At 42.5% G+C, this 115,343-nt stretch carries 101 protein-coding genes, 2 tRNA genes, 3 pseudogenes and 1 riboswitch; of the genes and pseudogenes, 65 read left to right on the plus strand and 41 right to left on the minus strand.

Annotated elements, in window-relative coordinates:
• Positions 1-56 precede the first annotated feature (56 nt).
• Complete coding sequence (locus tag AC5EUN_RS00005) at positions 57-1,388, minus strand: PGAP1-like alpha/beta domain-containing protein (RefSeq protein WP_062031880.1); 1,332 nt, start codon at positions 1,386-1,388, stop codon at positions 57-59.
• Positions 1,389-1,628: 240 nt separating this feature from the next.
• Between AC5EUN_RS00005 and AC5EUN_RS00010 the strand changes: the two genes are divergently transcribed.
• From AC5EUN_RS00010 to urtE, 7 genes are all read left to right on the plus strand, one after another.
• Positions 1,629-2,204: a YqiA/YcfP family alpha/beta fold hydrolase gene (locus tag AC5EUN_RS00010; protein WP_493352483.1), complete on the plus strand. Its 576-nt coding sequence runs from the start codon at positions 1,629-1,631 to the stop codon at positions 2,202-2,204.
• Positions 2,205-2,218: 14 nt separating this feature from the next.
• Complete coding sequence (gene parE, locus AC5EUN_RS00015; protein WP_004978337.1) at positions 2,219-4,099, plus strand: DNA topoisomerase IV subunit B; 1,881 nt, start codon at positions 2,219-2,221, stop codon at positions 4,097-4,099.
• A gap of 376 nt (positions 4,100-4,475) precedes the next feature.
• Entirely contained in the window at positions 4,476-5,759 is a 1,284-nt protein-coding gene (urtA, locus tag AC5EUN_RS00020; protein WP_493352091.1) for an urea ABC transporter substrate-binding protein, read from the plus strand.
• A 95-nt stretch (positions 5,760-5,854) separates the two neighbouring features.
• Entirely contained in the window at positions 5,855-7,486 is a 1,632-nt protein-coding gene (gene urtB, locus AC5EUN_RS00025; RefSeq protein WP_178895743.1) for an urea ABC transporter permease subunit UrtB, read from the plus strand.
• Positions 7,487-7,490: 4 nt separating this feature from the next.
• Positions 7,491-8,564: an urea ABC transporter permease subunit UrtC gene (gene urtC / locus AC5EUN_RS00030; RefSeq protein WP_168158745.1), complete on the plus strand. Its 1,074-nt coding sequence runs from the start codon at positions 7,491-7,493 to the stop codon at positions 8,562-8,564.
• A complete protein-coding gene (urtD, locus tag AC5EUN_RS00035; protein WP_004691767.1) occupies positions 8,561-9,379 on the plus strand; it encodes an urea ABC transporter ATP-binding protein UrtD in 819 nt (272 codons plus the stop codon). Before urtC ends, urtD begins: the two co-directional genes overlap by 4 nt.
• Before the next feature lie 10 nt (positions 9,380-9,389).
• Positions 9,390-10,088, plus strand: coding sequence for an urea ABC transporter ATP-binding subunit UrtE (gene urtE, locus AC5EUN_RS00040; RefSeq protein ID WP_078425113.1), 699 nt, complete (start codon positions 9,390-9,392; stop codon positions 10,086-10,088).
• A gap of 81 nt (positions 10,089-10,169) precedes the next feature.
• On the opposite strand, the gene AC5EUN_RS00045 is transcribed toward urtE, so the two are convergent.
• A complete protein-coding gene (locus AC5EUN_RS00045; protein WP_058870529.1) occupies positions 10,170-10,877 on the minus strand; it encodes a phospholipase D family protein in 708 nt (235 codons plus the stop codon).
• A gap of 355 nt (positions 10,878-11,232) precedes the next feature.
• Between AC5EUN_RS00045 and AC5EUN_RS00050 the strand changes: the two genes are divergently transcribed.
• Positions 11,233-11,739: a DUF1877 family protein gene (locus AC5EUN_RS00050; RefSeq protein WP_148825309.1), complete on the plus strand. Its 507-nt coding sequence runs from the start codon at positions 11,233-11,235 to the stop codon at positions 11,737-11,739.
• Here the strand turns inward: AC5EUN_RS00050 and AC5EUN_RS00055 are convergent.
• On the minus strand, positions 11,728-12,234 hold the full coding sequence (locus AC5EUN_RS00055; RefSeq protein WP_148825310.1) for a GNAT family N-acetyltransferase: 507 nt from the start codon (positions 12,232-12,234) through the stop codon (positions 11,728-11,730). The two genes, AC5EUN_RS00050 and AC5EUN_RS00055, sit on opposite strands and share 12 nt — an antisense overlap.
• A gap of 96 nt (positions 12,235-12,330) precedes the next feature.
• Complete coding sequence (locus AC5EUN_RS00060; RefSeq protein ID WP_148825311.1) at positions 12,331-13,062, minus strand: outer membrane protein OmpK; 732 nt, start codon at positions 13,060-13,062, stop codon at positions 12,331-12,333.
• Between the two features lie 691 nt (positions 13,063-13,753).
• Between AC5EUN_RS00060 and AC5EUN_RS00065 the strand changes: the two genes are divergently transcribed.
• From AC5EUN_RS00065 to AC5EUN_RS00085, 5 genes are all read left to right on the plus strand, one after another.
• Entirely contained in the window at positions 13,754-14,128 is a 375-nt protein-coding gene (locus AC5EUN_RS00065; RefSeq protein ID WP_004691760.1) for an HPF/RaiA family ribosome-associated protein, read from the plus strand.
• Positions 14,129-14,267: 139 nt separating this feature from the next.
• A complete protein-coding gene (locus tag AC5EUN_RS00070; RefSeq protein ID WP_004978318.1) occupies positions 14,268-14,810 on the plus strand; it encodes a hypothetical protein in 543 nt (180 codons plus the stop codon).
• Positions 14,811-14,824: 14 nt separating this feature from the next.
• Positions 14,825-15,595 (plus strand): transporter, encoded by a 771-nt coding sequence (locus AC5EUN_RS00075; protein ID WP_004978317.1) that lies wholly within the window; start codon positions 14,825-14,827, stop codon positions 15,593-15,595.
• A 19-nt stretch (positions 15,596-15,614) separates the two neighbouring features.
• Positions 15,615-17,441 carry a protein-disulfide reductase DsbD gene (gene dsbD / locus AC5EUN_RS00080; RefSeq protein WP_493352092.1) on the plus strand — a complete coding sequence of 609 codons (1,827 nt, stop codon included), beginning with the start codon at positions 15,615-15,617 and terminating at the stop codon, positions 17,439-17,441.
• Positions 17,442-17,458: 17 nt separating this feature from the next.
• The gene (locus tag AC5EUN_RS00085; protein ID WP_493352093.1) at positions 17,459-18,097 is read left to right on the plus strand and encodes a glutathione S-transferase family protein; all 639 of its coding nucleotides are present in this window, start codon (positions 17,459-17,461) and stop codon (positions 18,095-18,097) included.
• Here AC5EUN_RS00085 and AC5EUN_RS00090 read toward each other — a convergent pair.
• Positions 18,094-19,329, minus strand: coding sequence for a GGDEF domain-containing protein (locus AC5EUN_RS00090; protein ID WP_286405205.1), 1,236 nt, complete (start codon positions 19,327-19,329; stop codon positions 18,094-18,096). The two genes, AC5EUN_RS00085 and AC5EUN_RS00090, sit on opposite strands and share 4 nt — an antisense overlap.
• 246 nt (positions 19,330-19,575) lie before the next feature.
• On the opposite strand from AC5EUN_RS00090, the gene AC5EUN_RS00095 reads away from it, so the two are divergent.
• Positions 19,576-20,142, plus strand: a complete 567-nt coding sequence (locus AC5EUN_RS00095) for an FMN-dependent NADH-azoreductase (protein ID WP_039890677.1) — start codon at positions 19,576-19,578, stop codon at positions 20,140-20,142.
• A gap of 70 nt (positions 20,143-20,212) precedes the next feature.
• On the opposite strand, the gene AC5EUN_RS00100 is transcribed toward AC5EUN_RS00095, so the two are convergent.
• Positions 20,213-21,124, minus strand: coding sequence for an alpha/beta hydrolase (locus AC5EUN_RS00100; protein WP_348923869.1), 912 nt, complete (start codon positions 21,122-21,124; stop codon positions 20,213-20,215).
• Between the two features lie 155 nt (positions 21,125-21,279).
• Here AC5EUN_RS00100 and AC5EUN_RS00105 point away from each other — a divergent pair, with 155 nt between their 5' ends.
• Entirely contained in the window at positions 21,280-21,717 is a 438-nt protein-coding gene (locus tag AC5EUN_RS00105; protein WP_004691748.1) for a DUF2147 domain-containing protein, read from the plus strand.
• A gap of 49 nt (positions 21,718-21,766) precedes the next feature.
• Here the strand turns inward: AC5EUN_RS00105 and AC5EUN_RS00110 are convergent, their stop codons facing one another.
• A complete protein-coding gene (locus tag AC5EUN_RS00110) occupies positions 21,767-22,117 on the minus strand; it encodes a Spx/MgsR family RNA polymerase-binding regulatory protein (RefSeq protein ID WP_493352094.1) in 351 nt (116 codons plus the stop codon).
• A 454-nt stretch (positions 22,118-22,571) separates the two neighbouring features.
• Complete coding sequence (locus tag AC5EUN_RS00115) at positions 22,572-23,390, minus strand: exodeoxyribonuclease III (protein WP_062031929.1); 819 nt, start codon at positions 23,388-23,390, stop codon at positions 22,572-22,574.
• 39 nt (positions 23,391-23,429) lie between these two features.
• Between AC5EUN_RS00115 and pyrE the strand changes: the two genes are divergently transcribed.
• Positions 23,430-24,080 (plus strand): orotate phosphoribosyltransferase, encoded by a 651-nt coding sequence (gene pyrE / locus AC5EUN_RS00120; protein WP_087011901.1) that lies wholly within the window; start codon positions 23,430-23,432, stop codon positions 24,078-24,080.
• Positions 24,081-24,117: 37 nt separating this feature from the next.
• Here the strand turns inward: pyrE and AC5EUN_RS00125 are convergent, their stop codons facing one another.
• The 4 genes from AC5EUN_RS00125 to AC5EUN_RS00140 form a co-directional block, all read right to left on the minus strand.
• Complete coding sequence (locus AC5EUN_RS00125) at positions 24,118-24,978, minus strand: methylated-DNA--[protein]-cysteine S-methyltransferase (protein ID WP_148825318.1); 861 nt, start codon at positions 24,976-24,978, stop codon at positions 24,118-24,120.
• A gap of 188 nt (positions 24,979-25,166) precedes the next feature.
• Positions 25,167-27,413: a TonB-dependent receptor gene (locus AC5EUN_RS00130; protein WP_493352095.1), complete on the minus strand. Its 2,247-nt coding sequence runs from the start codon at positions 27,411-27,413 to the stop codon at positions 25,167-25,169.
• 196 nt (positions 27,414-27,609) lie between these two features.
• Positions 27,610-27,807 (minus strand): DUF3565 domain-containing protein, encoded by a 198-nt coding sequence (locus tag AC5EUN_RS00135; protein ID WP_148825320.1) that lies wholly within the window; start codon positions 27,805-27,807, stop codon positions 27,610-27,612.
• Entirely contained in the window at positions 27,808-28,260 is a 453-nt protein-coding gene (locus AC5EUN_RS00140) for a MarR family winged helix-turn-helix transcriptional regulator (RefSeq protein ID WP_063454394.1), read from the minus strand.
• A gap of 180 nt (positions 28,261-28,440) precedes the next feature.
• Between AC5EUN_RS00140 and AC5EUN_RS00145 the strand changes: the two genes are divergently transcribed.
• From AC5EUN_RS00145 to lpxC, 9 genes are all read left to right on the plus strand, one after another.
• Positions 28,441-28,923 carry a glutathione peroxidase gene (locus AC5EUN_RS00145; protein WP_148825321.1) on the plus strand — a complete coding sequence of 161 codons (483 nt, stop codon included), beginning with the start codon at positions 28,441-28,443 and terminating at the stop codon, positions 28,921-28,923.
• A gap of 215 nt (positions 28,924-29,138) precedes the next feature.
• Complete coding sequence (gene gshB / locus AC5EUN_RS00150; protein WP_131230823.1) at positions 29,139-30,083, plus strand: glutathione synthase; 945 nt, start codon at positions 29,139-29,141, stop codon at positions 30,081-30,083.
• A 480-nt stretch (positions 30,084-30,563) separates the two neighbouring features.
• The gene (murG, locus tag AC5EUN_RS00155; protein WP_493352096.1) at positions 30,564-31,661 is read left to right on the plus strand and encodes an undecaprenyldiphospho-muramoylpentapeptide beta-N-acetylglucosaminyltransferase; all 1,098 of its coding nucleotides are present in this window, start codon (positions 30,564-30,566) and stop codon (positions 31,659-31,661) included.
• A gap of 12 nt (positions 31,662-31,673) precedes the next feature.
• Positions 31,674-33,122, plus strand: coding sequence for a UDP-N-acetylmuramate--L-alanine ligase (murC, locus tag AC5EUN_RS00160; RefSeq protein WP_004691731.1), 1,449 nt, complete (start codon positions 31,674-31,676; stop codon positions 33,120-33,122).
• Between the two features lie 56 nt (positions 33,123-33,178).
• Positions 33,179-34,108 (plus strand): D-alanine--D-alanine ligase, encoded by a 930-nt coding sequence (locus AC5EUN_RS00165; protein WP_004978280.1) that lies wholly within the window; start codon positions 33,179-33,181, stop codon positions 34,106-34,108.
• Positions 34,109-34,963 (plus strand): cell division protein FtsQ/DivIB, encoded by an 855-nt coding sequence (locus AC5EUN_RS00170; protein ID WP_263507069.1) that lies wholly within the window; start codon positions 34,109-34,111, stop codon positions 34,961-34,963.
• A 66-nt stretch (positions 34,964-35,029) separates the two neighbouring features.
• Positions 35,030-36,292, plus strand: coding sequence for a cell division protein FtsA (ftsA, locus tag AC5EUN_RS00175; RefSeq protein ID WP_004691727.1), 1,263 nt, complete (start codon positions 35,030-35,032; stop codon positions 36,290-36,292).
• Positions 36,293-36,455: 163 nt separating this feature from the next.
• The gene (gene ftsZ / locus AC5EUN_RS00180) at positions 36,456-37,652 is read left to right on the plus strand and encodes a cell division protein FtsZ (protein WP_004691726.1); all 1,197 of its coding nucleotides are present in this window, start codon (positions 36,456-36,458) and stop codon (positions 37,650-37,652) included.
• Between the two features lie 123 nt (positions 37,653-37,775).
• Positions 37,776-38,678: a UDP-3-O-acyl-N-acetylglucosamine deacetylase gene (lpxC, locus tag AC5EUN_RS00185; protein WP_062031958.1), complete on the plus strand. Its 903-nt coding sequence runs from the start codon at positions 37,776-37,778 to the stop codon at positions 38,676-38,678.
• Between the two features lie 97 nt (positions 38,679-38,775).
• Here the strand turns inward: lpxC and AC5EUN_RS00190 are convergent, their stop codons facing one another.
• On the minus strand, positions 38,776-39,216 hold the full coding sequence (locus AC5EUN_RS00190; RefSeq protein WP_058870506.1) for a hypothetical protein: 441 nt from the start codon (positions 39,214-39,216) through the stop codon (positions 38,776-38,778).
• 108 nt (positions 39,217-39,324) lie between these two features.
• Between AC5EUN_RS00190 and AC5EUN_RS00195 the strand changes: the two genes are divergently transcribed.
• From AC5EUN_RS00195 to recJ, 10 genes are all read left to right on the plus strand, one after another.
• Positions 39,325-40,008: a M23 family metallopeptidase gene (locus tag AC5EUN_RS00195; RefSeq protein ID WP_178895756.1), complete on the plus strand. Its 684-nt coding sequence runs from the start codon at positions 39,325-39,327 to the stop codon at positions 40,006-40,008.
• Between the two features lie 276 nt (positions 40,009-40,284).
• Positions 40,285-42,987 (plus strand): pyruvate dehydrogenase (acetyl-transferring), homodimeric type, encoded by a 2,703-nt coding sequence (gene aceE, locus AC5EUN_RS00200; protein WP_160362009.1) that lies wholly within the window; start codon positions 40,285-40,287, stop codon positions 42,985-42,987.
• Positions 42,988-42,989: 2 nt separating this feature from the next.
• A complete protein-coding gene (locus AC5EUN_RS00205) occupies positions 42,990-44,960 on the plus strand; it encodes a 2-oxo acid dehydrogenase subunit E2 (protein ID WP_493352097.1) in 1,971 nt (656 codons plus the stop codon).
• A 139-nt stretch (positions 44,961-45,099) separates the two neighbouring features.
• Positions 45,100-45,249, plus strand: a riboswitch (yybP-ykoY riboswitch).
• A 75-nt stretch (positions 45,250-45,324) separates the two neighbouring features.
• On the plus strand, positions 45,325-45,900 hold the full coding sequence (locus tag AC5EUN_RS00210) for a TMEM165/GDT1 family protein (protein WP_062031969.1): 576 nt from the start codon (positions 45,325-45,327) through the stop codon (positions 45,898-45,900).
• Between the two features lie 182 nt (positions 45,901-46,082).
• Positions 46,083-46,880: an oxygen-binding di-iron domain-containing protein gene (locus AC5EUN_RS00215; RefSeq protein WP_062031972.1), complete on the plus strand. Its 798-nt coding sequence runs from the start codon at positions 46,083-46,085 to the stop codon at positions 46,878-46,880.
• A 95-nt stretch (positions 46,881-46,975) separates the two neighbouring features.
• On the plus strand, positions 46,976-47,341 hold the full coding sequence (locus AC5EUN_RS00220) for a YkgJ family cysteine cluster protein (RefSeq protein WP_062031975.1): 366 nt from the start codon (positions 46,976-46,978) through the stop codon (positions 47,339-47,341).
• Between the two features lie 223 nt (positions 47,342-47,564).
• On the plus strand, positions 47,565-49,031 hold the full coding sequence (gene guaB, locus AC5EUN_RS00225) for an IMP dehydrogenase (protein WP_004691717.1): 1,467 nt from the start codon (positions 47,565-47,567) through the stop codon (positions 49,029-49,031).
• Between the two features lie 122 nt (positions 49,032-49,153).
• Entirely contained in the window at positions 49,154-50,485 is a 1,332-nt protein-coding gene (glmM, locus tag AC5EUN_RS00230; RefSeq protein WP_493352098.1) for a phosphoglucosamine mutase, read from the plus strand.
• Between the two features lie 13 nt (positions 50,486-50,498).
• Positions 50,499-51,155 carry a pyridoxamine 5'-phosphate oxidase gene (gene pdxH / locus AC5EUN_RS00235; protein ID WP_493352099.1) on the plus strand — a complete coding sequence of 219 codons (657 nt, stop codon included), beginning with the start codon at positions 50,499-50,501 and terminating at the stop codon, positions 51,153-51,155.
• On the plus strand, positions 51,156-52,862 hold the full coding sequence (gene recJ, locus AC5EUN_RS00240; protein ID WP_493352100.1) for a single-stranded-DNA-specific exonuclease RecJ: 1,707 nt from the start codon (positions 51,156-51,158) through the stop codon (positions 52,860-52,862).
• A 46-nt stretch (positions 52,863-52,908) separates the two neighbouring features.
• Here the strand turns inward: recJ and AC5EUN_RS00245 are convergent, their stop codons facing one another.
• Positions 52,909-53,745 carry a putative porin gene (locus AC5EUN_RS00245; protein WP_130235400.1) on the minus strand — a complete coding sequence of 279 codons (837 nt, stop codon included), beginning with the start codon at positions 53,743-53,745 and terminating at the stop codon, positions 52,909-52,911.
• A gap of 168 nt (positions 53,746-53,913) precedes the next feature.
• Positions 53,914-54,696 (minus strand): putative porin, encoded by a 783-nt coding sequence (locus AC5EUN_RS00250; RefSeq protein WP_493352101.1) that lies wholly within the window; start codon positions 54,694-54,696, stop codon positions 53,914-53,916.
• Positions 54,697-55,178: 482 nt separating this feature from the next.
• Here AC5EUN_RS00250 and prfB point away from each other — a divergent pair.
• The 5 genes from prfB to AC5EUN_RS00275 all read left to right on the plus strand — a co-directional run bounded on the left by prfB (position 55,179) and on the right by AC5EUN_RS00275 (position 60,114).
• Positions 55,179-56,274 (plus strand): peptide chain release factor 2 gene (gene prfB / locus AC5EUN_RS00255; protein WP_100222790.1). Its coding sequence is split into 2 segments (ribosomal slippage): positions 55,179-55,250 and positions 55,252-56,274, totalling 1,095 coding nucleotides; the frame shifts between segments, so codons are not numbered across the junction.
• Positions 56,275-56,414: 140 nt separating this feature from the next.
• Complete coding sequence (locus AC5EUN_RS00260) at positions 56,415-56,714, plus strand: ArsR/SmtB family transcription factor (protein WP_004978252.1); 300 nt, start codon at positions 56,415-56,417, stop codon at positions 56,712-56,714.
• Between the two features lie 15 nt (positions 56,715-56,729).
• On the plus strand, positions 56,730-57,809 hold the full coding sequence (locus AC5EUN_RS00265; RefSeq protein ID WP_493352102.1) for an alkene reductase: 1,080 nt from the start codon (positions 56,730-56,732) through the stop codon (positions 57,807-57,809).
• Between the two features lie 99 nt (positions 57,810-57,908).
• A complete protein-coding gene (locus AC5EUN_RS00270) occupies positions 57,909-59,189 on the plus strand; it encodes a 3-deoxy-D-manno-octulosonic acid transferase (RefSeq protein ID WP_493352103.1) in 1,281 nt (426 codons plus the stop codon).
• Between the two features lie 214 nt (positions 59,190-59,403).
• A complete protein-coding gene (locus tag AC5EUN_RS00275; RefSeq protein ID WP_493352104.1) occupies positions 59,404-60,114 on the plus strand; it encodes a 16S rRNA (uracil(1498)-N(3))-methyltransferase in 711 nt (236 codons plus the stop codon).
• Here AC5EUN_RS00275 and AC5EUN_RS00280 read toward each other — a convergent pair.
• Positions 60,100-61,071 (minus strand): mechanosensitive ion channel family protein, encoded by a 972-nt coding sequence (locus AC5EUN_RS00280; RefSeq protein WP_004691703.1) that lies wholly within the window; start codon positions 61,069-61,071, stop codon positions 60,100-60,102. The genes AC5EUN_RS00275 and AC5EUN_RS00280 overlap by 15 nt on opposite strands.
• 453 nt (positions 61,072-61,524) lie before the next feature.
• Here AC5EUN_RS00280 and acs point away from each other — a divergent pair, with 453 nt between their 5' ends.
• Positions 61,525-63,468: an acetate--CoA ligase gene (gene acs / locus AC5EUN_RS00285; protein WP_348923864.1), complete on the plus strand. Its 1,944-nt coding sequence runs from the start codon at positions 61,525-61,527 to the stop codon at positions 63,466-63,468.
• A gap of 119 nt (positions 63,469-63,587) precedes the next feature.
• Here acs and AC5EUN_RS00290 read toward each other — a convergent pair whose 3' ends face one another.
• The 5 genes from AC5EUN_RS00290 to msuE form a co-directional block, all read right to left on the minus strand.
• Positions 63,588-64,202: a riboflavin synthase subunit alpha gene (locus tag AC5EUN_RS00290; RefSeq protein ID WP_224468062.1), complete on the minus strand. Its 615-nt coding sequence runs from the start codon at positions 64,200-64,202 to the stop codon at positions 63,588-63,590.
• Between the two features lie 61 nt (positions 64,203-64,263).
• The gene (locus AC5EUN_RS00295) at positions 64,264-65,100 is read right to left on the minus strand and encodes an SDR family NAD(P)-dependent oxidoreductase (RefSeq protein WP_493352105.1); all 837 of its coding nucleotides are present in this window, start codon (positions 65,098-65,100) and stop codon (positions 64,264-64,266) included.
• Positions 65,097-65,507, minus strand: coding sequence for a DoxX-like family protein (locus AC5EUN_RS00300; protein WP_126034873.1), 411 nt, complete (start codon positions 65,505-65,507; stop codon positions 65,097-65,099). Before AC5EUN_RS00300 ends, AC5EUN_RS00295 begins: the two co-directional genes overlap by 4 nt.
• Before the next feature lie 127 nt (positions 65,508-65,634).
• The gene (gene sfnG / locus AC5EUN_RS00305) at positions 65,635-66,741 is read right to left on the minus strand and encodes a dimethylsulfone monooxygenase SfnG (RefSeq protein ID WP_493352106.1); all 1,107 of its coding nucleotides are present in this window, start codon (positions 66,739-66,741) and stop codon (positions 65,635-65,637) included.
• A 27-nt stretch (positions 66,742-66,768) separates the two neighbouring features.
• Entirely contained in the window at positions 66,769-67,497 is a 729-nt protein-coding gene (msuE, locus tag AC5EUN_RS00310) for an FMN reductase (RefSeq protein ID WP_493352107.1), read from the minus strand.
• A 377-nt stretch (positions 67,498-67,874) separates the two neighbouring features.
• On the opposite strand from msuE, the gene AC5EUN_RS00315 reads away from it, so the two are divergent.
• On the plus strand, positions 67,875-68,525 hold the full coding sequence (locus AC5EUN_RS00315; protein ID WP_004691689.1) for a response regulator: 651 nt from the start codon (positions 67,875-67,877) through the stop codon (positions 68,523-68,525).
• Between the two features lie 59 nt (positions 68,526-68,584).
• Here AC5EUN_RS00315 and AC5EUN_RS00320 read toward each other — a convergent pair whose 3' ends face one another.
• Both AC5EUN_RS00320 and AC5EUN_RS00325 read right to left on the minus strand, forming a co-directional pair.
• Positions 68,585-69,352: a hypothetical protein gene (locus AC5EUN_RS00320; protein ID WP_058870484.1), complete on the minus strand. Its 768-nt coding sequence runs from the start codon at positions 69,350-69,352 to the stop codon at positions 68,585-68,587.
• 403 nt (positions 69,353-69,755) lie between these two features.
• Complete coding sequence (locus AC5EUN_RS00325) at positions 69,756-73,253, minus strand: hybrid sensor histidine kinase/response regulator (protein WP_493352484.1); 3,498 nt, start codon at positions 73,251-73,253, stop codon at positions 69,756-69,758.
• 186 nt (positions 73,254-73,439) lie between these two features.
• Between AC5EUN_RS00325 and AC5EUN_RS00330 the strand changes: the two genes are divergently transcribed.
• The 4 genes from AC5EUN_RS00330 (at position 73,440) to AC5EUN_RS00345 (ending at position 78,553) form a co-directional block, all read left to right on the plus strand.
• Positions 73,440-73,772 (plus strand): DUF485 domain-containing protein, encoded by a 333-nt coding sequence (locus tag AC5EUN_RS00330; protein WP_058870483.1) that lies wholly within the window; start codon positions 73,440-73,442, stop codon positions 73,770-73,772.
• Entirely contained in the window at positions 73,772-75,487 is a 1,716-nt protein-coding gene (locus AC5EUN_RS00335; protein ID WP_148825338.1) for a cation acetate symporter, read from the plus strand. The genes AC5EUN_RS00330 and AC5EUN_RS00335 overlap by 1 nt, the downstream gene beginning before the upstream one ends.
• 251 nt (positions 75,488-75,738) lie before the next feature.
• Positions 75,739-76,428 (plus strand): ion channel, encoded by a 690-nt coding sequence (locus tag AC5EUN_RS00340; RefSeq protein WP_125274279.1) that lies wholly within the window; start codon positions 75,739-75,741, stop codon positions 76,426-76,428.
• A gap of 157 nt (positions 76,429-76,585) precedes the next feature.
• The gene (locus AC5EUN_RS00345) at positions 76,586-78,553 is read left to right on the plus strand and encodes a glycine betaine transporter (protein ID WP_493352108.1); all 1,968 of its coding nucleotides are present in this window, start codon (positions 76,586-76,588) and stop codon (positions 78,551-78,553) included.
• Positions 78,554-78,603: 50 nt separating this feature from the next.
• Here AC5EUN_RS00345 and omp33-36 read toward each other — a convergent pair whose 3' ends face one another.
• Entirely contained in the window at positions 78,604-79,488 is an 885-nt protein-coding gene (gene omp33-36 / locus AC5EUN_RS00350; RefSeq protein ID WP_281199356.1) for a porin Omp33-36, read from the minus strand.
• Between the two features lie 1,083 nt (positions 79,489-80,571).
• Here omp33-36 and AC5EUN_RS00355 point away from each other — a divergent pair.
• Entirely contained in the window at positions 80,572-82,281 is a 1,710-nt protein-coding gene (locus AC5EUN_RS00355) for a GGDEF domain-containing protein (RefSeq protein WP_493352109.1), read from the plus strand.
• Between the two features lie 247 nt (positions 82,282-82,528).
• Here AC5EUN_RS00355 and AC5EUN_RS00360 read toward each other — a convergent pair.
• The 5 genes and pseudogenes from AC5EUN_RS00360 to tenA all read right to left on the minus strand — a co-directional run bounded on the left by AC5EUN_RS00360 (position 82,529) and on the right by tenA (position 87,854).
• Positions 82,529-83,379: pseudogene (locus AC5EUN_RS00360) on the minus strand (AbiJ-NTD4 domain-containing protein).
• Positions 83,380-83,491: 112 nt separating this feature from the next.
• Complete coding sequence (gene uvrA, locus AC5EUN_RS00365; protein ID WP_493352110.1) at positions 83,492-86,323, minus strand: excinuclease ABC subunit UvrA; 2,832 nt, start codon at positions 86,321-86,323, stop codon at positions 83,492-83,494.
• A gap of 197 nt (positions 86,324-86,520) precedes the next feature.
• Complete coding sequence (locus AC5EUN_RS00370) at positions 86,521-86,643, minus strand: hypothetical protein (RefSeq protein ID WP_289845600.1); 123 nt, start codon at positions 86,641-86,643, stop codon at positions 86,521-86,523.
• Positions 86,644-87,018: a hypothetical protein gene (locus tag AC5EUN_RS00375; RefSeq protein WP_159152714.1), complete on the minus strand. Its 375-nt coding sequence runs from the start codon at positions 87,016-87,018 to the stop codon at positions 86,644-86,646.
• Positions 87,019-87,179: 161 nt separating this feature from the next.
• Positions 87,180-87,854, minus strand: coding sequence for a thiaminase II (gene tenA / locus AC5EUN_RS00380; protein ID WP_004691671.1), 675 nt, complete (start codon positions 87,852-87,854; stop codon positions 87,180-87,182).
• Positions 87,855-88,066: 212 nt separating this feature from the next.
• On the opposite strand from tenA, the gene AC5EUN_RS00385 reads away from it, so the two are divergent.
• From AC5EUN_RS00385 to ssb, 3 genes are all read left to right on the plus strand, one after another.
• Entirely contained in the window at positions 88,067-89,146 is a 1,080-nt protein-coding gene (locus AC5EUN_RS00385; protein WP_058870674.1) for a DUF475 domain-containing protein, read from the plus strand.
• Between the two features lie 159 nt (positions 89,147-89,305).
• The gene (locus tag AC5EUN_RS00390) at positions 89,306-90,670 is read left to right on the plus strand and encodes an MFS transporter (RefSeq protein ID WP_004978200.1); all 1,365 of its coding nucleotides are present in this window, start codon (positions 89,306-89,308) and stop codon (positions 90,668-90,670) included.
• A gap of 51 nt (positions 90,671-90,721) precedes the next feature.
• On the plus strand, positions 90,722-91,306 hold the full coding sequence (gene ssb / locus AC5EUN_RS00395; RefSeq protein ID WP_004691666.1) for a single-stranded DNA-binding protein: 585 nt from the start codon (positions 90,722-90,724) through the stop codon (positions 91,304-91,306).
• A 209-nt stretch (positions 91,307-91,515) separates the two neighbouring features.
• Here ssb and AC5EUN_RS00400 read toward each other — a convergent pair whose 3' ends face one another.
• Entirely contained in the window at positions 91,516-92,934 is a 1,419-nt protein-coding gene (locus AC5EUN_RS00400; protein WP_493352111.1) for an aspartate ammonia-lyase, read from the minus strand.
• 134 nt (positions 92,935-93,068) lie between these two features.
• Between AC5EUN_RS00400 and AC5EUN_RS00405 the strand changes: the two genes are divergently transcribed.
• The gene (locus AC5EUN_RS00405) at positions 93,069-93,959 is read left to right on the plus strand and encodes a LysR substrate-binding domain-containing protein (protein ID WP_493352112.1); all 891 of its coding nucleotides are present in this window, start codon (positions 93,069-93,071) and stop codon (positions 93,957-93,959) included.
• Between the two features lie 134 nt (positions 93,960-94,093).
• On the opposite strand, the gene AC5EUN_RS00410 is transcribed toward AC5EUN_RS00405, so the two are convergent.
• Complete coding sequence (locus tag AC5EUN_RS00410) at positions 94,094-95,392, minus strand: dicarboxylate/amino acid:cation symporter (RefSeq protein WP_332476339.1); 1,299 nt, start codon at positions 95,390-95,392, stop codon at positions 94,094-94,096.
• Between the two features lie 904 nt (positions 95,393-96,296).
• On the opposite strand from AC5EUN_RS00410, the gene AC5EUN_RS00415 reads away from it, so the two are divergent.
• From AC5EUN_RS00415 to ahpC, 4 genes are all read left to right on the plus strand, one after another.
• Positions 96,297-97,289: a DUF1852 domain-containing protein gene (locus AC5EUN_RS00415; RefSeq protein ID WP_058870459.1), complete on the plus strand. Its 993-nt coding sequence runs from the start codon at positions 96,297-96,299 to the stop codon at positions 97,287-97,289.
• Between the two features lie 36 nt (positions 97,290-97,325).
• A complete protein-coding gene (locus tag AC5EUN_RS00420) occupies positions 97,326-98,372 on the plus strand; it encodes a methionine synthase (RefSeq protein WP_004691635.1) in 1,047 nt (348 codons plus the stop codon).
• Between the two features lie 85 nt (positions 98,373-98,457).
• The gene (locus AC5EUN_RS00425; protein ID WP_035326242.1) at positions 98,458-98,949 is read left to right on the plus strand and encodes a flavin reductase; all 492 of its coding nucleotides are present in this window, start codon (positions 98,458-98,460) and stop codon (positions 98,947-98,949) included.
• A 279-nt stretch (positions 98,950-99,228) separates the two neighbouring features.
• Positions 99,229-99,792 carry an alkyl hydroperoxide reductase subunit C gene (gene ahpC, locus AC5EUN_RS00430; RefSeq protein WP_348923853.1) on the plus strand — a complete coding sequence of 188 codons (564 nt, stop codon included), beginning with the start codon at positions 99,229-99,231 and terminating at the stop codon, positions 99,790-99,792.
• A 98-nt stretch (positions 99,793-99,890) separates the two neighbouring features.
• Here ahpC and AC5EUN_RS00435 read toward each other — a convergent pair whose 3' ends face one another.
• Together AC5EUN_RS00435 and AC5EUN_RS00440 are read right to left on the minus strand one after the other, a co-directional pair.
• Entirely contained in the window at positions 99,891-100,208 is a 318-nt protein-coding gene (locus AC5EUN_RS00435) for a LysR substrate-binding domain-containing protein (RefSeq protein WP_493352485.1), read from the minus strand.
• 68 nt (positions 100,209-100,276) lie between these two features.
• Positions 100,277-100,480 (minus strand): annotated as a pseudogene (locus AC5EUN_RS00440) (hydrolase); the annotation flags it as partial.
• Between the two features lie 101 nt (positions 100,481-100,581).
• Here AC5EUN_RS00440 and AC5EUN_RS00445 point away from each other — a divergent pair.
• From AC5EUN_RS00445 to AC5EUN_RS00455, 3 genes are all read left to right on the plus strand, one after another.
• On the plus strand, positions 100,582-101,463 hold the full coding sequence (locus AC5EUN_RS00445; protein WP_317455021.1) for a pirin family protein: 882 nt from the start codon (positions 100,582-100,584) through the stop codon (positions 101,461-101,463).
• Between the two features lie 414 nt (positions 101,464-101,877).
• Entirely contained in the window at positions 101,878-103,176 is a 1,299-nt protein-coding gene (locus tag AC5EUN_RS00450; RefSeq protein WP_004978178.1) for an FAD-dependent oxidoreductase, read from the plus strand.
• Between the two features lie 3 nt (positions 103,177-103,179).
• Entirely contained in the window at positions 103,180-104,010 is an 831-nt protein-coding gene (locus AC5EUN_RS00455; RefSeq protein ID WP_473338309.1) for an SAM-dependent methyltransferase, read from the plus strand.
• A 67-nt stretch (positions 104,011-104,077) separates the two neighbouring features.
• Here AC5EUN_RS00455 and AC5EUN_RS00460 read toward each other — a convergent pair.
• From AC5EUN_RS00460 to AC5EUN_RS00470, 3 genes are all read right to left on the minus strand, one after another.
• Positions 104,078-104,153 (minus strand) — tRNA-Thr (locus AC5EUN_RS00460).
• Between the two features lie 178 nt (positions 104,154-104,331).
• Complete coding sequence (locus tag AC5EUN_RS00465; protein WP_493352113.1) at positions 104,332-104,559, minus strand: hypothetical protein; 228 nt, start codon at positions 104,557-104,559, stop codon at positions 104,332-104,334.
• Positions 104,560-104,872: 313 nt separating this feature from the next.
• Positions 104,873-104,962: transfer RNA gene (locus AC5EUN_RS00470), tRNA-Ser, on the minus strand.
• Between the two features lie 119 nt (positions 104,963-105,081).
• On the opposite strand from AC5EUN_RS00470, the gene AC5EUN_RS00475 reads away from it, so the two are divergent.
• Complete coding sequence (locus AC5EUN_RS00475; RefSeq protein WP_005401570.1) at positions 105,082-106,962, plus strand: potassium transporter Kup; 1,881 nt, start codon at positions 105,082-105,084, stop codon at positions 106,960-106,962.
• Positions 106,963-107,021: 59 nt separating this feature from the next.
• On the opposite strand, the gene AC5EUN_RS00480 is transcribed toward AC5EUN_RS00475, so the two are convergent.
• Positions 107,022-107,630 carry a hypothetical protein gene (locus AC5EUN_RS00480; protein ID WP_493352114.1) on the minus strand — a complete coding sequence of 203 codons (609 nt, stop codon included), beginning with the start codon at positions 107,628-107,630 and terminating at the stop codon, positions 107,022-107,024.
• A 257-nt stretch (positions 107,631-107,887) separates the two neighbouring features.
• Here AC5EUN_RS00480 and AC5EUN_RS00485 point away from each other — a divergent pair, with 257 nt between their 5' ends.
• Together AC5EUN_RS00485 and AC5EUN_RS00490 are read left to right on the plus strand one after the other, a co-directional pair.
• Positions 107,888-108,976, plus strand: a complete 1,089-nt coding sequence (locus AC5EUN_RS00485; RefSeq protein WP_286405516.1) for a DNA/RNA non-specific endonuclease — start codon at positions 107,888-107,890, stop codon at positions 108,974-108,976.
• A gap of 76 nt (positions 108,977-109,052) precedes the next feature.
• Complete coding sequence (locus AC5EUN_RS00490) at positions 109,053-109,298, plus strand: hypothetical protein (RefSeq protein WP_062032074.1); 246 nt, start codon at positions 109,053-109,055, stop codon at positions 109,296-109,298.
• 90 nt (positions 109,299-109,388) lie between these two features.
• Here AC5EUN_RS00490 and AC5EUN_RS00495 read toward each other — a convergent pair.
• Both AC5EUN_RS00495 and AC5EUN_RS00500 read right to left on the minus strand, forming a co-directional pair.
• Positions 109,389-109,562, minus strand: a pseudogene (locus AC5EUN_RS00495) (aquaporin); the annotation flags it as partial.
• 131 nt (positions 109,563-109,693) lie between these two features.
• Entirely contained in the window at positions 109,694-110,695 is a 1,002-nt protein-coding gene (locus AC5EUN_RS00500; RefSeq protein WP_493352115.1) for an AraC family transcriptional regulator ligand-binding domain-containing protein, read from the minus strand.
• Between the two features lie 110 nt (positions 110,696-110,805).
• Between AC5EUN_RS00500 and AC5EUN_RS00505 the strand changes: the two genes are divergently transcribed.
• The gene (locus AC5EUN_RS00505; RefSeq protein WP_493352116.1) at positions 110,806-111,444 is read left to right on the plus strand and encodes a hypothetical protein; all 639 of its coding nucleotides are present in this window, start codon (positions 110,806-110,808) and stop codon (positions 111,442-111,444) included.
• A gap of 316 nt (positions 111,445-111,760) precedes the next feature.
• Here the strand turns inward: AC5EUN_RS00505 and AC5EUN_RS00510 are convergent, their stop codons facing one another.
• Together AC5EUN_RS00510 and hisF are read right to left on the minus strand one after the other, a co-directional pair.
• Positions 111,761-112,156, minus strand: coding sequence for a hypothetical protein (locus tag AC5EUN_RS00510; protein WP_493352117.1), 396 nt, complete (start codon positions 112,154-112,156; stop codon positions 111,761-111,763).
• Between the two features lie 140 nt (positions 112,157-112,296).
• The gene (gene hisF, locus AC5EUN_RS00515) at positions 112,297-113,055 is read right to left on the minus strand and encodes an imidazole glycerol phosphate synthase subunit HisF (protein WP_010327680.1); all 759 of its coding nucleotides are present in this window, start codon (positions 113,053-113,055) and stop codon (positions 112,297-112,299) included.
• A gap of 113 nt (positions 113,056-113,168) precedes the next feature.
• Here hisF and AC5EUN_RS00520 point away from each other — a divergent pair, with 113 nt between their 5' ends.
• The 3 genes from AC5EUN_RS00520 to AC5EUN_RS00530 are packed head-to-tail and all read left to right on the plus strand — an operon-like array spanning position 113,169 to position 115,183.
• A complete protein-coding gene (locus tag AC5EUN_RS00520; protein ID WP_493352118.1) occupies positions 113,169-114,119 on the plus strand; it encodes a homoserine kinase in 951 nt (316 codons plus the stop codon).
• A gap of 13 nt (positions 114,120-114,132) precedes the next feature.
• Positions 114,133-114,762, plus strand: coding sequence for a DUF1294 domain-containing protein (locus tag AC5EUN_RS00525; RefSeq protein ID WP_125281398.1), 630 nt, complete (start codon positions 114,133-114,135; stop codon positions 114,760-114,762).
• A gap of 28 nt (positions 114,763-114,790) precedes the next feature.
• Positions 114,791-115,183 carry a DUF4870 family protein gene (locus tag AC5EUN_RS00530; RefSeq protein ID WP_004691561.1) on the plus strand — a complete coding sequence of 131 codons (393 nt, stop codon included), beginning with the start codon at positions 114,791-114,793 and terminating at the stop codon, positions 115,181-115,183.
• Positions 115,184-115,343 lie beyond the last annotated feature (160 nt).

A 115,343-nucleotide genomic window follows, 5' to 3' on the forward strand; every position in this document is an offset into this window, starting at 1 on the left:
TAAAGATAAAAAAAGCGAACGTCATGTTGGCTTTTTTATGAGGTGAATGAGGGGGCCTAGGTGAGCGCAATGCCCTCCAAATCATCCAACCCGATCATGTATTCATGCACTTGACCATATTCCGTTTCGGTTGGATTTGGATAGAACCAATTGACGATTTGTTCGGCAACACTGGCATGGGTGTGTAGCTCAAAATGGTTTAAGCCGTAGAAAATGGCTTTATGTGAATCGGGAACTTTCAGTTGAAAGCGTGGATTCATATGCTCGCCTAAGGCACTTTTCACACTGACCAAATAGTCCCCAATCACATTGAGCGCGCGATATTTGCGATGTTCAAACTCAATGGTACCTGCCACCAAGAAGGTATTGATATGGGAGGGTAAAGGGGCTGGCTTACGATTGTCATCAACATGACCAATACGCGCTTCATTATGTTCCCAGTCATCATCCCGCACACTGCCATGCCGTAAGTCTAAAATACCGTTGCTGCGAATGTTGACGATATGCCCAATAATTTTGACAAAAGGGAAACGTCCCAATTTGTCCTGCAAATGAAAGCCAAAACGTTCTAAAGCCGCACCATGATGCGGAGAACCAATACAGACCATGTTTTCCACCACATGAATCCAGCTTTGCATATTTTGTTTGCCGTAGAACAGCGCACTGCGTGAAACCAGTCCACCCATACTGTGTCCAATCAGATCAATCGAGCTAATCCGTGGGTTACGGTTAAGTAAATCTTGTAGTGAGTTGGCAAAGCTACGCCCATTGGCTGAAATACGACGACCCGTGTTGTAGTTGAGATATAGCATGGTATTTTGTGCACGTTGCGCCAGCAGTTTTTCCCCTATACCGCCATAACGCGCCGTGCTCCAGTACAAATGGTTCATGCATAGACCGTGGACCATAATCACCACGCGCCCAGACAACTCGCCTTGCTGGATAGCACCGTAATGATCATAAAACACCATCGGTAGCGCCACAGGGTTGTGGTATTTCAGTAAATAGTCGCCCAAAACACCATTGATTGCACCGACTAAATAATGCATGGTTGGGGTTAAGGGTTTGCGATGCAAATTTGGAAATTTCTCAATGATATGACGCAAACTTGGCGCCAATAAATAGCTACCGTAGTTTTGCAAGGTATTGAAGGAAAACTGGTAAATTTTTTCAATTGACCGTGTCGACAGAAACTTCTTGGAACTGGTTTCATTCATCCCAAATAAACTGATTAAAATTTCACGCTGAATGGCCTGAATTAAATCGTGGACGACGTCGCCTAAGCGAGTTGTCACCAACTGAGCAATCCCTTCAAGCAGGTCGGCTTGGCTGGGAGGAGTACGATCCCATTTACAATAGGTCTCGTGCAGAGGCGTTAAACTTGGCATTTTTTCTACCCTTGTGTTTCTGTGTCCAAAGGGACTTTATTTTTTTCAACGATCACGGTATAAATTCTTAGCACTCTAGCTTATCTAATTCATCTCGAACAACTTTTACAATAGCGATGAATACACAGATGACCTTATTTTTTTGTCTGACAATTTTTATATCCATACAAAATAATACAGTCGGCTGAAGCCATCTCTTTTGAGTTCAATAAAAATGATGTAGAAGAGTAAATGTACAGCATGAATATTATTTATTTACATGGCTTTCAAAGCAGTTCTTTATCGATTAAAGGTCAATTGCTGAAACGCTATTGCGAATCTCATCCACAGTGGCACGTGCATTTGCCAGACTTGAACATGCCGCCACATTTGGCCTTAGAAAAATTGGCCGCCTTGATTCAGGAGTTGGATCAGGTAGTACTGGTGGGCAGTAGTTTAGGTGGATTTTATGCGACACAACTGGTCGCGAAGTTGGCAGTACCGGCTGTGCTGATCAATCCGGTTATGCAACCATGGCATTTGTTCCGAGATCTATTTGGTGCGACGCAACTGCCCTATAGAGTCAATGAACATTGGACGCTCGATGATGCGCAATTGGACTATTTAGAACAGATTGAACTGCCATTTGTGCAAGATGCAGACAAAATTTTAGTGTTATTGCAACAAGGCGATGAAGTTTTGGATTATCGTGAAGCACAGCGCTATTATAATGGCGCAGCGCTCGTGATCTCGGAAACGCAAGGCAATCATGCGATGGAAGATTTCGCAGACAAAATACCGATGGCATTACAGTTTTTATCGGACTGCTTAAAATAAGGAAACAGTACAACGTGTCTCAATATACGGCTCAATCGCTTGAAGTATTATCTGGTTTAGATCCGGTACGTCGTCGTCCCGGCATGTATACCGATACCACACGCCCAAACCATTTGGCGCAAGAGGTTATTGATAATGCAGTCGATGAGGCACTGGCCGGTCATGCCAACAAAATTACCGTCACCGTTTATAAAGATGGTTCACTCTCAGTCGAAGACAATGGTCGTGGCATGCCTGTCGATATTCACCCCGAATATGGTCAAAGCGGGATCGAGATCATCCTGACCAAGCTGCATGCAGGTGGTAAATTCAGTACCGACAACTACCAGTTTTCAGGTGGTTTGCATGGCGTAGGCATTTCCGTGGTGAATGCTTTATCTAGCCGAGTCGAAGTAGAAGTTCAGCGTCAAGGCAACCTCTACCAAATGGCCTTTGAGCACGGTGAACCGACTGCGCCCTTGGTGGTATTAGAAGGTAAAGCTCCGAAGCGTGCGACAGGAACCACCGTTCACTTTTGGCCTGAAGCTAAATATTTTGATTCACCGAAATTTGCCCTGAAAGCGCTGAAGCACAACTTAAAAGCCAAAGCTGTTTTGGCTGCCGGTTTGCAAATCAATTATGTCGATCAAATCAATGACGAAAAAATCGTTTGGCAGTTTGAAAATGGCCTCGTCGATTATTTGATGGATGAAATTGAAGATCGTGAGATTCTGCCTCATCCAGCCTTTGTGGCAACAGGAGATGCTGAGCGTGCCAGTGCCGAATTTGCCATTTGTTGGAATGTCGATGGTGGCGAATTGGTCCAAGAAAGCTATGTGAACTTGATTCCAACGGCGCAAGGCGGAACTCATGTGAATGGCCTACGTTCAGGTGTGACCGATGCGATGCGTGAGTTTTGTGAACTGCGTAATTTGCTGCCACGCAATATGAAGCTGTCGGCTGAAGACGTCTGGGATGGTGTGAACTATATTTTGTCGTTGAAGTTCCAAGAGCCACAGTTTTCAGGCCAAACCAAAGAGCGTTTATCCAGTCGTGAAGCGTCGGGGATTGTCCAGAACATTGCGAAAGATGCTTTTGCACTGTGGTTGAACCAAAACTCCGATATTGCCATGCAGTTGGCAGAAATGGCGATCTCGAAAGCAGGTCGTCGTCTGAAAGCTGCGAAAAAAGTTGAACGTAAGAAAATTGTGGCAGGTCCGACTTTACCCGGAAAATTGTCAGACTGTGTTGGGCATACCTTAGAAGAGTCTGAACTGTTCATTGTAGAAGGGGATTCTGCCGGTGGTTCAGCCAAGCAGGCACGTGATAAAAACTTCCAAGCGATCATGCCCATTCGTGGGAAAATCTTAAATACGTGGGAAGTCTCTTCTGATGAAGTCTTGGCTTCGCAAGAAGTGCATAATATTGCCATTGCGATCGGGGTCGATCCGGGGTCGGATGATTTATCCGAATTACGTTATGGCAAGATCTGTATCTTGGCCGATGCCGACTCGGATGGTCTACACATTGCGACGCTGCTGTGTGCTTTGTTTGTGAAACATTTTCCGATCTTGGTTGAAGAGGGACATCTGTATGTGGCGATGCCACCGCTGTATCGAATTGATGATGCAAAAGATGTGCACTATGCCTTGGACGATGATGAGCTTGAAAGCATGTTAAAAAAATGCAAAACCAAGAACCCACAAATTACTCGATTTAAGGGTTTGGGTGAAATGAACGCAAGCCAACTGCGTGAAACCACGTTGGATCCAAATACACGCCGTTTGGTGCAGTTAGATTTGGATGACAGTCATTTTACCGCAGGTTTATTGGACAAATTACTGGCAAAAAAACGCTCCAGTGACCGTAAAGAATGGTTAGAGCAGAAAGGTAACTTGGCCGAGTTAGTGGTTTAAGCACTGCTAAGGACAAAAGCAAAAAGCCCGCACATTGCGGGCTTTTTGCTGCGCAGATGGGCAATAAGATTGCGCTTAATCTGTGCAAAATTTTTCAGTCAATCGATTGAATTAGGAGAAATGAATTGATTTGGAACACATGATGTATACAAGTTTGTATGCAGAAAAGTAGTCCTCTGAGCGAAAATCTACCTAAAATACAGTGCATTTTAAAATTAATAAATTATTGATAAATATTAAAATAATTAAAAATTTGATAATGATTTGTATATCCTAAAATCCTGCTTGGCATAGAAATTGAATTGGCACTCATAGCGCGAATAACAATCATGCATTGCAAAATGCACCCTAAGTTTCAAGTTTGGAGAAAATCAAGATGTTCCAACAAAAATTACTCACGAAAACATTCCTTGCAACTGCAATGATGGGGACTATTGCTTTGACAGGTTGTTCAAAACCTGCGGAGAAAGCGGAAACAGCAACGTCTGAGCCAGCAGCGGCAGTGAGCAGTGGTGACACTATCAAAGTCGGAATTTTGCACTCCCTGTCAGGCACCATGGCAATTTCTGAAACCTCACTCAAAGATACGGCCTTGATGACCATAAATGAAATTAATGCCAATGGTGGGGTGCTGGGTAAAAAATTAGAACCTGTCGTAGTCGATCCAGCATCTGATTGGCCTTTATTTGCTGAAAAAGCACGTCAACTTATTACCCAAGATAAAGTCGCGGTGATTTTTGGTTCATGGACATCGGTATCGCGTAAGTCAGTGTTACCTGTGGTAGAAGAATTGAATGGTTTATTGTTCTATCCCGTGCAATATGAGGGGCAGGAACAGTCGAAAAATATTTTCTATACAGGCGCTGCACCGAACCAACAGGCGATTCCTGCGGTGGAATATTTGATGAGCGAAGAGGGCGGTAAAGCAGAGCGCTTTGTTCTACTCGGTACGGACTATGTCTACCCACGCACCACCAATAAAATTTTACGTGCGTTCTTGAAGTCCAAAGGTGTGGCCGATGCGGACATCATGGAAGAGTACACCCCCTTCGGTCATAGTAACTATCAAACCATTGTTGGAAATGTGAAGAAATTTGCTGCGGGTAAGAAAACTGCAGTAATTTCAACCATCAATGGCGATTCTAACGTACCGTTCTATCGTGAGCTGGGTAACCAAGGCATTAAAGCTTCGGATATTCCAGTCATGGCTTTCTCTGTGGGTGAAGAAGAACTCCGTGGTATTGATACCAAACCATTGGTTGGACATTTGGCTGCTTGGAACTATTTCATGTCGGTGAAAAACCCGACCAATACTGAATTTGTGAATAAAATGAAGCAGTATGCGGTGCAGTATAAGTTGCCGAATGCTGACAAAATCGTGACCAATGATCCGATGGAAGCCACCTATGTGGGCATTAATATGTGGAAACAAGCGGTTGAAAAAGCAGGCAGTACCGATGTTGATAAAGTTCGCGTTGCGATGGCAGGCCAAGAGTTCAAAGCACCTTCTGGCTACACCTTAAAAATGGATGCAGAAAACCATCACTTACATAAACCAGTCATGATTGGTGAGATTCGCGCAGATGGTCAGTTTGATGTGGTCTACAAAACACCGAGTGTGATTAAAGCAGAGCCTTGGAGCCCATACATTCCTAAATAATTGTCTTAAGTACTGAGCCTATAGCTTCGGCTGTGGGCTCTTAAATAAAAACATCCCGATACGGGACTTTTTAAGCAACCTTAAGGGAATATTTTATGAATCCAAAGATTTTTTGTGTCGCGATACTCTGCTCAATGGCACAGCTCATGAGTAACAGTGTTTGGGCTGAAAATACTGAACCTGCTTCTCCTACACAAAGTGCATCAGCATCTAATGATGCCATTCAACGTTTTGTTAAAGCAGAATTTGCAGAGCGTCGTGCCATGCTGAACCAGTGGCCGGGCACGATTGAAGAGTTTGATCGTCTCGTTGCATTTATTGAAAATGATGAGTTATACAAAGACAGTGCAGGCACGACGTATATCTTAAAAAATAATGAAAAATTATTACGTTATCCCGATGAGCAAGTAATTGAAACTTGGCCAGGGGATTTGTCTCAGGTAACTTTGGTCAACACCTTACGTAAAGCCTTAAACTTTGGACAGGCACAGGCCAAATTAAAATCTGAAGAATCTGCCCAACGTTTAGCAGCCATTGATATTTTAGAAAATAATCTGTCTGAACTGAATGTTGCGCAGATTAATCAGCTCTATCTGCATGAACAAAATAATAAAGTTAAACAGCGCTTGGCACAGCTCAAAGCGCGCCTCGACTTTGAAAGTCCAGATGTTTTAGTCCAAATTCAGGCTGCTAAAGTCCTTACAGATTCCAACCGTCCCGATGTGCTGGCACTGGTTGAGCAGGCTTTAACTCAATCAAATTTGAACCCAGAACTCAAAACTGTGTTGGTGGATGCCAAAAGTCAGATTAAAACCCGGATCCAAGCCAGTGAATGGGCTGGACATGTGTTTTCAGGTTTCAGTACGGCCAGTATTTTACTGCTAGCAGCGCTCGGTTTGGCCATCACCTATGGCCTGCTTGGTGTGATTAATATGGCGCATGGTGAGTTGATTATGATTGGGGCCTATACCACCTATGTGGTGCAAAGCCTGTTTAAGACCTACTTGGGTAGCTATGTCGATTGGTATTTGATTGCTGCTATTCCTGCGGCCTTTTTGGTGAGCGCCTTAATTGGTATGTTGATTGAACGGACGGTGATTCGTCCACTGTACGGCCGTCAGCTTGAAACCTTGTTGGCCACTTTTGGGGTCAGTCTGATTTTGATGCAATTGGTGCGGATGATTTTTGGCGCGCAAAATGTTGAAGTCTCGAATATTTCTTGGTTATCGGGCGGGATAGCGCTGAGTCCGAGTTTGATGCTGCCGTATAACCGGATTGCCATTATTGTGTTTACGGTTGCGGTGCTACTGCTGTTGGTTTACCTGCTTAATAAAACTCGCTTTGGTCTGTTTGTTCGTGCAGTGACACAAAACCGTCAAATGGCACGTGCTGTCGGTATCCGCTCTAGCCGTATCGATATGTTGGCCTTTGGGCTGGGTTCTGGGCTGGCTGGTCTAGCGGGCTGTGCCTTAGCGCAAGTGGGCAATGTTGGGCCTGATTTGGGTCAGAACTATATTATCGATGCTTTCTTGGTTGTTGTGGTAGGTGGTGTCGGGCAAGTTTGGGGAGCTGTGCTGGCGGCGCTTGGTTTAGGGATCAGCGGTACAGTCCTTGAAATTGGGATGGGGGCTGTTCTTGCAAAAATTATTCTACTGGTTCTTGTGATTTTGTTTATTCAAAAACGTCCACAAGGTTTGTTTGCCATCAAAGGCCGTTTTGTGGAGTAAGCGCATGAAAATCACTTCTTTATTTTCCGATAAACCTTATAGTGCGTTCGCTATTGCGGTCTGCTTTACGGTGATGTTGATCCTGCCTTGGTTACATTTGCTACCGGCAGATTCTGCCTTTCATCTCTCTGCGTATTGGGTCACCTTGATTGGCAAAATCATGTGTTTGGCTCTGGTGGCTTTGGCGCTGGACTTGGTTTGGGGTTATGCAGGCATTTTAAGCCTAGGCCATGGCTTGTACTTTGCCCTTGGTGGTTATGCCTTCGGCATGTATCTGATGCGTCAGACAGCGGGTGACAGCCTGCCTGACTTTATGCGGTTTTTAAGTTGGACTGAACTGCCGTGGTATTGGGTGGGTAGCAATCATTTCTTATGGGCTTTGGCTTTGGTGGTGTTGGTTCCTGGTGTGGTGGCCTTCATCTTTGGTTTCTTTGCCTTTCGTTCCAAAATTAAAGGCGTGTATTTCTCGATTATTACGCAGGCCATGACATTTGCTGCGGCATTGTTATTTTTCCGCAATGAAACAGGCTTTGGCGGAAACAATGGATTTACTGGCTTTAAGACTATTTTAGGCATGGACATTACTTCTGCTCCCATGCGTGCCACCTTATGTTCCTTAACGGCTTTGGTGTTGATGCTGTGCTTTGTAGGTCTGCGTCATCTCATGAATAAACCCTATGGTCGTGTGCTGGGGGCGATTCGGGACAGTGAAAACCGCTTGCAGTACTTGGGCTATCGTACGCTGTGGTACAAGCTTTCTGCATGGGTACTGTCCGCAGTGATTGCAGGTATCGCAGGAGCTTTGTATGTGCCTCAGGCTGGCATTATTAACCCGAGTGAAATGAACCCTGTCAATTCGATTGAAATGGCGGTATGGGTGGCTGCGGGTGGGCGTGGCACCTTGATTGGCCCAATTTTGGGTGCAGGGTTAATTAATGGCGTGAAAACCTATTTCACCGTGGCTTATCCAGAAGCATGGTTATTGATTTTGGGTGCTTTATTTATTGTGGTCACCATTTTTTTACCCAAAGGTGTCATTGGTCTGTTTGACCGTTTTAAAAAGGAGCGTAGCGAATGAGTGAGCTAATACAACCTCATGGTGGCCATGCTTCAGACGGCTATGGACGTCCCAAAGAACAAGGCGCCGACTTCAGTCATGGGATTGCACTGTACTTGGAGAAAGTTAGTGTTTGGTTTGATGCTTTTCGTGCCTTAAATGATTTATCGCTATACATCCAAGAAGGAGAGCTACGCTGCATCATTGGGCCCAATGGGGCAGGTAAAACCACACTAATGGATGTGATTACGGGAAAAACCCGACCGACAGAAGGCTCCGCTTTTTTTGGGCAAAACTATGATTTGGCCAAGATGAGTACCGAGCAAATTGCGGAAGCAGGCATTGGGCGTAAATTTCAAAAACCAACGGTATTTGAAAACTTTAGCGTGATGGAAAACTTGCTACTCGCTGCACCCAAAGATAAGCGGGTGAAGAAAAGCTTCTTCAGCAAACTAGATCCAGACGCACAGCTGGCTTTGGATGAGTCATTGGCGCAAATCCGCCTAGAAGAGTGGGTACATAAACCTGCGGGGCTGTTGTCACATGGACAAAAGCAATGGTTGGAAATCGGTATGTTGCTTATGCAACGTCCTAAGCTGATCCTACTCGATGAACCTGTGGCGGGTATGACCGATGCCGAAACGGAACGAACCGCTGAGCTATGTTTAGAGTTAAAGAAAAATCACACCTTGGTGGTGGTTGAACATGACATGAGCTTTATCGACACCATCAGTGAAAAAGTGACTGTACTGGCTCAAGGGGCGATTTTAGCCGAAGGTACATTGGCTGAGGTACAGGCCAATGAAGATGTGATTGAGAAATATTTAGGACGTTAAGGAGCCGACCATGTTAGAAGTCAAAGACGTCAATCAGTTTTACGGTGGCAGCCATATTTTAAGAGATGTCTCCTTTCAGGCCCCTGTGGGAGAGTGCTCCGTGGTGCTGGGGCGTAATGGCGTAGGGAAAACCACTTTACTGAAATGTTTAATGGGGATTTTACCGATTAAGTCCGGACAGATTTTACTTGATGGTCAGGACATTTCGAAAATGAGTCCCGAGCAACGCGTGCGTGTAGGTTTGGCTTATGTGCCGCAAGGGCGTGATATTTTTTCAACCTTAACTGTCGAAGAAAATATCCTGATTGGCATGGCCAAGTTTAAGGGGGTGAAAACTCGAAAAGTGCCTGAGCATTTGTATGAAATTTTCCCAATTTTAGATGAAATGAAGCACCGCCGAGGCGGGGATTTATCAGGGGGGCAGCAGCAGCAGCTGGCGATTGCGCGTGCCCTAGCATCAGAGCCTCGGGTGTTAATTTTGGATGAGCCTACAGAAGGCATTCAACCTTCTATTATCAAAGACATTGGCCGAGTGATTCGTAAACTGGCAGATGGCGGCGACATGGCGGTGGTTTTGGTCGAGCAGTTTTATGATTTTGCCGAGGAGCTGGCCGATGCATATACCGTCATGGCCCGTGGACAAGTGATTGCGCAAGGGGCAGGCTGTGAAATGCCTGCAAAAGGTATTCGAGAATTGGTAGCGATTTAAGCTTTTTTATTCTCCCCCTCTTCCAAAGGGAGAGGGGGAAGCCTCCCTTTTAAAAGGGAGGTTTGGAGGGATTTATTGTTTTTAAATCTCAGTATTTTCATCCCATAAAAAATAAATACCATACTGACCAGTTCGGAACTCACCACCAATAGCTTTTCCTGAATCGGTAAGAAAATGTTTTCCATTTTCTGTAAGGTTTAAATAGCCTTTATTGACTAATTTTTCTAATAAGTCTGGGGTTTTAATTCCAACTTTTGCTGCGAGTTTTGCAGTCGTTAGTTTGGTAAAAATTATTTCTTCTTCGCTTTCTTTCATCTCTGAAACTGGAGAAGCTTCAGCTTTTACTTCATCTAGAGTAATACGTACTTCATCACTAATACGGATAATCCTTTGAGCTTCCTCATAAGCATCTTTGAAGACTTCATTATCTTCATACTTACGGACTAAGATCCCCATTTCATTGTTATTGACTTGGCTGAACTCATAAAGGTTTAGACTTGAAATAATACATTCACTTTCATTGATATAGCATTTTGCATGTAAGTTTTTGCAAAAGCTAACGCGAACATAATCCAATTTTTGCATCCATTTAATTTCGTCTGGGTGTAAATCACTTTTTCCATAGACAATACGAATGTCAATTTTGAGACGATCTTTATCTTCGAGTAATTCCTTAATTCGGTCATTTAAACGGAGATAAGGACTAATTAAAATAAGGCGTTCTTTTGCATTTTTGATGAGTTCTTCAAGAAAAAAATTAGTACCACTTGTATTTAAAAATTTTGCCATTTATCCCTCTGATTATTTTGAATAATTAAATGAGATATTAACGCATAAATACTTGGTTAGGGATGATCTAGACGTGTAATTTGAATTTTTTCATCAAGCTGAAAAATATCACAATGATGTTCTGTCCTCATCCAATCAAAACCGAAAACTCCCTTGAGGGATTCGATTGTTTGAGTCTCAATATATACATTTGCTAGGAGGGGTAAATTATAGTCTGTGTTGGCCGGCCTTTGGGTTGGAAGTAAAGGTTGGTCGTCTTTAACTTTGTATGAAAAATTACTCATACAAATTGTTTGAGCAGTATGCTTTTAGACGCGTTAAGCTAATGCAAAGCAACAACAATAAGAGCAGCCATATGGACACATTATTATTAAGTATTCCGCCCAATGCTTTGGAAACGTTGATTTTAGAATCTATTTCTGTCGACGATGTGCTGAATTCGGAGCACATCGAGTCGCATCTGCTTTTAGGTAAAAACTGGAAAATCTTACAGACCTTATTGCAAGGTAGTTTTAAGTCTGGCACTTCTTTACTGGCTTTGAGTGTGCAAGCCGAGCATCACTTGGCAGAGCGCCAAAAACAACTTACAGAGGTACGTTATAACACCGCGGTGCGTGTGGTTGAAGTCCAGGAAGCTTTAGAAAAACTGGATATCGAAGACTTTAAAAAGCATATGCAAACCAATTGTTTGAAACGCTTAGAACAGGAACATGGCATCCAGACCGAATCGATTGAATTGCAATTTGCCGAGTTGAGTTTAGTCTTTGCTCAGCTCAGAAACTTTTATGAACATGCGGCCAAGCATACGTATGCCGTGATCAGCGTCACCAGTGACAATTTAGTCCCGACCTCACTGATTTAACAGCAGTTGCATCAACACCAGATCACGCCATTGCCCAAACTTTTGTCCGACTTGGGGCATATATCCAGTTTGTACAAAGCCAAACTTTTCATGCAAAGCAATTGAAGCCAGATTGGCGTGGTCAATCCCTGCAACCATGACATGCATGTGCTGCATTTTTGCTTTTTCAATCAAATACGCTAAAAGCTGTTGACCTAAGCCCTGACGGGCATAGTTGGGTGAAATATAAATCGAGTGCTCAACGGTATAACGATAGCCTGAAAAATTACGGAAGGTGGCATAGTCTGCAAAGCCAGCAATAGCTTGCGTTTCTTGGTCTTCCACCACGCAAAATGGAAATTGGTTTTGTTGAAAGTGTAGTAATTGTTTTTGGAAATGCGCTAAATCATAGGCATGTTCATTCCAAGTGGCCATGCCATGTAAGACTTCTGCATTATAAATATTTTGGATCGCGGGCAGATCGTGTTCAGTGGCTGGACGAATGAGAAAAGACATGAAGGCAAGGTTGTATGCGTTGGGGCTTTATCATGCTGCTTTTGCATAAAAAAAAGCAAGACAGAAGTCTTGCTTTTGGATATTCACAAAAGTGAATTAGAAGTGGTATTTGATTAACGCACTTACGTCATTTTGGTCAACGCCTTTATAGCCGTATTTGTTATTCCAAACTGAGTGCTCGATACCCACGTATAGGCGTGTATCTGGAGAAATGTGTTTACCTACATTCCATTTGTACTGACTAGTCCAGTTTAACTCGCTTGCATGGTCATCTTCAGCAGTTGACCAGTCAAGGAAGGCATCAACTAAAAAGTCTTCAGAACCAAGTTTGAACGGTACTGCATAGGTGATGGTCATTTGATAATCATCATCAGTCAGGTCATTATCTGCTTTGTAGAAGTTGATGTTTGCATACTGTGTATATGGCACGTTTAAGGCAAAACCAATACCATAGAGGTAGTTGTTGAAACCTTCACCGCCTTCCCATGTCGTTGCAACTAGCACATCTTTAACTGGGCCAAGCTCAAGTTTAGTTCCTGTCATCGCACCTAAGCTGAAACGTGGTGCAACTTCAAAGTAAGTTTCATTGCCATCAGCATCGTTGTTGGTACGGTCAGCGAAAGCGAAGAAATCGCCATATTTGAAGCCAGCTGCATATTCTGCAGTAATGGTTGTTTGCTCAAGTTTTTCGTCTTGAGTCACAAATGGTGATTTGTAGTTTTCACCATATAAACCAGTGAAGCTAAAGTCTTGCCAAATCGGCGCAGCTTGAGAGATTGCCGCAGCAGAAGATAATGCTACGAAAGCAGCAATTTGAGTCAGTTTCATGAATATTTCCCCAAAAAATCGGATACAGGATACCGATTATTAAGCAAAAATAAAGCCAAATTTGACGAACGTCATTGAAAATAGATATCAAAATGAGCCGTTTTTTATACTTTTTTTACCAAATGGTTTAATGTTGCCTTTCACGCATGACACTTAATTTGATATGGACCTTCTTGGAAAAAATGTTAGGGGATTGAATAATAAATTTAGCAATATCGACATGATACAGCTCGGGAGAATCCTAGAATGGAACAGGGTTTGCACTTATTTGGGGGATGTTTGCAAAGAATGAATGATCGATGTTTGGAGTCATTCCTGCCGTAATTGAAGTTGTCATAATCATTAGATTTTTTGTTCATTCTAGCCAATGAAGTCACCTGAATAGTAGAAGATGGAATCAAATCCATCTGTTTTTAGCCATGCAAGTAAGGGCTTGTCACAATAAGTATCCTTTTCATATTTTTTTAAAAATATCACTTGCATAATTTTCAGTTAGGCCCGATATTCAAAGGAGAAGGACACAGATCTGCAGACTCAAAAGTGTTCATCATTCAATCGATGGAGGTTACATTCCAAAGCAATTGAAGATGGTCGAATACTGTTAAAACAGTAAGTTACAAGTGTACCAAGAGATAAAAATCTTCGTACAACAAAAGAGTCGAATAAAGAAAGAGAGAGAGGATGTTATTTTATGAACATAGAAATCCGTACAGATAAAAACATTCAAAATAGTGACCGTTTAATTAGTTATATACGCGAAGAGCTGAATCAAGAATTTCAACGTCACAGTGAGCGCATTACCCACTTTTCAGTGCATCTAAGTGATGCCAATAGCCATAAAGGCGGAGATGACGACATTCAATGTATGATTGAAGCGCGTCCAGCAGGTTTAAAACCCGTGGTTGTAAATCATAAAGGTCATAATGTCGATACTGCGATTCATGGCGCGATCGATCGCCTTAAACGTAGTTTAGAACATACCTTTGAAAAAAATGATAAACCACGTGCTGGCCAACCTGTATATGCAGATCAGGATGATGGCCTAGTTGATGATGAGGAAGATTAAACCTCACCGAATTTAAAAAAAGCCCCTCAATCAGGGGCTTTTTTAATGCTGGGCACTCACTTTTATCCAACATTACGGATAACAAATGTCCCGTTTATTCGGCATAATAGAATAAACTGAATTGAAGAGCGTCATCTCCATGTTAACCGCGCAACAACAAGCTTTCGTGCAAGCACTTGAAGAATTAGATCTTCAACAAGTTCAACGTCTATTGACCGATGGGTTAAGTCTCAATTTTATCGATCCTGAAAAAGGACCTGTGATTTCTGTCTGGTCAGATGGCTTATTCAAATGGTGGGAAGCGATTTGCGAAGCGTATGAAGCAGGCGCACCGCTGTCAGAACAAGAAAAACAACAGACTCTAGCGGTACATTTAGACATTTTAGAACAACTGATTCATGGCAAAGCAAACTTGCATTTGTGGGATACAGAAGAAATTTATGGCCCACTTTGGGATGCTGCAAGTGCTGCATGTGCGCCCGCGGTCAAACGTTTATTGGATGAAAAAGTTGATCCAAACACCAAAGATGAAGATGGCTTAACTATTTTATCTTCAATTAGCGATTTATTCTTTGATTGTGAATTTGACGAAATTAATTGGGCCGAAGCATTGGCTGAAGAAAAGCAAACTTTAGAGTTGCTTCGTCAGCATGGTGCAAAAATGACAAAAGAATTAGCTTAAACAGCGAGATCATCATGATGCAATTAAAACATTTAGGTTTATGTGTAGCCGCTGGGTTCAGTATGAATGCGATGGCTGCAGATTTTTCCTTTGACCGCCCAGGTTCGGGCATAGGGACAGGGATTACGCCTGTGGGACAGTTGGCTTGGGAGCAGGGCTTGGCCAATGCGCACTATGCTGAATCGACCACGGCTGATGGTGAAAAAGTCAAAACCACCAGCTTAAATGCAGATATGTTATTGCGCACAGGTTTAGCTGAAAACATCGAATTGCAATTGGGTTGGGCTGGGCCCTCTTGGCAACAAATGAAAGTGGCAGGCAATAAGTCTGAAACAGATGGTTTGGGGGATGTCAGTGTGGGTGTGAAAGCGGCGATTCCTTTGGATGATGAACGCTTGAGTATGGCGGTACTGGCTGAAGCGATTATTGCCACAGGTAATGATGGTTTCACCAATGAAGATGATATTTATAGTCTGTCATCTGTGGTTGCATACGATTATAGCGACCTCGTGTCGACATCCATCACTATGCGTTATGAAGTGCAAAATAGTGATTGGGCCATTTCTGCAATTCCGACTTTAGAATATCAATTTACCGATAAACTCAGCGGTTTTTCTGAATTGGTTTATCGTAAAGCAGAAAGTCAAGACAATGAATATGCGCTCGGTACAGGTGTAATGTATGCGGTGAATAATCGGATGCAGTTGGACGCAAGTGTTGGTGTTGACTTAAATGGTTCAGATAAAAGTTATTATTCAGGCCTTGGTGTTTCATACTTATTTTAATTAGAAAAAAGAACATATTATGAAAAAGCATCTTCATCTGAAACAGGGGATGAGCGGCAAAACGTGGTATCTGGCGCTGTCAGTATTGATCATCAATCTGTGTATCTGGGCCAGTATCCTAAACGTTCATGCGGAAACTCCACTTCTTTCAGCTGAAGATGCTTTTCCATTTACAGTGGAATCCACGACTGAGCATAAGGCTCAACTGCACTGGAATATCCCTGAACAGTATTATCTGTATCAGCACAAATTTGAAGTGCAACAGGCGGGTCAGCCCCTTAAGCTTGAGCTACCGCCTGCGCATGATCTGTATGATGAAAACTATGGACACACCCAAGTTTATTATCAACAAGTGCAATTTGACTTAGATACACAGGCCTCGCAGACCTATAAGGTGACTTGGCAAGGCTGTGCCAAAGATCGTATTTGCTATCCACCGCAAAGCATTGAGTTTAAAACGGATGTAAATGGTTTGGTCAGCCTACAAGACCAAGCAGGTGGATCAAAACGACTGTTAGATTTAGCCGCGCAATCGAATCCGCAATTTGAGCCGATCAACCCCACAGTCACTGCTGAACCCGCCGCAACAGCTTCTGATACGATGGCTGCGCAAGACCAAATTTGGTCTGAAGAGTTAGCCAAAAGCTCGTTGGCCTATGGTTTATTACTGTTCTTTGGCCTCGGGATATTACTGGCGTTTACGCCGTGTTCTTTACCGATGTTGCCGATTTTAACCTCTTTAATTATTCGCGATAGCAAAGGCCTGAAAGCATGGATGATTGCTTTGGTCTTTGTGTGCAGTATGGCCATGGTCTATGCCATTTTGGGCTTGGTGGCCTCATCTGCAGGTTTGAACTTCCAGCGTTGGTTACAACAGCCATCCACCCTGATTGCTTTTAGCATTCTTTTTGTTTTATTCGCGCTCAATCTATTTGGTTTGTTTGAACTTAAACTGCCGCAAGCCGTGGTGAATAAACTTGATCATATCCAGTCTATGCAAAAGGGTGGAAGCCTGATCAGTGCTGCGATTATGGGCATGATCTCTGCGCTGTTGGTTGGACCGTGTATGACGGCACCTTTGGCAGGCGCTTTACTGTTTATTTCGCAAACACAAAGCCAGTGGCAAGGGGCCATTTTGCTGTTCACCTTAGGCTTTGGTATGGGGACACCATTGTTATTGGCAAGCGTACTGGGTGCTAAGGTATTGCCTCGTGCTGGGCTGTGGATGAATCAGGTTCGGGTATTCTTTGCTTTCATCATGTTGGCTTTAGCGCTGTATTTTGTGCGTCCTTTGCTTTCTGAAACATGGATGCAAGCACTGAGTCTGCTGCTAGGCTTGAGCTTTATTATTTATGTGTTGTATCGTTTGATGTGGCATAAAACTCAGTTGCGTATGCTGTACATCGTGGCTCTAGTCATTGGCGGGACGTACATTGCCTATAGCCAATATCAGCAGAGTCAGCGTTTCTTTGAAGCGCCAGTGGCTGCATCTGCGCGTTGGCATGTGGTAGCGACGGCAGCGGAGTTTAAGCAGCTCTTGGCACAAGCACCAAAAGGTCAAAAGATCATTATCGATGTCTATGCGGATTGGTGTGTTGCTTGTCAGCCGATTGAACACCGTATATTAAAGTCTGCAACGGTACAGCAAGCGCTTGCGCCATATTATTTGATTAAATTGGATTTGAGTCATTACGATGCAACCCATCAAGTGCTTTTAAACCAGTGGGATATTTTAGGACCACCGACCTATTTATTCTTAGATGCCTCACAACAAGAAATTCGTGGTTTACGTTTAACCGGTGCATTTACTGAGGCTGAACTTTTAGCTCAATTACAACGTTTTTAACCTGAGGGAGAAGGGTGATGCAACGTTTATATATTGCCAATAAAAATTACTCCAGTTGGTCAATGCGAGCGTGGTTGGTCTTGACCGCATTTAACATCGATTTTGAAGAGGCACTGGTTCGCTTTGATGCGACAAACCCCAGTTTTAAAGAGCAACTGTCCCACATTCATGCCAATGCTAAAGTGCCCGTATTGGATGTGGGTGAATTTAAAATTTGGGATTCTTTAGCCATCTGTGAATATTTGGCCGAGCAAAATCTAGATTTAGCCCTGTGGCCCAAGCTTGACTATTTGAGAGCAGAAGCACGGAGTATCAGTGGTGAGATGCACAGTAGTTTTATGGCACTACGCCAATTATGCCCCATGAATATTCAAGCGCAGTACAGCATAGCTGAGGGGCTAGCTTTGTGGGCGCAGCATGTTGAGTTAAGAGCAGATGTCGAACGAATTGAACAAATTTGGGCACAGCGTGCAGATGAACATCCCTTTCTATTTGGTGATTTTTCTATAGCCGATGCCTTCTATGCCCCTGTAGTGATGCGCTTTAAGAGTTATGCACTGCCTGTGTCTAAACGCAGCCAGCAGTATATGCAACAGATTATGCAGCATCCTGCGGTCATACAATGGGTCAACGCGGCACGGGCAGAAGCAGCTTAGTTAGGTGAAATGTGGTGTTTGTCACCAAATGCAGCGCTATCTTTGATCTCACCGGGATTGATTTCCAGATAGCATTTGATTTGATTACGTCCACTGGCTTTAGCGGCATAGAGTGCTTTGTCTGCTTGACTCAAAACTTGCTGAGGTCTGAGTCCATGGTGAGATTGTGCAATACCAAAACTAGCTGTAACGCGGATAGATTGACCTTCATCATTGCTAATGACTAAAGCCTCGATGGCTGAGCGACAACGTTCCGCAATTTGATCGGCTTTAGGGAGTGAAGCATGTTTTAAAATAAGGATAAACTCCTCTCCGCCAAAGCGCCCCACTAGGTCATGTTTTTGTATCTGGTCATTTAATTCTTGGCTCACAGCGATGAGCACGTTATCTCCCATATGATGTCCAAATTGGTCATTGATGCTTTTAAAATGATCGAGATCTAAGAGGACGACGGCATAGGGATTATGCGGATCTTGCTGATGCAAATACTCCAAACTTTGGCTAATATGGCGACGGTTAAATGTATTGGTTAGTGGGTCGATCTGACTTAAATGTTGAATGAGTCGTTCACGATGTCGCCATTGGCTAAGTAAAATTTCAAATAAAATCAGACAAGTGATTAGGATGGGAATAACGAAATACAGCATCGATAGGAGCCAAAACCCATTGAGAAAGAGTTGGCCATCAATCTGAAAAATAGGAGCATAAGGAATCACATCAATAAAACTGAGGTAGCCTGAGAAGGTTAAGAAGCCTGTCGCAGGAATTAGCATCGCATACACGATCTTTCGCTCAAACAACACCAAACCGACAGCGATCAGACAAATATAGACCACCATAGTGACAGGGCTAAACACCCCAATCATATAATCGTTATAGCAAAGTGAGATGATTAAAATTCCAATCGCAATATAAGGGAGGAATCGTTGTACCCAAGCTTGTTTTTGTAGGGCATAGCAAGGGTAAATCAAACCCAATAACGTGATGAAAAAAATGGAATTAATAACCAATTTGTGACGCAAAAGCTGAACATTAACGACATGCCAATATTCTGAGTTGAACAGTACAAAAGTCTCCCAAACTAACCAGATCAAATTGACACAACAGCCGAGAACAAGGATTAAAATACACTTTTTCAAGGTATCCCAGTTCATAATCACTTCCTCTTCAAGTAGATAATGAGAAAGTTTGCTGTTGCTTAGCTGTTTAGATATTGAGAACCATGAACTCATTCAATCGTTTCATCCTTGATATATCCGCTTTATTTTTTAAATAATGTGATTGATTTCTTATACATTGCTTTCAACATATCACAATCTTATAAAAAGACGGTATCAAAGGTGACGAACTGAGTATGTAGCTCAGCAGGGAAAGACCATTCTATTTTTAGAACATAGTGTTTTGAATAGGCCTATTATTCTAAGGATAATCTTATTTTAAAATGCAACTATTCAATAAAGATTATGTTGGAACATCCCATGAAAGTTTTACATATTGATTCAAGTATTATGGCGGATGCTTCTGTGTCTCGTCAGTTGAGCCAAGCGATTGTTTCGCAACTCAGCGAAAAGCATGCGCAAGTTGAGGTTGAATATTTGGATTTGGCAACGCAACCGATTCCACATTTAGACGCAGAAATTTTAATGGGTCAAAATGCAGAACAATCGGCTCTGGGCGAACGTATTATTCAACAGTACTTAGATGCGGACGTTGTGGTGATTGGTGCAGCGATGTATAACTTCGGGATTACTTCGACTTTAAAAGCATGGATTGACCGCATTAGTGTTGCAGGTCGTACTTTCAAATATACTGAAAATGGCCCGGTCGGTTTGGCTGGTGACAAGAAAGCCTATATTGCCAGTAGTCGCGGTGGTGTCTATGGTGAAAATAGTCCTGTTGACTTCCAAGAAGGCTTCTTAAAAACCGTCTTTAATTTTACCGGTGTGACCGATGTTGAAATCATTCGTGCTGAAGGCGTGAATATGGGGCCAGAGCTGAAAGATAAAGCCATTGCAGCAGCTTTAGCACAGGTGCAAGCGATTTAAACAATAACTGTAGTTCCATGATTCCTCATTTGGTCAGCGTTCAGCTGACCTTTTTTTATGCGGAATGTGTCTAGTCTTGGTCGAGCGCTTGAGCAAACGTTGCGATATCATCCAAAGCCATTTTAGCTTCTGGAAACCATGCATTAAACATTTGAAAGTTATGCCACATGCCTGTGTATAGTTTAAATGTCACATCTACACCTGCCTTGGTCGCTTTATCTCTAAACCGCTGGGCATCGTCCAAGAGAATTTCTTTCGAACCGACTTGTACAAGGGTAGGCGGGAGGTCTGCTAAATCATCAAATAAGGGTGAAACGAGTGGGTCGGCGGGGTCGATTTGCTCTGGAACATAATAGTCGATGCCTGTTTCAAGGGCTTCGATGGATAACAGTGCATCGAGCTTGCTGTTATAGCGAATAGATTCACTGGTTAAGCTTAAATCCAAAAATGGCGAAAGCAGAATCAGCCCACTGACTTGAGGGCGTTGTTCATCACGAATGCGCAGCGCCAAGGCTAGCGCTAAATTTGCACCACATGAATCCCCCGATAAAATAATATCTTTGGCTTGTATACCTTGGCCCAATAACAGCTGATAAACATCAAACAGCGCATCAATGGCTTCAGGATAGGGATGTTCAGGCGACAAAGGGTAGTCAAGGTGAATAACCTGCATTTGTGTGCTGGCTGCAAGGTCTGAGACAAACGCGCGATGGGTATTCATTGAACCTAAAAAGAAAGCCCCACCATGAATGTGCAGAATGAGCTGAGTGGCTTCAGTTTCAGGTTTTAATTCTTCCGCACGCAGGCCTGCGAGACGTAGAGGGCGAATCCGAATCGATTTATTGAGCGGAAATGCACGACACATTTGTTCAAGAAGGAACCGCTGACTACTGGGTGGAAGGCTAAAGCGACTTGGGGTTCGAATCGTGGTTTTTAACAACTGCTCCGTAAAAATTTGTTTCCATGGATCGGCAATCTTCATAGTTATACCATTTTGTTATTTGTTTTACCTTGAGTTTGTGTATTTACCAACATAATTTACAAGGTTACACTAATTGGTCACATTGAAAAATTGAAAAATTGTTGTGACTTTTTAATAATGATAGTCGTCTATACTAGACTAGGGAAATGACAAAAATGAAAAAAATTGCACTTGCGTTAAGCGTACTAGGATTAACCGCTCTAGCTCATGCAGCAGATCCGCTGAATGGCACTGTTTGGAAAACGATTGATGACAAAACTAAACAAGCGAAAGCCTTGGTTAAATTCACTGAGCAAAAAAATGGAACTTTAACTGCGAGTATTCAAGGTATTTTGACACCAGGTGAAGAAAATGCATGTACCAAGTGTGAAGGCCCATACAAAAACAAATCGTTGAAAGGTTTAACGATTGTACATGGTCTGAAAAACGCGGGCGGTACAAGCTATGAAGGTGGATCAATTTTAGATCCGCAAACGGGTAAAACTTATAAATTAAAAGGCAACATTGCTGCTGGTGGTAAAAAACTAGAGCTTCGTGGCTACATTGGTGTGGCTGCATTAGGCCGTAACCAAACTTGGATTCGCGCGAACTAATCCCATCCAACAAAAAAAGCCGAGCAATTGCTCGGCTTTTTATTTTTTGTTAAGCCTTCAAGGCACGAATTGCATCTTCATTGAAACCCACAATAAAACCATCGGGTGTTGCAATCACGGGGCGCTTGATGAGACTGTTATGTGTGGTGAGAGCATCAATCAGTCCTTGCTCTGAAGCTAAAGCAGTGTCTTGTTCTGCTTCAGTCAGCTTACGCCAAGTGGTACCTTTCTTATTCAGGACCACATCTGCCCCAATCTGATCGAGCCATGTTTTGACAGTCATAGCATCAATGCCTTGTTTTTTATAATCATGAAACTCATACGCTAAACCTAACTCATTCAGTAGGTCGAATGCTTTTTTCATTGAATTACAATTTTTAATGCCATACACGTTTAACATGGAAAACCCTTCTGAATTTTAAGCTGGGTTTAGAGTAACGGAAAAAGCAGAGCAGCTCTAGTGTCGCGATTTAAGCCAATAGCGTCATCGTCTTGTCATAAAAGCGTTTTAGAATTAAATCAAAGAAAAATAGAATACAAAAAGAAGAAGCATTAAAAAAAGGCAGAGACTAAAAAAGAGAAAACCCGCATTTAATCATCCTGATCATGCGGGTCTCATTACAACGTCCATTGTCACATCCTTGAAAACCAACTATTTCCATAGTTCGTTTTAATTTCATCCTACGGCGTCCTGTCCTTGTGCTGTCATCCTGACATCGTCCCTTTGCCGTGGAAACATAATGCATTGATTGATTGATCAGAAAAAGACTCAAAAAACGGCAGATAATGTAGGTTAAAAACTCATATCCAGTAAACAGTTGTTCACTGGATATGAGCTAAATATTTACATTTATCTAGATTTTGTAGTCAATAATGACAGGTGCATGGTCGCTAAACCATGTTTCTTTATAGACCCAAGCATTGACTGTACGGGCTTTCCAGTCAGGTGAGCACGCTTGATAGTCAATGCGCCAGCCCACGTTCTTCGCACGGGCTTGTCCACGGTTTGACCACCACGAATAAAGCTCAGCTTCTGGACGTACTTCACGGAAAGTATCGACATAGCCAAGTTCATCATAAATATGATCGAGCCAAGCGCGTTCGTGCGGTAAGCAGCCTGAGGCTTTTTGATTGCCTGACCAGTTTTTAATGTCGATGCGTTTATGCACGATGTTGTAGTCACCACAGACAATCACGGATTTATTTTCATCGCGCCATTGTTTCAAAATTTGTTTGTATTCTTCTAAGAAGTGGTCTTTACGTACTTGTGCTTCTTCACCAGAAGAACCCGATGGTAAATAGAGTGAACAAATATGCACGTTTTGGTCTAAGCCTAAGTCAAACTCAGCCGAAATAAAGCGGCCTTGAGAATCGGCTAATTCAAAACCAAGTCCATCAGTAACTGAAACAAATGGTAAACGGCTATAAATAGCAGTGCCAGCATACCCTGGACGTTCAGCAGGGAACAGGTGAGTATGCCAGCCTTCAGGTTTAAATTTATCGGTCCATTGTTCGTGGGTGATGCGAGATTCTTGCATGCAAATCACATCAGCATCTGATGTGGCAATCCAATCAAAAATCCCTTTTTTTTCTGCAGAACGTAGACCATTTACGTTAATTGAAACCACACGTAAAATTTTTTGATCACTTGGATAGCTACTCTTTGGTATCATGCGCAAGTCTTACCTCAATTTGAAAATACGGAGCATCGCATGACAACGCAAGCGACATTTAACCCTCAAGCTTTTATCGAACTCGCATTATCACGTGGCGTGCTTAAATTTGGTGAGTTTACTTTAAAATCGGGTCGTGTGAGTCCTTATTTTTTTAATGCAGGTCTACTCAATGACGGTGAAGCCTTGTCATTACTGGCATCTGGCTATGCAGCCAAACTGACAGAATGCAACAATGTTGAGGTGGTCTTTGGTCCTGCGTACAAAGGGATTCCTTTTGTTGCTGCAACAGCGGTGGCCTTGTCACAAAATCATGGGGTGAGTGTGCCTTGGGGTTTCAACCGTAAAGAAGCCAAAGATCATGGTGAAGGCGGGGTCTTGGTTGGTGCGTCCGTTGCAGGCCAAAAAGTCTGGATTATTGATGACGTGATTACTGCGGGTACAGCGATCCGTGAAGTAGTCACCATTTTGAAAAATGCAGGTGCGCAGATTGCAGGTGTGTTGGTGGCATTAGACCGCCAAGAAAAAGGTCAAGGTGAACTGTCTGCGATTCAAGAAGTCCAAAAAGAATTGGAAATTCCTGTGCATGCATTGGTGACCATGAAAGATTTGATGAATTATTTAGAGGCTAAAGGTGAGACAGAAGCTTTAGCAAAAATGGAAGCCTATCGCGTGAAATATGGCGTCTAAACGTTGAAACAAAAAAAGGAAGCTTCGGCTTCCTTTTTTATTCGCTCTCTTTTATGGTTAGTGTTTGGCTATGCGCCCCTTCCCAGCCAATCATCGCAGTTTTACGTGTTGTCCCCCACATATAGCCGCCACGTTGCCCTGAAGACTGAATGACCCGATGGCAGGGAATTAAAAAGGCAACGGGATTGCTGCCAATTGCTGTTCCGACCGCTCGTGAGGCACGCTTTTGCCCAATCTCTTGAGCAATATGTGCATAACTGCTGAGCTGTCCCATGGGAATTTTGAGCAGACTTTGCCAGACCTTGAGCTGAAAGTCGGTGCCTTTCAGATGCAGTTTAATCTCTGATAAGCTGTTTTGATCTTGCTGAAAAATCGCGAGTGCTTTGCGTTGTAATTCATCCTGATCTTCAATAAATGTCGCACGTGGGAACTGTTTTTTCAGATAGACCAATGCATCCCGATCTACTTCGGTAAAGGCCATATGACAAATCCCTTTAGGGGTCGAGGCAATAATGACGGAGCCAAAAATGGTTTCGGCAAAACTATAGTGAATGTGGAGTGCTTCACCGCCCTGTTTATATTCTGCGGGCGTCATACCTTCGATTTGGACAAATAAATCATGCAATCGGCTGGTACTGGAAAGGCCAGTGTCAAAAGTTGCTGCAAAAATATTATTTTCTGTGTGATTTTTCAAAACCGACTTTGCATATTCCACACTAATATATTGTAGAAATTTCTTCGGGCTAATGCCTGCCCATTCGCTAAAGATACGCTGAAAATGTGTAGGACTTAAATGAACGTGTTCTGCAATCTCAGCCAAACTGGGTTGCTGTTTGAAGTTTTGTTCAATGTATTCAATTGCCTTTGCCACACGTGCGTAATTGCTATGTTCTGTCATGATTACTCGCGGAAATCATTTAACTTAAGAAAACACTAACAAATCCAGCGAGGCCTGAAAATCCGTTTCTTGCGCTTTATAACAAAAGGTTCGAAACGTTTATTGATTGGCTTAGTCATCCATTGCTAAGCATAAAAAAGCGGAACAGTGACCTGTTCCGCTGGAGATGGCGTTTTAACTGAAAGGGTTTAGAACTGGTAGTTCAAACGCATGAGGAAGCTACGTGGTGTACCTGGCATAGAGTCTGAACGCCAGTATTCTTTATTGGTCAAGTTACTGACAGCTAAAGTCACGTTCCATGGATCAGCACTATAACCAATGGCAGCATCGACACGATTGAAACCATCCATTTTGGTCAAGTTATTGATGTTTGGATAGTAAGAGCCGACATAAGTCACGCCAACTTCACTATAGAGTTTTTCTGTAGGTAAGTAGCGCACAAACAGGTTGCCTGTATTTTTAGAGGTATTAGAAAGGGTATTTCCTACATTTTCAGGCTTTTCTTTGTCTTTTTTAACTTCAGCATCAGTATAGCCATAACCACCGCGGACAAATAAATTATCTAATACACGACCAATGAAACTAAATTCTAAGCCTTTGGATTGATGTTCACCACCTACGGCCCATACGTCTGGAACATCTGGGTCTGGGCGGTAGCGAATATTCTTTTTACGAATGTCATAAACAGAGAACTGTGTATTTAGGCGTTCATCGAACCAATCACTTTTCACGCCAATTTCGTACTGTTCATTATATTGGGGTTCAGCATTAAAGATACTCATATCTTGGTTTGCTGATGAAATTGGGTTTACACCCATAGAGCCACCAAAGGGAGCAAAACTTTTACTGTATGATGCATACAGACTTTGATGTTCATTCGGCTGCCAGACCACGCCGACATTTGGGCTAAATGAATCATCATCGATAGATCGTTTACGTTTATCTGCATCTACATTTGGTAGTTTGTTGGTGGTAGAAAAATCATAGCTGTCGTAGCGCATGCCCAGCATGATTTTGAATTGTTCACTTAAGCTGATTAAGTCTTGGGCAAAGAAACCTAAACTTGTACCCTGATTATAATTGTGTTGACTAATTTTAAGTGGACCCGTACCTCGGCTAGCTTGGCGTTCGCCTGTAATTGGGTCTACATAACCATAAATTGCAGAACCATTTTGATTGGTATTGGCTAGACGCGGTTCGCGCTGTTCATAGCTCCAGTCACTGCCGAAAACAAGGTTGTGTTTAATTGATCCCGTGTTGAATTCGCCTTTAATATCAAAAGTATTACTTGTGGTTTTATTGTCTGTTTGTTGCCAATAATAGATTTGAGAGATGTCGCCTACATGACCTTGGCATGTGCCTGCGTTACGGATTACAGTAGTCGCAGTTGCGCAGTAGCCACCTAAATAAAAATGATCAAAGTTTTGTTCGGCTTGTCTGTAGCTCGCAGCCCAATGGAAAGTCCAATTTGGCGCAAATTCATAACTTACATCTGAGCGAATGACCTGTAGCACGTCATTGACATAATCACCCTCTTGAGCAAAACCCGTTTTAATGGATGTTCCAGCAGGTAAAACACTATAAGAAGGTCCACGGTCTGGTACTCGACCTAATTTGTCATAAGTATATTGTGTGGTCCACGTAAGGGTTTCATCATCATTTTTATAAGTGAAACTTGGCGAGATCATTTCAATTTTACTGTCGATGCCTGAACGAAAACTATCCGCTTCACCGTATTCACCCGTCAAGCGCACAGCCCAATTGTCATTCAACACTTGGTTAATATCTGCTGTTGCACCGTAGTTATCATATGAACCTACGTAAGTGCCGACGGAACTTTTCAAGTCAAAGTTGGCGTATTTACTCACCATATTGACCACACCGCCGCCTGCACTACGACCATATAACACCGAGGCAGGGCCTTTTAAAATTTCGATCCGTTCAATGTTGGCTGTACTACGACGGACTTGACCACTTTCACGGATACCATCACGGTAAATATCACCCGAGTCGGCAGAGAAACCACGGAGGGTAATGCCATCACCGCGCATATCGTAGCTGGTTGAAACCCCTGGTGTGCCTTGTAGCATTACACTGAGGTCGTTAGAGCCATAGATTTTATATTTCTGTACATCGATGGTGTCGATGGTTTGAGGAATGTCTTTTTTCTTTAAACCATTCCGTGTGACATTGGCCTGATCATAATCGACATAGCTTTTGATTGGATCAAGTTCACTCATTGCCTCAATTTTTAAGGTGGGCAAAACTGCTGCTGTGCCCGATTTGTTTGTCATCGCTTGAGAGGAGGGGTTCTCATTATTTTGTAGCGTTGCTTCATCCGCATAAGCTGCATGCGCATTTAAAATCATAAAGCTGAGAAGGCTATATTTGAATAGGTTAGAACCACAAAGCGGCTGTGGTGAAAATTTCATCATGATTTAAGGCTCGGAGAGAGTGAATTGCCAATAAAAATGAGAAGTATAATCATTTACTAAAAATGAACAAGACTTACGATAATATTCATTTTTTCTACATAGTTTTACTGGGTTGAAAAGTACAGCTGTACAGGCTTTTTAATTTTTCTAAAAAATGGATAAATAAGCATTAAAATTTGAGGAAAATGCAAAAGAATTATTTTTGTGCATTTTCTAGGCATTTTTTACAGCTTAAAAGAACGCCTATTTTTTCTTGGCGTCCTTGCTCAGTTTCTACCCAAGGGCGGTTTTGCCACGGTGGAGTATGGCGGACATGTTGTGTGTGGCCACAGACAAGCTCCGCCACCCAATGATGTTCTGCATCGAGATGAAAACCGACAATCGCTTGTTGCACTTAAGTACCTCGACTGACGTGTTGAGGCTGTTCTAAGCCGTTTAAAAAACGCTGACACAGTTGATGGATGGCTACCAAATCATCGGGATCTAGACCTAAAGAACACGCCAGCTCAAATGGAATGGCTATAATTTTATCTTTGGCTAAGAGTGCTTTTTCCAGCAGAACGACTTTTTTCATACGTTCATCTTCTTTGACAGCAACACGCTTTAAAAACTGTTTTTCTTCTAGTTTTTTAATAATCGGGGTTAAGGTGCCTGAGTCAAAAAAGGTTTTTTGTCCAATCTCGGTCAGCGTCACATTGTCCTGCTCATATAAAGCCAACAAAACAATAAATTGCGGATAGGTCAGATCGTAAACCTGTAAGCGTGGACGGTATTGACGAACCATGGCATTGGTTGCGGAATACATGGCAAAACACACGCGGTTTTCTAAAAGTGGGGTGTCCGCCATATTGCATGTCCTTGGGTGTTAATGTCTGTAAAGCAGTATAAATGAAATAGGGGCAAAAGTGTATTGTGTATAATAATCTTGCGCACAAGTTAATTGTGTGCAATATTGTTTTGCGAATGAGGTCGGTTCAGTGCTTGAAGCGACTTTAATTAATGACATTTGATGAATGGAAGAGATGTAATGAACACAATTTATGATTTTCAGGCTGAACTGTTAGAAGGCGAGCAAAAAAATCTGGCTGATTATCAGGGCAAGGTTTTATTGGTGGTGAATACCGCCAGCCAATGTGGTTTAACCCCGCAATTTGAAGGCTTGGAAAAGTTATATCAGGACTATCAACAGCAAGGTCTGCTGATTTTAGGTTTTCCCTGCAACCAATTTGCGCAGCAAGACCCTGCGAGTAATGAAGAGATCGGCAGCTTTTGTCAGCGTAACTATGGAGTCTCTTTCCCAATGTTTGCCAAAGTTGATGTGAATGGTCCTACAGCACATCCGCTGTATCAGTATTTAACCACTGAAGCTAAAGGCATTTTAGGTAGCCAAAGCATCAAGTGGAATTTCACCAAGTTCCTCATCAACCAAAAAGGGCAGGTGGTGAAACGCTATGCGCCAATTGTTAAACCTGAAAAAATTGCCAAGGATATTCAACGCCTTTTGGCTTAATGGAGAAGGTATGGAAAGGAGCTGTCGTGTGGTAATAGGCGCATACCTCCTTTGTTGAGTTGAGCAGTTAGTATCTGATTTTTTACTACAATGTGTTGTAGTTGTTTGAATAAAATAGATTTTTTAATCTTTAATTATTACACAACTTGTTGCACCCAAACTTGAAAACTTCGCTATACTTTTTGCCAAGTTTAAAAAATTTGAGCGTGAGAATTATGCGTGTACTAGTAGTGATGGACCCGATTGAAACGGTGAATCTGAAAAAAGATTCCACCATGGCCATGTTATGGGCTGCAAGCCGTCGCGGACATGAGCTGGGTTATGCATTACAACACGATTTATATATCGATCAAGGCAAAGCCTTTGGTCTGATTTCTCCCTTAAAAGTGTTTGAAGACTACGATCATTATTTTGAGTTGGGTGAACAGCAAAAAGAGTCCTTGGCTGATTACGATGTGATCTTGATGCGTAAAGATCCGCCGTTTGACATGAATTTTGTCTATACCACTTATATTTTGGAACAAGCGGAACGTGAAGGTGCGTGGATTATCAATAAACCACAGTCCTTACGTGACTGTAATGAAAAACTGTTTGCCACGCAGTTCCCCGAACTGCAAGTCCCTACATTAGTGACTTCACAACAAAGCCTGATCCGTGAATTTATCAAAGAACATGGTGATGTGATTGTGAAGCCTCTCGATGGGATGGGTGGCATGGGAATTTTCCGTTTATATCAAGATGGTGTGAACATTGGCTCAACTTTGGAAATGTTGACGGAAATGGGCACACGTCCAATTATGGCGCAGCGTTATATTCCTGAAATTGTGGAAGGGGATAAACGTATTTTGCTGGTCAATGGCGAACCGATTCCGTACTGCTTGGCGCGTATTCCACAAAACGGTGAAGTGCGTGGGAATTTGGCCGCAGGTGGTTTGGGTCAAGCACGTCCGTTGACTGAAAACGACAAGGCCATTGCTGCAAAAGTGGGACCCTTCTTACGTGAAAAAGGTTTGGTTTTTGTCGGACTTGATGTGATTGGCAATTATGTGACCGAGATTAATGTCACTAGTCCAACCTGTATTCGTGAGATTGATGCACAATTTGGTACCTCAATTGCCGATGATTTATTTGATGTCTTGGAAGCAGGCAACGCCAGCTAAATTGACAGAAAAGGAACCTGAAATGGTTCCTTTTTTCTTTCATGGTAGTGGTCGGCTTTGAAATAAAAGTGTGCTTTGCTGCAAAGTGTATAAATTTGGTTGAAAATAAAGCGGATTACCTTGCCAGACACCACTAATTTTCATTCTGTTCAAATGTATGCGCTCATATTGTATTTCTAGCCGCTAAAATGAAGTGAATTACGCTTTAGAATTATGTTAAATATTTGATTAAAATCAGCTTCATTGTTTTATTTTTAAATATCTCCAATTGCGCTGTTGAGCCTGATTGTGTGCTGTAGTTTGAGTAAAAATGCACATCTGATAACAAATCTAGTTTAAACTTGAAAATCAGTAGAAAAAAACAATCAAATGCCTGTTGAAAAAAAGTAAATAATCTTTCGCGGCTATGCGTTTGTGATTACAATTGATCGCTTAAAATTGAATTTTGTTTCCATATTTTTAGAATTGAAGAATTAGACTGTGACCGAAGCAACACCAACAAAGCCGAAACATGTAATGATGATGGCTGCCGGAACGGGCGGACATGTTTTTCCAGCACTTGCTGTGGCTAAGGAATTACAGCAACAAGGCTGCCAAGTCTCGTGGCTTGCTACGCCTACAGGTATGGAAAATCGCCTGCTTAAAAATCATGATATCCCAATTTATCAAATTGATATTCAAGGTGTGCGCGGCAATGGCTTAGTCCGCAAAGTATTGGCACCCTTTAAAATTTTAAAAGCCACTTTAAGCGCAATGCGTTACATGAAGCAGCTCAAAGTTGATGCCGTCGCGGGCTTTGGGGGCTATGTCGCTGGGCCAGGTGGATTGGCTGCGCGTGCACTGGGTATTCCTGTAATTATTCATGAGCAGAATGCGATTGCGGGTTTTACCAATACGCAGTTATCACGTATTGCCAAAACAGTGTGTCAGGCTTTTCCAAACACCTTTGCTGCACAAGATAAAATTGTGACCACGGGTAATCCCGTCCGCAAAGAGATTACGGAAATTTTAAATCCGTCTTGGCGTTATCAAGAACGTGAAAAAGCTGGAGCTACGCTTCGAGTTTTAATTGTGGGTGGCTCGTTGGGTGCACAAGCGTTAAATGAGCGTGTTCCTGAAGCATTGAAGCAATTGAATGTGCCGTTAAGCGTTTATCATCAGTGTGGTCAAAACCATGCAGAGGCGACCCAGGCGCGTTATGCCGATGCCCCTGAACAGCTTCAGGTTGAAGTTCACCCTTTTATTGAAGATATGGCCCAAGCCTATAGCGATGCCGATTTAATCATTTGCCGTGCTGGGGCGTTAACCGTGACCGAGATTGCGACTGCGGGTGTGGCTGCGGTGTTTGTTCCACTGCCAAGCGCTGTGGATGATCACCAAACGGCCAATGCAAAGTTTTTAGCCAATATCGGTGCAGCCAAAATTTGCCCGCAAGCAAGCATGACGCCTGAGAGTTTAAAAGCATTATTATTACCCTTGATGAACCGTCAGTTATTGTCTGAAATGGCAGTGAAAGCACGTCAGCAAGCACAACCCGATGCAACCCAACATGTGGTTCGTTTAATTCAAGCATTGTAAACCGAGTATTTTATGTCGCCATCTACGCCTGCTGATCAAGCAAAAAAGTTAATTAAAGTGCCAGAAATGCGCCGTATTAAGCACATCCATTTTATTGGGATTGGTGGTGCGGGTATGTGTGGTATTGCTGAAGTGCTCAAGAACCAAGGTTACAAAGTCTCAGGTTCAGATATCAAAGCATCAAAAACCACGGCTCAGCTTGAAGAAAACGGCATCAAAGTTTATATCGGGCATACGGCTGAAAATATTCAAGGGGCAAACGTGATTGTGGTGTCGACTGCAATTGATGCAGAAAACCCAGAAATTAAAGCGGCTATTGAAACGCGTACACCTGTGGTGCGCCGTGCAGAAATGCTGGGTGAGTTGATGCGCTACCGTCATGGGATTGCAGTTGCGGGAACACATGGTAAAACCACGACCACAAGTCTAGTCACGTGCATGTTGGCAGAAGAAAATCTCGATCCAACTTATGTGATTGGTGGGTTGCTGAACCGTACCGGTGTGAATGCTGCACTGGGCGCGAGTCGTTTTATCGTGGCAGAAGCAGATGAATCAGATGCGTCATTCCTGCATTTGCAACCGATGGCCACCATCGTGACCAATATTGATGCAGACCACATGGACACCTATGGTGGTAGCTTCGATGTTCTAAAAGATACCTTTGTACAGTTCTTACAAAAACTACCGTTTTACGGTTTGGCTGTGGTATGTGGCGATGATGCCAACATTCGCGAAATCATGCCGCGTATTGGTCGTCCATTGATCACGTATGGTTTTAACGAAGACAATGACATTCGTGCAGTGGATATTGAACAAGAAGGCATGCAGTCGCACTTTACCGTATTACGTAAAGATCGTGAGCCTTTGCGTTTAACCATCAATTTGCCGGGTTTGCATAATATTTTAAATGCACTTGCGGCGATTGGTATTGCAACCGATGAAGGTGTGTCTGATGCTGCGATTGCACGTGCGTTGGAAAGTTTCAGCGGTGTAGGTCGTCGTTTCCAAGTACAGGGCGAATTTGACATCGAAGGCGGTAATGTGAAATTGGTGGATGACTATGGTCACCATCCTAAAGAAGTCGAAGCGACCATTAAAGCGGCACGTGCAAGCCATCCAGACCGTCGTTTAGTGATGATGTTCCAGCCACACCGTTTTAGCCGTACCCGTGACTGTTTCGATGACTTTGTGGATGTATTGTCACATGTCGATCAGCTGTTGCTGCTTGAAGTCTATCCTGCGGGTGAAAAACCGATTGTGGGGGCAGACAGCCGATCATTGGCGCGTAGTATTCGTTTACGTGGTGATGTAGAGCCGATTTTGATTGATCCGGTCGAAGGTAATTTGCAGCATGCGTTGAAAAAAGTGTTACAAGCGGATGACTTGTTATTGACGCAAGGCGCAGGTAATGTGGGGGCTATCTCGGTTGAGCTTGCAAGCAATCATTTATATTTAAAATAATCACGTTTTGTGATTACTCGATGAATAAAACAGTCATAAAGTTTAAGGATATCAACGTGTCAAATGCTTCAAAATTCGGCAAAGTAGCGGTGTTGCTTGGTGGTAAGTCTGCTGAGCGTGAGGTTTCTCTAGATAGTGGTGCAGCTGTACTTGAAGCATTGGTTCGTTCGGGTGTAAATGCAGAAGCTTTTGACCCGCAAGAGCGTAGTGTGACGGAATTGGTCGGTTATGACCGTGCGTTTATTGTGCTGCATGGTCGCGGTGGGGAAGACGGACAAATCCAAGGGGTCTTAGAGTGGCTCAACATCCCGTATACCGGAACAGGCGTACAGGGTTCTGCTATTGGCATGGATAAAGTTAAAACCAAGCAAGTTTGGCAGGGTTCAGACTTACCGACAGCACCCTATCGCATCATTAGCCAAGAGTCAGATTTAGCTGAAGTGGTGGCGAATTTGGGTCTCCCACTGATTATCAAGCCAGTACACGAAGGTTCAAGTGTCGGCATGAGTAAAGTTGAAAAAGCAGAAGATTTAGCAGCTGCAATCGCCAAAGCGACCCAACACGATGCTGTGGTGATGGCTGAAAAATGGATTACGGGACGCGAGTTCACGATTTCATTTTTAAATGGTCAACCGCTACCTGTGATTCGTCTACAACCGCCTGCGGATGTGGCTTTTTATGATTATGAAGCGAAATATCAACGTAATGATGTGGAATACGGAATTCCATGTGGCTTAAGCGCGGAAGAAGAGCAGAAGTTGCAAGCGCTTTGCCTCCGTGCATTCCAAGCGGTGGGTGCAAGTGGTTGGGGTCGTATTGATGCGATGCAAGATGAGCAAGGCAATTTCTGGTTACTAGAAGTGAATACAGTACCTGGGATGACCAGTCACTCTTTGGTGCCGAAAGCAGCAAATGCAGTTGGTTATAGCTTTGATGCGCTTTGTGTCCAAATTTTAGAGCAAACACTGACAGGTGCGGCTCACTAAATGGCGCAATTACCTGCTTCTATGCGCCGTAAACGCGCAGCGATTACGTCGATACACGATAAACCACCGACGCGTAAGGAAAAGCTTGCCAACTTCGGTGGTTGGGTGATGTTGGTCGTTGCCGTGGCGGTGCTGTTGGTTGGTATTTATGGCTTATATCAAGTCATGACAGATGCACGTGTGGCCGAACTTGATGTAGCAGGTGTGCGTTCTGAGGCGGAAAAAAATCAGGTGATGGGACATGTTTCACCAGCCATTACTCATAATTATTTCACCTCAGATTTAGAAGAAATTCGTGATCGTACTTTAGAACTGGCTTGGGTCGATCGTGTGGTGGTTTCGCGCGCATGGCCGAATGCGATTCGCGTTCGCGTCATGCCTCGGCATGCAATTGCACGTTGGGGGACGGGGCGTCTCTTAAGTGACAGTGGTGACGTATTTAGCGAAGTGACGCCGAAAAATAATCAGAATTTGCCTTTATTACACGGCCCAATCAGTCAGTCTAAAATGATGATGCGCCGTTATAATGAAATTAATCAATTATTCCAGCCAGTCAACCTTCGTTTAAAAGAACTATATTTAACGGAGCGTATGACTTGGTTTATGCAGTTTGATTCAGGTTTACGTGTTATCGTAGATCAGGATCAAACCATGAGTAAGCTGCAACGTTTGAGTTATTTGGCTCAAAGTGATTTGAAGCCAGTTTGGGCCAAAGTATCTGCCATTGATTTGCGTTATCGGAATGGCTTAGCCATCCAATGGAAGAATGCTGCCGCACCAAAGATAGCAAATGGTCATTTTGTTGTAACGATTGATGACACAAGCATTGCAGGTGGAGCAGCAGCAAAGCCATAATACTTGGCTTTAAAACAGAGGCATAAAGCCATAAATTAAACAAACATGTGATGGTAGTAGTAAATAATGAATGAAGCGGTTCCCTCAGTTGTTGCGATTGACATTGGGACGCACAAAGTTTCAGTTTTGATTGGTAAGGTACATGCGCCAGACAATATCCAAGTGATAGGAATGGCAACTGCTCGTAACCGAGGCATGAATAAAGGAAAAATTGTAAGTCTTGATAAAGTCATTACAGCGATAAAAAATGCCGTGCAAGAAGCAGAAGATATGGCTGAATGCCGTGTCCATTCCGCGTGGGTCTCAATCCCAAGTGCCGAGTTAAAAAGCTTTTATGCATCTGGACGAACGCCAGTTGAAAATACTGACCATACAATTACAACAAGTGAAGTGGTTCGTGCATTAGAGTTGGCCAAAGCCAGCCACATGACCTCGGATCATTATTTGGTTAGTGCTGTTCCACTGGGCTTTGAGCTGGATGACTCCACTGAGTGGGTACAAAACCCAATACGGATGTCTGCCCACAGCATGATTGGTCATTATCAGTTGATGATGTTACCGATTAGCACCATGCAAAACCTTGATCGGGCCTTAAAAGGCGCGAACATCGGGGTGGAGAAACTGGTGGTGTCTTGTCTGGCAACGGCAGAAGCGAGCCTACTCAAAGATGAAAAAGAGTATGGTGTCTGTTTAGTCGATATTGGTGCAGGTACCACCAACATTGCGGTGTATTTAGATGGTCGTTTGGCCTTGACGCATACTTTGCAGCGTGGTGGCGAGCATGTCACCCGTGATATTGCTGCTGTGTTACAAACCACCACTGAAGAAGCGGAACGAATTAAATTACTCTATGGGTGTGTCGACATTAAGTCGGTTAAACCGGATCATATGATTCAGATCCAAGGGATTGATGGTCCGCAAACGATTAGTCGTATTGAGCTGACTGAAATCGTGATTGCGCGTTATGAAGAAATCTTAGGCCAAGTTCGCCAAGAACTAGAGCGTAATGGTGCGATTCATGGTTTGTATCATGGTGTGGTGTTAACTGGTGATGCTAGTCAAATCGAAGGTATGGTGACGTTGACTCGTCGTATGTTGGGTGTGTCTGCGCATTTGGGTAATCCACCTGTGCAAGTGACAGCAGATGAGCAAAATATTGCCGCACTGCGTCGCTCTCAGTATGCCACTGCCGCAGGTTTGTTGATGTTTAGTCAGAGCGAAACACAAGAAACTATAGTGGAACCAGAAGATACAGAAAAATTGTCTCTGATTAAACGCGTTGGACGTGCTTGGTCTGGACTCAATGAAAAGCTGAAATCTGTTTTTTAAGTTGAATTTTTTTGGAATATTGTTAAGAAGTTGTACAACGCATCGCTTAAACTTGACAAGCTATGGCTTGCACAGCATGCTTAAAAGCAATTTTGTTTATTAAGATCAAGGCAGTATACGGGCTTAAGTGACTGCCAATAACGAATTAGGAAATCTATAGGTCATGGCCTCATTTGAATTTTTAGAAGATGATCAAACCGATAGCAACGGTCAAGCCCGTTTTACTGTGTTTGGTGTTGGTGGTGCAGGTGGTAACGCCGTACAACACATGCTTGAGTCAGATATTCAAGGTGTAAAATTTGTATGTGCCAATACGGACAAGCAAGCGCTAGACCGTATGAATGCACAATTCAAAATCCAGTTGGGTGAGCAAAGTACTCGTGGACTAGGTGCCGGTGCCAATCCAAATGTAGGTCAAGCCGCGGCTGAAGAAAGTCGTGACTTGATTCGTCAACACCTTGAAGGCACTGATATGGTGTTTGTCACTGCCGGCATGGGCGGTGGTACAGGTACAGGTGCTGCGCCAGTGGTTGCTGAAATTGCCAAAGAAATGGGTATTTTAACCGTAGGTGTGGTAACGACACCGTTTAACTTTGAAGGTAAACGTCGTCTTCAGTCTGCTGAGCAAGGTATTGAAGCATTAGAAGCACATGTAGATTCTTTAATCATCATTCCAAACCAACGTTTGTTAAAAGTTTTCCGTGACATCTCAATGAAAGATGCCTACAAAAAAGCGGATGATGTCTTATTAAATGCGGTCCGTAGTATCTTTGATTTGGTGGTACGCCCAGGTCATATTAACCTTGACTTTGCTGACTTGAAAACTGCGATGAGCACACGTGGTTATGCCATGATGGGTGCAGGTTTAGGTCGTGGTGAAAACCGTGCACGCCAAGCAGCTGAACAAGCGATCCGTAGTCCATTGCTAGATAATGTCACCATTATGAATGCCAAAGGGATTCTGATTAATGTGACGGGTGGTGATGACGTCACGTTTGGCGAAATCGAAGAAATTACCGACGTTGTGAATCAAATTGTCGATTTAGACGAAGGCCAAGTCTTCTACGGCACAGTATTTGATCCAGATGCGCGTGATGAAATCAGTGTCACTGTCATTGCAACAGGTTTGACTCGAAATTCAGCAGATTCTGCTGAGCCAGTGAAGCGTCCAAATGCACATGTGCAGGTAGCACAACATGGGCATGCAACGCAAGCGGTTGTTGAAGATGATGATGTGCCTGCAATCCAGCGTCAGAACCAAGACGTGGCTGCTGCAGCAAGCTCTGCATCGACAGTGAGTGCTGCACGTCCAACACCAATGAGTATTCAAGATTACTTGAAAAATCAACAACGTAAGTAGTGTTTGTCGATGTGGTTAAGCCACATGTGATAAAGAAAAGGTAGTCTATGACTACCTTTTTGTTTTTTATCAATGGCTAAATATGCTAACGTATAGCGGTTTAGTGGTGAGATGATATGAAACATGTTGAAACAAAGAACTCTACAACGTGTCGTTAAAGCAAGCGGCATTGGTTTGCATAGTGGTCAAAAAGTCTTAATTAACTTTGTGCCACATCATGCGGACGGAGGAATTGTGTTTCGTCGTATCGATCTCAATCCACCAGTCGACATTCGTGCAAATGCGATGTTGATTCAAGAAGCCTTCATGTGTTCAAACTTGGTGCAAGAAGATGCCAAAGTCGGTACGATTGAACATGTTATGAGTGCAATTGCAGGTCTAGGTATTGATAACTTGATCATTGAAGTGTCTGCCTCTGAAGTCCCAATTATGGATGGCAGTGCAGGTCCGTTTATTTACTTGCTCATGCAAGGTGGCCTCAAAGAATTGGATGCCCCTAAAAAATTTATAAAAATACTCAAACCTGTTGAAGCTCTCATTGACGACAAACGCGCCATTTTCCGCCCGCATGAAGGTTTTCAACTCAATTTCACTATTGACTTCGATCATCCTGCTTTTAAGAAAGAATATCAGTCTGCCACTATCGATTTTTCAACCGAAACCTTTGTTTATGAAGTCAGCGAAGCCCGTACTTTTGGTTTTATGAAAGATTTGGACTATCTCAAAGCCAATAATCTCGCTTTGGGGGCAAGTTTAGACAATGCCATTGGCGTCGATGAAACCGGTGTGGTGAATGAAGAAGGTTTACGCTTCTCAGATGAATTTGTTCGTCACAAAATATTAGATGCGGTGGGGGATCTTTACTTGCTCGGTCACCAAATTATTGCCAAATTTGATGGATATAAGTCTGGGCATGCTTTGAATAATCAATTATTGCGCAATGTCCAAAGTGATCCAAGCAGCTATGAAATTGTAACATTTAATGACGAAGATCAGTGTCCAATTCCTTATGTGAGTGTGACTTAAGTCATTGTCTTTATTGTGTGATGTTATATTGTAACAAGATCAAGTGTGATGAATTTATCATTTTAAAAGCGCAATTCTGGCGCGGGTCGAGACGAGGTTACTTTTTTTTGCTTGCCAAACGGCGCATTGCTTGGCTAAGCTTAGGGTCGCTCACAAAGTCAGCAGCACCTCGAATTAAGTCTTGAGTTTCTGTGCTTAGCGATCTTGAAATAGATTGTATCTTTGCGGGTGTTTGAGAGGGGATTCTCAAGCGAACTTGGAGTTTTTGTAGGTCTTTAAACTCATCAAGTTCCGACAGTTGTGCAATATATTGTTTTTGAAGGTAACCAAGTTGACTAATCATCGCTTGATTTTCGCCGGTAATCGTCAAAATACCATATTGATAACAAACAACCTGCCACTGCTCTGGTTGCGGTAGGATAGGTTGAATCAGTTTTGTAAGTTTCTGCCATGCAGTTACTTGCTTTGAGAGAAACGTTAAGTTTCCTGTTTTTATGTGTTTTCTGGTTTGTTGAAAGAGATTCACTGGTTCGGACATACATATTTCCTTCATGTTAATGTCTTAATCTTATGCGCTTCTTTCGGTAGATATCAAGGACGAGATCACGCAAGAAACATTCGTAAGAACAGTTTTAAGAGGTTTTTTATGCATATGCGACGTATTTTGTTGGCTTTTTCTTTTGCGGCATCGGCTGCTTCAGTAGCCTTCGCTGATTTGGTAGAACTCAATACAAATAATGCATCTTCGGATCGAATTGAGCAATTGACACGCACTTTATCGGAAGGTGCTTATACCGAATCTAATGATATTGATGTTCCTGCCGAAACGAAAATGTCCGTTCAGCTCCGTGAAAAAACGGTTGAACTCAACAATGCTTCACTGGCGAAAAAATACGGTTCGGAATCCTCTGCAAAAAGTTTTTCAAATAATCCATATTCGTGGTTAGTGACACACCCGCTTCCAAGTGCACGTGTGAGCTCTAGTTATGGTGGTCGTACAATGAATGGTCGTGCTGAGCGCCACTCAGGTCTAGATCTTGCTGCGCCAAGCGGTACACCGATTTATGCGACAGGCCCGGGGATTGTGACCAAGTCAGGTTGGGGTACGGGCTATGGTCAATATGTTGAAATTAACCATGGCAATGGTTACATCACGCGCTATGCCCATGCATCACGTTTAATTGCTCGTGTTGGTGACCGAGTAGACGCTGGTGAACATATTGCCAATGTCGGATGTACAGGTCGTTGTACTGGCCCACATTTACACTATGAAGTAGTGAAAGATGGTCAACGCAAGAACCCATCGACTTATTTAGCAATGTTGCCTTAATCCGATTTGATCGATGATCCGAACTTACCGTTGGTCTGATGCTTGAAAAAGGAATACAGCTCTGACGGAATCTAAGTTAGCATCAAAAAACAGCATTAAATGTATAAAAAACCGCCTAAATTGGCGGTTTTTTGTTATCTTGGGTAATGAATGGTCAATGACTATTTAGTTGCTAAATAGTATGGCTCAGCCATATTCAGCTGTAGCGATACTCTTATAGGACGAAAGTATGATACATATTAGCGTATAAGATTAGGATATCGAAATAGGTGAATTATGGCGTTTTATGGTGATACTGACGCGCAAGAAACGCAAGAGTGGCAAGATGCGTTTGACTCCGTTTTACAACACATGGGGACTGAGCGTGCAGCTTTTCTACTAGAAAAACTGTATCAACAAGCAATCGCTAAACATGTCCCTATTCAGCGTTTAAACACGCCTTATTTAAATACAATTTCAGTGGCTGAAGAACCTGCAATGCCAGGCGATCAAGACATGGAGCGTCGTATCCGTGCATTGATTCGTTGGAATGCGCTAGCGATGGTACTCCGTGCCAATAAAACGGGTGATGACTTAGGTGGTCACTTGGCAAGTTTTGCATCTTCAGCAACATTATATGATGTCGGTTTTAACCACTTTTTCCGTGCCAATAACGACAACTTTGGTGGGGACATGATTTATTATCAAGGTCACTGTGCGCCAGGTATTTATGCGCGTTCGTTCCTTGAAGGTCGTTTGACTGAAGAGCATCTAAACAATTTCCGTCGCGAAGTGGACGGTGTTGGCTTACCTTCTTATCCACATCCATACTTAATGCCTGATTATTGGCAGTTCCCAACGGTATCGATGGGTCTTGGCCCAATCATGTCGATTTACCAAGCACATATTCAAAAGTATTTGATGAACCGCGGTTTAATCAAAGAAGAAAATCGCAAAGTTTGGGCATACCTTGGCGATGGTGAGATGGATGAGCCAGAAAGCACAGGTGCAATTTCACTTGCGGGTCGTGAAAAATTAGACAATCTCATTTGGGTTGTAAACTGTAACTTACAGCGTCTAGATGGCCCAGTACGTGGTAACGGTAAAATTATTCAAGAATTAGAATCTTTATTCCGTGGCGCGGGCTGGCGTGTCATTAAAGTGGTTTGGGGCCGTCACTGGGACCCACTACTGGCTAAAGACAGCACTGGTGCTTTAAAAGCGGTTATGGAAGAAACACTGGATGGCGAATACCAACGCTTACAAGTGAAGGGTGGTGCATATGCACGCGAAAAATTCTTTGGTAAATACCCAGAAGCGGCTGAGTTGATTAAAGACTTAAGCGATGAAGATATTGATAACCTGAACCGTGGTGGTCATGATCCGTACAAAGTTTTTGCAGCCTATGCAGAAGCATGTACAGCCAAAGGTCAACCAACTGTAATCTTAGCGAAAACTGTTAAAGGTTATGGCTTGTCTGATGAAATTGAAGCGGTCAATAAAACGCACCAAATCAAAAAGATGCAGATTGATTCGTTGAAATACGTGCGTAACCGTTTCAACTTGCCATTTACCGATGAGCAATTAGAAGAAGTGCCTTTCTATCGTCCAAGCGAAAACTCGCCTGAATTGAAATATATGAAAGCACGTCGTGAAGCACTAGGTGGTTACTTACCTGCACGTCGTAAAGAAAGTGAACAGTTGGCTATTCCAGAACTTTCTGTCTTTGATGCAGTATTAAAAGGCTCACAAGGCAAAGAACAATCAACCACCATGGTAATGGTTCGTTTAATCGCTGCATTGTTAAAAGAAAAAGCCATTAAAGACCGTGTTGTTCCTATTGTTCCAGATGAAGCACGTACTTTTGGTCTAGAAGGTATGTTCCGTCAGTTAGGTATTTATGCAGCCAATGGTCAGCATTACACGCCTGAAGACCAAGAACAGTTGATGCATTACCGTGAAGCAAAAGATGGTCATATGCTTCAAGAAGGCATTAACGAAGCAGGTGCAATGAGCGCTTGGGCAGCATTGGCAACCAGTTATTCAACCAATAACTTACCCATGATTCCAATGTACATGTACTACTCTATGTTTGGTTTTCAACGTATTGGCGACATTGCATGGGCTGCAGGTGATGCACAAGCACAAGGTTTCTTATTGGGTGCAACAGCAGGTCGTACCACGCTAAATGGTGAAGGTTTACAACACCAAGATGGTCACTCGCATATTTTAGCCAATACGATTCCGAACTGTGTGTCGTATGACCCATGTTTTGGTTATGAATTAGCAGTTATTGTGCATGATGGTTTACAACGCATGTATGTGAACCAAGAGCGTATTTTCTATTACTTAACGGTAATGAACGAAAACTACGAGCATCCTGAAATGCCACAAGGTGCTGAAGAAGGCATTAAACGTGGTATGTACTTACTTCAAAAAGATGAAAAAGCCTCTGTTCAGTTGATGGGTTCAGGTGTAATTCTGCGTGAAGTCATTAAAGCTGCTCAAATCTTACGTGATGAATACCAAATCCATTCAAATGTATTTAGCGTCACAAGTTTCAATGAACTTGCACGTGATGGTATGGCATGTGAAGAATACAACCGCTTGCATCCAATGAGCGAGAATGTGAAAGAGGCTTGGGTGACTGAGCAATTGCGCGGTACAGAAGGTATCGTGGTTTCTGCAACAGATCATATGCGTGCTTATAGCGAACAAATTCGTGCATATCTTCCAGACAATCGTCCATTCGTAGCATTGGGTACAGATGGTTATGGTCGTTCAGATTCACGCGCTAAATTACGTAGTTACTTTGGTGTAGATGCAGCGCATATTGTTGTTGCCACACTGAAAAAATTGGCTGATGAAGGTGAAGTGGATGCACGCTTAGTAAAAGATGCCATCTCTACATTTGAATTAGATACGGATCGTCCAGTAGCTTGGGCTCCTCAAGCAACGCCATCTGTACACGCTGTAGCTGACTACAAAGAGGAGAAATAAGTATGCAAATTACAACTCCTGATATTGGTGTAGATAAAGCCGTTGTTGCTGAAATTTTGGTCAAAGTTGGCGACACCATTGCGGTTGATGACAGTGTCGTTCTATTAGAATCAGACAAAGCATCTGTTGAAGTGCCAAGCACTTCAGCAGGCGTGGTGAAGAGCATTCTGGTGAACTTAGGTGACTCGGTTGCTGAAGGTGCAGCGCTGATTGAGCTGGAAGCCGAGGGGCAAACTGAAGCGCTAGCAGTACAAGCTCAGGCTGACGTTGTACAAGCTGAAGAAAAGCCTGCACCCGCTGCTGTTGCTGAAACGACTTCACCAGCTGCGACTACAGCATCACAAGTGATTGATGTGCAAGTACCAGACATTGGTGTGGAAAAAGCAACCGTTGGTGAAATTTTGGTGTCGGTTGGCGATCAAATTGACGTTGATCAAAGCATCCTTGTGGTTGAGTCAGACAAAGCGACTGTGGAAGTCCCGAGTACGATTTCAGGCACAGTGGAATCAATTAGCGTTCAAGTTGGTGATAGTGTTAAAGAAGGTGTGGTGATTCTGACTGTAAAAACAGCAGCGTCAGTTGCACCAGTGACTGCTGAGCCTACGCCAGTTGCAGAACCTCAAACCTCTGAAGCTCAGTCTGCTGAAGCAGCGCCACAAGCTGCTGCTGCGCCTGCAGGTGCGGTTGAAATTGCAGTGCCTGACTTGGGTGTAGACAAAGCGACTGTTGCTGAGATTTTGGTGTCAGTAGGTGATACGGTTGAAAAAGACCAAAGTATCATCGTGGTTGAATCAGACAAAGCAACGGTTGAAGTACCAAGCACAACAGCGGGTGTGATTAAAGCCATTCATGTTGCATTGGGACAAAATGTATCGGAAGGTGTGGCTTTGGTGACCATTGAGGCTGAGGGTCAAGCCCCTGCACCAGTGGCTCAAGCGGTTGTTCAGACACCAGCAAAACCTACAGCAGCTCCAGCTGCAACTACACAAGTGGTGGCATCTACTGTACAGGCTGCACCAGCAGCTCAAGGTGCAGATAAGCTGACCAAAGAACAAAATGCAGCCAATGCTAAAGTTTACGCGGGTCCTGCAGTACGTAAACTGGCGCGTGAATTGGGCGTGGTGCTGGCAGAAGTTAAAGCTTCTGGGCCGCATGCACGTTTAATGAAAGATGACCTTTTTGCTTATGTGAAAGGTCGTTTAACAGCACCACAAACTGCACCTGCTGTGACGGCTGTTGCTGCTGCGGGCTTACCGAAACTGCCTGACTTTAGTGCATTTGGTGGTGTAGAAGAGAAAGTGCTGACACGTCTGCAACAAGTCTCTATTCCGCAGTTGTCTTTAAACAACTATATTCCGCAAGTAACTCAGTTTGATTTGGCAGATATTACTGAGCTTGAAGCTTGGCGTAATGATCTTAAAGGTAACTTTAAGAAAGATGGTATTAGCTTGACCATTATGGCGTTCATTATTAAAGCTGTTGCGCATTTGCTGAAAGAGGAGCGTGATTTTGCAGGTCACTTGGCTGATGATGGCAAGTCTGTACTCTTGCGTAACGAAATCCATATGGGCATTGCTGTAGCAACACCAGATGGTTTAACCGTTCCTGTATTACGTAATCCAGACCAGAAATCGATTAAAGACATTGCGGTGGAGCTTGGTGTATTGGGTCAGAAAGCACGTGATAAGAAGCTTTCGCCGAAAGATCTACAAGGTGCAAACTTCACGATTTCAAGCTTAGGTGCAATTGGTGGTACAGCATTTACACCACTGGTGAACTGGCCGCAAGTCGCGATTTTGGGAATTTCTCCAGCGACGATGCAACCAGTATGGAATGGTCAAGGTTTTGATCCGAAACTGATGTTGCCGTTATCTCTGTCTTATGATCACCGTGTGATCAATGGAGCGGATGCAGCGCGCTTTACCAATAAGCTGACCAAGTTGTTGAAAGACATCCGTACTTTGCTGATCTGATGATCTAGCTTTTAGCCCTGCTATTCTCTTTTCTCAAAAGAGAGAAAAGCTGCTGGAAGTCTTGAAAAAAATACCTCAATAAAGACCCTGCTTCGGCAGGGTCTTTTGTATTTATAGATTGCCAAAAAACATATTTTCGCCTAACATGGTGTTACTTCATTGGGGAGTAGCCGCTGTTCCTAAGAACAGGTGATGATCAACATATTTGCTCTAAAACGAGCATGGTCATCATAGCAAAGAACCAAATGAGCTTCTAAAGAGCTTTCTTTTGTTGGCAAGACCTTTGATTTACCACTCTGCAGATTTTTGGCTAGCAGGAGCGGTGAGTCATTGGTATTTGTTATGCTAGCCAGAGAAAGACATCATGTATGAATTCCTCCTCTCCACAGCCATCGTGGCTTTAGCTGAAATGGGCGATAAGACCCAACTGCTTGCATTGTTACTTGCTGCACGTTTCCGTAAACCCGTCCCAATTCTATTGGCTATTTTGCTGGCGACCATTATTAACCATGGTGTCTCTGCTGTTTTAGGCCAATGGATCACCACAGTTTTAAGCCCTGATGCGCTGATCTGGATTCTCTCGATTGGTTTCATTGCTATGGCAGGTTGGATGTTGATTCCTGATCAGTTGGATGATGAGTCAGGCAGCATTAAGAAATGGCAGAAACTAGGGGTATTTGGCGCAACGTTTGTGTTGTTCTTTTTGGCCGAAATTGGTGATAAAACCCAAATTGCGACAGTGGCTTTAGCGGCACGTTTTGACAGTATAGTTTGGGTGATGTTGGGTACGACTTTAGGGATGATGTTGGCTAATGCGCCAGCGGTCTTTATTGGCGATAAGTTGGCGACCAAGTTGCCAATTGCCTTAATTCATAAAATTGGTGCGGCCATTTTCTTGGTCATTGGTATTGCGACACTTGTACAGCATTATTTCTTCTAATTCACCGTAGAAAATAAGAATCCCGACTTAAAAAATCGGGATTTTTTATTGAAAAATGATCTTCAATTTATTGATATATCAAATGATATTGGTCGCAAATGCATTGTAAGTTTGTGTAAATCCATATATGTTGTAGGTATTAAAAAGTCTTTTAAGAAAAACAGCATTTTGAGGGGATGGGCATGGCATTTGACCGCACAACGTCACAGGTTTTATATGATGATGGCACACATAAGTGTATTAGCTTTACCAGCTTGGTCAAAGGCGAGGGTGTACAGGCAAATCAGTTTTTAATTATTGACCATGAGCGTGCTGCGGTCTTAGATCCGGGTGGTGATTTAACCTATGTGCCGCTGACCATGGAGTTGAATAAATATACGCGTTTGACCAATCTTGATTTTGTGATGGCCTCACACCAAGACCCCGACATTATTACCTCAATGCCGCGTTGGTTGGTCTATACCGAAGCGAAAGTGGTGGCTTCTAAACTTTGGGCACGCTTTTTACCTCACTTGAACTCTGCCTTTATGAGTGAGCGGATGAAAGGTAACTGGCTGGATCGTTTAGTGGAGCTACCAGACCACGGTCAGGTGATTACGTTGGGGCAGTCTTCGATTATTGCTGTGCCTGCGCATTTTTTACATTCGGTGGGTAATTTTCAGTTTTATGACCCAATTGCCAAAATTTTATTTTCAGGCGATATGGGGGCATCGATGGTGGACGATGCCTCAAAACCTTTGGAAAACTTTGCTGCGCATATTCCTAAAATGAAAGGGTTTCATCAGCGCTATATGTGCAATAACAAAGTGATTCGTTTATGGGTCAATATGGTCCGCACGATGGATGTCGAAATGATTGTACCGCAGCATGGGACACCGTTTATTGGGCACGAGCAGATTCATCAATTTTTAGATTGGATTGAGACTTTGGAGTGCGGTACAGACTTGATGGATGAGAGTGTTTTTACCTGTCCAACTTAAGTGACAAAATAGTCGTAAATTTTGCTTGTTTGGCAACCACAATTTTTTTAATATTTTCTTCCAAAAAAAGTTTTTTGAAAATGAGAATATAAAGGATGTTGTCTCAAGTTCCAACGGAAGATGCCTGTTTAAGCTGCGGGGCATGTTGTGCCTTTTTTAGAGTCTCATTTTACTGGGCTGAAGGCATCTCCATGCCTGAACATTACACAGAACCAGTGACGGCGGTGTATTCATGCATGGTTGGAACTAATCAAGCCAGTCCACGCTGTATCGCACTGCAAGGCACCATTGGTGAGCACGTGAGTTGTGGGATGTATGAACAGCGTAGCTCTTCATGTAAAGAAGTTCAAATTGCTGATGATCAATGCAACAAAGCGCGACGTGCGCACAATATGATTCCATTTGTGCAATTGGAAGCGAGCATTGCCGTCAATGATGAAGGTTTTGATCAAGTGTGTTAATCAGTAAAAGCAGAGTCAAGGCTCTGCTTTTTGAGTTTTTGAAAGTAAATCAAATCCATCTCAAAACAAGAAATAAAAAAATAAAGGTGAAAATGAAGAGTTTAAATAAAATATAGGTTTTATCACTTTATTTTCTAAGATAAAAAAATAAATTTTCAATTGAAATGAAATTTAAGTTCATATTTGTTTATAATAGCGCACGGAAATTACCAGTGAGACTGCCATGTTGACCATCGTTCAAGACGCGTTAACTTTTGATGATGTCCTATTACTCCCTGCCTATTCTACTGTTCTCCCAAAAGATGTCTCATTAAAGACACGATTCACGCGCGGCATTAATTTAAATATCCCCCTTGTTTCAGCAGCAATGGATACGGTGACTGAATCACGTATGGCGATTGCGATGGCGCAAAACGGTGGTATTGGTATTTTGCACAAGAACATGGATATTGCTGCACAAGCTGCAGAAGTCCGTCGTGTGAAAAAATTTGAAGCAGGGATGGTGAAAGATCCAATCACTGTGACACCTGAAACCACAGTACGCGAATTGATCTCGATTACTCAAGCCAACAACATCAGCGGTGTGCCTGTTGTGAAAGATGGCAAAGTGGTCGGTATTGTCACAGGTCGCGATACACGCTTTGAAACGAACCTTGAGCAACCTGTAAGCAACATCATGACTGGTCAAGACCGCCTTGTGACTGTTCGTGAAGGTGAATCGAAAGAAAATATTCAAGCTTTACTGCAAAAGCATCGCATTGAAAAAGTTTTGGTTGTTGGTGAACATAACGAACTCAAAGGTTTAATTACAGTCACTGACTTCCGTAAAGCGGAAAGCTATCCAAGCAGCTGTAAAGATGACCTTGGTCGCTTACGCGTAGGTGCTGCAGTCGGTACAGGTGTAGAAACACCAAGTCGTGTAGAAGCTTTGGTTGAAGCGGGTGTTGATGCAATTGTCGTAGATACGGCGCATGGTCACTCTGCGGGTGTGATCGAGCGTGTACGTTGGGTGAAAGCGAATTACCCACAAGTCCAAGTGATTGGCGGTAATATTGCAACTGGGGATGCTGCATTGGCACTTCTTGATGCCGGCGCAGATGCGGTCAAAGTCGGTATCGGCCCAGGCTCAATTTGTACCACGCGTATTGTAGCGGGTATTGGCATGCCGCAGATTTCTGCGATTGATAGCGTTGCCAATGCACTAAAAGATCAAATTCCATTAATTGCAGATGGTGGTATTCGTTTCTCTGGTGACATGGCGAAAGCGATTGGCGCGGGTGCGAGTACGATTATGGTCGGTTCACTCCTTGCCGGGACTGAAGAAGCGCCAGGTGAAGTGGAATTCTTCCAAGGTCGTTACTATAAGGCGTATCGTGGTATGGGCTCATTGGGCGCGATGGCAGGAGCAACAGGTTCTGCGGATCGTTATTTCCAAGACTCTAAAGCAGGTGCTGAGAAACTTGTTCCTGAAGGGATCGAAGGTCGTGTGCCATACAAGGGACCAATGGGTAACATTGTGCACCAAATGATGGGCGGTTTACGTTCTTCTATGGGTTATACGGGTTCATCTGTGATTGAAGATCTTCGTCAAAATGCGAAGTTTGTGAAAATTACTTCGGCAGGTATGTCTGAGTCACATGTTCATGACGTAACAATTACCAAAGAAGCACCAAACTATCGCGTTGGCTAATAAAGTTATACGAATTGTTGAATGTAAAAGCCGTCATTTTTATGACGGCTTTTTCGTTTTGGTGTAAAGTGTCGTGAGTAAAAAAGTGATGATTTAGATCACCATTAAGAAGTGAGTATAACATGAGTTATTTTGGTACCGATGGTATTCGCGGTAAGTTTGGCGTCCTCCCTATTACCCCTGAATTTGCCCTTAAATTAGGCTTTGCCGCAGGGAAAGTTTTAAAACGCCACAGTAAAAAATCAAAACCATTGGTAGTACTCGGAAAAGATACACGTTTATCCGGTTATATTTTAGAGTCGGCATTGCAAGCAGGTTTAAATGCGGCAGGGGTTTATGTACATTTATTGGGCCCATTACCAACCCCAGCGATTGCACATTTGACCCGTGCTTTACATGCAAGTTTGGGCATTGTGATTTCAGCATCACATAATCCTTATTTTGATAATGGGATCAAGTTCTTTTCCAGTGAAGGTAAGAAACTACCAGATGCTATTCAAGAAGAAATTAATCAGGAACTTGAAAAAGAATTAGTGATTGAAGACACGGCAAACTTAGGTAAAAGTGTCCGCGTAAAAGATGCCAATGGCCGCTATATTGAATTTTGTAAATCCACATTTCCATACCATTTAGACTTGAATGATTTAACCATTGTGGTGGATTGCGCCAATGGTGCTGCATATAACGTGGGTCCATCGGTCTTTCGTGAGCTCGGCGCCAAGGTCATTGCCATTCATAATGAGCCTAACGGTGTAAATATCAATGAGCAATGTGGTTCGACCCATCCTGAGCATTTGCAGCAACTCGTAGTGAAGCATAAGGCTGATTTGGGCATCGCCTTTGATGGGGATGCAGACCGCGTTATTTTAGTAGATAAAGATGGCAAGCTGATTGATGGCGACCATATTTTATATATCTTAGCGACACAGAGCGCTAAAAAGCCTGCTGGAATAGTCGGTACCTTGATGTCAAACATGGCTTTGGAACTGGCTTTGGAAAAAGCGGGTGTGGCGTTATTACGTGCCAAAGTGGGGGATCGTTATGTCCTACAAGGTCTAGAAGAAAAAGGCTGGGTCATTGGCGGTGAGCCATCAGGGCATATTTTAACCTTGGATAAAAGTACCACAGGTGATGCCATTATTGCGGCTCTACAAGTCCTTACCGTGATGGTCGAGCAGAAGAAAGCGCTGCATGAATTGGTTGCTGACTTTAAGCTTCTACCGAATGTGTTGGTGAATGTACGTTTAGAGGCGATGTTTGACCCTTATGCGGTGCCTGCTTTGGTGGCTGAATTTGATAAAGCCGAGCAACAACTTAAAGGTCGTGGTCGTTTGTTGATTCGTAAATCAGGCACAGAGCCTGTGATTCGTGTCATGGTGGAAGGGGATGACCTCGATGAAGTCAGCACTTTAGCCCATGCATTGGCTGATGCTGTACGTGCGAATGCAGCTTAATAAGGAGTGAAAAATGAGTGATTTAATTAAAGATCTCAGCGAGCTTCGTTTAAGTTACCAAAAAGGCGAGCTGCTTGAAGAGCGAGTAGAAACCCATCCACATGCCCAGTTCTTGCTTTGGTTTAATCATGCTTTAGAAGCACAACTGCACGAACCCTATGCTATGTCATTGGCGACAGCGAGTGTGCAGGGTCGGCCGCATGTACGAACGGTATTGCTGCGCGGTGCAACTGAAGCAGGTTATGATTTTTATACCAATTATGACAGTCAAAAAGGCAATGATTTGGCTGAAAACCCATATGCAGAGTTACTGTTTTATTGGCAAGAGCAGGAACGTCAGATTCGCATTGGTGGTAAAGTGGTTAAAATTTCTGAAGCAGAATCGACGGACTACTATCATAAGCGCCCACGAGATAGCCAAATTGCGGCACATATCAGTACACCACAAAGTGGCGTGATTGAAAGCCGTGAAGTCTTGCAACAACGTTTTGAGCAATTGCAGAACCAAGTTGAAGGTAAATCAGAACTCAATAAACCCCTCTTTTGGGGTGGCTACCGTCTCGAGCCCGACTACTATGAGTTTTGGCAAGGGCGTCCGAACCGTTTACATGACCGTTTAAGTTATGAAAAACAGCAAGATGTCTGGATGCTGAAACGTTTGATGCCATAAATGTCAGCCATTCAAATTAAGCAAAGACCCTTTATTACCTGTCCTGAATTATTTCAGGACATTCCTGCGTTTATTGCAGAAATTTTAGCCCGCCGTGGGGTGGCGTCAACGCAGGAGCTGGAGTTAAAGCTCAAGCATTTACTGGCCCCTAGTCTGAAAGGCTTAAATGAAGCGGTTCAGTTGATGGATGCTGCAATTGATCAGCAACACAAAATTGTCATTGTGGGTGATTATGATGCAGATGGTGCAACCAGCACCGCTTTAATGATCTTGGCTTTGCGAGAAATGGGGGCGCAGGTAGAGTATCTGGTTCCAGATCGCTTTAAATATGGTTATGGCTTAACGCCTGCGATTGCGGATTTAGCATTTACCAGCTTTACACCTGATTTATTGATTACCGTTGATAATGGTATTTCCAGTCATGACGGCGTGAAACAAGCGCAAGATCATGGCATGCAGGTGATTATTACCGATCACCATTTGACCACCAAACCGACTCCCAGTGCCCAAGCGGTAGTGAATCCGAACCAGTTGGGGTGTGATTTTCCAAGTAAAGCCTTAGCTGGGGTCGGCGTGGCCTTTTATGTCTTGGCTAACTTATCGACCTATCGTAAAAAACTAAATAAGTCTTCGACACTCATGAGTCAGTATTTGGATTTGGTGGCCTTGGGGACTTATGCCGATGTTGCCAGTCTTGACTATAACAATCGCATCTTGGTCGATGTTGGCCTGAAGCGCATTCAACAGCATTTATGCCGCCCTGGTATCAGTGCTCTACTGGAGATTGCAGGTCGAGAGGCTGCAACTTTAAAAGCGCAAGATTTGGGGTTTGTACTGGGACCACGTATTAATGCGGCAGGTCGCATGGAAACCATGGATATCGGGATTGAATGTCTATTAGCACAGGACTTTGCCTCTGCCTATCCATTGGCAGAACAACTGAATCAGTTGAATGTGGAACGTCGTCAAGTTGAAACCACGATGAAACAAGAGGCCTTAATAGCCTTGGATCAAATTCAACTAGATGATACGGTCTTACCCGCGGCTTTAATTATGTTCGAGCCGCATTGGCATCAAGGGGTGATTGGCATTGTTGCAGGGCGCTTAAAAGAACAGTTTCATCGTCCGAGTATTGTGTTTGCTGCAGATGAAGATGGGATACATATCAAAGGTTCAGCACGCTCGATTGAAGGAGTGCATATCCGCGATGCCATTGAGTGTGTTGCTGAGCAATATCCACATTTGGTCAGCCACTTTGGTGGGCATGCTGCGGCAGCGGGTTTAACCATTCAAAAAGTCCATTTTGAAGAGTTTAAGCAGGCCTTTGAAGTACTGATGGCAGCTCAGGATGAAGGTCTATTTACGGCGACTTTATGGACCGATGGTGAGTTAGCAGCAGAAAATATTCAGGTTGAAACGGTCGATCTTCTACAGCAGATTAGTCCATGGGGGCAAAAGTTTCCAGCACCTATTTTTGAAGGAAACTTTCAAATTTTAGATTTCCGCTGGTTGAAAGAAGTGCATTTAAAATTACGTATTGCTTTAGACAATGGACAGGTCGTGGATGCCATTGCTTTTAATGCGGCGGACAAATACCAGTTCAATGAGATGAACCATCAAGTTCGTTTGGTTTATGAGCTGGATAAAAATGAATTTCGTGGCAATGTCAGCGTACAACTTCGCATTTTGCATTTAGAACAACACTAAAAAACCGCTCTATAGAGCGGTTTTTTTTAATACATTTTTGTTTCAATTAGAAGCGGAATGTACCATTGATACCGTATGAATCAGCATCTTCCGTTGTTGTGTAGTTCAAGCCAACAGCAATAGCAGGCGTAAAGAATTTTTGCGCGCGAACAGCCCAAACTGTGTCAAAGTCATCGAATGTTGTATCCATAAACGAAACACCAACACTTAAGGTTGGATCGATATATAAATCGGCACCTAAGCGGTAAGCAGTTTCATCGCCAAAGTATGTTGCACCTTCAAAATTGGTAAAATGGTTACCAATTTGAGTCACATATTTAGCGCGTAAGGTCACAGCTGTATCGTCTGCTACTGCGGAGATATTTGAGAATGTATCAATGAAGCCATTTTTTGAAACATACATTGGATCAAGATTTTCTTTGGCTACACCAGCCGCAATGAGTAGCCCATCGACAGGCAGGTAACCTGCTTCTAATGCATAACCCACATTATCATCTGATGCTTTACCAAATTCACTTTCAACCGTTACTTCAGAGCGGTTGAGGCTACCAGAAACATAAAATTGAGAGTTTGGGATAAAAAATTCACCATTTAAACCGACTGTGTCAATTTCTAAATCGGCGCCGTCTTCATCAATACTTGAGTTCGCATAACCAAGACCAATGTTGCTTGCTTTACTTAAAAAAGCAGCCTCTGCAAGTGGCGAATTTTTAGTGTTCACTCCATTTAAGTAGTATTTGCCACCGATGCCAAAAGTATCAAGATCTTCACTGTCACCATCAAAGCTTGTATTTTCGTAGTTTGCATTGATTTCCGCTTGATAAGCATGTGCAGTCCCGAAGCTCGCAATAAGTGCGGTAGTAAGTGCAAGTTGTTTAAGCATTTTAGAGGTTCTCTCTTTGTTATAAAAAATATGACTGTTCTATGACAGTTGTAACGAAGTGTACGAAAAAGTAGCAGGTAGTCAATCTTTATTTATAACAATGCTTTATCAGAGTGCAAAAAGCCCATTCGAAAATGGGCTTTGAGTATTCAAGGTTTTTAATTGGTTTTAGAAACGATATTTAGCAGCTAAACCGAATTTGTTGTAGTCGTTGTTGCCATCTTCACCAAAACCAACACGGCCTTCAAGGCTGACTTGCGGGGTAAAGAATTTACGTGCATTGATACCAAATTCGTTAGTATCACCATAGTCACGGTCTTTGCTGTAGTAATCTACACCTAGGCTTAAGGTTTTATCGATGAAGTAATCTGCTGCAAGATTATATTCGTCTAAATCACCAAAACCTGCGCCTGCTTCTAAGTTAATATCTTTACCATTGCTTAGAGAAGTGACATATTTAGCGCGAAGAGTAGGATCTACGCCATCGTCATAATCGTTGTCATAGCCTTTTAGACCCGCAGCAATTAATAAACCTGGTGCTGGTAAATAACCCACTTCAGCGCCATAAACGGTCTCATCAAAATCGGCACCGCGGTCAAATTTCCTATCATCGCGACCAACATTACCACTCACATAGAAATCTGAGTTAGGGACAAAGACTTCAGCACCGACGCCATAACGATGACGTTCATTATCACCTACTTCGTCGTATTGGTATTTTGCGTTAACGTTACTTGCACGGTCTAAGAATGCTGCTTCTGCAAGTGGCGCATTACGTGTTTGAACTGGGTTGAAATAGTATGTGCCATCTACGCCAAAAGAGCCGCTTGAACTACCGTTGTCTGGATCAATTAGGCCAGCTGAAGCACCCACTTCTGCTTGGTATGCATGTGCAGTACCTGTGACCGCTAGAGCTGAAAGTAATGCTGAAGCAATTGCTAATTTTTTCATGGTATGTACCCCTCGTAAGTGGAACTGTATTTCATTAATTTTTTGTTACAACTTCAGTCTAGGGCAAAATAAAAAAGCGTCAACCAAAGGAAAGTTAATGCTCTGTATCTAAGGTTACATCGTGTAATTTTTTAAATTTAAATGATTGATAATAAATTATAAATTTATAATGTTTTGTTTTATTAAAATTGTGTAGATTATGTGGATTTCATAATTTTTGACGCCATTTTAACCAATTTTAACTCAAAATGTTTAGTCCGTTCGTCTGTTGAGAAAGCTTCTCAGACGTATTTTTTTTGGATGGTTCGCATTTGTATGCAGCTTGATTTTGGATCAAGTGAATACTTTTTGGGAGGCTAAAAAATTTTAAGCTCTAGAAAGAAGGGTGTGATTTTGTCGAATTTGAGATGAATAATCCCAGCCGTCGACTGTGATATAATCAGCGGCTATTTTTCGCTTTATATTGATTGAGAGTAATTCACGTGGAAATTAATCCGTATCTAAACCAATTAAAAGACTTAAACGACCGTGGTCTCACATTACGGGGGTATCTTTGACTACGATCTGAAAAAAGAGCGTTTAGAAGAGGTTCTCCGTGAATTAGAAGATCCAGCGATTTGGAATGATCAAAGCCGTGCACAAGCCATGGCCAAAGAAAAAGGCGAACTTGAAAACGTCTTAAATGTGTTAGATGGTTTGGCAACGCAGCTTGAAGATGCGCAAGCGATGCTTGATTTGGCAGTAGAAGCAGATGATGAAAGTCTGTTGGCTGATGTCCAAGCTGAATTGACTTCTGCAGAAGAAGAGTTAGCGAAGCTTGAATTCCGCCGTATGTTCAGTAACCCAATGGACCCAAATCCATGTTATGTGGAAATTCAAGCCGGTTCAGGTGGGACAGAAGCACAAGACTGGGCTTCAATGCTACTGCGTATGTATATGCGCTGGATTGAACGTCATGGTTTTAAAGCTGAATTGATGGAAGAGTCAGACGGCGATGTGGCTGGGATTAAGTCAGCAACGATTCGTGTGGAAGGTGAGTATGCCTATGGCTGGTTGCGTACCGAATCGGGTGTGCATCGCTTAGTGCGTAAATCGCCATTTGACTCGGGTAACCGCCGTCATACCTCATTCTCTGCTGTGTTTGTCTCGCCAGAAGTCGATGACAACATTGAAATTGATATCAACCCATCTGACGTGCGTACCGATACCTACCGTGCTTCGGGTGCAGGTGGTCAGCACATTAACAAAACAGACTCTGCGGTACGTTTAACCCACGCGCCAACAGGCATTGTAGTGGCGTGTCAGAACCAACGTTCACAACATGCCAACCGTGACCATGCGTGGAAACAGTTACGTGCGAAGTTGTATGAGTTGGAAATGAGCAAACGTAACGAAGCAGCGCAAGCACTTGAAGACTCGAAGTCGGATATTGGTTGGGGCAGTCAGATTCGTTCTTATGTATTGGATGACTCGCGTATTAAAGACTTACGTACGGGTGTTGAAAACTCCAACACAGGTGCAGTACTAGATGGTGACCTTGATAAGTTTATTGAAGCAAGCTTAAAACAAGGTTTGTAATTTAAATGATGAATGAAAGCAAAGGGTTATCAGCTATTTTACAATATATCTAAAAAAATCGATATTAAAATCGAAAAAATGCGATATATTAAGTAAAACAAGCTGACAACGCTTTGTTGCCCATTAAACGTGTCTTGAGTATGGATATAGATTTAATTTTTAAAGCCTTGGCTAATCCAACGCGTCGCCAAATTTTGGAATGGTTAAAAAAACCGGAACAATTTTTATCGAGTGACGAATGTGGTGACTTTAGACGCGGCGTATGTGCAGGTCATATCGAACGGTTGGGAAATGTATCGCAATCGACGATGTCGAACCATTTGTCCGTTTTACAGCAGGCCGGTTTAATTCAAGTGGAAAAATATGGACAATGGTCTTATTTTTCTCGCAATGAAGCGTTGATTCAGCAATTTATCGAACACCTACAACAACACCTTTAACAGGTGGGAGTAACGATGGCTGAATTAAATTCTCCTTTAACGCTCGGTGCGTTAGAGCTCAAAAACCGTGTCATCATGGCGCCGCTGACCCGTAACCGCGCAACTGCTGATCGCGTTCCAACCCCAATGATGGTTGAGTACTATGCGCAACGTGCAAGTGCTGGCCTGATCATTTCTGAAGCTACAGTGATTTCTGAAGAAGCCAATGGCTATTTGAATACTCCAGGATTGTTTACCGATGCTCAGGTCGAAGGCTGGAAAAAGGTCACTCAAGCGGTTCATGAGAAGGGCGGTCTGATTATTGCCCAGCTTTGGCATGTTGGTCGTGTATCGCATCCGGATCTGTTAAATGGTGAAACACCAGTCTCTGCAAGTGCAGTACAACAGGCGGGTCATGTCAGCTTACTACGTCCAAAACGTCCTTATGTATTGCCACGTCCTTTGGAGGTTTCTGAAATTCACGCGATTACCGAGCAATATAAGCAAGCCGCGATTCGTGCTAAAGAAGCCGGTTTTGATGGTGTGGAATTACATGCTGCCAATGGTTATCTGATTGACCAGTTCTTGCAAAGCAAAACCAATCAGCGTGAAGATGAATACGGCGGTTCAGTGGAAAATCGTACACGGTTCCTGCTAGAAGCAACTGATGCACTGATTGAAGTATGGGGCGCAGATCATGTAGGGGTGCATTTTGCGCCGCGTTGTGATGACCATGACATGGGCGATGATAATCCACGTGAAACATTTGGCTATGCCATGGAGCAGCTGGGCAAACGCAAGATTGCCTTCTTCTTTACCCGTGAATATCTGGCTGAAGACAGTATTTCTGAATATATGAAAGAGCGTTCTGGTGGAGTGCCTTATATTGCCAATATGCAACTGAGTCGTGAAGATGCAATTCAGCTGTTGGCATCAGGCAAGGCTGATGCGGTGTCTTTTGGTAAGGCGTATATTGCCAATCCAGACTTGTATGAGCGTTTACTGCAAGATGCACCACTGAATGAACTGAAACTGGAAAATATGATTGGAACGGGTGTCGCTGAAGGCTATGTGGACTATCCGACTTTAGCTGAAATGGAAACTGCTGCGGTTTAAATTGCTTTTCCGTTCAATTCGCGACAAGATAACAGCGCAATTCATGGGATAATATGAGTTGCGCTGTTTTATTTTTGCATTAATTTTTGGAGCACGTATTTGGCTACTCCTTTTTGGTATAACGCAGCACTTGCGCTGATCAAACCGCTGTATAAGTCTAAAATAAAAAAACGTGCAGAGAGTACAGAACAATTTCAACAAGAATGTCTCGAACGTTTCGGGCCCTTTCAACCGGTTAAAAATCGCCAAGCGATTTGGTTCCATGTGGTGTCGGTGGGTGAAACCAATGCAGCGCAGCCTCTCATCGAGCATTATTTAAAAGCGGGTCATCCAGTCTTGGTGACCAATACCACCAAAACGGGTCAGGCGCGGGCCAAATCACTATTTTTAAAAGCACCGTATCTAGATCTGTTCCAAGCTGTATATTTACCTGCGGATCAAAAACCTTTAGTTCGTCAGTTTTTCGCATTGTATCAGCCCAAACTTTTGGCTTTGGTTGAAACTGAACTCTGGCCGAATTTAATTGCCCAAGCGGGGCAGAGTCAGGTGCCATGTATCTTGATTAATGCACGTCTTTCTGAAAAATCAGCCAAAGGCTATGCCAAAGTATCTAGCCTTACGCAGCCGATGTTACACGGACTAGATCAGCTTTTGGTACAAGATCAGGCAACTGCAGAGCGCTTTATTCAGCTTGGTTCAGTGCCATCGCTAACACAGGTGGTGGGGAGTATTAAGTTTGATATTCATGCGCCAGAATCGTTTGTCAAACAGGCAGCTCAGCTCAAGCAAGAATGGTCACTCGCTGGGCGTAAGATCATCACTATTGCCAGTACTCATGCACCCGAAGAACAAAAACTGTTAAGCGCGCTTAAGCCGTATTTGGATGCACAGTCTGAACTGTTGTGTATTGTTGTACCGCGTCATCCAGAACGTTTTGATGAGGTCTTTGCTGCTGTACAGAGTCTAAATTTAAATACCACTCGCAGGAGTACGGGACAAAGCATACAGGCGGACACCCAAGTCTATTTAGCCGATTCGATGGGGGAGATGTGGTTATGGTATGCCTTATCTGATGCTTGTTTTGTCGGGGGATCACTAAATGAACCGGGTGGCGGACATAATATTTTAGAGCCAATTGCGTTACATGTGCCGACGGTTTTGGGCAAAAACTATTTTAATTTCCAAACCATTGTCGATGAATTTGTACAAGCCGATGCAGTGAAAGTTGTTGAGGATGCTGAACAAGCTGCCGTGGTGTTGATGACACTGTTAGATGATGCCGAGCAGGCGAGTACACTGAATCAATCTGCACAAAAGATTATGCAGTTAAATACGGGCTCTTTGAAAAAGCATATTCAAGTGATTGATGCTTATTTATAAAACTTGAGTGAGTTTGTCATTACTACAAATACTGTAGATTTTATGGATGGCTTTGCGTAGGTGGTTCTTACTTTTCAAAGATGAAAAGTAACGAAAATCTTTTGCTGTGCTAAAGGTACATCCTGTACCTCAGCACAGCGGGCGGCATCCTTGTCGCCTTTCACGATGACATGTGCTGATGAGGCCTTCACTGTTTGGATTTTTTCTATTTATTATGAATATCGTTCTGTTAGACCCGCGCCAAACTGAATCTGAACTCTGGTCCATTAGCGTCAAGCGTCAGCTTGAACATTTGCATCATCATTTAGAGTTGAAAGCCGGTGATACGTTAAAAGTAGGGATACAAAACGGAAAGCGTCATCTTACGCAAGTGGTTGATGTTTCTGAAACAGCTGTACGTATAAAACCCTTATATGAAGAACCTGTACCAGCCAAACTGCCAGTGACTTTAATTGTCGCGATGCCACGCCCTAAAGTTCTGCGTCGTTTGATTATGGATGCGGTGACTTTAGGGGTTGAAAAAATCATTTTGCTGCACAGCTATCGGGTTGATAAAAGTTATTGGCAAACCCCGTTCTTACAACAGTTGGATCAATATGTGACTTTGGGGCTAGAGCAGGCAGGTGATACGGTTGCGCCCAAAATTGAAATTTATAAACGCTTTAAGCCTTTTGTTGAAGATCAATTGCCAAGCTTAATTTCAGCCGATTGTCCTGCTTATGTGGCACATCCTTATAGCGATGCCAAAATGCCTTTTGCGATTCAACATCCCTGTACGATTGTGATCGGGCCGGAAGGTGGATTTATCCCTTACGAAGTTGAACTACTTGTAAAAAACGGCTGTCAAGCGATGAGCTTAGGCAGCCGTATTATTCGGACTGAAACCGTGATCCCTTATGTTTTAGGACGCTTATTTAGCAGTTGAAGTTTCTGTCGGGTAGCTGTCATTTTTTGCGACGCGAACTTCTTGAACTGGGTAAGGAATAGAAATCCCTTGCTCAGCAAAGGCCTGAACCACATATTCTTGTACTGAACTGATTGAGCCAGATACCGTGGTTTCTGTGGTGTTGACCCACCATTGGACTTTGAGGTTCACTGAAAAATCTGCAAGTGCAGCGACGTTCACGCTAAAACCTGGTTGACTTAAAATGGTCGTATCTCGGTCTAAAATGCCTAAAATAATATCTTTGGCTTTTTTGATGTCATCTTCATAACCAATACCGACCAAGAACTCGCAGCGACGACGTGGATAGGCGGTGTTGACAGTGACCGCACTGGTATACACAGTCGCATTCGGAATCACGATACGACGACCATCTGGCGCACGTAAGTAAGTGGCACGAATTTGAATATCTTCAACGTTGCCTTCCATACCCGAGACAATAATGTCATCGCCAATCTTAAACGGTTCACCCAGTAAAATCAGGATTCCTGAAAGTAGGTTTTGGAAGATGTCTTTAAATGCAAAACCAATCGCAACCGAGCCAATCCCCAAAGCACTCATCAGCTGACCAGGGGTGAAACCCGGAATTGCAATCACCATGGCAATCAGGAAGCCAATAAAGACGATGGCCGAACTGCCGACACGGTTCAGGACAAGGACAAGGTTTTGCTTGGTATAAGAACGATCAGACAGTGCTTTACGAACAAAAAGTTTAAACAGCTTGGAGAGCAAATAAAAAATGACGAAGGTAATCAGCGCAATACAAAAATAAGGCATACGCTCCCAAAAACTATCGACAAATTTGTCGATGGTGGAATAGGCGTCATTATATTTTGCCGTATGTGCAATTACACTTTGCGTGGTTTTTGCTGTTGCGTCATGTAGCATCTCTGACGTACCTTGAGCAACCTCGCTCAAGGTATGGGTTTGTTCTGACACTGGTGCTCCAATCGCTGAAAATTTGGCATATTTTGCCTGAAAATTGTGTGTATTTAATAGAGAAAAGCGTATGAAATTATCGCATTCTGGGTGATTGATAGACGGATAAAAATCTATCGCTGTGTTTTTTAAATGCTTGAGTTTTGGAATGAAGGCGCTGAGCCATGCTTCTATGTATGAAATAGCGCAGCCTGAAGTGTAACAATCTGCTTAAAAAAGCCTAGCTGGAGCGACTTTACTGAGTTCAGTTTTGTTCATGTTACGGATTAAACACAGGATCTTGTTGAAAGATCACTATAAAATGTGTTTTAAATTGTAGAAATAATATACGACCAAAGCCGTGTTGATCTGTTTAAAAAACAATCGTCATACTGTGGTTATGCAGTCCAATAATAAACCAATAACTGTGGCATGAACTCTCGCGATGAGAGTCAGAATATAAGGAAGTATGATATGAAAGAAGTCTATCCTGTACCTGCTGAATTTGAAAAAACTGCGCGCACCAATGAACAAGAATATTTTAAACGCTATCAAAAATCGATAGAACAACCTGATGAATATTGGGCTGAACAAGCTTTGAAGCTCGATTGGATCAAGTCTTTTAGCCAAGTTAAAAACACCAGTTATGACAAAGATAATTTTAAAATTGAATGGTTTGCCGATGGGCAGTTAAACCTAAGTGCCAACTGCCTCGATCGCCACTTAAAAGAGCATCCGTATAAACCTGCCATTATTTGGGAAGGTGACCATCCGTCACGCCATAAAATCATTTCCTTTGCTGAACTGTATGATGAAGTGTGTCGTTTTGCCAATGTCCTGAAAAAGCATGGTGTGGTGAAGGGTGATCGTGTGGTGCTGTATATGCCAATGATTTCAGAAGCAGCCATTTCGATGTTGGCCTGTGCCCGAATCGGTGCCGTGCATTGTGTGGTGTTTGGTGGCTTTTCACCTGATTCATTGGCGAGCCGAATTGATGACAGTCAAGCCAAAATTGTGATTACCGCAGACTCTGGAATGCGCGGGGGGAAACCCATTCCGTTGAAAGAAAATGTAGACGCGGCATTAAATTTATCTGGGACAGACTCGGTACAAAACGTGATTGTGGTGCACCGGACAGGCAATCCAATCAAGCTGAAAGAAGGGCGTGACTTGTGGTATCACATGGAGATCATGACCGTTAACGAGATTTGTCCACCTGAACCGATGAATGCTGAAGATCCCCTATTTATTTTATATACCTCAGGTTCAACGGGTAAGCCCAAAGGGGTGCTGCATACCACAGGGGGTTATTTAACTTATGTGAATAGTACCTTCCGTGAAGTGTTTGACTTAAAACAAGATGATGTTTTTTGGTGTACTGCCGATGTGGGCTGGATTACGGGACATTCTTATGTGCTGTATGGACCCTTGTCGAATGGAACCACAACAGTGATGTTTGAGGGGATTCCACAGTATCCAAGTTGGGCACGTACAGGGCATATTGTCGACAAACACAATGTGACGATTTTATACACGGCACCGACAGCGATCCGCGCCATGATGCGTGAAGGGGATGCCTTTGTCCGTGAGAGTGATCGTAGCAGCTTGCGTTTAATTGGTTCCGTCGGAGAGCCGATCAACCCTGAAGCATGGAATTGGTACTACACAGTAGTGGGAGAAAGCCGTTGCCCAGTGGTGGATACTTGGTGGCAAACGGAAACTGGTGGAATTTTGATTTCTCCACTTCCGGGTGCTACACCACTTAAACCCGGGTCTGCAACGCGTCCTTTATTTGGAATTCAACCCGCTTTGGTCGATGCAGAAGGCAACGAGTTAGAAGGTGAGGCTGAAGGCAATCTGGTGATTAAGGATTCATGGCCGGGACAAATGCGAACCATTTGGGGGGATCCTGAGCGGTTTATCGAAGCGTATTTTGCAACCTATCCGGGAACGTATTTCACGGGCGATGGTGCACGCCGTGATAAAGATGGTTACTACTGGATCACAGGACGGGTAGATGATGTGCTGAATGTGTCAGGGCACCGTTTAGGTACGGCCGAAGTAGAAAGTGCTTTGGTGGCACATGAGGCGGTGGCTGAGGCTGCGGTGGTGGGAATGCCGCATGAAATCAAGGGACAGGGAATTTGTTCCTTTGTCACTTTACAAGCGGGCACAGCGCAAACGGAAGAACTCCGTGCAGAGCTGATTCAGTGGGTAAGAAAGGTGTTGGGCCCTGTGGCGACACCAGATGCCTTACATTGGGCACCGTCTTTACCCAAAACACGTTCAGGCAAAATCATGCGCCGTATTTTAAGAAAAATTGCGGCGAACGAGTTAGATAGTTTGGGCGATACATCGACGCTGGCTGAACCGCAAGTGGTCGAAGTGTTGATTAAAGAAGTATATCCAAACGGATAAAATCAACCTAAAAAATACCGTCTTAAGCAGACGGTATTTTTATTTTGACATATTGATGGAATACATCAGGTTGCTGTATACAAATTTGTAAGTGCGAGACGTTTAGAAATTAAAGAGTTCTAACGCTGATGGATGCTTTCCAAAGTGTCGACCATCGTCCGTGTCATCTGATCAATTTCATAATTGACGGCATCGCCGACTTGTACCGATGCCCATGTGGTCAGACGCAAGGTTTCAGGAATCAAATCAACTGAAATTTCATGGCTGTTACGATCAACACGGTTGACGGTGAGACTACAACCATTCAGACCAATAAAACCTTTTAAGAAAAAGTATTTGATATTGCCTTCTGGAATGTGAAGATCCACATGCAGAGTCTCGCCGTGACGGCTCAGCTGCTTTATTGTAGCCGTTCCTTCAATATGTCCATACAAGTTATGCCCCCCATTTTCCATCCCGACTTTGGCTGAACGTTCGATATTCACCTCATCACCTGCCTGTAAAGTGCCTAAAGTGGTCAGGCGTCGAGTCAAATCTGAGACATCAAAATGGACTTGACTGGCGGTAAGATCGATGTGCGTTGCAGTTAAGCAGGTGCCATTGATGGCTACACTTGCACCGATGAAGACATCGTGAAAAAAGTTGTGTGTATTTGAAACTACAAGGGTGCTAAAACCGTCGCCTTGACGGACATCTAAAATTTTCTCTAAGCCTTGTACGATACCTGTGTACATCGGAAGTCTTCCTAATTCTGGGGGTATGTTTAATGTAAATGATCTACAACTTGATGTGGCATTATTTTGAGTTGAGATGTGCTAAAGCTGTATCTTTAATGGGATTTCGACGCCAATAAAAGGGCCGTAAAAATCGGAGCAACAGACGTAAGGGCGTCATCCATACGATTCGACTATGGCGACGTTTATTCTCTAAAATACGTTGAGCCAAATAGCGACAGACCACTTCGGGAGGATCGATAATAAACAAAAAAAGCCGTTTCATTTTATTCCAGTGCTGAACATCGCCATTTTGCCAAGAGGATACCAGTAGGTCGGTTGCTACCATTCCGGGACTGAGTGTGCCGACTTGAATGTTGGTCTGTTTGGTTTCTTTAAATAGGGCTTGACTAATAAAGTAACCTACGGCACGTTTGGTGGTGGCATAGACGGTCATGCCTGCACTCCATTCGCCTCGAGTACCCCAACCTTCCATATTGAAAATTTGACCATAGCCTTGTGCCAGCATGCCGTTTAAGGCCACTTGTGAGCCGAACATACTGCCTAGAATATTGGTCTGAACCACAGTCTGTATGTCTGCTGCTGCGAGATCTTTAAAGTCTAGTGTCGCTGTACAACTGCCTGCATTATTAATCCAAATCTGATCAGCACCAAATTGTTGAATGGCTTCATCCCAAAGCGTTTGTAGTTCATGAATCTGCGTGACATCACAAGTGACGGCATGAATCAGCGCAGCAGGAAAGCGATGCTGTAGCTGTTGCAGGGTGCTGTGCAAATCTGTGCTATTTCGGCCAGAAATCACGACGGCTTGTTGCTGTTCCAAGAAGGCTTGAGCTAAACCCAAGCCGATACCTTTAGAACTGCCTGTAATGACGATGCAACCTGATTTTGAATTCATATTGAGCCTTTACTTTGTGAATGAAAGGACGTCGCTTCTTGGTTGTGAAGCATGCAATAACAAATGGATAGACTGATCATTGCAAGGTTCATAGCCACGGGATTAAAAGCACGAATAAGACTGTCTGGTATTAGAAAAGCGACCAGTGCGAATAAAAATACTAAGCTAAAGATACTGAGGTAATGCAGATATTTACTGGAATTAAAGAGGAATAATAAAGCAAAAACACACTCAAGCACACCTGAGCCCTGACCTGCCAGTTGGGCCTGTGTGTAGGAAAGCCCAAAAGTTTGCCAAATGGCAATCTCATCGGGATTGATAAAAAGGATTTTAGGAATTAAACCTTGATAGCCCCATAAAAAGGCCAAAGAGAGATTAATGAATTTAGAGGGTTGGCTGTTGTTCATATAAAATGGTTATTTTTTACTTTGTGCGGATTATACACCAATAAAAAAACCCTCAAGCCGAGCCCTGAGGGAAGAATAGAGTCACCTATCATTATTATTTTTTAGTTCGTGTCTGCTGCTTACCGAGCTAAGCAGATTTGGCAGTCTCAACGGATTGCTGCTGAGCTTCCAACTCACGAACCAATGGCAACACTTTGGCACCGAAGTATTCAACTTCTTCGATAAAATGTAAAAAACCTGAAAGGATTAAATCCACACCAACGGCTTTTAATTCCACAATACGTTCAGCAATTTGGCGTGGTGTACCAATCAAATTGGTTTTAAAACCATCATTGTATTGAACCAAATCTTCAAAGGTCGATTTGGCCCAGTTGCCTTCACCTTCCAGTGTTGCTGCACCCGCTTCACGGGTAGCATCGCCAAAGGCGTGTACCGCTTGAATATTGGCTTTATCAATAATTTCTTGCAGAACCGTTTTCGCTTCTTCCTCTGTATCTCGAGCAATGATGAAAGCATTGACCCCAATTTTGACCTGATGGCCATTCTGTTGGGCTTTTGCACGAATATCATCAATCTGTTTTTTGAGCTCCTCAGGGGTATTGCCATTGGTAAAATACCAGTCTGAAACTCGTGCAGCCATATCCCGTGCAGCGCGTGAACTGCCGCCTTGGAAAATTTCAATATGCGGCTTTTGCACAGGTTTGGGTGACAAGGTGTAGTCTTTGAACTGGTAGTATTTTCCATCAAAACTATAGTTGTCTTGGGTCCAAACACCTTTTAATGCACAAATAAATTCTTCTGAGCGAGCATAGCGTTGGTCATGTTCAGGCCATACTTCACCAATAGCATCAAATTCGCCGCGAAACCAACCACTAACCACATTAATCGCAATACGTCCTTGGGTTAAGTGGTCGATGGTTGCAAGCTGTTTTGCGGCAAGCACGGGTTTCCACGGGCCAGGTAAAATAGCGGCAATGACTTTGAGTTTGCTAGTTTTGGCTAAGATACCGTGACTAAAGCTGACCGACTCATGTTGGTTTTCTGCGTTATAACCCGCAGTAAAACGAATCTGGGTTAGAGCATAGTCAAAGCCATTTTTTTCCGCAGCCTGCGCTAAACGGACGTTATAGTCATAACTCCAGTCTGTGCGCTGCTCAATATTACTCACCACTAAGCCACCGCTGACATTGGGAACCCAATAAGCAAACGTAATATTTTTATTCTGTTGTGACATGTGAAAACCCTCTCAATGCTTTTTGCGTTAAGCGACCTGTGGTTTGGCTTTTTTCTGATGCAAGCGAGACTCGGCTGCATCTAAATTTGGAACTGCGGCTGAAGGCATTACATCGTCTTGTTCGATTTGCGTGTTGATACCCAAGTTCTGATTGGCAAGTTGGGTCTTTTCTTTCACCACTTCTGCACGCTGACCTTTGGCGGGTGCCCATTCTAAGATGGGTAAAGCACGAGCTACGGCAAGAGTAATGCGATCTCGTAATAATTCACTGTGGATGGTATACGCTGGGGTAAAGTCTTTGTCTGTGGCATAGACCCCAATAGGTAAAGTTTGCGCTTGGAAGAAACTGAATAGTGGGCGAAGTTGGTGTTCCAGTACCAGTGCATGACGTTCACTGCCACCTGAAGCTGCAAGTAGGACTGGTACATCCACCAGCGCCGTTTGCTCAACAAAGTCGAAAAAGTGTTTGAATAAACCAGTAAATGAAGCACGGTAAACTGGTGTTCCAACAATCAACGCATCGGCAGCTTCGACCGCGGCTAAGTCATCTTGCACACGTTGTGGCAGTTGGTTGCGGTAAATCGCGCCACCGAGTAAATGGCCAATTTCGCTGAATTTAATGAAATGTACATTGATTGGGGTTGCATCGGCCAGTTCATTTAATATTTCTTGTACCAATGCCTCAGTTTTAGACGGGGTATTTAAACCGCCTGACACAGCGACAATATTGAGTGGTTTTTGCAGTAAAGTAGACATAAGGAAAGCCCTAAAGTGTTGTATCTCGGAATGGGCTTATTTATCTAATATCTGCATTTGGTCTGTAAAATAAAGAAATAGCGTTAAGTTATCTGATTTTCAGATATATCTGTTGATGCTGAAAAAGACTATCTAAATTTTTATTAAATGGTTGTATTTTTTATATATATTTAAATTAAATAACCTTTTTCGATGTGCTGATAAATTTTATATCAAAATGTGATTAGTTATTTATATTTCAAGATCGACTTGGAATTGAGGCTATTTTTCTGAATAAAGCGTGATAAAGTGAAAAAAAGTTAGACTTTGCATATCCTTATCGGCACTTGTATGGTTAGAATAGTCAAGACTAGTGCACTCGAAATCTCTCGTTGCTTATGAATATATTAATCGTTGATGACCATCCGCTGTTTCGCCATGCGTTAATCCAAGCTGTTCGTTATAGCTTACCGCAAGCTCAAATTCATGAAACAGCCGCAGTAAACGAGTTTTATGAACGCCTTGAAAAAGGTCCTGAACCTGATTTGGTGCTATTGGACTTAAACTTACCAGGTGCTTCAGGTTTTTCTGCATTGGTACACGTTCGTGCCCAGTATCCATCATTACCGATCATTGTCGTTTCAGCGCATGAAGAGACGTCGATCATTCAGCGTTCAATTGCGCATGGAGCGATGGGGTATATTCCAAAGTCGGCACATCCAAGTCATATTGGCGAAGCAATTCGCGAAGTCTTAGATGGTGAAATTTGGTTGCCACCAAATTTACCCGCTAACATGAACTTTGACCCACGTGCTGCCGATGAAACTGCACTGGCTGAGCGAATTCAATCCTTAACACCGCAGCAGTTCCGTGTTTTGATGATGGTGGCAGAAGGTTTGCTGAATAAGCAGATTGCTTATGAACTTGATGTTTCAGAAGCGACGATTAAAGCGCACGTGACTGCGATTTTCCGTAAGCTTGGAGTACAGAACCGAACTCAAGCGGTCCTTGCGATCAATGCTTTAAATATTGAAGAAAAACGCATGTAAGCTGATCTATTGAATTAAAAAAAGCGCTGAATCATCAGCGCTTTTTTTCGGTCTTAAGTTTAAGCCAAGCAGTTTTGTTTGCTGGTGACATCGGTACAAAATAAAGGATTTAAAGCGCATTGCAAGTCATCAATTTGCTCTTCAGAGACATAGCCCTGTTGTTTCAAATAAGCGGCAACGCGGTCATCGCGCAGACTTAAAAAGGCTGCGTCATACACGCCAAGATCGACAAATAAAGCCGCCGTTTCCAAGCTGTTGAAACGGTCTAAGTAGATTTCGTTGTCATACATGAGGAAAATATGGTCTTGTGTTCCTTGCGCATCAATACTTAAGCGATCCGCCAAGACTTGCGGTGGTGTTTTAATAAAGAGCAGATCCGACAATTGGTCAAACTGGGTGGTGTCGAGTTGATCCTGATCGGTTTTGACTTTACCGAGCCATGCTTTAAACACCAAAACTGCACCGCCGCGAAGGAGCATGCTCCAAATTTGATGGCGCACATCTGCACTGAGTCCGCTGGATTCGGCTTCCAATGCCAGCAAGAACGGGTCTTCTTGTTGCTGAAGTTTTTCAAATAGACCTAAACCTTGCGGTTGGTAAGCCGCGGGGCGAAACACATCAAAGTCGAGTTGTTCAAACACTTGTAATGCGAGGGGAATAGCGGTGTGATACAGCGTATCTAAGGCCTGAACATGAGTCTCTTTGAGTCTACTTTGTTTAAAGAGTTCGACCCAGTCAATACTGGGTAAAAAGGCATTGGCACTATACTGGCGCAAAAATTGTTGTGATTGATCTGAGCCATGTGGCATTGCTTTAGAAATGTTCATCATAAAACTCCAAGAGAAGGATGATCAGTTTCTTCAGCGAAGGAAGAGGTATATAGGTAGAAAAACTGATCTTTTCTTAGTCCTAGTTATCTGCCAATCCCCTGTGGAGATGAATACGACTAAAGTCGTATTTTGTGTTTTTATGCATATTTAGTTTAAATAAAACAAATACTTGAAAAATTGTAACTAAGTATACAAGTGTTCACTAATGTAAGTGGTGTATTTTGCCATAGTAAAAATGGATGTGTAATTTTTAGTCAATATTATTGGGCTTCAAAGAGCTGAAAATGAGCACTTTGGTCGAAACCTTTAAAACTTTAGTCAGTTTGCCGTATATACAGGGCCTAAAAAAGACAAAAACCCAAGTCATATGGCTTGGGTTTTGTGAGTAAATGTAGTGAATTTATTCAGGATTTGAAATTTTTAAACCCGATAACCATGCTCGTAAAGAAGCAGGTTTTAATGGTTTTTTCAACAGCACGATATTCATATCTTTGACCCGTTGTGGCAGTTCAGGATCTGAGTCTGCGGTAATCAAAGCGACAGGTACATTTTCTTGGCGATTGGCCAAAATAAAGTCCAAACCAATTTTGTCATGATTTAAGTGCTGATCGACTAACCAGACCTGAATGTTTTCTTGTTGAATCATCTCAAAAGCTTGCTCAGGCTCGGTTGCCTTAAACACTTGATAGCCCCATTTGGTGAGTAAAGTCGACATCCCTTCTAAAATGGTTTCGTCATTGTCCAAGCACAAAATCTTATAGGCTTTGGTTTTGAGTGGTACCGCTTGTACAGGCGCTGCTACGACTTTTGGTGGGGCAATGATTGGTACTTCAATCATAAAGCATGACCCTTTGCCATACTCTGAATAGACATGCACTGGGTAGTCGAGCAGGCTGGTCATCCGCTGTACGATGGCCAAGCCCAAGCCAAGCCCTTGCTCACCCCATGGTGAGGTATGACCACAGCGCTCAAACTCTTGGAATAGTTTAATCCGTTGTTCTTCTGCAATCCCGGGTCCTGTATCCCACACTCCAATTCGAATATGGCGTGGTTTGTCCGTGGAGCGGAGTACACCCACCACCACTTTGCCTTTGGCGGTATATCGTAGGGCATTACTGACAAAGTTTTGAATAATACGGCGAATCCATTGTGGGTCGGTATCTATCCAGAACTGAGCATCATGTACGCTGAAACGAATACCGCGCTGTGCTGCAATGGATTTAAACTGCAATTCGAGGTCACTGAGTAAATCATGCAGCGGATAAGCCTGACGGTTGGGTTGAATGGTGCCACCTTCAAGACGGGCAATATCCAACAGGGCAGACAACATACTTTCTGCACCGTGTAAGGCACGATCAAGCTGTTGTAAGGTTTTGCGGTCTTCTTCACTTTGTACGCTTTGTTCTAAAGCTGTACTGAACAGACGCGCAGCATGCATCGGTTGCAATAAGTCATGACTGGCCGCGGCAATAAAGCGGCTTTTCGACATATTGGCTTTATCGGCTTGTTCACGTGCCAGTTGTTGTTCAGTCAATGCATCTGCTAACTGTTGAGTTCGGTCTTGGACACGCGCCTCCAGCATGGCTTCATTTTCACGGAAGGCGGTAATGTCGGCGAAGGTGGTGACAAAGCCGCCGCCTTCAATTGGATTGCCACGCATTTGAATGACACGACCATCTTTACGAATGCGTTCAAACTCGTGCGCACTACCGACTTGCATCCAGTGCATCCGTTTCCGTACATGTTCTTCGACCGAACCCGGGCCACATTCGCCGCGCTCTGCGTTATACCGAATCAAATCCGAAATCGGACAACCGACATAGACAATGTCTTTTGGATAATCAAACAGTTTTAAATATTGGTTATTCCATGCCACCAAACACATATTTTCATCGACCACACTCACCCCTTGGGTCATGTGGTCAATCATGGTCATGATCAGGTTTTGATTAAAACGTTGCCACTGTGAGGCTTGGTCTAGAATGTTTGCCACTTGCCCCAAAGCGAGGCCATTGTTGACCATTGCGGTGGTGAGCAGGGTACGCGCCGATGCAGCACCAATAGTGCCTGCCAAATATTGTTCGGTAAAACGCCACCACATGCCGTTGGCATTGCTGTTTTCATTCAGCACTACATTGTTCTGGGCACAGAACTGTTGGAAAGCGCGCATAGTTGCACCATCACCAGTAATCCGTTTGGCTAAGGTGATTAAATCACCAACTTTTAAACGTGCAACATCGTGATGAATGTAGTTGATGTCTGTAGACGTGCTCTGTGTCGGCAGTGGCTTAGTTTCATAATAGAAAAAGCTTTCTGCTTGAATTTGTTCGGCCACGCTGGGGCGGAAAACGCGGGAAATCCAAATGTATAAAATAATATTCAGACCGAGTGCCCATACCACCCCATGAGTGAGTGCGGCAAAGGATTCAAAACCGAGCAGGGCTTCAGGACGTAACCAGTTAATGCCCATGGGCCCGACATTAAGAAAACTTTCGGTAAAGTGTGAATATTCAGTAGGCAAACTGCGCAGCACAGTCGGTAACAACAGGGTGTAGGCCCACATGCCAAAACCAGCCAATAAACCTGCATAGACGCCTTGTTTACTGCCGCCACGCCAGTATAGACCACCAATGAGGGCAGGTGAGAACTGAGCCACCGCACTAAAGGCCAACAAGCCAAAGACTGAAAGTTGGTCAATGTCATTAAAAAAATGGAAGAACAAAAAGCCCAGTAGCATGACGGCTAAAATACAGACCCGGCGGGTAAATTTAAGCACCAAGGGTAAGCGTTTATCATGGCGGGACAGTAAATTGGTACGCCATAAGGCAGGCATGATCAAGTCATTACTGAGCATGATCGACAGGGCCACTGAAGACACCAACAGCATACCGGTAGAGGCAGAGAAGCCGCCTAAAAAGGCCAATAGGGTTAACCAGTCTTGGCCATAACTTAAAGGCAAAGACAAAACCGCGACATCGGGGATCGCTAAGTAACCTGGCGTTGCATGCAGTGCCCAACTGGCAATCGGGATAATAGCAATGATGGTTAAAACTAAATAAACTGCGAACCAGCGCCGTGCCCCACGAATATGTTTTTCATCACGTAATTCGACCACAGCGACGTGGAACTGACGCGGTAAGCAAATGATCGCAAGTCCAGCCAACAAGGTTTGAATCCAAAATGTATCGGGTACACCAATGAGTTGTACTTGATGGAAAGTCTCTGCGACATCTTTGGAAATTTGATGGATGTTTTCAGGTGCAGCAAACACGAAAAAGAGCGCGACACACAGCAAAGCAAACAGTTTGACAAAAGACTCGAAGGCAACCGCCAACATCAGACCGCCATGCTGTTCTGTATTGGCAATCTGTCTGGTCCCGAAAATCATGGCTAAAATGGCCAAAATACCAGTGAGGAATAGCACGCCGTTGGTGGTTGAGGCGATGCTGCCTGCGGTAGGTTCTAAAATCACCGCGGCACTGAGTGCAATGGCACGTAGCTGCAGGGCTAAGTAAGGAATAATCGCAATGACGGCGAGGATAGTCACCATTGAGGCCAAAGGCCCACTTTTACCATAGCGTGCAGCGACAAAATCGGCAATCGATGAAATAGCATGGTGCTGACGGACGCGGCCTAAACGACGCCAAATGTCATAGCCCAGTGCGACGAAAAGTAGTGGGCCAAGGTAGATCGGCAGAAAGATAATGCCTTCACGAACTGCTGCACCTGTTGCGCCATAAAAGGTCCAAGATGAACAGTAGACCCCTAAAGTTAAACTAAACAATAGCATGCGCCCACGCGTGCTCAGGCGGCTGGCGTGTTTCTCACCAAAAAAGGCGCAGATAAAGAGTAAGACGATATAGAGGGCCAATACCCCGATAATGAGCCAGCTGTTCATTTTACCTAAAGTTTTTCCATCATCTCGGCCATCATAGCGCATCTGGGATAGAGGCTGCTGAGCTTGTTTAAAATTTACAGACCAAAGTCTAAATTACAACCCATACAGAAGCTTGCTACTTTAGCAAATGTAATAATTCGAATTAAAAAATTGTATCTACGGTTGGATACAGACAGGAGTATGGTTATGGATGAGAGACAAGTAGAACAGATTCTACAAAATCCCAAATTCAAGGAAATGGTTAGTCGTAAAAGTAAACTGAGCTGGACACTGACAACTATTATGTTGGTTGTATACGTTGGTTTCATGTTGTTGGTCGGCTACAACAAAGAATTTTTAATGACTTCAGTCAGTGGTGGGGTGACCACGATTGGCATGCCATTGGGTCTAAGCATTATTGTATTGTCTTTCCTTTTATGTGGTGTGTATTCGTATATCTCGAATAACAAACTCGACGCATTAAATGAAGAAGCAATGCGTGAAGTCGAAGCCATTGCGCAAGAGAAAGGACAGCACTAATGAAATGGAATTCATTGAAAGCGCTTACAGTCGCTGCTATCGCACTGTTGACTTCGAGCCTAGCACTTGCAGGCCCAGATTTGGGTGAGGCTCAACAACAAGCGACAAACTGGCATGCAATTATCATGTTCGGTATCTTTGTCGGATTTACTTTACTCATCACCAAATGGGCAGCAAAACAAACCACCAACACTGCTGACTTCTACACAGCAGGTGGCGGGATTTCAGGTTTCCAAAATGGTTTAGCGATTGCGGGTGACTATATGTCCGCAGCGTCATTCTTGGGAATTTCCGCAATGGTTTTCAGTTCAGGCTTCGACGGCTTGCTGTATTCATTGGGTTTCATGGTTGGTTGGCCAATCGTATTATTCTTGGTGGCTGAACGTCTACGTAACTTAGGTAAGTTCAACTTATCTGACGTAGTGTCATTCCGTTTAGCGGAAAAACCAGTGCGTACGCTTGCAGCAGTGAGTTCATTGGTTGTCGTTGCATTCTATCTGATCGCTCAGATGGTGGGTGCAGGTCAGCTGATCAAACTCTTATTTGGTTTGAACTACAACATTGCTGTAGTGATTGTCGGCCTTCTGATGATGGCTTACGTGATCTTCGGTGGGATGTTGGCAACGACTTGGGTACAGATTATTAAAGCTGTGATGCTTTTGTCTGGCGCGACATTCATGGCTTTCATGGTGATGAAAGGCGTGGGCTTCAGCTTCTCTGAAATGTTCACCCAGTCAATTCAAGTTTTCTCTAAAGTACATGACATTTCTTTAGCAGAAGCGGGCAATATCATGGGCCCAGGTAAACTTGCAGCGAACCCAATTGATGCCATTTCTTTAGGTTTGGCTTTAATGTTCGGTACAGCGGGTTTACCACACATCTTAATGCGTTTCTTTACCGTTAAAGATGCTAAAGAAGCACGTAAATCAGTGGTTGTTGCAACAGGTTTCATTGGTTACTTCTACCTTCTAACCTTCATCATTGGTTTTGGTGCGATCCTTTATGTATCGAACAACCCGCAGTTCATTGATGTCGCGAAAATGGCAGTAACTGGCAAGCTAGAGCTTGTTGGTGGTAACAACATGGCAGCGGTTCACTTGTCTGATGCATTGGGCGGTGACTTGTTCATGGGCTTCATTTCAGCAGTGGCGTTCGCAACGATTCTTGCTGTTGTTGCAGGTCTGACCTTGTCAGGTGCTTCAGCAATTTCGCATGACTTGTACGCAAACGTATTCAAGAAAGGTCAAACGACTCCTGAATCTGAACTTCGTATGTCTAAAATCGCGACTTTAGGTCTTGCTATTTTTGCGATGATTTTAGGGATTCTGTTCGAGAAACAAAACGTTGCTTTCATGGTCGGATTAGCATTCTCTGTAGCAGCATGTGCGAACTTCCCAGTTCTTGTACTCTCAATGTTCTGGAAAGGTTTAACCACGCGTGGTGCGGTGATTGGTGGTGTAGTGGGTCTAGCGACTGCAGTAGTACTTATTGTCTTGTCTAAAGCCGTTTGGGTAGATACATTCGCAATCTCTGAAACGCCAGTAAATCCATTCAATGGTCCAGCGATCTTTGCAATGCCATTGGCGTTCTTCTGCTGCTGGTTGTTCTCTGTGACTGATAACTCAGCACGTGCACAAGCAGAACGTAAAGCATTTGATGCGCAGTATGTACGTTCACAAACAGGTATTGGTATCTCAGGCGCTTCAGATCACTAATCTGAACCTGAACTAAAAAAGCCTCATTCATTGGGGCTTTTTTTATGGTGTTGATGCTCCTAACTGTGTCAGCTTTGTATATTGAAATGCATAGATCGTGACATTCAGTATTCAAGCAGTACTCAAATTGTTGGACAAAATGAATCGACTGACACGAATAAAAAGCATCGGTTTCAGTGGCTATTCATGCTAAGTTAAAAAAGCGAGAATAAGAACCAATCAAACTTGGCTTTAAAAATAACAGGCTGCATATGCAAGTATTTGTCGAATTTTGGAAAGGCTTCCGTCTACTGCCTTCAGCATGGTTACTGCTGTTGCAATTTATTATGCTGATTTTGGCACTGTTGAGCAGCCATAGCTTGTCCTTACGTGTATTGGTTTGGGGCTTAGGTGTTTTGGTCCTGTTACTCATTGCCAAGGTCATTCGTCAAACCCCCGTGTTTACCATCCTCGGGTTGAGTTTTGTTGGTGGGGCATTGTTCTTTTCCTTACTGATTTTGCTGGGTGCTCGAGATCCAATGCTGTTGGTGATTAGTCATGCCTTTGAGGCGATGGCCTATTTTATTGCGGCCTATGGCTTGCTGCGCTATATGTTTGCAGACCGTTATTTGACCAAAGATGAGCTATTTGCTGCAGGGGCAGTGTTTACGCTTATTGCATGGGGTTTTGCCTTTTTATATAGCATTTGCCAGATTTTAGAACCCAATAGCTTTTTAAATCCCAATGTGGCGGGCGCACAGTCATGGCTCGATTTACTTTTTTTAAGTTTTAGTTTGCAGTCGGCGACAGGTTTGTCCGATCTAATGCCACTAACACCGCTGGCTCGTATGATTGCGATGTTACAGATGTTTTGTGGGGTGATGTATTTGGCTTTAGTTGTCTCACGCTTGATTGCCTTGCAGTATATTCAGCATCGCCCCAATGATCATAAAGAAAATTAAACTGTTACAGGATTCGCACTGCCTTATTTTCCAACATAAATTATGATGGAACAGAATCGTTAAATTTTAAGCTATTCATTCTTCACTCTTTATTAGACTCGTCTAATTAACCATTTTGGTTATATCTTTGTACTAAAAATAATTTTCTGGGGGAATTATGCCTTCCATAAAGCCATCGCTGTTTGCAAACATCAAACGGAATGTATTTCTCAGCACTGTCGTGATTCTGGTGCTTTTTCTGGCCTTGATTCTTTTTGACCCAAGTGGTTTTGAGGCTTTAACCAAACATTTAAATCAATGGATTATTGACTCATTTAGCTGGTTTTACGTTTTATCTGTCGCGTTATTTCTGATCTTACTGATCTTTATTGCACTCTCCGATATGGGGAAAATCAAACTCGGCCCCGATCATAGTCTACCTGAATATAGCAGTGGTTCTTGGTTCGCCATGCTGTTTACTGCAGGGATGGGGATTGGTTTAATGTTCTTCGGTGTCGCTGAACCCGTGATGCACTATGTCAACCCGCCCACGGGAGACGGGCAAACCGTAGATGCCGCACAACAAGCGATGCGAATCACCTTTTTCCACTGGGGATTACATGCATGGGCCATTTATGCACTTGTGGGCTTGTCACTCGCCTATTTCTCTTTCCGACATAATTTGCCTTTAAAGGTTCGCTCCGCTTTATATCCTTTGGTGGGCAAAAAAATCTATGGTGCAACGGGAGATGCGGTTGATACCTTTGCAACCTTAGGCACCATTTTCGGGGTTGCGACCACACTTGGTTTTGGGGTGACCCAAATTAATTCGGGACTGAATTATCTTTTTGGCATTCAGCAAAGTATTGGTATTCAGGTCGGGCTGATTATTTTTGTCACTTTTCTAGCTTCGCTCTCAGTCGGGTTTGGTTTGGACAAAGGTATTAAACGGCTGTCTGAATTGAACTTAGTGCTGGCAGTGGTTTTACTGTTATTTGTGTTTTTTGCCAGTTCTTCTATTTATATCTTACAAACCAGCATTCAAAATGCAGGGCAATACGTATCCAATCTGTTCACGATGACTTTCAACCTCTATGCCTATCAACCCAATGGTTGGATTGGCGGTTGGACCATTATGTATTGGGCCTGGTGGATTTCATGGTCGCCTTTTGTTGGAATGTTTATTGCCCGAGTGTCTAAAGGTCGAACCATTCGCGAGTTCATTGTCGGGGTGTTGTTCATTCCAACAGGCTTTACCCTGATTTGGATGGGCTTCATGGGGAATGCAGCGCTGTTCAGTATTATTCAAGATGGGCACACTTCTTTAATCTCAGCGGTACAACAAGATTCATCCGTCGCACTGTTTGAATTTTTGACCCATTTACCTTTCTCTCAAATATCGAGCCTGATTGCGACCGTTCTGGTGGTGCTATTCTTTGTGACTTCTGCCGACTCAGGCTCATTGGTGATTGATTACTTAACCGCAGAAACAGAAAATTCACCCTTGTGGCAACGGCTATTTTGGACCATTCTGATTGCGTTACTGTCGATTATCTTACTGATGGCAGGCGGACTTTCGGCCTTACAATCGGCCACAATTATGAGTGCCTTACCCTTTACTTTGATTATGTTACTGGTCTGTTGGGGCTTACTGAAAGCACTGCGTTTGGATGTCACCAAAATGCGTGCACTACAAGATGCACGAATCACGCCACGTGCGATTCAAAATCCACGCAGTTGGCAACAGCGTCTAGGTCTGATTATGCATTATCCACATACCCAGTCTGAGGTCGAAGAATTCATTCGCCAGCAAGTACAACATGCTTTTTCATCGGTACAAAAGGAATTTCAGCGCCGTCAGCTTGACGTGACCATTCAACCGATTGAGCATGGCTTACAGTTACGCGTAGATCACCATAATGAAATTAACTTCATCTATCAGGTGGTTGCCCGTGAAACCCAGCCACCTAGTTTTATGGCAGATCGACTTGAAGAACAGCAGTTTTATCAAGCTGAAGTTTTCTTAAGAGAAGGTGGGCAGAATTATGATGTGATGGATTGGACTTTAGATGATCTATTGCAAGATATTATTGACCAGTACGAACGTCATTTACATTTCTTAAATTTAGTCAGAGCCACAAACTAAAAAAAGGACGCTTTAAGCGTCCTTTTTTTCTATTCAGTTTCTAAATTGAATTAGAAGCGGAATTTAGCGTTTACGCCAACAGTTTGTGTATCGAGATTCTCAGTATTGTCTTTAGCGTTAGCATTTACATAGCTTGCGCCTACAGCAACTGCTGGAGTGATGAAGTAGTTAACGTTTGCACCCCAAGCTGAATCTGGAGTACCAGCAAAGCTTGATTCAACATAAGAAGCGCCAACACTTAACGCAGGCGTTAAGTAAAGATCAGTTTTTAATTGGTAAGCGGTGTCTTCACCGTAAACAAGACCAGCTTCTAAGCCGAGCGCCATGTTTGTACCGTCGATGTTACCTACGTATTTAGTACGTGCAGTAACCGCGTCTTGATCTTCACCGATCGTAGCAGCTTCACCAACAGCTTTAACCGCGCCATTGCTCATTACGTTGAACGCATCAAGAGCAAATTGGTCAGCAACGCTAGTATAACCTACAGCAACCAAGAAGTTCGGAGCAGCTAAAGCACCCACTTCAAGTGCATAACGGTCGCCATTGTCATCAGGAGTTTCGCTGTTTTTACCATCCAAATGTGTGTGGCTATAAGACGCACTTGCATATGCTGGAACGAATTTAGTAGGAATATACGCTTCAGCTTTAGCGCCGTAGTTGTGTGCGATGAAATCAGTACCGTCAGTGCCTAATTCAGCATAGTTATATGCCAAAGAAACATTTGAAGCTTGGTTTAAAAAAGCAGCTTCAGCTAAAGGACCTTTAGATGAATCAACATCTTTAAAGTAGAAAGTACCTTGTAAACCGCCAGTAAAATCTTTGTCATTTGCATCAGATGCATCGATGTATTCAGATTGACCTTGTACTTCGAATTGGTATGCTTGAGCACCGGTCATGGCTAATAATAAAGCAGTGGCTAAACCGAGTTTTTTCATGATATTTACCAGATTGTTAACATTGGATTAAACTAATGCTATTCTATTGTAACAATTTATTAAGTCAATGAGCTCTAATGGTATTATATTATTGAGTAATTACTCTAGATGTGTTAGAGGTTAAAAATTGCTCAATTGAGTGTATCCATGTCAACCAAAAAAACTTACAGCAGAACAATAGGGTATACCTATTTAGAAAACAGAGAATGCAGGAAAATGAATTGTACTGAACTTGATTTTTAATTGGTAAATTAGATTGAATATATTGATATAAACGGTAAAAAAGTTAAATAAGGTACCTCAAATATAGGCGTTTTTGTGTCCTAAATCTAAAAAACGCCTAAAATTAGCGCAAAAAGCTTGTTTTTTGCTTGCATAATGTACATATCCTCTGAGTATTTGTGATAATTTTCACGCTAATTATAGCGTTGTGTTAATCCATAGTGCTTTAGTTGGCTTTACAAGTGAACGGATTTATTTCATAATGATTTTAGCGAATCATTTAACAATATTGTTGTTTTCTGAGAAGCTAATTCTCCTCAAACAGTTTTTGTTTATCTGCCCAACTTTCCCCAAGGTTGGGCTTTTTTTTATTTAAATTTTCGAGATCTTCTTTTTTCTAATAAAAATCTATTGGAATTTAATGCACAATAATGGTGCGAATTTGAGGCTATATTTTTCATTAAAAACTTTTATTTAAGCAAAAAAAAACCAACTTCTAAAAGAGGTTGGTTTTTTCCGCCAAAATTTGTGGAAAAATTAGAATATTTGCTGAGGATATACTCTAATTCGCCCCAATATTGTGCATTATGCACTTAAATGTCGCATGTGTAAATATAGGCACTTTAAAAAATGGGAATTAAAAATATTGAATGAAATTTACACTAAACATGAATATTATTAAGGATGGATTGACTCAGCTTTCATAGGTGCGTGAAAGTTTAGCCATGATTATTCGGGGATGATGAAATCTTAAAACGATGCAAAACAAAGAATTAATCACTTAAATACACGATATACTGTTCGTATAATAAACAGTTAATTTAGTTTTCTTTTATTTAGGAATGGGGGCGTGGTTGAAGTATGCGAGAAATACGCTCTGAGTATTTGAGTCAAAAGCTGTATATTGCAATGAGCATTATCATTTTGTCATTGTGCAGTCTTTCTATTCCATTGATGGTTAAAAGTTATAATGATTACATTAAAGCCAATCAAGCTTTAATTGAAATACAAGCACTGCAAGCTGTTGCAGACTTGGCCAATAAAATTTCACGAGAGCGTGCGCCAGCCAACAAACTCATGTCGAGTAATCAGCAAGACTTTGCCAAACACGTGCTTGAGTTAAAACTATATCGGCTCACGGTGGATGAGCAGATGCAAAAGACTTTAGATGTTTTAAAGCATTCCAACCTTCCTAATTTAGATTTAAGTTTATTTGACCGTTTAGATGAAGCTTTAACTCAAGGCAGACAGCAGGTGGATGCCTATGCAGCTCTGCCACGTGAGCAGCGCAATGCAGAAAAAATGGATCAGGCCATTTTAGAAATGTTTAATGCTTGGGAGCATAGTCACGATGTCCTAAAAGATGTGATTGCAGTTTCGGGAGGCAAAGACACCGCGATTTCAAACTTTTATACCCAAATTTTATTATTGGCTGACTTACGTGATCAGGCTGGTCGTGCTGCATCCAACGTGATGGCGCATGTGACCTTCGAGCAACCGATTCCTGAAACCAATTTAGCGCGTTCTTTGCAAACCCGTAAGCAAGTCATGTACTTGTGGGAGCTCATTGACACCTTACAGCCCGAGCGTGATAAAACTCAAGAATTCAGAGAGTTGCATCAAGCGGTTTATAACGAATTTTTAGCCAAAGGGTTACTGATCGTTGAACGCTTGATGAATGAAAGTATTTACCATCGACCATATTACTTAACCGGCACACAGTTAACCGAAGCAATCGTTGATAAGTTTTCAACCGTGGTGGAATTGCAAAAGTATTTACTCAAATATAGCGTTGAAAAAGCCACAATCGAAAAGCGTAAAGCGCAAAATGTTTTGCTGATGACGGTGAGTATTTCACTGATTTCAATTTTTGCGGCGCTGTTTACCATGATCTATGCACGCAAAAGAGTGTTTGGTCCGCTTATTCAAGCGCGTGAAATTTTGTTTGATTTATCCCATTCCAGTATTCGGCCCAACCCGATGGATACTAAAGATCAACCCGCCAATGTGTATTCTTTATTTACAGCAATTCAGCAGTTAAAACAGACGCTTCAGCAGCGAGATGCGTTGGAGTTTCGACTCAAGAACATTGCACATTTGGATTCATTAACGGGGGTTGCAAACCGTTATGCGCTGAATGAATACATTAAACTTTTGGAAAATCAGCCGACGCAGTTTTCGGAGATTTGTTTAATGGTGATCGACATCGATCACTTTAAACAGGTCAACGATGTTTATGGACATCTGATGGGGGATCAGGTGATTCAATTTGTGGCTGAAAAATTAAAAGAAAATATTCGGACATCTGACCTACTGGTACGTTACGGTGGCGACGAATTTATTGTGCTGATTGAAAATATTGGGATGGAGTGCGCTTTAAAAATTGCGGAAAAGATTCGTTCTGAGATTTATGAGGTGAAGTCGGTTGATAGCGTCCGTTGCCCTGATTTGAAAGTCAGTATTAGTATTGGGGTCGCAATTGGTGCGACCAGTTGGATGGCACTGTTAGAAAAAGCCGATCGTGCTTTGTTTCAAGCTAAAGAGCAGGGTAAAAATAAAGTGGCGAGTTGATGAAATTCACATCCACATAATAAGTAAAAATATAAATGAATTACTCGCATTCATACGTAATGAATATTTAAATTCTTTGTTTTCAGCGCATTTCAATATTTTATCGTTTGTTTATTTTTTCATTGAGTAGGTGTTTCCTCACTTTTGAATGGGCAAAAGTGACAAAACCCACTTGTTTGACTGATGCTCAGTCCCTTGTGCACAGTCAAACGGGCGACATCCATGTCGCCTGTCATGTGATTGGATTTCAGTTTTGATCTTTGGTTTTTTCAATTAAATAATTAATGAAATTGGTACATGCTACCAACATGAATTTGGCGTCTATATAACTTAAATTAGATTCTTCGAGCATAGCATGGCGGATGTCGTCAGCATCTGATGTATAACCATAGAGTTGACTTAAACTTTTCTTTAGAGCTTCATGTAATCCATATTTATTTTCAATGATTTTTAAAGCTTGACCTAACGTAGCTTTCTCATCCTGAGTTACGATTTTGCAAATGGATTCAACAGCACTAATCGATTCTTTAATTGAATTCCTGTAGTCAGGATGTTGACGATCTGACATTAGTTTTAAAGCTTGATTAAGATGTTGTTGGACGCCTGAGTATAGATTTGTATTTTCTAAAGCATCCTCAATAGATTGAATTTCTTGTTCGGATGTGATTGGGGTAATTTGATAATTAATTACTCTATAAGCAGAGTTCTCAATTTCCAAGCAATCATTCAAGAGAATGATAAAATCCTCTTTTTTTCATCAAAAGGAAAATATTCTATACAGGCCTCAATAAAATTATAAATTTCATACCATTTGTATGTTTTAAAAAATAAAGTGTCAATTTCAGCAATAGTAGATTCTATCGAATATGGGATTTGGTCAATTCTTTTCTTGAAAAAACTATGAAATAGTAATTGAAAAAAGGATTCTAAATTACTTCCAATAATAGGACGACTTCGGGCACCAAAATGGTAAGAATACTTGTTAAAAATACATACTATAATTGCATTCCACAAAGCATTTTTTAAATCTGTATTTATTGAATTCTTCTGAATTATTTCACGAATAGGTTGATAACCATATCTTTCTGAAAAGCGCATCTTATCCCCAATAAATCTAACACTTATTGTCGCTTTTTAATCCTCCCTAACCCTCCTTTTCCAAAGGAGGGAATTCCCCTCTTTAAAAAGAGGAGTAGGGGAGATTGTAAAATCACTTCAACATCGGCTTCAAAAACTTCGCAGTATGAGAAACTTTATTCTTCGCAACCTGTTCAGGTGTACCTTCTGCAATAATCATCCCGCCACCTGCACCACCTTCAGGGCCCAAATCAATCACCCAGTCAGCAGTCTTGATCACATCCAAATTATGCTCAATCACCACAATGGTATTGCCCTTATTGCGAAGCTCATGAAGGATATCTAACAGTTTAGCAATGTCATGGAAATGTAGACCTGTAGTGGGTTCATCCAAGATATACAGTGTTTTACCTGTATCACGTTTCGCAAGTTCACGTGCCAATTTCACACGTTGCGCTTCACCACCTGACAGTGTCGTTGCAGACTGACCTAAACGAATATAACCTAAACCCACTTGATTCAATGTTTCCAAACGACGATGAATCACAGGAATAGCATCAAAGAAATGCATGGCATCTTCAACTGTCATGTTCAGAACATCTGAAATATTCTTACCTTTATAACCCACTTCTAAAGTTTCACGGTTATAACGTTCACCATGACAATTATCACACGGCACATACATATCAGGTAAGAAGTGCATTGCCACTTTGATCATGCCGTCACCTTCGCAGGCTTCACAACGACCACCTTTCACGTTAAACGAGAAACGTCCCGCAGCATAACCACGTGCTTTGGCTTCAGGTGTTTGCGCAAATAATTCACGAATCGGGGTAAACAAACCCGTATACGTTGCAGGGTTTGAGCGAGGTGTACGTCCAATTGGGCTTTGATCAATATCAACAACTTTATCAAGGAATTGCAGACCATCAATCGAGTCAAATTTCTCAGCCGTTAATGTCGTTGCACCATTAAGCTGTGTCGCTGCCAAAGGCAATAAAGTACGGTTAATCAGCGTAGATTTACCTGAACCAGACACACCAGTCACACAGGTCATCACACCCAAAGGAATGGTTAAATCCACATTTTGTAGGTTATGACCCGCAGCACCCATCAATTTAATTTGTTCTTCAGGCTTTGGTGGTTCAGTACGTTTTTTCGGTACTTCAATTTTCAGTTTGCCTGATAAATATTGACCCGTGAGAGATTCATTATTCGCAAGAATTTCATCATAAGTCCCTTCAGCAATCACATGACCACCATGAATACCAGCACCAGGACCAATATCGATAATATGATCTGCTGCACGAATCGCATCTTCATCATGCTCAACGACTAAAACAGTATTCCCCAAATCACGTAAGCGGACTAAGGTTTCTAATAGACGATCATTATCACGTTGATGCAGACCAATCGACGGTTCATCGAGGACATACATCACACCCATCAAACCTGCGCCGATTTGCGAAGCCAAACGAATACGTTGCGCTTCACCACCAGACAAGGTTTCTGCTGAACGAGAAAGACTTAAATAATTCAAACCAACAGAGACTAGAAAGTGCAGGCGCTCACGAATTTCTTTAAAGATTTTATCGGCAATTTCGCCTTTTGCGCCATCAAGATTTAAATCTTGATAATAACTTTCAGCATCACCAATCGACATTCTGGTAATTTGGGCGATGGTTTTATCTTTTACTCGAACATGACGTGAAATTTCATTTAGACGTGATCCACCGCAAGCATCACAGGCCGCATTAGACAGGTACTGTGCCAAATCATCACGAACATAGTTTGACTCTGTTTCACGATAGCGACGTTCTAAATGTGGCAAAATTCCTTCAAAAGGTTGTACACGATTATGTTTACGACCCCGTTCGTCGATATAACTTAAATCAACTTTTTCTTTGCCTGTGCCGTAGAGAAATTTCTTTTTGGTGTCGGCATCCAGTTCATTCCAAGGCGTATCCAAAGAAAAGCTAAAATGCTCAGCCACTTTTTCAATCATGCTGTAGTAGTACGGACGTTGTCTGTCCCAACCACGAATAGCGCCTTGGCTAATCGACACATCAGGACTTGGAATGAGTTTTTCGGCACTAAAATGGCTACGAGTCCCTAAACCATCACAGGTTGGGCAGGCACCAAAGGGATTGTTAAATGAAAATAAACGGGGCTCAAGTTCTGCAACAGCGCGGTCACATTCTGGACATGAGTGTTTAGCTGAAAAGACCCGATCTGGGTGTTCACCGTTCATCCACGAAAGAATCGCAATATCACCGCCCAAACGTAGAGCCGTTTCAAAAGACTCTGCAATGCGGTTGCCGAGGTCATCACGGACTTTAAAACGATCCACCACCACTTCAATGGTGTGTTTTTTCTTTTTATCGAGTTCTGGAATTGGGTCGAGATCAACAATCTCACCATCGACGCGCGCCCGTACAAAACCTTGACTTTGTAGCTGTTCAAACAGGTTGGAATATTCACCTTTACGCTCACGCACCACAGGTGCAAGCAGCATCAGCGCTGTCCCTTCATCCAATCCTTTTACGGCATCGACCATTTCCGATACGGTCTGTGCCACCATCGGCAAATCATGCTCTGGGCAAAATGGCGTACCGACACGTGCGTAGAGTAGACGTAAATAGTCATAAATTTCGGTAATGGTGCCCACCGTAGAGCGTGGGTTATGGCTGGTTGACTTCTGTTCAATCGCAATGGCAGGGCTTAAACCTTCAATTGAGTCAACTTCAGGTTTTTCCATTTGTGATAAGAACTGGCGCGCATAGGCCGAGAGCGATTCGACATAACGACGCTGGCCTTCGGCGTACAGCGTATCAAATGCAAGCGATGACTTACCTGAACCAGAAAGTCCCGTGATCACCACGAATTTGTCGCGGGGAATATCAAGGTTCACATTTTTTAAGTTATGGGTACGTGCGCCTCGAATACGGATATGACTTTGGCTCATAAAACTATCTCGAAATTGTGCAGATGAAGGAGGTATATGATAACGACTTATGCTTTATTCAAGTGTTAAACATGATTTTATAGCGACAAATCATGTCGGCCAAAAGAAAAGTGATGCTGCTAAACTGTAGCTAGATTTCAGTGTTGAAACAAGTCTCAAGCTATCGATATTGGCTGCGACTGAAGATAGAAAGATGTTTACGCATTGCGTAAAAAAGAGTGGATCTCCCATTCGGCGCAGCGCAAAAGTTGCATCATGGTTGTGCTATTTTTGGTTTGCCATACGCCTTCAGGGATAGAGTGTTGTAGTGTTTGCAGCATTTAACATGCTAGCGCATAACGACGTTCAAAGATTGAATCGACCGTCTCAAAAGCAAAGGGACGGATAATGTCATGATGAAGACGGGCATAGAAATTGACTTTGTGCTCAAGAGTTTGCAAGAAGGCATCGTAGTCATTTTCAAAGTCTGGTAGGTCGAGTAAGTCTTGTTCTCGACTTAAAACGCAATGATATTTTTTAATAAACGCCAACATCAATTTTTGAATATGTGGATTGGTATAATAAATGAGATAGGTCGCGGCAGAACCGCAGTGTAAACAGCCTTTTTCAAGGTAAATTTCTTCGTTATTTAGCCAGCAACATTGTACGGTAAAAAATGCACGAATGGCTTCAGTACCAAGAGTATCCGGATGCATGAGAACGGCCCTCGAAAGTTAATTATGCAAATGATAATTATTATCATTACTAGGGTTTAGTTTTAAATGCTTAAAATAGCAATCGCGCCTTCTGAAAAAATACGATATTCGGTCAATAAAAAGCCCTGAAGGTTTCAGGGCTTTTTGGATCATTTTCGCTTTTAAGCGTGGTCTAAACCGAGCCATTGCTGCTGTTTATAAGCGCTGTCCCAGAACAACCATTCCAGTTCAGCCCCTTTACGGTAGGCTTTATGCATTTTCTCAATAGTGTCTGCATCGCAACGCGCAGCCACTTTATCGATGGTTGCAATTACATTACGTACTGCTTGGTTGAATTCTTCACCTGCGTAAGTATCAATCCACGCTTGGTACGGGTTGTTGGCGATAGAGTTACCCACAATGTCTTTACCGACTTCAGCATAAATCCAAAAACAAGGTAAGAGCGCTGCTAACACCACAGGGTAGCTTTCAGACCATGCTGTTGCCGTTAGAAATGAAGTGTAATGGTGACATGCCAAAGTCAGAGGTGTTTCTTCAAACTGTTGTTTTGAAATATCAAAATTTTTCATAAAGCCATCATGCAAACTGCGTTCCACCACAATCGCTTCTTTGGCTCCTTGGCTAAACTGGATAATGTCATCGGCCTCATACGCTTTGGCACCACACACCGCTAAAGCACGACCATAAGCCACCAAGTAGTGCGCATCTTGAATCACATAATGACAAAATGCTTCTTTATTAAGTGTGCCTGAAGCCAATTCTTGGTTAAAAGGTAAAGCCAGTGTTTTTTGATATAAGTCGACATTACGTTGCCAAACGTCTTGAGAAAAAGCCATGATTAGATCCTGAGGGAAGCCAAAATATGGGCAAGACTATAACAACAGTTTGCGCGGAACAACAATCCATTTCCGTACATCGGTGAGATAAGTAAAAATTAACGAAGATGTTTTGGTTTCAGACTTAAAAAGCGTCATAATTGCGGCCATAAAACTCAACCTGTTTTTTTAAGTTTTCGTTCATCTCCAAATTTTTTATAGGTCGATCTGTCATGATGAAACATTTTGGTTTCTCTATCATTTTTACGATCGTGTGTCTTGCGTTATCTGCGTACTGGGGTTTTACCCATGGACCAGAAGCGGGCTTAAAGACCATGTTTACTGCTTTGACCATTACTGCAATTTTAGCGGTGATGGAGGTCTCGCTATCTTTTGATAATGCCGTGGTCAATGCATCTGTGTTACGTGGCTGGGATCATTTCTGGAAAACGTTGTTCCTGACGGTGGGTATTTTAGTCGCTGTATTTGGTATGCGTTTAATCTTCCCTGTCGCAATTGTGGCGGTAACTGCAGATATGGGCTTTGTTGAAGTCGTACAACTGGCTTTGAATGATCCAAAAACCTACTCGCAACGTCTGATGGATCATCACCCTGAAATTGCTGCGTTTGGTGGTGCATTCTTGTTACTCGTGTTCTTAAACTTCTTTTTAGATGAAGAGAAAGATACACACTGGTTCCGCTGGTTAGAACGTCGTTTGACCAACTTAGCCAATGTTCCTGCAATGTCGGTATTCCTTGCACTGATTGCACTTTTGGTGATGGCGGCCAATGTCGATGAAGCCAAACGTCTGGTGGTGACCATGGCGGGAATCTGGGGCATCGTGGTTTATATTGGCGTACAAGTCTTGAGTCATTTGTTGGGTGGTGAACCTGAAGTTGATGAAGATGGCAATGCAGTTACGCATGATGCCAATGGCGCAACCACAGGGGTAGTCAAAGCAGGTATTGGTGGTTTCTTATACCTAGAAGTACTTGATGCATCGTTCAGTTTTGATGGCGTAATTGGCGCGTTTGCGATTACTTCGGATGTCGTGATTATTATGCTGGGTCTCGCGATTGGTGCGATCTTCGTGCGTTCGATGACCATTTACTTGGTCGAAAAAGGGACTTTGGATGCCTATGTTTTCCTTGAGCATGGTGCACACTACGCGATTGGTGCTTTAGCATTCATTATGCTGGCAAGTGGTACAGGTCTACATGTACCAGAAGTCGTCACAGGCTTAATTGGTGTGGCCTTTATTGTTTGGGCTGTTATTGCTTCTATTCAATACAAAAAACATCAAGCCGCTTAAAGCAGATTGCTTTAAACCGCGGAAAAGCGCAGCTCAGGCTGCGCTTTTTGTTTTTCAGATCAGGAAGGCTTTTATTAAACATAAAATTCATGCCGCTAGTCGGATTGAATAGCCTATAATCTTGATCCAAGATTAATTCAATACAGTCTGTCCTCGTTTATGATGAATGCTTTAGAACGTCGTTCAACTTTTGCCTTAAGCAGTATTTTTGCCTTACGCATGTTGGGTTTGTTCATGATCATCCCTGTATTTTCTGTAGCAGGGCAGACCTATGAATATGCAACGCCTGCGTTGCTCGGTTTGGCTGTGGGGATTTATGGCTTAACACAGGCCATTTTACAGATTCCTTTTAGCTTGATTGCCGACCGTTATAGCCGTAAGCCTTTGGTGGTTTTTGGGCTACTCCTGTTTGCTTTGGGCGGTGCAATTGCAGCGATGTCAGACACTATTTATGGGGTGATTATTGGTCGTGCCATTGCGGGTGGGGGTGCAGTGTCTGCGGTGGTGATGGCACTACTGGCGGATGTGACCCGTGAAGAAAACCGTATGAAAGCCATGGCAACCATGGGCATGAGTATCGGGGTTTCTTTTGCTGTGGCTTTTAGTTTGGGGCCGTGGCTTACGGGTTTAGTGGGTATTTCAGGATTATTCTGGGTAACGACCATCATGGGTTTGGCAGCTATTTCGATGCTGTTTTTGGTGCCCAAAGTCACCCGCCATCACCGTAATTATCAACAAGGTTATTTGGCTCAGCTCAAACAAGTCTTAAAAATGGGCGATCTGAACCGTCTGCATGTATCGGTGTTTAGCTTACATTTATTGCTGACGGCAATGTTTATTTATGTCCCATCGCAACTCATCGACTTTGCAAAAATTCCACTAAATTCGCATGGCTGGGTGTATTTACCGCTGTTGGTGATTAGCCTATTTTTTGCCTTTCCAAGTATTGTGTTGGCTGAAAAATATCGCAAAATGCGAGGCATCTTTTTAACGGCTATTGGCGGCATTATTTTAGGTTTAGGCATCCTAATTTTTGGCTTTGAGTCGAAGTATATTTTGCTGACAGGTTTGGGCTTATTCTTTATTGCTTTTAACGTCATGGAAGCGTTGCTGCCGTCATGGTTATCGAAAGCTGCGCCAATTCAGTCTAAAGCCACCGCGATGGGCGTAAATGCCAGCAGCCAGTTTTTAGGCGCATTCTTTGGTGGTGTCACAGGCGGTCAGTTGCTGCTGTTAAACAATACAGCCTTGGGCTGGAGCATCCTGACTGGACTTGCGATTGTTTGGTTATTGATTAGTTTTGGCTTGGCACAACCGCGCTATTTGTCTTCGATGGTATTGCGTTTACCTGAACATAAACAAACGGACGAATGGACTTCACAGCTTTTAGCGATTCGTGGTATTGAAGAGGTCGTGGTGATGTCTGATCAGCAAGTAGCGTATGTAAAAGTCGATAAGCAGCAAATAGATGATGCTACGCGACAAGATTTAACGCAGTTGTTGGGGAAAGAGGTAGCCATTTAAGCATAACTCTTATAAAGTAAATAATAGAAATAGATAGGAAGTAAACATCAGATGCGCGGTGTAAATAAAGTTATTTTAGTGGGCACATTAGGCCGAGATCCAGAGACGAAAACTTTCCCAAACGGTGGTTCGTTGACCCAGTTTTCAATTGCAACGAGCGACTCTTGGACAGACAAAAGCACCGGTGAGCGTAAAGAGCAAACCGAATGGCACCGTATTGTGTTACACAACCGTCTAGGTGAAATTGCGCAACAATACCTACGTAAAGGTTCGAAAGTTTATATTGAGGGTTCACTGCGTACTCGTCAGTGGACAGATCAAAATGGTCAAGAACGCTACACCACAGAAATTCGTGGTGAGCAAATGCAGATGCTCGACAACAACCGTCAGCAAGGCGAGCAAATGCAAGGCGGAAATGATGGTTATGCACAACCACGTTTCAACAATAACCAAGGTGGTGGTTATAACAATAACAACAACCAAGGCGGTTATGGCGGTAATCCAGCAGCGGGTAATAGCAACAACCAACAAAGTGGTTATGCGAACAATAACCCAAGCGGTTTTGCACCAAAGGCGGCTCCTCAGTCAGCGCCTGCGGCAGCACCAGCAGATATGGATGATGATCTTCCATTCTAACTTGTGCAATATCTAAATATTGTATGAAGTGAAAAAGAACTTGATTTATATCAAGTTCTTTTTTTATGGCTAGGCAAATTTGGTATTTAAAAAAGAGCTTTATAGAATAAAAATGTTCAGCTAATACGAGTGACAGAGCATACTTTTCCTTTCTATAAAAAAGGAGCCTCTGATGAGATCCCTTTTTAAAAAGACTAAATGCTAATAAATCATGCTAAAGATTGCTGAGGATGAACCATATTTTTGATCGATAGCACATCAGCCAAAATTTGATCAGACAATAGGTTTTCAGCTTTAATTAAAGCCAATACACTTTGACCAGTTTCATTGGCTTGTTTTGCAATACGAGTCGTTGTTTCATAGCCCAAATATGGGTTGAGTGCAGTAATAATACCGATTGAATTATCTACATTGGCCTGACAGTGTTCAGCATTGGCACGGATGTTTTCAATACATTTATGTTGGAACATTTGCATCGCTTTACCTAACAAATCGATCGATTCGAACAGTTTAAAAGCAATTAACGGCTCCATCGCATTGAGCTGTAACTGACCTGCTTCGGCCGCCAAAGTAATGGCCAAATCATTTGCAATGACTTGAAAACACACTAAATTCATTGCTTCTGGGATAACAGGGTTCACTTTACCTGGCATAATTGAGCTGCCTGGTTGACGCGGCTCCAAATGGATTTCATTCAGACCAGTACGAGGACCACTAGAAAGTAAACGCAGGTCATTGGCAATTTTTGAGAGTTTAGTCGCGGTACGTTTTAAGAAGCTCGATAATAAAACGAAATCACCCATATCTGAGGTTGCTTCGATTAAATCAGGTGAACTACTGATCTGCTTTTGCGTAATTTCAGACAATGCTGCGATGGCATATTCACGATACTTAACTTCGGTATTGATCCCTGTTCCAATTGCTGTTCCGCCCAAATTTACAACACTTAAAGCAGACGGCATGATGTCATTGAGCTTGTTTAAATCATTTTGTAAGGTATTTGCAAATGCGCCAAATTCTTGACCTAAGGTCATTGGAACGGCATCTTGCAATTGGGTACGACCCATTTTTAAGATATGCGAAAACTCATCGGACTTGTTCTTAAAACTTTGAATTAAATTTTGAAACGGGCTGTTCAATTGCTCAATTGCAAAAATTAAACCCACTTTAATGGCTGTTGGATAGACATCATTGGTTGACTGAGACATATTAATATCATTATTTGGATGTAAATATTGATATTCGCCTTTTAAATGCTCTAAATGTTCTAAGCCAATATTAGCCAGTACTTCATTGATATTCATATTGGTGGATGTTCCCGCACCACCTTGAATCATATCAATTGGAAATTGGTCATGATACTTATAATTAATAATTTGTTCACATGCATATTGAATGGCATTGTATTTATTTTCTTCAAGTTTATTGAGTTTAAAATTGGCTTCTGCGCATGCAGCTTTAACCATTGCAAGGGCATTAATAAAAACAGGGAATTGATTGAGTTTATTTGGACTTAAATTAAAGTTCTCTAAAGCTCTTAAAGTTTGTACACCATAATAGCAATGAGTAGGAATTTCTTTATGTCCTAATAAATCCTTTTCAACGCGTGTGTTAATCTTAATGTTCATTTAAATAGACTCTAATCTCGAATAAATCGATATTAAAGTGCGCACGGTTTTTTTTCTAATGTAAAAATATATTACTACATGCATTTTTTGCATAATAGATTATAATTGATCAAAGGATGAGTGAAGAATGAGTTATGACTTTAGAAATTCGATGGATTGAAGATTTACTTGCATTAGAGCAAGAAAAATCGATATCTCAAGCAGCAGCTCTACGACATGTCACACAGTCTGCCTTTACGCGTAGAATTCAAAATATTGAAAACTCATTGGGTTTCCAAATTTTGAAAAGATATAGTAAAAATATTGATTTCACAGAAGCGGGGCAAGTTTTACTTGCTTCTGCAAAAAACATACAAAATCAACTCACTACAACAATAAAATATTTAGAAAAGAATGTGAGACATGATGAATTAACCGTCAAGTTTGCAGTGTCACACTCGCTCATTACCCAGTTTTTCCCCCGCTTTATTCATGAGTTAGCGATGGATATGACGGACTTAAAATTGGAAATTATTGCCTCTAATTTCAAACAGGGCATGCGCTTATTAAAAGATGGTTCGTGTGATTTTTTAATCAGCTATTGCGATCAAAAAACATTAGAACAATTCGATCGTTCTTTGTTCGAATTTCATAAGATTGTTGAAATGGAAATACTCCCTGTGACGGCCTTAGATCATGACGGGACTGCCAAATATTCACTCGATCAGTCTTTTCCTTTGTTGTCTTATAGTAAACAAGCATATTTAAGAAACTGTGTGGATAAAGCGATTGAAAATAAGTTGGATTATAGAACTTTATATGAGACGGATAATGCAGGCGATTTAAAAGAGCTGGTGTTGCAGGGTTTAGGTGTAGCATGGCTGCCTAAATTATTGGTTGAAAGAGAAATTCAAGAAAATAAATTAAAAGTACTGGAGGGTAATCAGTATTATTTATTTCAAGATGTCTATCTGGTTAAACGTGAAATGTCCTTTTCAAATCGAATTAATTATATTTGGAATATTTTAATTCAAAAAAATAAATAATTGTATTTTATTGATTATTTTGGTTAATCGTTGTCAAACATATTTAAATAATAAATAAGGTGATTTTATGAATAGTAAATAAAGGACTTTACTTACTATTTAAAAATCACCTTTTATTTTCTCTATAAATAATTCTAACTGTTATCGGCCAATTGGTTTGCGGGTGGAATGTTGTTCACCATAATACCTTCTTGCTCCGTAAGTTCATCTTTATTGCCCTCAGTACGTGCAATCACGGCAGTTGCAATACTATTTCCAATCACATTGGTTGCCGTACGGCCCATATCTAAAAACTGATCAATCGCTAAAATTAATAGAATACCGGCTTCAGGAAGTTTGAACATGGCCAGAGTGGAGGCAATCACCACAATGGATGCTCGTGAAACACCTGCAATCCCTTTACTCGTAATCATGAGGGTAAAGAGTATGAGTGCTTGCTGGGAAAAACTTAAATCAATGTTGTAGGCTTGTGCAATAAATAACACGGCAAATGCCATATACATCATCGAGCCGTCGAGGTTGAAAGAATAACCTAAAGGGAGCACGAAACTGGTAATACGTTTAGGCACACCGAATTTATCCAAAGCTTCCATGGTTTTTGGATAAGCCGATTCACTACTTGCGGTCGCAAATGCCAACATGGTGGGTTCACGCACGATTCGCATCAATCTAAAAATATCTTTTTTCAAGAAGATATAGCCGAAAGCAATCAGGAGAGTCCAAAGCACCAGTAGTCCCACATAGAACTGTCCAATGAAAATACTATAATCGATAATCAGTTTAGGGCCTTGGATAGTAATCGCGGAAGCAATGGCTGCAAAAACGGCGATAGGGGCAAATGCCATGACATAATCTGTAATTCGGAACATCACCTTACAGAGTTCATCAATTATTTTGCCAATGACGGTCGCTTCATTTTGATGTTGAACATAGGCCAGTGCGGAACCAAAGAAAATTGAGAAAACCAAAATTTGTAATATCTCATTATTGGCCATGGCTTCAGCAAAACTACGCGGGAAAATATGCGTAATGAACGTTTCTAAGCTCAGACTTGTCGCACTGACACCGATATCAACCGCTGTTTGAGGAACGGTGAGATTCATCCCAGCGCCAGGTTGGAATAAATTGGCTAAGCCCATGCCCAGTAAAAGTGAAATAAATGATGCACCAATGAACCAACTCATGGCCTTTAAGGTAATTGATCCCAGCGATGAGGATTTTCCCATCGAGACAAGACCAGAAACGATTGTTGCAAAAACTAAAGGTGCAATAATCATTTTAATTAATCTTAAGAATACATCGGTCACTATTTTAAAATAGGCGGCAAGTTCTGTGGTTTGTGCAGTCGTTAACGTGCTATGAAAAGCCCAACCAATCAGTATTCCAGAGATCATGGCAATCAGAATATATTTCAGTAATTTCTTCTGCTTCATACTTATCGTTCCTTCTTTAATCTTCTTTTCATCAACTTTTGGCCTGATGTAGCAAGGCATTGATGACATTCCATGTTGATCAATTTATATAGGCATTGCTTTAGATATTGAGTGCTAAATCGTCGATTGGGGATTTAACTGTGGCAAGTGTTACTTTTTTTTAAAAAAAACGACAATGCAATTTTTAATTCAGTTATGCAAAAAATGCATGAGATGATTCTTTAGTTTTACTTGATATATGTGAGCTGTTCTTAATATAAAGACCGAATGTTTGTTTTTTTAATTCTGATTGGTGATAGGAAAGATACTAAATTTTCTGATTCTGTGAAGAAGAGCCAAGGTCAGAAAGCGAAGCCAAAGTTAATCAATACAAGAACTCAAAACCAAGCTTGCACTCATCATTTTCCCACGGACAAAACCATTGAATTGCCTGTTTTATCCAATCTTTTAATAATCAGCTCATTATATTAAGCTACTGATATAAATAGATAATTAAAGTGAATATGTATCGTGCTGATGTCGTTAATTTAGCATTATTGAATAATTTCATGACTTTTCACAGCTCACGTACAAGGGCTTGATATTTTCATTATTTCCTTTCGTACATCCACAAAAAATTATCTATGCGCAATTCATTGTTAAAGCGACAGAATTTCTAAACATGAATTTGGTTCACTTTGGTGTGAGATTAAATCATTTTTATTCATGTGATCATTCAGGTATAAATTAAACCACGCTCTTAACGATAGATCATATTCATCGTTGCTTCTTAGCCTGACGATCAGAAAAAACTGAAAAGGCTGGTAAGACGATTCGCTAGAAAGATCCAATAAGAAAATTGGACCCTCTAGAAAGAGCATGAAAGAAATTCAGTTTTATCGCAAAAATAGGGTAACAGATCGCCATGAGTACAGAGTTTGCATGTTCAATTAAACGCATTCGTTTTGATGAAAACTATCAACCAGCAGATAACACACGTCTAACGACGAACTTTGCTAACTTGGCGCGTGGTGAAAGCCGTGAGCAGAACCTACGTAATACACTTCGTATGATTAATAATCGTTTCAATGCCTTAGCACAAACAGATAACCCGAATGGTGATCGTTATTCGCTTGAAATCGATATTATTTCTGCAAATTTAGACATTGAAGGCAATGGTCAAACTTTCCCAATTATTGAAATGCTGAAAAGCACGATTAATGATCATCATACCCATCAACGTATTGAAGGCATGATTGGTAATAGCTTCTCGTCTTATGTACGTGACTACGATTTTAGCGTGGTGCTGAAAGAACACAATAAAGAGAATTCGACGTCGTATGCACCTGAAGGTTTTGGTGATCTACATGGCAAACTGTATCAATACTTGGTGAACTCAGACACTTTTAAAGCAGAGTTTAATCAACAGCCTGTGATTTGTTTGAGTGTTTCAACAGCGAAGAAGTATCACCGTACTGCCAATGAGCATCCTGTTTTAGGCGTTGAGTATAAACAAGATGAATATTCACGTACCGATGAGTATTTCCATAAAATGGGCTTACAGGTTCGCTTCTTTATGCCAAAAGGGAGCGCTGCGCCTTTAGCATTCTATTTTGCGGGTGATTTACTGCGGGACTACACCGATCTTGAGTTGATTAGTGCGATTAGCACCATGGAAACCTTCCAAAAGATTTATCGCCCTGAAATTTACAATGCAAATTCATCAGCGTCCCAAGTCTATCAAGCCAGCCTAGAGTATCCAGATTACTCATTAACACAAATTGTCTATGACCGTGTTGAACGTGGTCAGTTAGCAGTTAAACAAGGTAAATGGACGGAAGAGAACTTTATTAAGCCTTATCAAGACATCCTTGAACAATGGGCTGCGAATTATACCGTCAACAGCAACGCTGCTTAATTTAACTGAAATAGAATATTGAAATAGAGATTTAAAATGGCCATTTTATTACCAACATCAACTGCGGGCAGCTTACCGAAACCTTCTTGGCTTGCTGAGCCTGAGAAACTTTGGTCACCTTGGAAACTAGAGGGTGAGGCATTACTCGAAGCGAAACAAGATGCTTTACGTTTGTCATTACAAGAACAACTACATGCAGGCATTGATATCGTTAGTGATGGCGAACAAACCCGCCAACATTTTGTGACGACGTTTATTGAACATCTGGATGGCGTTGATTTTGAGAAACGCGAAACGGTTCGTATCCGTAATCGTTATGATGCGAGTGTGCCTTCAGTGGTAGGTGCAGTAAGCCGTCAAAAGCCTGTTTTTGTTGAAGATGCTAAGTTTTTACGCAGCCAAACAAATCAGCCGATTAAATGGGCGTTACCTGGCCCGATGACCATGATTGATACGCTGTATGATGGTCACTATAAAAGCCGTGAAAAACTGGCTTGGGAATTTGCTAAGATTCTGAATCAAGAAGCACGTGAGTTAGAAGCTGCTGGCGTGGATATCATTCAGTTCGATGAGCCTGCATTTAATGTATTCTTTGATGAAGTGAATGATTGGGGCGTTGCAACGCTTGAACGAGCACTTGAAGGTCTGAAATGTGAAACTGCGGTGCATATTTGCTATGGCTATGGCATCAAAGCCAATACCGATTGGAAAAAGACCTTGGGTTCAGAGTGGCGTCAATACGAAGAAGCATTCCCTAAACTGCAACAATCTAAAGTTGATATCATCTCACTTGAATGTCAAAACTCGCGTGTACCAATGGATCTGATTGAACTGATTCGCGGTAAAAAAGTGATGGTCGGTGCGATTGATGTCGCAACCAACACCGTTGAAACACCTGAAGAAGTTGCGAATACACTACGTAAAGCACTTCAGTTTGTCGATGCAGATAAACTCTATCCTTCGACCAACTGTGGCATGGCCCCTTTAGCACGTGAAGTCGCACGTGGTAAGCTGAATGCGTTAAGCGCAGGTGCAGAAATTATTCGTAAAGAACTTTCGGCTTCATACGCAGCAAGTGCGTGATGTGAAAGGGCTATCTATTTGATCAGAAATGGGTAGCTCGTATTCCATTTAAAAGCATGTGTCCGTTCTACTGAGGAATAAAATGATGATTGAAGCAACAGACTTTAGAGATGCAATGTCTTTGTTAACCAGTGCAGTGAGTGTCGTAACTACGGCAGGCATGGCTGATCGTCATGGATTCACAGCATCTGCCGTATGCAGTGTGACGGATACACCACCGACATTATTGGTCTGTATGAATAAAGCATCGCGTTCACATGCACATTTTGTCGATAATAAAATCCTAACTGTGAATGTGTTAGGTGCACAACATCAGCATATTTCGAATGTCTTCGCATCTAAAATGACGTCTGAAGAGCGTTTTAAACATGGTGTTTGGACAGAGCTAGAAACGGGTGCGCCTGTTTTAAAGGATGCTTTGGTCAATTTTGATTGTGAAATTGATGATATTCAAGAAGTGGGAACACATACGGTCTTTATGTGCCGTATTGTCGCGATTCAACAAAGCCAACATGAGCAAAGTTTGGTTTATTTTAATCGTGCTTATCATCAGGTGGGGCAGACCGAAACGGCTTAATTTCACTTTTTTATTGAACATCAAGGCTCTGAAATGGCTTCCCAAATCATAGATTTTCCACTGCTTGACTCTGGATTTGACTGTATTGTGCTCATTTGAAAAATCGAAAGGTTTTTATTTAGACCACAAGATGGTGAAAGTCGGGCAACAGTGTCGGGAAATAATAAATCTAAAAATCCGATAAAAATAATAAAAACTTACTGTTTTACCAATTTTAGGTTTGTACGTATTCTTTCTTCATCACTTAAGCACTCTCACAAATCTTTTGAGGACGAATACATGAGTTTAATCAATACTGAAGTTAAGGCGTTTAATGCAACAGCTTACCAAAATGGTGAATTCATTGAGTTGTCTGAGCAAAACTTGAAAGGCAAATGGTCTGTCGTATTTTTCTATCCTGCTGATTTCACCTTTGTGTGTCCAACAGAATTGGGCGACTTAGCCGATCACTATGCTGAATTTCAAAAACTCGGTGTGGAAATTTACGGCGTATCGACCGATACCCACTTTACCCATAAAGCATGGCACGACACTTCAGAGGTGATCGGTAAAATTCAGTATCCATTGATTGGCGATCCAACTTGGACTTTGTCTAAAAACTTTGATGTGCTGATTGAAACAGAAGGTCTTGCAGACCGTGGTACTTTTGTGATTGATCCTGAAGGTAAAATCCAAATTATTGAAATTAATGCTGGCGGTATTGGTCGTGATGCATCTGAACTATTACGCAAAGTGAAAGCAGCACAATATGTGCATGCGCACCCAGGCGAAGTATGTCCTGCAAAATGGAAAGAAGGTGAAGCAACGCTTGCACCGTCAATCGACTTGGTTGGAAAAATCTAAGTCAACTTCGATGGTTGCATCGTGCTGAGTCATGAGCATGATACCTGTAAAAAATCAGCCCAAGTGGCTGATTTTTTTATGCAGGGTTCTTTTAGCTTTTACAGATGGTAACCCTTGCTGGTGCTGGCAAAGTCTCTTAAACCTTGGATCGAATGCTCAATCAGTTTCTCCATGACCAAATGTTGTCCTTTACGTGAAGCATAGACCAACTGTACGCTTCCGATATTGGGACACCAGTCGGGCAAAATGTGAACTAGGCGACCTGAAGCAATATCTGCCTCTACCGTTAAGTAAGGTAGGTTGGCAATGCCGAGTCCATCCAGAGTCAAAATAATAATAGTCGTCAAATGAATGCATGATGGGTTCAAGCCTGTATTGATTTGTGACCGAAGGCAGTCTGTGGTGGATGATCTGATACTGTATCATCGCTAACGATTGCGCACGACAATAAAGCGATCCGAAGATCGCTTTTACTGAGGGCTGATTATTTTTGAGCCGTATTTTTGCTATAGCTTTGAATCAGGTTTTTATAGTCTGGAATATGCGCTGCAAAGAGTGAACCGAGGCCTTCAATATCATTAAGCCAGTCGCGGTGTAATTCACATGCTGCACCAAACCATGACATCAGCTGCGCGTCTGCCTGAGATATGCGATCCCATACTGCATCACGTGTGATGGGGTTAATTGTCCTATTTTTGTGATTCTGTGTACTAGTGCAGCGCTATAAGAGGGCTGAGGAAAGGGGTAGTATAGATTGCATATTCATCCTATCGATATAGGAGTTCCAAGATGAAAAAAGTAATTGGTGTTTATCGTAATCAAGACATGCATTGGGTTGGTGATGGTTTTCCTGTCAAAAACCTCTTTTCATATGACCGCTTAGGACAAGCAATTAGTCCGTTTCTACTTTTGGACTATGCTGCACCTTACAAATTTGATCCAACCACATCGCAACGTGGTGTGGGTTCACACCCGCATCGTGGCTTTGAAACAGTCACCATCGCCTATAGCGGTGAAGTGACACACAAAGACTCTAGCGGCGGCGGTGGTACCATTAATACTGGCGATGTACAGTGGATGACTGCGGGTTCAGGTGTGGTGCATGAAGAGTTTCATTCTCCAGCCTTTGCTGAGCATGGTGGCCTGTTTGAAATGGTACAACTTTGGGTGAATTTGCCAGCCAAAGACAAAATGACCACACCGCGTTATCAAGCCTTGACCGTGGCAGATATCCCGCGCATCGAAATGGATGATAATGTTGGACACATACGCGTGATTGCGGGTGAGTTTGGTGGTCATCATGGCCCTGCTCAAACGTATAGTCCCGTCAATGTTTGGGATGGTGAATTAAAAGCAGAGTATGAAACTTTTATCCATGTGCCTATCACGCATAACACGATTGTGGTGGTGCTCAGTGGTGAAGTGCTGATTAATGGCACGCAAAAAGTGGTGGATAGTTCCATTGTGATGTTTGCTCAAGATGGCGAATCCGCAATTCAACTACAAGCGCTGCAAGACACTAAATTCTTGGTGTTGACTGGTGAACCACTAAATGAGCCAATTCAAGGTTATGGTCCATTTGTGATGAATAGCAAAGCGGAAATTGTGCAAGCTTTTGATGATTTTAATCGTGGCAAGTTTGGTGAAATCCCTGTTGCTGTGGTGGACTAAAATCTTGTCGCTAAAAAGAAGAAATCCCTACTCGGTCAAGGGTAGGGATTTTTTAGGCGCTGTAGTCTTCTTGTTTTGCATAGTTGGTCATGAATTATTATGTGATGTAATTATCTTTTTTATGCGGAGCGCATATTAGTGCTTTTTTGCTGGTTTGTAAAACAGATGTTATAAAAATAGTTAATTTATATATTTTGTTTTTAAAGGGTTTATATTTTTATTTAAAATAAAATGTATAAAAAACCTGTGTTTATTTAAGTGGCTTTTTAGTGTAATGAAATGTAATTTAAGCAAATATCGTCCTACCAGTGCGGCACATGAAAAAATGTGATTCTGGTATTTTTTAATAGCCCTATTTTTTCGACATTGGGTCATAATTTCAGTCAATATAAGTCAGACTGACGGATCATAATTTTGGATATTGCAGTTATTGGTAGCGGCATGGCCGGTCTTGCTACCGCAAGAATTCTAAAGGATGCTGGGCATAATATCACTATTTTCGAAGCACTGACTGGGCGAGGGATGGATAGCCACAGTACAGAGTTTGAAGGTGGTCTGATTGATGCTCCGTTACGTGTCATGAACCCACACTTATGGAAAAACACCTTAAGTCTTGCGACTTATTTAGGCATCAAAACGTATCCAGTACGCACCTACATGGCATGTAGTTGGTTGTTTGAAGACCGTACAGAAACATGGCTAACCACTACGCGTAGTCGCATTGGCAATTTCCCAATTATCAATAACCGTAAAGGCCTACAGCAGTATGGATGGCGCTTGGTTAAAGGTATGTTGCAGCTTAAAACTGCGATTGCTAAATTCTTCAAATCTAAAGATCAAGACATTACCTTGGCTGAATTTATCAACCAGCATGACATTGAAGAAGTGTTTTGGCATGGTGCAGTCATGCCTGTGCTCTACACCATCTGTACCTGCAATCCAAAAACCATTGGCGAATGGCCAGCGAAACCGCTGCTGATCTTTTTACGTCAGTTGACGGATGGTGATGCTTTATTGCGTATACAAGGGGGAACACCTGCCTTGGTCGATAAATTGATTGAAAACATCAATATCCAAAGCGGATCGGCTATTAGCAAAGTCACTGAACAAGGTGACAAAGTTTTGGTTGAAAATAATAAGGGCGAACAGCAATTGTTTGACCGTGTGGTGGTCGCAACGCCAACCACAAAAATTGAAGAGTTTTTAGATCCTGTTCAGTTTGCAGATGATATTGCGCTGTTAAAACAGTTCCGTTTTGAGCAAGGTCAGTTGGTGATCCATACTGATCCTTCCGTGATGCCGCCTAAGCGTAAAGACTGGTCGGTGCTAAGCTATATGATGGACCGTAAGTTTACCCGTCAACAGTTCACGGTTTGGCTCAATTCAGTCGAACCAAGTCTGGTCGGTAAAAATGCCGTGTTCCAAACGTGGCAGCCTGTGACCGAGATTGACCCGAAAAAAGTGATTTCAACTGTAACTTTGACCCGTGCGGTGGTGGACTCGCAAACGGTGGCTTTGAATAAAGAGTTACAACAACGCCATAAGAGTGCTAACCGAAAAGTCTTTTTCTGTGGTTCATGGTCGTGCGATGGTCTGCCTATTTTAGAGTCTGCCGTCACTTCAGCAATGCATATTGCAGAAATTTTCGGTGCGCCATTGCCGTTTGTTGGATTAAAACCTAAAGTTGAGGTTGCCCCACAACTCGGCTACTAAAGCATGAAATGGCTCCAAACCTTACAGCGACATCTGCCCAAACATAAATATGCAATTGATGCAAAACAATTGGGAGATCACGCTGTATTGGCTTGGAGCAATCTTGGCTATTGGAATGATGCAAGGTCATCCTATCCTGAGGCTTGCCAAACACTTGCAACGCATCTTGCTGATCGATTACAGCTAAAATCAAATGACCGTGTTTTAGACTTGGGTTGTGGGCAGGGTGCGAGTCTATTGCTGTGGCAGCAGCATTACCATGTGCAGCAACTTTGTGCGGTTGATTTACAAGCCGAATGTGTCCAGCGTATACAGCACATTTTAAATTCAAAGATACACATCATTCAAACGTCATTTTTAAATTTAAATTCAAAGCTATTCTCAGCGCCTTTTGATGTGGTGTTGTGTCTCGATGCCGCTTATCACAGTGATTTAAATTCATTTCTAAGATCAACCCATTCTGTTTTAAATTCAAAAGGGCGCATCGGTTTTCACTATTTGATGTTGAGTGATGCATTTTTGAATTTAAATCGTTTTGAGAAACTTCAACTGAAAATGCTGTTAAAAGTAGCCGATGTTCATTTGGAACATCTTCAGTTAGAGACGAATTTGCAGCATTCGATAGAAGCACAAGGCTATCAGCAGGTTGCTATTGAAGATTTATCAGATGCAGTTTTGGCGGGTTTTTCTCGTTATTATCATGTGCATTTAGTCCAACAGGCCGCTCAAAATTTGGATCATTTCAAAATTAAAATGACCGCTAAGCTCTGCCAGAAATTATTTGAACAGGGCATCGTGCGCTATGTTCAAATTACAGCAGTTAGAGACATTTAAAATGAAATAAAAAACCAAAGGGCCAGAAACAACAAAGCCTCACTAAAAAGAGAGGCTAAGTATAAAATGGTGCCGGCACACGGATTCGAACTGTGGACCTACTGATTACAAGTCAGTTGCTCTACCAACTGAGCTATGCCGGCAACGTGGTGAGAATAATAGCGGATTTTCTTGAAAACGCAAGCCAAAAAGTGAGCGATTGAAATGCGCAAGATTTTTTGTGCAAACTTCACCCACCAAGGGGTGGGTGAAAGCTAAGAATAAAATTTGGGTGGCTGTGATGAAACTGTTTTTAAATAGGGTTAAGTGAAAACATGGAACTTATTTGCTTCTTAAAATTTGATCGAGGTCTTGGGCACATTCTTCCAATGTAAAAGCCATGTCGAGTTGCATTTGAGGTTTGAGTTCATTGGCCATCGTTCTCCATTGTTCAATCAGACGAATTGCTTTTTGAATTTTATGTTTGTTGACATCCTTTGCAAGGGTTGGGGTATAACCGCCTCGTTTAGCGTTTTTAATTTGTTTGACATAATTGGTGCTGTTATTCATTCTGACTCCCGAATAGCAGTTTTATTGGTCAATTTTGTGTTTCGCTAGTTATATACCGCAAATGAATTGTGCTTCATAAACATTGCATCTAGATGATCATTGATGATTTATTTTAACCTCCCTTAGAAATTGTTTTAGCTCAAGTTTGAATCAGGTTCAAGCGTTTATTTTTGAATAAATATTTCACTTTGTGGTGCAAATTATCCTATTGGGTGAAGAGTCATTTTTATAAAGCAGACTTTGTGCCAAGTCTAAATAAGAATGTTCAGCATAAAAAAAGACCTTAATCTTTCGATTAAGGTCTTTAAAATTTTGGCGGTGAGAGAGGGATTCGAACCCTCGATACGCGCAAACGTATACACACTTTCCAGGCGTGCTCCTTCAGCCACTCGGACACCTCACCATGGCGGAGGATAATATCGAAAAACATAGCCATCGACAAGGTGAAACAATTGATTTAGAGAAAAACTTTTAGCGTGATGATATGATTCGCAAAAATACTGTCTAAATTGAAGACACCCTATGCAAAGTACTGCAAAAAAAGCCGCATTGCCCGCAATCACCTTAGCCGCCCTTGGGGTCGTGTTTGGAGATATTGGAACCAGTCCACTTTATGCACTGCGCCAATGTTTTTTAACAGCCCATCTAGCGATATCAGAAGCGTCAGTTTTAGGCATTTTGTCCCTCATTTTTTGGTGCATGATGCTAACGGTGAGTTTTAAATACGTTACGATTATTATGCGAGCAGACAATAACGGTGAGGGCGGAATTATGTCCTTACTGGCACTAAATCTGCGAACCACCTTAATTAGTGATAACAAGAAAATTTATCTTATTGCTCTGGGATTTATTGGTGCATCACTGTTTTTTGGTGATGGAATTATTACTCCTGCAATTTCGGTTCTTTCTGCAATAGAAGGTCTCAGTATTGCTACGCCTATTTTTAATCAGTGGTTAGAGCCCTTATCCATAGGAATTATCACTGGCTTATTTTTGGTACAGCGCCATGGGACAGGGACAATGGGGAAATTCTTTGGGCCATTAACCCTACTGTGGTTCTTAGCGATTGGTGCTTTAGGGCTGTGGAGTATTTTTCAGACCCCTCATGTATTATTGATGGTTAATCCGTACTGGGCATTGAGTTTTGTCTTTAATCAACCCTATGTGGCTTTTCTGACTATGGGTGCCGTGATTTTGACTATGACGGGCGGCGAAGCACTTTACGCTGATATGGGACATTTTGGTCGTCTTCCGATTCGTTTAGCTTGGTTTATTATTGTATTACCATGTTTGTTATTGAATTATGCAGGGCAAGGAGCATTGTTATTGCGTGACGCGGATGCACTCGCGAATCCTTTTTATATGCTTATTCCAGAATGGGCACTATTTCCAATGATTGGTTTGGCCACAGCAGCAGCAGTTATCGCATCTCAGGCGGTTATTACCGGCGTATTTTCTATGGTTAATCAAGCCATTCAATTACGTTATTTACCTCGTTTGGCAGTGCGACATACTTCAGAGGTAGAGCGCGGTCAAATTTATTTGCCATTTATTAATTGGGCGCTGTATATCTCTGTACTGATCTTAATTTTATTGTTTGAGAATAGTGAGAATTTGGCTAGTGCTTATGGAGTTGCGGTCACCATGACTATGTTGTGTGGCACTATTTTAATCTCTATTTTGGCCTATGGGTTGTGGCGTTGGCCAATGTGGAAAGTTGCATTATTCGCCGTGCCATTTTTGTTACTTGATACAGTTTTTGTTGCCTCGACTTCGCTTAAAATTTTATCAGGTGGATGGGTTCCAATTTTAATTGGTGCAGTGCTGTATACTATTTTAATGACATGGAAAGATGGTCGTGCATTAGTGTTGAAGCGTCTTGAAAAGGATTCATTGCCAATAGACCTATTTATTAAAAGCATTAGTATGGGTAGTGAAACTAAGTTCGTTCCAGGTGATGCAGTCTTTTTGACTGGTACACCAAATATTGTGCCACACGCAATGCTTCACAATATTAAGCACAACAAAGTCCTGCATGAACGCAACATCATGGTAACGGTTATTACACGCGATATTCCTTTTGTTCCGTCACAAGAACGCAGTAGTGTTGAAAAACTGGATGTCCGTTTTTATCGTATTACTTTGTATTATGGTTTTAAAGATCAGCCAAATATTCCGCAAGCCTTGGAAATGGCCTATGCTGAACTTGGTTTTGAATATGATCTAATGCAAATTAGTTTTTTCATCTCGCGTGAACGGATTATCAGTACTGTAGGGGATGGTATGGCGCCGTGGCGTGAAAAGCTCTTTATCTCAATGCAACGGAATACCAGTCCTGTGAGCGACTTCTATCAAATTCCAACCAATCGCGTGGTTGAGCTGGGTAGTCAGATCCAGATTTAAACTTCAATAAAAAACCAGCATATATGCTGGTTTTTTTGGAGGATAAATCAGTTGAAGTCTTAGTTCATTGGATCATTTTCAGGTGCTTCAGGCATCGCTTGGACAGGTTGTTCTGCTGAAGCGTCAGGAAGTGCTTGAGCAGGGGCATCTGGTAATGGCAGTGAATCAGGCTCAACCGCATTGACAGGTGCCTCTGCTGATGAATCTAATGGCGGTGCAGCAGCTGGGGCAGCATTCATGTCTGCATTTCCCGTAGGTGCGACAGCATCATTTAACGCCGCTTCAGCTTGTTGCGCTGAGAGTTCTGCATTTGGTGCCAGCGGATGTTGCTCTGTTGGAGTCGCAGCGACTTGTTGTTGCACTGTGGTGTCAGGTGCGGCCTGTTGAACAGGGGCTTCACTCTGTGGTGATGTTGGCATCACTGCTTGGTCATTGGGTACACCTTGGCTCGCTGGGCTGATAGGTGCTGCATTTGGATCAAGCAATTTAATTTGCCCTGAGCTTACGAGTTCTTGAATAGAACCCGGTTGACCATTAACAGTAGTCGTGACTTTGGCTTGAGAGAGACTTTCTAAGGTGTCACCCGGTTGGATAGGTGGCTCGGCGAAGGCTGAAGCACTTATCACTGTGCCGATTAAACCAAGAGAAGCTAAAATCTTAGAATGCATAAGAACTCCGTAAATTGCATGTATTATTTCGTTCGATTCATTTTTACCTTGGCATATTTTTTGAAGCGACAGCAATCAAAGATACGCAATCGCATCACGTTGTCGTAGAAAAACTCTACAAAAAAGACATTTTGTTACATGCAAAATCATCTAAATATGGCGTTTTGTTTAATTGTTATGCGAATAGAACTCGAGCGATATACTTCGTATACGCTGATTGTTAAGCTCGTGAAAAACCGATGTTTATTGTAGTTGTGATGGCGAAGAAGAAAAGTAGTTCAGGTAAGTCAGTGTTTAACATGTTTAATCAAAATGGCCTGAAAGTGATTTTAGGATTGGTGGCAACGGGAAGTTTTGCGATTGCTTTTGGTCAAGAAAAAATTCAGCAATACGTGTCTTTAAGCCCAAGCTCAAATTCAGCCTGTTTAGAACAATTTTATAGGGAAATTCCGCCCTATTTACTCAAAGAAAGTTTAAGTAAACACAGCTATGCACTGTGCTTTAACGGCTTTAATGTGATGTATTCGGGCGTTTCGAAAACCCCCCTCTGGGTTGCAGAGGCTCTGACGCCGCAGCGCCTGAGCCAAAAAATTCCACGTGAAGATAGTTTTCACGAAGAAAATAATGTTGCAACTGAACATCGAGCGACATTGTCGGACTACCGTGGTTCAGGCTATGACCGTGGACATATGGCACCGAATGCTGATATGCCGAATAAAGCCGCACAATTCGACAGTTTTTCTTTGGCCAACATGGTGCCACAGGCTCCTAAAAATAATCAGCAAGTGTGGCGTGAATTGGAAGAAGCCACACGGGCGCTTGTGACCAAGCAAAAGCTAGATGTTTTTGTGGTGACTGGGCCAGTATTTCAGGGCAAAAAACTTAAGACCATTGGTCAGGGAGTGATTGTTCCGAGTGCGGTTTATAAAGCGGTCTATATGCCAAAAACGGGTGCAATCGGCGCTTATTACGCACCGAATGATAATTCACAGCAGGTAAGAATTGTCAGTGTCTGCTATTTGGAAGAGCAGTTGGGTGTGAATTTATTTCCGCAACTGACAGAAGAGCAAAAACGTAATACTTATAAACTACCGTTGACAGCAACGGCGGTAAAAGCCAATAGTGCAATTCAATACTCACATTGGGATGCGGAAAGTCAGTGCGCAGAAGAGGTTTCATCCGAGCAGCTCAAAGCCTTACAAAAAAACTTTAAATCGGGCTCTACTCAGTCGAGTAGTGGTAGCACAGTCACAAAAGGCACGGGTATTGATGCGGCGGATCAAGATGCGATTGTGAAACAATTGGTCGACGTCTTATTGCAATATATTTTGCAGCTGTTACGTTAAAGTTCTACGCAGTTGGATGTGTAGGCATTCGACTGCAGTGCCCGATGCCTGAAGAATAAAGAAGAGTAAAAATAAAATGTTTAAACCTTTTGTACATGGCAATGAGTCCCATGCCATCCATGATTTGACCCTTGAAAATGACACGGACTGCGTCAGTATTTATGGCAATTTACAACTCACCAAAGACCAAGCCGGTTTAGCTGCGGCCAAAGCATTGCAGGCGTATCTGAATGCCATTGTGCAACAGCTTGAAAGTGAAGCCCAGCTTCCTGAGAAAATTGAACATCTGCAGTCGGGTGAAATTGACAATCCGTTTTTATAACATAAGTCTATCTATGTTCCATGTGGAACAATAACAAAGCCTACAGATTGTAGGCTTTGTTATTGATGGGGAGAGAAAAAATTAATCCTCGCCAGAGATATGTCCAAGTGCAAAGGCACCCGTTAAAACGGTTAAATCAAAGGCAAGTGCAACGCCAAGAAAGCCGATGCGCAACTCGGGAAAAGCTGCTGCAAAAATGGCACTGCCACAGCCTCCGAAGACCAACCAAAACGTTCCGATGAATTCAGCAAGATATTTATTCATAATGCGCTTTTTGTAGTTATTGATGTTTTATTCGCATAGAACTTTATATCTAACGAGAAAATACTCGTTTTTTAATCAATTTAACAAAAAAAGCATGACATCCTGATAACGTGGATTAAACAGGTCAGATTTTAGTGAAAATGCTGAATACGCCACTGCTGAGGTGTGACTTGGGTCCAGTGTTTAAAGGCACGTTGAAAAGCACTTTGCTCTGAGTAACTCAGCAACAGTGCAATTTCCTGTAAGCTGAGGTGTGGATCTTTTAAGTATTGCTCCGCCAAAATACGTCGAACTTCTTGCATCCGCTGTTGGTAGGTCGTGCCTTGTTGTTGTAAGTAACGTTGCAGTTGTCGAACTGAAAAGTTCAGCTGCCGAGCAATATGTTCAATTTGATATTGGTTTTTTTGTAGCCCCGTTAAAATCGCATGCTGTAAGCGCTGGTCGATGTGGGTGGAGTTGGGAAGTTTTTCTAGCAATGCTTCGGCTTGTTGTAAGAGCAGTTTTTGCAGGGTTTGATCACCTTGCTGAAAGGGCATGGATAATTCGCTGAGGGGAATCATCATCATCGGTCGGCTTTGAGAGAAGCGAACTTTACAATTAAAGTACTGCTCATACAGTGTCGTATTTTTCGGTGTAGGGTGAGTAAAATGAACTTCACTGAGCTGGATGTCGTCATGGGCGACAAAGTGCTTCATAAACTGAATGATCAGCGCCATTGCCACTTCATTGCTGAGTTGTGTGGTCAGTTCAATCGGCATCTCCACCCAACCAAAGCATAGATTTTCACCTTCAATTGCAACATATAGTGAACTGCCATCATAAATGAGGCGGTGAAAGTCATGATAACGGGTGAGCGCCTCGCCTAAATTTTCGCAGGACAGCGCAATATAGCCCAAAATGCCTAAATGCTTGGGCTGTACATACTTTGCAATCTCAAGTCCGAGCGCAGGGATGTGCAGATGGCTGTCAAGATCATTCAGTAACTCTAACCACAGGGCATAATCAAAACGTTCTAAGTTCTGTGCTTTTTCAAGTTGTTCAGAAATTGGATAGCCCACGGCTTGGCAATAGGCATAGAGTAAATGCCCCAGTCCACCGTAGACAGAACCTGTGTAGTCTTTGAAATGTTGCATTTATTGGCTCTATTGTTCTTGTCGTAATTTGTCAATGAATTTGAATGCTAGGGTCAATATTTAGCATAGTTTCCACATTATATTCAATCTGAATATAGGAGGAATTTGCCATGTGGAAGGGTTTTGTCGCAGGACTAGTGGTTGCCAATGCGTTTGAGTGGGTTGCACATAAATATATTTTGCATGGAACACACCGTGCTGGAAAGCCGCGCTATAGCCCCGTGCCTGACAGCATGAAATCGCATTGGGAGCATCATCGAGAAGTGCGGAAAACCACGTTTCACGATCATGGTTATGTTGAAGGTTGGAGCAACTGGCGTACCAAAAATGAAATCGTGTCACTCGCTGTCGTAGCGGGTGTTTTTGGGACATTATTTTATCCTGTCTCCAAAGGCATGACTTTGTCTGTGCTGTACAGTGCGGGAAATTATTACTATATTCACCGTCGTGCGCACTTAGAGCCAGACTGGGCAATGCGTAAGATTCCTTGGCATTATGATCATCATATGAACTCTAATCAGGATGCCAACTGGTGTGTGACCAAGCCATGGTTTGATTATATTTTAGGAACGCGGGTCATTTCCTCATTGGATTTGCAAGAGCAAAATCCGTTGGGTATTGCTTTACCCCAAGTGGTGTCGGATAAGCTCACCCAGTGGGTCAATCAGGTCTTCCCTGCAAAATGGGTTAAGGCACCTGAAGCGATTCCACTGAACTCAGCGCAGACGACGGAAATGGTTGCAGGATAACTGAATAGGTATTTTGTCGTGATTTGTCAATAATATTGGTATATATTGTCAATATTTCGTCATTTGAACATTCTATAGTAAAGCTGTTGATGAGGTGAAATCATCTCATGAGCACTAGTACGTCATTTTTCATTTTCCAGTTTAACAAGACAATGTTGTACTTATTCTAGGTTTATAGGGAGTCGCAAGACTCCCTTTTTTTATCTCAAAAATTGTGAGCGTAATTGAGATCAAGATCCAGCGAACATTCTAAGCTTTAACATTTGCTGCATAATAGAGGCACTGGCTGTGCCGAGGTACAGCGTAATTGAGCCATTTAATTCGCCTGCTTTTTAAAGCCCGTTAAAATATAGCGATCCATTTCATCGGTATAGTCAGGGGAAAACTGAAAGCAAACATGCTCGTTGATGTTTAAGGTTTTGAGATCAGGGAAGCTTTGTCTGGCACGCGGACTATTGCTAAATAAAAAAGCTTGTCGATCACTCTGAAAATAAAAAACTTTTTCAGTACTGATGTTGTGCCGTCGATAATGAGTGACCTCTGACCATTGTGTAAAAATACCACAAGCCCGAATTTGATCAGGTGCAATCAGCGCTTTTTCATAATAGTGTTTAAACTGATATTTGCAGAAGCTGATATAGCTAAACAGGCATAAACCAAGCAGTAACAATACAGTCAGCATACCGAAAGGGCGGTCAGCATATTTCTTCATCAAAAGGATGAAAACAAAACAGATCAATAGACCACAAATAAATAAGATTAGTTCTAAGAGATACATTTTTTCTCATCTTTAAAATGATAAAAAGAGTACTCGAAAGCACTCTTTTCATAGGTTTTACGGTTATTGTCTATTTATAGACGCATTTCGATGCCTTGATCTGCAAGGTATTTCTTCGCTTCAGGAATGGTGTGTTGTCCAAAGTGGAAGATAGAAGCAGCCAGTACAGCGTCTGCGCCACCTTTTAAAATACCATCGGCCAAGTGTTGTAAGTTACCGACACCGCCCGAAGCAATGGTTGGAATGGTGACGCGGTCATTGATTTGACGCATCAGCTCGAGGTCATAACCTGCTTTGGTACCATCGGCATCCATCGAAGTAATCAGCAGTTCACCTGCACCAAAGTCAGCCATTTTCACGGACCATTCAATTGCATCAATACCCGTTGGTTTACGGCCGCCATGGGTAAAAATTTCCCATTTATTCTCGCCCGTTTTTTTTGCGTCAATGGCAACCACAATACACTGTGCGCCAAAGCGTTGCGATGCTTCTTGTACAAATTCTGGGTTAAACACCGCTGCTGAGTTAATGCTCACTTTGTCCGCGCCAGCATTGAGTAAGAGACGAATGTCTTCAACTTTGCGAACGCCACCACCGACCGTTAAGGGAACAAAAACCGTTTCAGCCATACGTTCAACAGTACGATAAGTCGTGTCACGACCATTCGAAGTTGCGGTAATGTCTAAGAAGGTAATTTCATCAGCACCTTGTTCGTTATATCGACGTGCTACTTCTACTGGGTCACCTGCATCACGAATATCAAGGAATTGAACACCTTTCACTACACGACCGTTGTCTACGTCGAGGCAAGGAATAATACGTTTAGCTAGCATAATTTTTTCCAAAAATAACAGCCGATTATGAAACTTCGCGACTTAGATGCTACACCTTAATAGTCGGAGCGGGTATTCTATCAAACTTATGTAAGTTTTTTTGCAGGTTTTATATGTCGGTTTATACCACTTTGACTTTACAGGAAGTTCAGGCGTTTGCAGCACCTTATGGACTTGAGGTAATCGATCTGATCCCAATTCAAGGCGGTATTCAAAATACGAACTATTTTATTGTGTGTGAAAATGCTGTGCAGTATGTATTGACTGTATTTGAAGAAATGGATGAACAGGGCGCAGGCGAGTTGGTTCCTGTACTTGAGCATTTAGGTCAGGCTGGTTTAACGGTTCCTGTACCTTTAAGTCACTCAGGCAAAGCCATTCATAGTTTAAAAGATAAACCTGCGCAAATTGCCCCACGGATGATGGGTAAACACCCCATGCCTGCGACCCTTGAGCAAGCCGAGGCGATTGCGGTTGCACAAGCACAAATGCACGTCGCACTGCAAAATTTTCCACTGGAGCGTGCAGAATACCGTGACCATGACTACTGGCTCGCTGTAGCGTTACAGATGAAACCAACTTTAAGTGAAGCGGATCAGGCACTGCTCAGTAAGTTGTTGGGTTTATATGATGCATTATCGGCGGTTTATCCGAATCGTCCAAAGGGCTTTATCCACTCGGATTTATTCCGTGACAACACTTTGTTTGAGGGCAATCAGCTCAAAGGCATTTTAGATTTTTATGAACTGAATAAAGATGAGTTCTTGTTTGATATTGCGATTACACTGAATGACTTCTGTACCGAATATCCAAGTGTGCACTTAAATGAAGACAAGGCCATCGCATTCTTAAACGCCTATGAAAGCATTCGTCCTTTGACGACTGATGAAAAATCTTGCCTAGAGCTGTATCTGGCAATGGCTGCTGCGCGTTTTTGGATGATGCGTTTACAAGTGGCACAAAAAAATGCAGAACAAGGCCGTACAGGGGATGACATTTTGCAGAAAAATCCTGCCGAAATGCGTAATATGGTGATTGACCGCTTAAAGTTTGTAACTGCTTAAATAGGAAAGAAAAATGCGTGACCAAGGACGACTCGTTGAATGGTTCGATGAAAAAGGCTATGGCTTTATTCAGCCCAACGATGACAGTAAAGATCGCGTGTTTTTACATATCAAGGACTTTGCACGGCAAGGTCCTCGTCCTATTTTAGGCTGTGCGTTGGAATACAACGTGCTTGTGGATGCGCAAGGGCGTTATCGTGCACAGCAAGTCAGTTATTTAAAAGCATCACAAACCCAAAAGAGTCGTACCTCAAAAGTCTCACCGAAAAAGACCGAACAGGGTCAACGCTGGAGTCCAATGCAAATTGCGTCGGTGGCATACATCGTGTTTTTGGCGCTATTGGTACTCTTGGGGCGCTTGAGTGGATTGGTGCTGCTGTTGATTAGTGTGATGAATGCGGCCAGTTATTGGTTCTATGCACAAGACAAAGAGGCTGCACAAAATGGACAGCGCCGTGTACCTGAAAATACACTACATCTCCTTTCATTTTTAGGGGGATGGCCTGCAGCATGGTTAGCGCAGCAAAAGCTACGACATAAAACACAAAAACAACCCTTTAGAAAGATTTACTTTTGTACAATTCTATTCAATATTCTTTTAATTTTATGGCTTATTTCTCCTTTCAATAGTTTGCCTATTTAAAGTTCAAGCCCACTTCATGAGGGACAATATGAATTATTCAGTCGATCAAGATCCGAATCGTAGTCTGACTTTTATTCTTTATATTTTGTATATCGTTGCGATTTTTTCCGCAGGGATTTTAGCCATCATTGCTTTAGTGATTAATTATGTGAAGCGTGGCTCTGTGCGAGGTTCCATTTTTGAGAGCCATTTTACTTGGCAGATTCGCACCTTTTGGTGGTATTTGATTTGGAACGTGATCGCCTTTGTGCCATTTATTTTCTTATTCTTTACGGGTGAAAATGCCACCGCTTTCGCAGGTGTCGCACTCGGTGCTTCAACATTCTGCGTGTCTGTGATTGGGTTGTCATGGGTGTGGATTGTGTATCGTGCCATTAAAGGCATTATTCGTTTAAATGACAATCAACCGATGTATCAATAACAAGTGATGGGATTTAAAAAGGGCTGTATGCCCTTTTTTTAGGTCTGTATCTTTTGGGATGATATTTATGCACCGAGATGAACCAAGCTGATGCAGCAGTATGTCTATTTTTGCGCAGGCTTTTAAAAAGTACCTTACTAAATTGAATTTCAATCTTTAC

Source organism: Acinetobacter sp. CAU_H_S170_2 (assembly GCF_058890445.1).

Bases quoted from the DNA above. Each gene is read 5' to 3' on its own strand.
- AC5EUN_RS00005 (WP_062031880.1), bottom strand. From the start codon at position 1,388: ATGCCAAGTTTAACGCCTCTGCACGAGACCTATTGTAAATGGGATCGT.
- AC5EUN_RS00010 (WP_493352483.1), top strand. From the start codon at position 1,629: ATGAATATTATTTATTTACATGGCTTTCAAAGCAGTTCTTTATCGATT.
- urtA (WP_493352091.1), top strand. From the start codon at position 4,476: ATGTTCCAACAAAAATTACTCACGAAAACATTCCTTGCAACTGCAATG.
- urtB (WP_178895743.1), top strand. From the start codon at position 5,855: ATGAATCCAAAGATTTTTTGTGTCGCGATACTCTGCTCAATGGCACAG.
- urtC (WP_168158745.1), top strand. From the start codon at position 7,491: ATGAAAATCACTTCTTTATTTTCCGATAAACCTTATAGTGCGTTCGCT.
- urtD (WP_004691767.1), top strand. From the start codon at position 8,561: ATGAGTGAGCTAATACAACCTCATGGTGGCCATGCTTCAGACGGCTAT.
- urtE (WP_078425113.1), top strand. From the start codon at position 9,390: ATGTTAGAAGTCAAAGACGTCAATCAGTTTTACGGTGGCAGCCATATT.
- AC5EUN_RS00045 (WP_058870529.1), bottom strand. From the start codon at position 10,877: ATGGCAAAATTTTTAAATACAAGTGGTACTAATTTTTTTCTTGAAGAA.
- AC5EUN_RS00050 (WP_148825309.1), top strand. From the start codon at position 11,233: ATGGACACATTATTATTAAGTATTCCGCCCAATGCTTTGGAAACGTTG.
- AC5EUN_RS00055 (WP_148825310.1), bottom strand. From the start codon at position 12,234: ATGTCTTTTCTCATTCGTCCAGCCACTGAACACGATCTGCCCGCGATC.
- AC5EUN_RS00060 (WP_148825311.1), bottom strand. From the start codon at position 13,062: ATGAAACTGACTCAAATTGCTGCTTTCGTAGCATTATCTTCTGCTGCG.
- AC5EUN_RS00065 (WP_004691760.1), top strand. From the start codon at position 13,754: ATGAACATAGAAATCCGTACAGATAAAAACATTCAAAATAGTGACCGT.
- AC5EUN_RS00070 (WP_004978318.1), top strand. From the start codon at position 14,268: ATGTTAACCGCGCAACAACAAGCTTTCGTGCAAGCACTTGAAGAATTA.
- AC5EUN_RS00075 (WP_004978317.1), top strand. From the start codon at position 14,825: ATGATGCAATTAAAACATTTAGGTTTATGTGTAGCCGCTGGGTTCAGT.
- dsbD (WP_493352092.1), top strand. From the start codon at position 15,615: ATGAAAAAGCATCTTCATCTGAAACAGGGGATGAGCGGCAAAACGTGG.
- AC5EUN_RS00085 (WP_493352093.1), top strand. From the start codon at position 17,459: ATGCAACGTTTATATATTGCCAATAAAAATTACTCCAGTTGGTCAATG.
- AC5EUN_RS00090 (WP_286405205.1), bottom strand. From the start codon at position 19,329: ATGAGTTCATGGTTCTCAATATCTAAACAGCTAAGCAACAGCAAACTT.
- AC5EUN_RS00095 (WP_039890677.1), top strand. From the start codon at position 19,576: ATGAAAGTTTTACATATTGATTCAAGTATTATGGCGGATGCTTCTGTG.
- AC5EUN_RS00100 (WP_348923869.1), bottom strand. From the start codon at position 21,124: ATGAAGATTGCCGATCCATGGAAACAAATTTTTACGGAGCAGTTGTTA.
- AC5EUN_RS00105 (WP_004691748.1), top strand. From the start codon at position 21,280: ATGAAAAAAATTGCACTTGCGTTAAGCGTACTAGGATTAACCGCTCTA.
- AC5EUN_RS00110 (WP_493352094.1), bottom strand. From the start codon at position 22,117: ATGTTAAACGTGTATGGCATTAAAAATTGTAATTCAATGAAAAAAGCA.
- AC5EUN_RS00115 (WP_062031929.1), bottom strand. From the start codon at position 23,390: ATGATACCAAAGAGTAGCTATCCAAGTGATCAAAAAATTTTACGTGTG.
- pyrE (WP_087011901.1), top strand. From the start codon at position 23,430: ATGACAACGCAAGCGACATTTAACCCTCAAGCTTTTATCGAACTCGCA.
- AC5EUN_RS00125 (WP_148825318.1), bottom strand. From the start codon at position 24,978: ATGACAGAACATAGCAATTACGCACGTGTGGCAAAGGCAATTGAATAC.
- AC5EUN_RS00130 (WP_493352095.1), bottom strand. From the start codon at position 27,413: ATGATGAAATTTTCACCACAGCCGCTTTGTGGTTCTAACCTATTCAAA.
- AC5EUN_RS00140 (WP_063454394.1), bottom strand. From the start codon at position 28,260: ATGGCGGACACCCCACTTTTAGAAAACCGCGTGTGTTTTGCCATGTAT.
- AC5EUN_RS00145 (WP_148825321.1), top strand. From the start codon at position 28,441: ATGAACACAATTTATGATTTTCAGGCTGAACTGTTAGAAGGCGAGCAA.
- gshB (WP_131230823.1), top strand. From the start codon at position 29,139: ATGCGTGTACTAGTAGTGATGGACCCGATTGAAACGGTGAATCTGAAA.
- murC (WP_004691731.1), top strand. From the start codon at position 31,674: ATGTCGCCATCTACGCCTGCTGATCAAGCAAAAAAGTTAATTAAAGTG.
- AC5EUN_RS00170 (WP_263507069.1), top strand. From the start codon at position 34,109: ATGGCGCAATTACCTGCTTCTATGCGCCGTAAACGCGCAGCGATTACG.
- ftsA (WP_004691727.1), top strand. From the start codon at position 35,030: ATGAATGAAGCGGTTCCCTCAGTTGTTGCGATTGACATTGGGACGCAC.
- ftsZ (WP_004691726.1), top strand. From the start codon at position 36,456: ATGGCCTCATTTGAATTTTTAGAAGATGATCAAACCGATAGCAACGGT.
- lpxC (WP_062031958.1), top strand. From the start codon at position 37,776: ATGTTGAAACAAAGAACTCTACAACGTGTCGTTAAAGCAAGCGGCATT.
- AC5EUN_RS00190 (WP_058870506.1), bottom strand. From the start codon at position 39,216: ATGTCCGAACCAGTGAATCTCTTTCAACAAACCAGAAAACACATAAAA.
- AC5EUN_RS00195 (WP_178895756.1), top strand. From the start codon at position 39,325: ATGCATATGCGACGTATTTTGTTGGCTTTTTCTTTTGCGGCATCGGCT.
- aceE (WP_160362009.1), top strand. From the start codon at position 40,285: ATGGCGTTTTATGGTGATACTGACGCGCAAGAAACGCAAGAGTGGCAA.
- AC5EUN_RS00205 (WP_493352097.1), top strand. From the start codon at position 42,990: ATGCAAATTACAACTCCTGATATTGGTGTAGATAAAGCCGTTGTTGCT.
- AC5EUN_RS00210 (WP_062031969.1), top strand. From the start codon at position 45,325: ATGTATGAATTCCTCCTCTCCACAGCCATCGTGGCTTTAGCTGAAATG.
- AC5EUN_RS00215 (WP_062031972.1), top strand. From the start codon at position 46,083: ATGGCATTTGACCGCACAACGTCACAGGTTTTATATGATGATGGCACA.
- AC5EUN_RS00220 (WP_062031975.1), top strand. From the start codon at position 46,976: ATGTTGTCTCAAGTTCCAACGGAAGATGCCTGTTTAAGCTGCGGGGCA.
- guaB (WP_004691717.1), top strand. From the start codon at position 47,565: ATGTTGACCATCGTTCAAGACGCGTTAACTTTTGATGATGTCCTATTA.
- glmM (WP_493352098.1), top strand. From the start codon at position 49,154: ATGAGTTATTTTGGTACCGATGGTATTCGCGGTAAGTTTGGCGTCCTC.
- pdxH (WP_493352099.1), top strand. From the start codon at position 50,499: ATGAGTGATTTAATTAAAGATCTCAGCGAGCTTCGTTTAAGTTACCAA.
- recJ (WP_493352100.1), top strand. From the start codon at position 51,156: ATGTCAGCCATTCAAATTAAGCAAAGACCCTTTATTACCTGTCCTGAA.
- AC5EUN_RS00245 (WP_130235400.1), bottom strand. From the start codon at position 53,745: ATGCTTAAACAACTTGCACTTACTACCGCACTTATTGCGAGCTTCGGG.
- AC5EUN_RS00250 (WP_493352101.1), bottom strand. From the start codon at position 54,696: ATGAAAAAATTAGCAATTGCTTCAGCATTACTTTCAGCTCTAGCGGTC.
- AC5EUN_RS00260 (WP_004978252.1), top strand. From the start codon at position 56,415: ATGGATATAGATTTAATTTTTAAAGCCTTGGCTAATCCAACGCGTCGC.
- AC5EUN_RS00265 (WP_493352102.1), top strand. From the start codon at position 56,730: ATGGCTGAATTAAATTCTCCTTTAACGCTCGGTGCGTTAGAGCTCAAA.
- AC5EUN_RS00275 (WP_493352104.1), top strand. From the start codon at position 59,404: ATGAATATCGTTCTGTTAGACCCGCGCCAAACTGAATCTGAACTCTGG.
- acs (WP_348923864.1), top strand. From the start codon at position 61,525: ATGAAAGAAGTCTATCCTGTACCTGCTGAATTTGAAAAAACTGCGCGC.
- AC5EUN_RS00290 (WP_224468062.1), bottom strand. From the start codon at position 64,202: ATGTACACAGGTATCGTACAAGGCTTAGAGAAAATTTTAGATGTCCGT.
- AC5EUN_RS00295 (WP_493352105.1), bottom strand. From the start codon at position 65,100: ATGAATTCAAAATCAGGTTGCATCGTCATTACAGGCAGTTCTAAAGGT.
- AC5EUN_RS00300 (WP_126034873.1), bottom strand. From the start codon at position 65,507: ATGAACAACAGCCAACCCTCTAAATTCATTAATCTCTCTTTGGCCTTT.
- sfnG (WP_493352106.1), bottom strand. From the start codon at position 66,741: ATGTCACAACAGAATAAAAATATTACGTTTGCTTATTGGGTTCCCAAT.
- msuE (WP_493352107.1), bottom strand. From the start codon at position 67,497: ATGTCTACTTTACTGCAAAAACCACTCAATATTGTCGCTGTGTCAGGC.
- AC5EUN_RS00315 (WP_004691689.1), top strand. From the start codon at position 67,875: ATGAATATATTAATCGTTGATGACCATCCGCTGTTTCGCCATGCGTTA.
- AC5EUN_RS00320 (WP_058870484.1), bottom strand. From the start codon at position 69,352: ATGAACATTTCTAAAGCAATGCCACATGGCTCAGATCAATCACAACAA.
- AC5EUN_RS00325 (WP_493352484.1), bottom strand. From the start codon at position 73,253: ATGAACAGCTGGCTCATTATCGGGGTATTGGCCCTCTATATCGTCTTA.
- AC5EUN_RS00330 (WP_058870483.1), top strand. From the start codon at position 73,440: ATGGATGAGAGACAAGTAGAACAGATTCTACAAAATCCCAAATTCAAG.
- AC5EUN_RS00335 (WP_148825338.1), top strand. From the start codon at position 73,772: ATGAAATGGAATTCATTGAAAGCGCTTACAGTCGCTGCTATCGCACTG.
- AC5EUN_RS00340 (WP_125274279.1), top strand. From the start codon at position 75,739: ATGCAAGTATTTGTCGAATTTTGGAAAGGCTTCCGTCTACTGCCTTCA.
- AC5EUN_RS00345 (WP_493352108.1), top strand. From the start codon at position 76,586: ATGCCTTCCATAAAGCCATCGCTGTTTGCAAACATCAAACGGAATGTA.
- omp33-36 (WP_281199356.1), bottom strand. From the start codon at position 79,488: ATGAAAAAACTCGGTTTAGCCACTGCTTTATTATTAGCCATGACCGGT.
- AC5EUN_RS00355 (WP_493352109.1), top strand. From the start codon at position 80,572: ATGCGAGAAATACGCTCTGAGTATTTGAGTCAAAAGCTGTATATTGCA.
- uvrA (WP_493352110.1), bottom strand. From the start codon at position 86,323: ATGAGCCAAAGTCATATCCGTATTCGAGGCGCACGTACCCATAACTTA.
- AC5EUN_RS00370 (WP_289845600.1), bottom strand. From the start codon at position 86,643: ATGCTGCAAACACTACAACACTCTATCCCTGAAGGCGTATGGCAAACC.
- AC5EUN_RS00375 (WP_159152714.1), bottom strand. From the start codon at position 87,018: ATGCATCCGGATACTCTTGGTACTGAAGCCATTCGTGCATTTTTTACC.
- tenA (WP_004691671.1), bottom strand. From the start codon at position 87,854: ATGGCTTTTTCTCAAGACGTTTGGCAACGTAATGTCGACTTATATCAA.
- AC5EUN_RS00385 (WP_058870674.1), top strand. From the start codon at position 88,067: ATGATGAAACATTTTGGTTTCTCTATCATTTTTACGATCGTGTGTCTT.
- AC5EUN_RS00390 (WP_004978200.1), top strand. From the start codon at position 89,306: ATGATGAATGCTTTAGAACGTCGTTCAACTTTTGCCTTAAGCAGTATT.
- ssb (WP_004691666.1), top strand. From the start codon at position 90,722: ATGCGCGGTGTAAATAAAGTTATTTTAGTGGGCACATTAGGCCGAGAT.
- AC5EUN_RS00400 (WP_493352111.1), bottom strand. From the start codon at position 92,934: ATGAACATTAAGATTAACACACGCGTTGAAAAGGATTTATTAGGACAT.
- AC5EUN_RS00405 (WP_493352112.1), top strand. From the start codon at position 93,069: ATGACTTTAGAAATTCGATGGATTGAAGATTTACTTGCATTAGAGCAA.
- AC5EUN_RS00410 (WP_332476339.1), bottom strand. From the start codon at position 95,392: ATGAAGCAGAAGAAATTACTGAAATATATTCTGATTGCCATGATCTCT.
- AC5EUN_RS00415 (WP_058870459.1), top strand. From the start codon at position 96,297: ATGAGTACAGAGTTTGCATGTTCAATTAAACGCATTCGTTTTGATGAA.
- AC5EUN_RS00420 (WP_004691635.1), top strand. From the start codon at position 97,326: ATGGCCATTTTATTACCAACATCAACTGCGGGCAGCTTACCGAAACCT.
- AC5EUN_RS00425 (WP_035326242.1), top strand. From the start codon at position 98,458: ATGATTGAAGCAACAGACTTTAGAGATGCAATGTCTTTGTTAACCAGT.
- ahpC (WP_348923853.1), top strand. From the start codon at position 99,229: ATGAGTTTAATCAATACTGAAGTTAAGGCGTTTAATGCAACAGCTTAC.
- AC5EUN_RS00445 (WP_317455021.1), top strand. From the start codon at position 100,582: ATGAAAAAAGTAATTGGTGTTTATCGTAATCAAGACATGCATTGGGTT.
- AC5EUN_RS00455 (WP_473338309.1), top strand. From the start codon at position 103,180: ATGAAATGGCTCCAAACCTTACAGCGACATCTGCCCAAACATAAATAT.
- AC5EUN_RS00465 (WP_493352113.1), bottom strand. From the start codon at position 104,559: ATGAATAACAGCACCAATTATGTCAAACAAATTAAAAACGCTAAACGA.
- AC5EUN_RS00475 (WP_005401570.1), top strand. From the start codon at position 105,082: ATGCAAAGTACTGCAAAAAAAGCCGCATTGCCCGCAATCACCTTAGCC.
- AC5EUN_RS00480 (WP_493352114.1), bottom strand. From the start codon at position 107,630: ATGCATTCTAAGATTTTAGCTTCTCTTGGTTTAATCGGCACAGTGATA.
- AC5EUN_RS00485 (WP_286405516.1), top strand. From the start codon at position 107,888: ATGGCGAAGAAGAAAAGTAGTTCAGGTAAGTCAGTGTTTAACATGTTT.
- AC5EUN_RS00490 (WP_062032074.1), top strand. From the start codon at position 109,053: ATGTTTAAACCTTTTGTACATGGCAATGAGTCCCATGCCATCCATGAT.
- AC5EUN_RS00500 (WP_493352115.1), bottom strand. From the start codon at position 110,695: ATGCAACATTTCAAAGACTACACAGGTTCTGTCTACGGTGGACTGGGG.
- AC5EUN_RS00505 (WP_493352116.1), top strand. From the start codon at position 110,806: ATGTGGAAGGGTTTTGTCGCAGGACTAGTGGTTGCCAATGCGTTTGAG.
- AC5EUN_RS00510 (WP_493352117.1), bottom strand. From the start codon at position 112,156: ATGAAGAAATATGCTGACCGCCCTTTCGGTATGCTGACTGTATTGTTA.
- hisF (WP_010327680.1), bottom strand. From the start codon at position 113,055: ATGCTAGCTAAACGTATTATTCCTTGCCTCGACGTAGACAACGGTCGT.
- AC5EUN_RS00520 (WP_493352118.1), top strand. From the start codon at position 113,169: ATGTCGGTTTATACCACTTTGACTTTACAGGAAGTTCAGGCGTTTGCA.
- AC5EUN_RS00525 (WP_125281398.1), top strand. From the start codon at position 114,133: ATGCGTGACCAAGGACGACTCGTTGAATGGTTCGATGAAAAAGGCTAT.
- AC5EUN_RS00530 (WP_004691561.1), top strand. From the start codon at position 114,791: ATGAATTATTCAGTCGATCAAGATCCGAATCGTAGTCTGACTTTTATT.